Source organism: Burkholderia sp. MSMB1078WGS (assembly GCF_001528895.1).
Classification (GTDB): domain Bacteria; phylum Pseudomonadota; class Gammaproteobacteria; order Burkholderiales; family Burkholderiaceae; genus Burkholderia.
Map to the genome: position 1 here is coordinate 115344 of NZ_LPDI01000009.1, position 86153 is coordinate 201496.

At 66.5% G+C, this 86153-nt stretch carries 73 protein-coding genes and 3 pseudogenes (1 of these 76 only partly in view); 51 read left to right on the top strand and 25 right to left on the bottom strand.

The features are described 5' to 3' along the window. From WT24_RS02580 to WT24_RS35570, 3 genes are all read right to left on the bottom strand, one after another. Window positions 1-580: the 5' portion of a filamentous hemagglutinin N-terminal domain-containing protein gene (locus WT24_RS02580; protein WP_060031008.1), read on the bottom strand. 2423 nt of this gene lie to the left of the window's left edge; only the first 580 of its 3003 coding nucleotides appear in the window; the start codon lies at window positions 578-580; the stop codon falls past the left edge of the window. 160 nt (window positions 581-740) lie between these two features. After that, window positions 741-1976, bottom strand: a complete 1236-nt coding sequence (locus WT24_RS02585) for a ShlB/FhaC/HecB family hemolysin secretion/activation protein (protein ID WP_306453329.1) — start codon at window positions 1974-1976, stop codon at window positions 741-743. 30 nt (window positions 1977-2006) lie between these two features. Continuing rightward, window positions 2007-2309 carry a POTRA domain-containing protein gene (locus WT24_RS35570; protein WP_306453330.1) on the bottom strand — a complete coding sequence of 101 codons (303 nt, stop codon included), beginning with the start codon at window positions 2307-2309 and terminating at the stop codon, window positions 2007-2009. A 549-nt stretch (window positions 2310-2858) separates the two neighbouring features. Between WT24_RS35570 and fdhA the strand changes: the two genes are divergently transcribed. After that, complete coding sequence (gene fdhA, locus WT24_RS02590; RefSeq protein ID WP_059502288.1) at window positions 2859-4055, top strand: formaldehyde dehydrogenase, glutathione-independent; 1197 nt, start codon at window positions 2859-2861, stop codon at window positions 4053-4055. Window positions 4056-4359: 304 nt separating this feature from the next. Here fdhA and WT24_RS02595 read toward each other — a convergent pair whose 3' ends face one another. After that, window positions 4360-5133, bottom strand: a complete 774-nt coding sequence (locus tag WT24_RS02595) for a hypothetical protein (RefSeq protein ID WP_060031012.1) — start codon at window positions 5131-5133, stop codon at window positions 4360-4362. A 222-nt stretch (window positions 5134-5355) separates the two neighbouring features. On the opposite strand from WT24_RS02595, the pseudogene WT24_RS32010 reads away from it, so the two are divergent. After that, a pseudogene (locus WT24_RS32010) lies at window positions 5356-5661 on the top strand (zinc ribbon domain-containing protein); the annotation flags it as partial. Between the two features lie 155 nt (window positions 5662-5816). Here the strand turns inward: WT24_RS32010 and WT24_RS02600 are convergent. Continuing rightward, window positions 5817-7238 carry a PLP-dependent aminotransferase family protein gene (locus tag WT24_RS02600; protein WP_060031015.1) on the bottom strand — a complete coding sequence of 474 codons (1422 nt, stop codon included), beginning with the start codon at window positions 7236-7238 and terminating at the stop codon, window positions 5817-5819. A 267-nt stretch (window positions 7239-7505) separates the two neighbouring features. Here WT24_RS02600 and WT24_RS02605 point away from each other — a divergent pair, with 267 nt between their 5' ends. Further along, window positions 7506-8918 carry a discoidin domain-containing protein gene (locus WT24_RS02605; RefSeq protein WP_060031018.1) on the top strand — a complete coding sequence of 471 codons (1413 nt, stop codon included), beginning with the start codon at window positions 7506-7508 and terminating at the stop codon, window positions 8916-8918. A 64-nt stretch (window positions 8919-8982) separates the two neighbouring features. Here the strand turns inward: WT24_RS02605 and WT24_RS02610 are convergent, their stop codons facing one another. Continuing rightward, on the bottom strand, window positions 8983-10098 hold the full coding sequence (locus WT24_RS02610; RefSeq protein WP_080747627.1) for a GlxA family transcriptional regulator: 1116 nt from the start codon (window positions 10096-10098) through the stop codon (window positions 8983-8985). A gap of 356 nt (window positions 10099-10454) precedes the next feature. Between WT24_RS02610 and WT24_RS02615 the strand changes: the two genes are divergently transcribed. The 11 genes from WT24_RS02615 to WT24_RS02665 all read left to right on the top strand — a co-directional run bounded on the left by WT24_RS02615 (window position 10455) and on the right by WT24_RS02665 (window position 24729). Continuing rightward, complete coding sequence (locus WT24_RS02615; RefSeq protein WP_059502295.1) at window positions 10455-11729, top strand: serine hydroxymethyltransferase; 1275 nt, start codon at window positions 10455-10457, stop codon at window positions 11727-11729. A 38-nt stretch (window positions 11730-11767) separates the two neighbouring features. Continuing rightward, on the top strand, window positions 11768-12739 hold the full coding sequence (locus tag WT24_RS02620) for a dipeptidase (RefSeq protein ID WP_060031022.1): 972 nt from the start codon (window positions 11768-11770) through the stop codon (window positions 12737-12739). A 137-nt stretch (window positions 12740-12876) separates the two neighbouring features. Continuing rightward, window positions 12877-13410: a DUF5943 domain-containing protein gene (locus tag WT24_RS02625; protein ID WP_060031025.1), complete on the top strand. Its 534-nt coding sequence runs from the start codon at window positions 12877-12879 to the stop codon at window positions 13408-13410. Window positions 13411-13478: 68 nt separating this feature from the next. Further along, window positions 13479-15542 (top strand): NADH:flavin oxidoreductase, encoded by a 2064-nt coding sequence (locus tag WT24_RS02630; protein ID WP_006488987.1) that lies wholly within the window; start codon window positions 13479-13481, stop codon window positions 15540-15542. Between the two features lie 3 nt (window positions 15543-15545). Beyond that, entirely contained in the window at window positions 15546-17471 is a 1926-nt protein-coding gene (locus WT24_RS02635; protein ID WP_060031028.1) for a (Fe-S)-binding protein, read from the top strand. A gap of 4 nt (window positions 17472-17475) precedes the next feature. After that, window positions 17476-18645: an electron transfer flavoprotein subunit alpha/FixB family protein gene (locus WT24_RS02640; protein WP_060031031.1), complete on the top strand. Its 1170-nt coding sequence runs from the start codon at window positions 17476-17478 to the stop codon at window positions 18643-18645. Then, window positions 18642-19427, top strand: coding sequence for a drug:proton antiporter (locus tag WT24_RS02645; RefSeq protein ID WP_060031034.1), 786 nt, complete (start codon window positions 18642-18644; stop codon window positions 19425-19427). The genes WT24_RS02640 and WT24_RS02645 overlap by 4 nt, the downstream gene beginning before the upstream one ends. A gap of 53 nt (window positions 19428-19480) precedes the next feature. Further along, the gene (locus WT24_RS02650; protein WP_059502304.1) at window positions 19481-20722 is read left to right on the top strand and encodes an SRPBCC family protein; all 1242 of its coding nucleotides are present in this window, start codon (window positions 19481-19483) and stop codon (window positions 20720-20722) included. A 26-nt stretch (window positions 20723-20748) separates the two neighbouring features. Continuing rightward, complete coding sequence (locus WT24_RS02655) at window positions 20749-21897, top strand: hybrid-cluster NAD(P)-dependent oxidoreductase (RefSeq protein ID WP_059502306.1); 1149 nt, start codon at window positions 20749-20751, stop codon at window positions 21895-21897. A 134-nt stretch (window positions 21898-22031) separates the two neighbouring features. Continuing rightward, window positions 22032-22895, top strand: coding sequence for a glycine betaine ABC transporter substrate-binding protein (locus tag WT24_RS02660; RefSeq protein ID WP_059502308.1), 864 nt, complete (start codon window positions 22032-22034; stop codon window positions 22893-22895). 178 nt (window positions 22896-23073) lie between these two features. Beyond that, window positions 23074-24729 carry an APC family permease gene (locus WT24_RS02665; RefSeq protein WP_059502310.1) on the top strand — a complete coding sequence of 552 codons (1656 nt, stop codon included), beginning with the start codon at window positions 23074-23076 and terminating at the stop codon, window positions 24727-24729. A 160-nt stretch (window positions 24730-24889) separates the two neighbouring features. Here the strand turns inward: WT24_RS02665 and purU are convergent, their stop codons facing one another. Together purU and WT24_RS02675 are read right to left on the bottom strand one after the other, a co-directional pair. Then, a complete protein-coding gene (purU, locus tag WT24_RS02670) occupies window positions 24890-25774 on the bottom strand; it encodes a formyltetrahydrofolate deformylase (protein WP_060031037.1) in 885 nt (294 codons plus the stop codon). 181 nt (window positions 25775-25955) lie between these two features. After that, window positions 25956-26861: a LysR family transcriptional regulator gene (locus WT24_RS02675; RefSeq protein WP_059790838.1), complete on the bottom strand. Its 906-nt coding sequence runs from the start codon at window positions 26859-26861 to the stop codon at window positions 25956-25958. Between the two features lie 240 nt (window positions 26862-27101). Between WT24_RS02675 and betC the strand changes: the two genes are divergently transcribed. From betC to WT24_RS02695, 4 genes are all read left to right on the top strand, one after another. Continuing rightward, complete coding sequence (betC, locus tag WT24_RS02680) at window positions 27102-28637, top strand: choline-sulfatase (protein ID WP_059790837.1); 1536 nt, start codon at window positions 27102-27104, stop codon at window positions 28635-28637. Window positions 28638-28682: 45 nt separating this feature from the next. Continuing rightward, on the top strand, window positions 28683-29657 hold the full coding sequence (gene choX, locus WT24_RS02685) for a choline ABC transporter substrate-binding protein (protein ID WP_060031039.1): 975 nt from the start codon (window positions 28683-28685) through the stop codon (window positions 29655-29657). Window positions 29658-29916: 259 nt separating this feature from the next. Further along, window positions 29917-31056, top strand: a complete 1140-nt coding sequence (locus tag WT24_RS02690) for a porin (protein ID WP_060031044.1) — start codon at window positions 29917-29919, stop codon at window positions 31054-31056. 237 nt (window positions 31057-31293) lie between these two features. Further along, the gene (locus WT24_RS02695) at window positions 31294-32544 is read left to right on the top strand and encodes an MFS transporter (RefSeq protein ID WP_060031127.1); all 1251 of its coding nucleotides are present in this window, start codon (window positions 31294-31296) and stop codon (window positions 32542-32544) included. A 13-nt stretch (window positions 32545-32557) separates the two neighbouring features. Here the strand turns inward: WT24_RS02695 and WT24_RS02700 are convergent, their stop codons facing one another. The 5 genes from WT24_RS02700 to WT24_RS02720 all read right to left on the bottom strand — a co-directional run bounded on the left by WT24_RS02700 (window position 32558) and on the right by WT24_RS02720 (window position 38612). After that, the gene (locus WT24_RS02700) at window positions 32558-32920 is read right to left on the bottom strand and encodes a YbjQ family protein (protein WP_059502322.1); all 363 of its coding nucleotides are present in this window, start codon (window positions 32918-32920) and stop codon (window positions 32558-32560) included. 131 nt (window positions 32921-33051) lie between these two features. Then, a complete protein-coding gene (locus WT24_RS02705; protein ID WP_060031047.1) occupies window positions 33052-34305 on the bottom strand; it encodes a M20/M25/M40 family metallo-hydrolase in 1254 nt (417 codons plus the stop codon). An 80-nt stretch (window positions 34306-34385) separates the two neighbouring features. Next, a complete protein-coding gene (locus WT24_RS02710; protein WP_060031050.1) occupies window positions 34386-36098 on the bottom strand; it encodes a M36 family metallopeptidase in 1713 nt (570 codons plus the stop codon). Window positions 36099-36577: 479 nt separating this feature from the next. Next, window positions 36578-37522: a GlxA family transcriptional regulator gene (locus WT24_RS02715; protein WP_060031053.1), complete on the bottom strand. Its 945-nt coding sequence runs from the start codon at window positions 37520-37522 to the stop codon at window positions 36578-36580. Window positions 37523-37649: 127 nt separating this feature from the next. Continuing rightward, entirely contained in the window at window positions 37650-38612 is a 963-nt protein-coding gene (locus WT24_RS02720) for a helix-turn-helix domain-containing protein (protein WP_060031056.1), read from the bottom strand. A 240-nt stretch (window positions 38613-38852) separates the two neighbouring features. Here WT24_RS02720 and WT24_RS02725 point away from each other — a divergent pair, with 240 nt between their 5' ends. Genes WT24_RS02725 through WT24_RS02755 form a run of 7 tightly spaced genes read left to right on the top strand, consistent with a single transcriptional unit; the run spans window position 38853 to window position 44328 of the window. Next, window positions 38853-40010, top strand: a complete 1158-nt coding sequence (locus WT24_RS02725) for an amine dehydrogenase large subunit (protein WP_060031059.1) — start codon at window positions 38853-38855, stop codon at window positions 40008-40010. Between the two features lie 7 nt (window positions 40011-40017). Then, complete coding sequence (locus WT24_RS02730; RefSeq protein ID WP_059790828.1) at window positions 40018-40572, top strand: MauE/DoxX family redox-associated membrane protein; 555 nt, start codon at window positions 40018-40020, stop codon at window positions 40570-40572. Further along, a complete protein-coding gene (mauD, locus tag WT24_RS02735) occupies window positions 40569-41204 on the top strand; it encodes a methylamine dehydrogenase accessory protein MauD (protein ID WP_059502335.1) in 636 nt (211 codons plus the stop codon). The genes WT24_RS02730 and mauD overlap by 4 nt, the downstream gene beginning before the upstream one ends. A 39-nt stretch (window positions 41205-41243) precedes the next feature. Then, window positions 41244-41789 carry a methylamine dehydrogenase light chain gene (locus tag WT24_RS02740; protein WP_059502337.1) on the top strand — a complete coding sequence of 182 codons (546 nt, stop codon included), beginning with the start codon at window positions 41244-41246 and terminating at the stop codon, window positions 41787-41789. Continuing rightward, complete coding sequence (locus tag WT24_RS02745) at window positions 41786-42286, top strand: cytochrome c (RefSeq protein ID WP_059790826.1); 501 nt, start codon at window positions 41786-41788, stop codon at window positions 42284-42286. Before WT24_RS02740 ends, WT24_RS02745 begins: the two co-directional genes overlap by 4 nt. Next, entirely contained in the window at window positions 42283-42789 is a 507-nt protein-coding gene (locus WT24_RS02750) for a cytochrome c (RefSeq protein WP_060031062.1), read from the top strand. The genes WT24_RS02745 and WT24_RS02750 overlap by 4 nt, the downstream gene beginning before the upstream one ends. Before the next feature lie 33 nt (window positions 42790-42822). Next, window positions 42823-44328 (top strand): aldehyde dehydrogenase family protein, encoded by a 1506-nt coding sequence (locus WT24_RS02755; protein WP_060031065.1) that lies wholly within the window; start codon window positions 42823-42825, stop codon window positions 44326-44328. Between the two features lie 54 nt (window positions 44329-44382). On the opposite strand, the gene WT24_RS02760 is transcribed toward WT24_RS02755, so the two are convergent. Next, the gene (locus WT24_RS02760; protein ID WP_059502346.1) at window positions 44383-44826 is read right to left on the bottom strand and encodes a DMT family transporter; all 444 of its coding nucleotides are present in this window, start codon (window positions 44824-44826) and stop codon (window positions 44383-44385) included. Between the two features lie 121 nt (window positions 44827-44947). Between WT24_RS02760 and WT24_RS02765 the strand changes: the two genes are divergently transcribed. Beyond that, on the top strand, window positions 44948-45829 hold the full coding sequence (locus WT24_RS02765; RefSeq protein WP_060031069.1) for a LysR substrate-binding domain-containing protein: 882 nt from the start codon (window positions 44948-44950) through the stop codon (window positions 45827-45829). A 56-nt stretch (window positions 45830-45885) separates the two neighbouring features. Here the strand turns inward: WT24_RS02765 and WT24_RS34110 are convergent, their stop codons facing one another. Continuing rightward, window positions 45886-46368, bottom strand: coding sequence for a hypothetical protein (locus WT24_RS34110; protein WP_156440336.1), 483 nt, complete (start codon window positions 46366-46368; stop codon window positions 45886-45888). Between the two features lie 140 nt (window positions 46369-46508). On the opposite strand from WT24_RS34110, the gene WT24_RS02770 reads away from it, so the two are divergent. From WT24_RS02770 to WT24_RS02795, 6 genes are all read left to right on the top strand, one after another. Beyond that, window positions 46509-47462 carry a choline ABC transporter substrate-binding protein gene (locus tag WT24_RS02770; RefSeq protein ID WP_006498766.1) on the top strand — a complete coding sequence of 318 codons (954 nt, stop codon included), beginning with the start codon at window positions 46509-46511 and terminating at the stop codon, window positions 47460-47462. A 61-nt stretch (window positions 47463-47523) separates the two neighbouring features. Then, complete coding sequence (locus tag WT24_RS02775; protein ID WP_034204290.1) at window positions 47524-48453, top strand: 3-keto-5-aminohexanoate cleavage protein; 930 nt, start codon at window positions 47524-47526, stop codon at window positions 48451-48453. 86 nt (window positions 48454-48539) lie between these two features. After that, on the top strand, window positions 48540-49505 hold the full coding sequence (locus tag WT24_RS02780; RefSeq protein WP_060031073.1) for an L-carnitine dehydrogenase: 966 nt from the start codon (window positions 48540-48542) through the stop codon (window positions 49503-49505). A 10-nt stretch (window positions 49506-49515) separates the two neighbouring features. Next, complete coding sequence (locus tag WT24_RS02785; RefSeq protein ID WP_060031075.1) at window positions 49516-50004, top strand: thioesterase family protein; 489 nt, start codon at window positions 49516-49518, stop codon at window positions 50002-50004. A gap of 49 nt (window positions 50005-50053) precedes the next feature. Further along, a complete protein-coding gene (locus WT24_RS02790; protein ID WP_060031078.1) occupies window positions 50054-51010 on the top strand; it encodes an alpha/beta hydrolase in 957 nt (318 codons plus the stop codon). A 23-nt stretch (window positions 51011-51033) separates the two neighbouring features. Beyond that, entirely contained in the window at window positions 51034-52233 is a 1200-nt protein-coding gene (locus tag WT24_RS02795; protein WP_060031080.1) for a TauD/TfdA family dioxygenase, read from the top strand. A gap of 193 nt (window positions 52234-52426) precedes the next feature. On the opposite strand, the gene WT24_RS02800 is transcribed toward WT24_RS02795, so the two are convergent. The 3 genes from WT24_RS02800 to WT24_RS02810 all read right to left on the bottom strand — a co-directional run bounded on the left by WT24_RS02800 (window position 52427) and on the right by WT24_RS02810 (window position 54381). Next, window positions 52427-52723: a DUF4148 domain-containing protein gene (locus WT24_RS02800; RefSeq protein WP_034204295.1), complete on the bottom strand. Its 297-nt coding sequence runs from the start codon at window positions 52721-52723 to the stop codon at window positions 52427-52429. A gap of 214 nt (window positions 52724-52937) precedes the next feature. Continuing rightward, window positions 52938-53924, bottom strand: a complete 987-nt coding sequence (locus WT24_RS02805; protein ID WP_060031131.1) for an oxidoreductase — start codon at window positions 53922-53924, stop codon at window positions 52938-52940. A gap of 166 nt (window positions 53925-54090) precedes the next feature. Continuing rightward, complete coding sequence (locus tag WT24_RS02810; RefSeq protein ID WP_006484717.1) at window positions 54091-54381, bottom strand: DUF3331 domain-containing protein; 291 nt, start codon at window positions 54379-54381, stop codon at window positions 54091-54093. Window positions 54382-55042: 661 nt separating this feature from the next. On the opposite strand from WT24_RS02810, the gene WT24_RS02815 reads away from it, so the two are divergent. The 10 genes from WT24_RS02815 to WT24_RS02860 all read left to right on the top strand — a co-directional run bounded on the left by WT24_RS02815 (window position 55043) and on the right by WT24_RS02860 (window position 65645). Next, entirely contained in the window at window positions 55043-55807 is a 765-nt protein-coding gene (locus WT24_RS02815; RefSeq protein ID WP_060031134.1) for an SDR family oxidoreductase, read from the top strand. An 84-nt stretch (window positions 55808-55891) separates the two neighbouring features. Beyond that, on the top strand, window positions 55892-56734 hold the full coding sequence (locus WT24_RS02820) for an ureidoglycolate lyase (protein ID WP_059502362.1): 843 nt from the start codon (window positions 55892-55894) through the stop codon (window positions 56732-56734). A gap of 23 nt (window positions 56735-56757) precedes the next feature. Beyond that, complete coding sequence (locus WT24_RS02825; RefSeq protein WP_059502364.1) at window positions 56758-58035, top strand: L-fuconate dehydratase; 1278 nt, start codon at window positions 56758-56760, stop codon at window positions 58033-58035. 70 nt (window positions 58036-58105) lie between these two features. Beyond that, window positions 58106-58882: an SDR family oxidoreductase gene (locus WT24_RS02830; RefSeq protein WP_059502366.1), complete on the top strand. Its 777-nt coding sequence runs from the start codon at window positions 58106-58108 to the stop codon at window positions 58880-58882. Between the two features lie 12 nt (window positions 58883-58894). Beyond that, window positions 58895-60433 (top strand): sugar ABC transporter ATP-binding protein, encoded by a 1539-nt coding sequence (locus WT24_RS02835; RefSeq protein ID WP_060031083.1) that lies wholly within the window; start codon window positions 58895-58897, stop codon window positions 60431-60433. Between the two features lie 37 nt (window positions 60434-60470). After that, window positions 60471-61508 carry an ABC transporter permease gene (locus WT24_RS02840; RefSeq protein WP_059790804.1) on the top strand — a complete coding sequence of 346 codons (1038 nt, stop codon included), beginning with the start codon at window positions 60471-60473 and terminating at the stop codon, window positions 61506-61508. 72 nt (window positions 61509-61580) lie between these two features. Beyond that, window positions 61581-62522, top strand: coding sequence for an ABC transporter substrate-binding protein (locus WT24_RS02845; protein ID WP_059502372.1), 942 nt, complete (start codon window positions 61581-61583; stop codon window positions 62520-62522). Between the two features lie 63 nt (window positions 62523-62585). After that, a complete protein-coding gene (locus tag WT24_RS02850; RefSeq protein WP_060031137.1) occupies window positions 62586-63476 on the top strand; it encodes an amidohydrolase in 891 nt (296 codons plus the stop codon). 67 nt (window positions 63477-63543) lie between these two features. Continuing rightward, window positions 63544-64317, top strand: coding sequence for a FadR/GntR family transcriptional regulator (locus WT24_RS02855; protein WP_060031086.1), 774 nt, complete (start codon window positions 63544-63546; stop codon window positions 64315-64317). A gap of 182 nt (window positions 64318-64499) precedes the next feature. Next, window positions 64500-65645, top strand: a complete 1146-nt coding sequence (locus tag WT24_RS02860) for an alpha-hydroxy acid oxidase (protein ID WP_059502375.1) — start codon at window positions 64500-64502, stop codon at window positions 65643-65645. Window positions 65646-65692: 47 nt separating this feature from the next. Here WT24_RS02860 and WT24_RS02865 read toward each other — a convergent pair whose 3' ends face one another. From WT24_RS02865 to WT24_RS02885, 5 genes and pseudogenes are all read right to left on the bottom strand, one after another. Next, window positions 65693-66934 carry an FAD-binding oxidoreductase gene (locus tag WT24_RS02865; protein ID WP_060031089.1) on the bottom strand — a complete coding sequence of 414 codons (1242 nt, stop codon included), beginning with the start codon at window positions 66932-66934 and terminating at the stop codon, window positions 65693-65695. Window positions 66935-67052: 118 nt separating this feature from the next. Continuing rightward, window positions 67053-68393 carry an amidase family protein gene (locus tag WT24_RS02870; RefSeq protein WP_060031140.1) on the bottom strand — a complete coding sequence of 447 codons (1341 nt, stop codon included), beginning with the start codon at window positions 68391-68393 and terminating at the stop codon, window positions 67053-67055. Window positions 68394-68407: 14 nt separating this feature from the next. After that, on the bottom strand, window positions 68408-69748 hold the full coding sequence (locus WT24_RS02875; RefSeq protein ID WP_082742069.1) for an MFS transporter: 1341 nt from the start codon (window positions 69746-69748) through the stop codon (window positions 68408-68410). A gap of 72 nt (window positions 69749-69820) precedes the next feature. Further along, window positions 69821-71256, bottom strand: a pseudogene (locus WT24_RS02880) (amidohydrolase family protein). Between the two features lie 169 nt (window positions 71257-71425). Beyond that, window positions 71426-72313 (bottom strand): LysR family transcriptional regulator, encoded by an 888-nt coding sequence (locus WT24_RS02885; RefSeq protein WP_060031092.1) that lies wholly within the window; start codon window positions 72311-72313, stop codon window positions 71426-71428. Between the two features lie 625 nt (window positions 72314-72938). Here WT24_RS02885 and WT24_RS02890 point away from each other — a divergent pair. From WT24_RS02890 to WT24_RS02920, 9 genes and pseudogenes are all read left to right on the top strand, one after another. Then, complete coding sequence (locus WT24_RS02890; protein ID WP_060031095.1) at window positions 72939-73646, top strand: YfiR family protein; 708 nt, start codon at window positions 72939-72941, stop codon at window positions 73644-73646. Further along, complete coding sequence (locus WT24_RS02895) at window positions 73643-74911, top strand: diguanylate cyclase domain-containing protein (RefSeq protein ID WP_059502386.1); 1269 nt, start codon at window positions 73643-73645, stop codon at window positions 74909-74911. Before WT24_RS02890 ends, WT24_RS02895 begins: the two co-directional genes overlap by 4 nt. A gap of 86 nt (window positions 74912-74997) precedes the next feature. Next, window positions 74998-75507 (top strand): OmpA family protein, encoded by a 510-nt coding sequence (locus WT24_RS02900; protein ID WP_059502388.1) that lies wholly within the window; start codon window positions 74998-75000, stop codon window positions 75505-75507. A gap of 359 nt (window positions 75508-75866) precedes the next feature. Beyond that, window positions 75867-77987, top strand: coding sequence for a type VI secretion system Vgr family protein (locus tag WT24_RS02905; RefSeq protein ID WP_060031099.1), 2121 nt, complete (start codon window positions 75867-75869; stop codon window positions 77985-77987). Between the two features lie 21 nt (window positions 77988-78008). Further along, complete coding sequence (locus tag WT24_RS02910; protein ID WP_006484761.1) at window positions 78009-78431, top strand: DcrB-related protein; 423 nt, start codon at window positions 78009-78011, stop codon at window positions 78429-78431. A 7-nt stretch (window positions 78432-78438) separates the two neighbouring features. After that, window positions 78439-83064: a DUF6531 domain-containing protein gene (locus WT24_RS02915; RefSeq protein WP_257127411.1), complete on the top strand. Its 4626-nt coding sequence runs from the start codon at window positions 78439-78441 to the stop codon at window positions 83062-83064. Between the two features lie 5 nt (window positions 83065-83069). Continuing rightward, window positions 83070-83510 carry a hypothetical protein gene (locus WT24_RS32020; protein ID WP_257127412.1) on the top strand — a complete coding sequence of 147 codons (441 nt, stop codon included), beginning with the start codon at window positions 83070-83072 and terminating at the stop codon, window positions 83508-83510. A 506-nt stretch (window positions 83511-84016) separates the two neighbouring features. Continuing rightward, window positions 84017-84226 carry a hypothetical protein gene (locus WT24_RS34115; RefSeq protein WP_156440532.1) on the top strand — a complete coding sequence of 70 codons (210 nt, stop codon included), beginning with the start codon at window positions 84017-84019 and terminating at the stop codon, window positions 84224-84226. A gap of 54 nt (window positions 84227-84280) precedes the next feature. Next, window positions 84281-84643 (top strand): annotated as a pseudogene (locus WT24_RS02920) (RHS repeat-associated core domain-containing protein); the annotation flags it as partial. A 125-nt stretch (window positions 84644-84768) separates the two neighbouring features. Here WT24_RS02920 and WT24_RS32025 read toward each other — a convergent pair. Continuing rightward, window positions 84769-85419 (bottom strand): hypothetical protein, encoded by a 651-nt coding sequence (locus WT24_RS32025; RefSeq protein ID WP_082742071.1) that lies wholly within the window; start codon window positions 85417-85419, stop codon window positions 84769-84771. Between the two features lie 179 nt (window positions 85420-85598). Continuing rightward, on the bottom strand, window positions 85599-86153 hold a 555-nt coding region (locus WT24_RS02925), incomplete at its 5' end, for an IS256 family transposase (protein WP_156441729.1).

Consider the following 86153-nt stretch of genomic DNA (forward strand, 5'->3'; position numbering starts at 1 on the left):
CGCTGCCGCCGTCGGCCGCGGTGATGTTGCCGGCGTTGGCGACGGTCGCGGCGGACGAGCCGGCGAAGCGATAGTTGCCGGCGAGGAAGTCGGCGTCGGACAGGTTCTGCGTGGACGCGACGAGGCTGCCGACGTTGACCTGCGAGCCGGCGCCGAACATCACGCCGTTCGGGTTGACGAGGAACACCTTGCCGTTGGCGTCGATGCGGCCGTCGATCTGGCTGCCGCGCGAGCCGATCACGCGGTTCAGCGCGATGGACGAACTGCCGGGCTGGTGGAACGACACGCGTTCGCCGCCGGCGACGCCGAAGTCCTGCCAGTTGGTGATGAGCTTGTCGGAATGCTGATTGATGGACATCGTCTTGCCGTCGGCGGACGTGGCGATGTCGGCGTGGCCGGCGACGACGGCCTGACCGGTGGGCAATGCGTGTGCGGGCAGCGCGGCGAGGCCGAGCAGCGACACGGCGCCGGCCGCGACGAGCGTGCTGTCGCCGGCTTTACCGCGTCGGCGCGCGGTTTCCCCGACCGCGTTCCAGCACGCCTGAGCGTGATTCCACACCAATGCATAGGTCTTGTTCATTGTTATCCTCGATAACGGAGTTGTTGGAGTCGATCAGTGAAACGAACTGACCGGTTGCGAAGCGGATCGATCTTCCGCTTCATGCGGCGGACGGTCATGCTGCCCGCCGCCGGGTTGCCGGCCCGCGGCGCCGCCGGGCCGGCGATCGGCGCCGGGCGACTCAGAAATACTGGGTCGCCTGAAGCCAGACACTTGGCGAGCGCGTGCTCGCGGCCGCGTCGTCGGACCTGCCGAACGGTCGCGACCACGCGACGTTGACCTGCCGGCTCGCGCCGTACCAGCCGACGCCGAGCCCTGCCGACGACAGCTGCAGCGTGTTGCGCTCCCGGTTCCACGGCTGCTTGTTGACCTGTACGCGCCCGGTATCGACGAAGGTGCTGACCTGCCAGCCGGGCGCGGCGAGATAGCGCAGTTCCGCGCTCGCCTGCCAGCCCTGATCGCCGCTGCCCGCGCCGAGCGCGTACCCGCGTACCCCATACGGGCCGCCGAGGCTGAATTTTTCCGTCGAGTCGAGATTGCGCGATGTGAGTTGTGCGCTGAGCTGCACGTAGAGCTGCAAGCGCGCAGTGATGGCTTGAAGCCGTACCGCACTGACGTTCAGCTTCGCGAACCGGCCGTGCGTTTTCGCGAACCGATTCGATCCGAGCGGATCGTTGCCGCTCATCCGGCCGATGCCGAGCGTCACGGATGCGCTGCTGCGTCCGCCGCCGAACCAGTCGTCCTGATTGCTGCCGGTGATGCTGAAAGAACCGATCTGGATGCGCTTCGCGCCATGCACGTCGAATGCGTTGTAGTCGTCGTGCAACTGCTTGTTTTCAAACAGGAACTGCGCGCTGACGTTCGCGCGGCGGCTGCGCAGCAGCGGTTGCGTGACGAACGCGCTTTGCACCGATGCACGGCCGTGATAGTCGAGATCGTCGAAGCTGCCGCCGACCCGGTATCGCATGTCGGAGTGCGCGACGCCGAGCCGCGTCGACGCCGGGCCGACAGGCAACTGGTATGCCACGCGGTAATAGCGCTGGCGCGCGTCGCTGACCAGCCCGCGCAGCGTGAACTGATCGCCGATACGCAGCGGCGCGTTGACGTCGACGCTGCCGGTGGCGCGATAACGGCCGGTGAGCGTGTCGCCATAGTTGTCGAGATCGACGGAGCCGGACGCGAGCGGGCCGGGTTCGACGTCGACGGAGAGATCGGTGGTGCCGGTTTCGGCACCGGGGCGCAGCGTGCCTTTCGCGGCGACGCCTGGCAGATCGTCGAGGAGCAGCAGGCTGCGCTCGAGCGCGTCGCCTTGCACGGCGTCGCCGGGCCGGAGGCCGGCGAGCGGCCGGCGCAGGACGCCGTCCAGCACGCGCGAGCGGTTGTTCAGTTCGACGGTGCCGTAACGGCCTTCGCTCACGTCGATCCGCACGGTGCCGCCGTCGATGTCCTACTGCGGCAGGTAGGCGCGCGCGAGCACGTAGCCGTGTTCGCGGTAATACGCGGAGATCCGGTCGGCGGCTTGCCGGAGTTCGTCGAAGCTCAGTTCGCGGCCGACGAGATCCGCGAGAAGCGGTTGCAGCCGGTCGGCGCCGAACGCACGATTGCCGCCGATCGCGAATGCCTGCACCCGTACGCGCGGCCCGGCGTCGTCGCCGGGCGGCGGCGGCTTCGTGTCGGGCGGCGGCGGGATGGCGAGATCGGGCGGCGAGTCGGCGGGAAGGGCAGGGCGTGTGGCCTCGATGTCACGCATCGATTGCCCGGCGCTGGGCGGCAGCGCGTGCGCAATGCCCGGCATCGACAGCACGGCGCCGATGCACCAGACTGGGAGCCCCGCCCATTGAGCCGGGCAACCGGTGCGGGCGGCGCGATGCCGTGGACGAGACGTGCCGTGTAACGGGAGCGGCCGGCCCGAGATCGCCGATGCGGCAGCGGTATCGGAATCGGCGTGGTGTGAGTTGCTGTGGATGGGACGAATTTTCACCCTCGACGGATTGGCGCGCCGATAGCGCGTTGAGCGTCGGGGATACTACGGAGCGTGGCCGCGTTTTGATATTGGATGAGTACTAGGCCAACTGTGTTATCGATTTGTCTTGTCAGATTTTGTCGAAAACGGGGCGCGCCGGGCCGGATCTGTGTGCAGGCGTATCCCGGGGCGCCGATGTCGGCTCGGATCAAACGCATGTCGCGTTTGAGACATCGGCCCCCCTGCCTCCCGGACTACTCTCGAACAGCACGTTGCGCGTGCGCCGCAAGGGCCGGCGCGCCGCGACGCCATCCAACGAGACATGGAGACAATAGGATGAGCAGCAATCGAGGTGTCGTCTATCTTGGGCCGGGCCAGGTCGAAGTCCAGAAAATCGATTATCCGAAGATGGTCGACCCCAGCGGCCGCGCGATCGGCCACGGCGTGATCCTGAAAGTGGTCAGCACGAACATCTGCGGCTCCGACCAGCACATGGTGCGCGGCCGTACGACCGCGCCGGTCGGCCTCGTGCTCGGTCACGAGATCACCGGCGAAGTGATCGAAGTGGGCCCGGACGTCGAGACGCTGAAGATCGGCGATCTCGTGTCGGTGCCGTTCAACGTCGCATGCGGCCGCTGCGCGATGTGCAAGGACACGCATACGGGCGTATGCCTGAACGTGAACCCGTCGCGGGCCGGCGGCGCGTACGGCTACGTCGACATGGGCGGCTGGATCGGCGGCCAAGCCGAATACGTGCTCGTGCCGTATGCCGATTTCAACCTGCTGAAATTCCCGGATCGCGATCAGGCGATGGCGAAGATCCGCGATCTGACCTGCCTGTCCGACATTCTGCCGACCGGTTATCACGGCGCGGTGAGCGCGGGCGTGAAGCCCGGTTCGACGGTCTACATCGCGGGCGCGGGCCCGGTCGGGATGGCGGCGGCCGCGTCGGCGCGCCTGCTCGGCGCGGCCGTGACGATCGTCGGCGACATGAACGCGGAGCGCCTCGCGCACGCACGGGCGATGGGCTTCGAGACGGTCGACCTGTCGAAGGACGCGTCGCTCGGCGAGCAGATCGAACAGATCCTCGGCGTGCCGGAGATCGACTGCGCGGTCGATTGCGTCGGCTTTGAGGCGCACGGCCACGGCTCGTCGGGCCATTCGGAGGAAGCGCCCGCGACGGTGCTGAACTCGCTGATGGAAATCACGCGCCCGGCCGGCGCGATCGGCATCCCGGGCCTGTACGTGACGGACGATCCGGGCGCGAAGGACAAGGCCGCACAGCACGGCAGCCTGAGCATCCGCTTCGGCCTCGGCTGGGCGAAATCGCATTCGTTCTTCACGGGCCAGACGCCGGTGCTGAAGTACAACCGCAACCTGATGCAGGCGATCCTGTTCGACCGGCTGCCGATCGCGAAGATCGTCAACGTCGAAGTGATTTCGCTCGACCAGGCGCCGGAAGGCTACAAGAAGTTCGACGGCGGCGCGCCGCGCAAATTCGTCATCGACCCGCACGGGTTACTGGCGGCGTGATGCGCTAGCGTTCGACACGCGCGACACGAAGCGGGCGGTGCCGGAAACGGGCCGCCCGTTTTCGTTGCGGGAGCGAAGGCGGGGGAGGCAATGCGGCGAGCGGACGCGCCCCAGATGGCGGCCAGGGTCACGAGCTGCAGTGCATTCATCGACGGACTCCGGTGGACCGAGCGGCCGGCGTGCGATATGCGCCGGCGCGGGCGAATGCCCCATTGAACGTCATGCGTCCGTCGCGACACAAACGAGGTTTTGTGACGGGCGGTTTAGAAAGTTGAATCGACGGGCGCGCGAGCCTGGAGCGCGCTCAGTGGCCGCGATAGAGCTTCGCGATTTCGGCGTTGCTGGCCGCGGCGCGGCGGGTCCGCCCGGTGTGCAGGCTGACGCGGCGGATCGCGTGCGTGCGATGGGCGACGTCGCGGCCGCCTTTCCAGTCGGCCACGCGGACTGCGCCGGTGCGCATGCGGTCGGGTGCGCGCAACGACGGCGCGGCTTGCGCAACCGCCATCCTGCGCGCGGGTTTGCTGGCGAGCGGGGCGGCCGGTTGCGGATTGGCCTGTGGCGGATCGACTGCCACCCGTGTTTCATCGGTCGAATGAAACGGGTAGACGGGTGCCGGCACGACCGGTATCAATGGCTCGTTCGACGCTTGAAGTACGGCTTCGGTCGCGACGGCGGCCGGCGCGGCGGATCCGCGACAAGCGGGATCGGCCTTGCAGGTCTGGTCGACCGTCACGTAGCCGCCGACCAGCAGCACGAGCGTGAGAATGCTCAGGATCGGCGCGCTCGATGCGCGCGGCCGCTGGGAAGCCGCGTTGCGCAGCGCGCGGGCGACGCGCGACGACCATGTATGGAACGACCGCGGCGCATGCGCGGCACGCGCGTCGGCCGGCGTGCGGCGAATCGGTTCGAACGGCCAGTTCCACTGACCGCAAACGGGGCAATGCTCGAGCGCGCGGAACGCCACGAAACCGCATTCGCGGCAGCGGCAGCACGTCGCGTGCCGCGATTCGGCGCGCGCGTTCAGCACGGCACGCCAGGCATCGCGCGCACGGACGCTTCGGTTGGGCAGGACACGCATGTCAGCGACCGACGGACGCTATCGTCGGGCTACACATAGGCGGTCGTTCGCATGCGATGTTCATCATTTGCTCCGAGAGACCCCGCCATTGATGGCGGGAAGGAAAGGCGTGCGGTTGACAGGCAGGTTCTTCCACTGGTTAGGATCATCTGCATGATTCTTGTCTACCGCTACCGGGTGAAGTCGCTCAACGGACTGCTCAACAAGCAGAGCCGTGCGGTGAACAGAACCAGGATGGCGAAGAGCGTCTACGACGCGTCCTGGTCGTCGTTCCGAAACAAGCTCCGCTACAAAGCGATCGCGCACGGAGCCATGTTCGAGAAAGTCGACGAAAGCGGTTCTACCCAGTCCTGTTCGGCGTGCGGGTCGAAAGACAGCACGGCGCGGCCGAAAGGTATCGCGGGACTGAGAATAAGAGAGTGGACCTGCAGTGACTGTGGTGTCGAGCATGATCGAGATACCAACGCTGCGCTGAACATTCTCCGATGCGGACGTGCATCGCCAGGTGTGGGAATCCTCTCCTTTTAGGGAGAGGAGGACGTCAAGTGATTCTCCATAACATCGGACGCGTGGAACCCTTTCGTTCGCGGCTGCCTGCCGCTTCATTTTTGGTCGTTCGCGCGTGAAACGCAAGGCGCATGTCGCGCGTCGCGTGGCGCACGTTTCGTGCCGCCCGTCTCATGCTAGCTGCCGTGCCGCTGCCGGGACGCGAGCGTGCCCAGTGTCTCCAGCGCACGCTCGACGGCCGGTGTCCACGGACGCCCGTAGTTGAGCCGCAGATAGCGGCGGAAGCCGCCGGTGGCGGAAAAGATCGGCCCGGGCGCGATGCTGACGCCGTTTTCCATCGCATCGCCGAACAGGTGCATCGCGTCCATGTGCGGCGGCAGTTCGATCCACAGAAAATACCCGCCGCGCGGTGCGAACACTTCGGTGTCGGCCGGAAAATACGCGCGCACGGCCGAGAGCATCTGCGCCTGGTGCGCGGCGAGATTGCGTCGCAGCTTGCGCAGGAAACGGTCGTATGCGCCGTCGCGCAGGTAGCTCGAAATCGCCATCTGCGCCGGTACGTCGGCGGCCGGCGCGCTCGCGCTCTTGGCCTGGCGGATCTGCCGCACGAAGCGGCCGGCCGCGACCCAGCCGATCCGGAATCCCGGCGCGAGACATTTCGAGAACGACCCGCAATGCAGGACGAGCCCGCTGTCGTCATACAGTTTCGCGGGCCGCGTGGGGGCCGTGCCGAACTGCAGTTCGCCATACACGTCGTCCTCGATCAGCGGCACGCCGCGCGACGCGAGCAGGTCGATCAGCGCGCGCTTGCGCTCGTCGGTCAGCGTCGCGCCGGTCGGGTTGTGGAATGACGTCATGAACCAGCACGCGCGCACCGGATGCGTGTCGAGCGCCTCGGCGAGCGCGTCGAGGTCGAGGCCGGTGCGCGGGTCGACCGGAATCTCGACGGCCTTCAGGTGCAGGCACTGGACGGCTTGCAGCACCGCGTGGAAGGCCGGCCGTTCGATCGCGACGATGTCGCCCGGGCGCGTCAGCGCCTGCAGGCTGAGCGTCAGCGCTTCGGTCGCCCCCGTCGTGATGACGATTTCCTCCAGCGGCAACGACCCGCCCGCGCTCAGATAGCGCAACGCGATCTGGCGGCGCAACGCTTCGTTACCGGGCGGCAGGCCCGCGAGCAGTTTCGTGCGGTCCATGTTGCGGGCGGCCGACGCCACGTAACGCCACAGGCTGCTCATCGGGAACAGCGAATAGCTTGCGAACGCCGAGCCGAGCGGCACGATGTCGTCGCACTTGAGCGAGTCGAGCAGGCGGAACAGCGCATCGTCGTCGCCGGTTTGCGCGGCGCCCGGCTTGCGCGGCGGATCGCGGCCGAATCGCACGTGCTTGTCCGCGGCATTCGCAACGAAATAACCGGAGCGCGCCCGCGCGACGATCAGACCCTCGCTTTCGAGCGCGTAATACGCACGAAACACGGTGGACGGGCTGACGCGATACGCGCGGCATGCCGCGCGCACGGTGGGAATGCGCGCGCCGGGCGCCAGGTCGCCGCGCCGGATCGCGTCGGCAATCGTCTGCGCCAGCACCGCATAACGCTTCATGCGTGTCCTCCCGGCGTTGGACCCAGATGACAAAGAGTAGTACGGCAGCCGTCACGTGCAAGCGCGCCCTAAATCGCTGATCCGTATGTTTTAAGCGCGCTCTGATCCTTTTCTTTCGTCTGACCAGAAGGCACACTGCCGCAAGTTTTGTTCCCGATGTCCGACCGATACGGAATTCACGCTGCCCGACGGCGGATCCGTGACGCCCGCGCGTGCCGCGCGGGTCCTCGTCAGCGGCGTCCTTACCCTTACCCGGAAGCATCCAGCGTGAAATTGAAGACCCTCGTCACGGGCCTCGTGGCCGGCATCGCCCTCAATCTGGTCAGCGGCGTGGCCGCCGCAGCCTGCGTCAACAACCCCGCCGCCCAGCCGAACGCGACGTTTCCCGCCGCGCTGACCGGCAAGCTCGTCTATCACAGCTACGTCAAGTACGGCGACGGCACGAGCCAGCTGTTCCTGTACGATTTTTCGGCCCATACGCTGACGCAACTCAGCAAGAGCGCGTGGGGCATCACCGATCCGATGAACGGCGTGTTCAGCCCCGACGGCAAATGGCTCGCGTTCATGGGCATCCGCAACGGCGCATGGAACGTGTTCATGCTGCAGCTCGGCGCCGGCACGCCGCCCGTCAACATGACGAACAGCACGGGCGCCACCCGTAACGAAGACCCGAAGTTCAGCGCGGACGGCAAGACGCTCGTGTTCAAGCAGAACGGCGACGTCAAGCAGGCGACGCTGTCGTACACGAGCGCGGGCCCGGTATTCACGTCGGTCGTGAGCCTGACGAATGCGCCGGCAGGCGCCGAATACTCGATGCCGTTCCTCGCGCCGGACGCGAGCGCCGTGTATTACGCGACGGGCACCGGCTCGAACATGGGGCTGATGAAGCGCACGATCGCGACCGGGGCGACCGCCGTGTTCGATCGTCCGGCCGGGTTGCAGACGTACTACCCGATCGTGCGTGCGGACGGCATGGTGTACTACGCCCGCTGGAAGGACAGCGGCGGAGCCGACCAGATCTATGCGAAGACGGCCGACCCGGCGTCGACGCCGAGTGCGCTGGCGCTCAACGACTGCATGAGCAACAACTCGGACCCGGCGCCTGTCAGTGGTACGAATTACCTGTTTTTCTCGTCGACGACGGCGGGCGGCTATCAGCTCTACGTCGGCGACGTGACGACCGGCCAGCGCTGGAGCCTGTCGCAGTTCGGCGTGAATGCGGACACGACGAAGGCCAAGCTCGGGGCGAACTACTACGGCGGCCCGTCCGCCAAGCAGTTGACGCTGCTGTCGCAAGGGCGTCCGGCCGCCGCATCGGCGAGCTACAATGCGTCGCTGACGGCCGACAAGGCGTTCGACGGCAACACGACGAGCACGCGCTGGGATTCGCCGGAGGGGACGGGCGTCGATCCGCAATGGCTCTCCGTCGATCTCGGTGCGACGAAAACGATCAGCAGCATCGACCTGTACTGGGATGCGGGCGCGCTCGTCTACCAGATCCAGACGTCGAACGACAACGCGATCTGGACGACGATCTATTCGACGAACAACGGCGTGTCGTACGGGCACGTGACGTTGCCGAACCTGAACGGGCAGGGGCGTTACGTGCGGATGCTCGGCACGAAGCGGGCGACGCAGTGGGGGTACTCGCTCGATGAAATGCAGGTGTGGGGATCGTAAGCGCAAACGCAAACGGAAAAGCGGCCTTCGAGGCCGCTTTTTTTTGCTTCAGATAGTCCGCGCTTCACGCATGCAGCAGATGCGTCGGAAACGCTGGCCCGGCCGCCGCCGCGCCCTGCGCGAGCGGCGCAACCTGTTTGCGGCGCTCGCGGGTCGGCGCGACGCCGAACGCGTCGCGATAGCTCTTGCTGAAGTGGCATGCCGACTGGAAGCCGCACGCCATCGTGATGTGCATGATCGACATGTCGGTCTGCAGCAGCAGCTCGCGCGCACGGCGCAGCCGCAGCGTCAGGTAGTAGTGCGTCGGCGTCATCCCGAGATGCTCGCGGAACAGGCGCTGCAACTGCCGTTGCGACATGTTCGCGAGCCGCGCGAGTTCCTCGCGCGACAGCGGCTCCTCGATGTTGTTCTCCATTAGCGAGATCACTTCGAACAGCGACTTGTTCGCCGAGCCGAGGCGTGCGACGAGCGGCATGCGCTGCTGCGCGCTCGTGTCGCGCACGTGTTCGACGATGAACTGCTCGGCGATCTGCGTGACGCGCGCGGTGCCGACGCGCGCGGCGATCAGGTTCAGCATCATGTCGAGCGGTGCGACGCCGCCCGTGCACGTGATGCGATCGCGGTCGATCACGAACAGTTCCTTCAGGAAGCGCGTGTCCGGAAACTCTTCCTTCAGCGCCGACATGTTCTCCCAGTGGATCGCGCACGCATAGCCCGCGAGCAGCCCCGACTTCGCGAGTGCATAGGTGCCCGTGCACAGGCTGCCGAGCGGCAGCCCCGAGCGCGCGAAGCGGCGCAGCGTCGACAGATGGGCAGGCGTGGTCGCGCGCTGCACGTCGACGCCGCCGCACACGAACACGATGTCGGGCTGCCCCACGCATTCGGCCGGCCCCGTGTCGACCGTGAGGCCGTTGCTCGCCGTGACCGGGCCGCCGTCCGGACTGATCACCGACCAGCGGTAGAGCGGCTGGCCGCTCAGATAGTTCGCCATCCGAAGCACCTCGATCGCATTGGTGAACGCGATCATCGTGAAGTTCGGTAAAGGCATGAACGCGAAGTGGGACAGCGACGCTGTGCGGTCGGGCGACATGGGGAGCGTTCCTTGAATCTCTAATAGCTTTTGGCCCGGGGCACGGATCGGGCTGCGATATTGTGTGAGCGAGTGCAACAAGCGTGCCATACGGCTAAACCCTAGCTCCATACGTTGTCTGGGCATCGGGCGGTTGCTGCGCTGCACCGTATCCGGGAGACGCCGCACTCGAACGTGCGGCAAACGCACTGCCGGTGTGCGTGTCCATAGGTGAACCGCCCACACCGTTTTCGGGCGGTCGACCCGAAAAGCACGACCGGTCACTTGTATAAAACGGACGCGCATGGCGGAAAAGGCAAAGAACGCGTCTAAATTCATCAATCCGCCGAAAATCCGAACGACAAGAATAGAGCCGTCGGCAGCCTTGCACTGGACGCGCGGGAATCCCAGGCACGGCGGCCCTTGAGCTTCGGTTGCAGCCCTTTATTCTTCGTCACGGACGCACTATGTCGAATACCCAGCCTTTCTTCTCGCAGCCCCTTGCCGAGCGCGACGCGCCGGTGCGCAGCGCCATCCTGAAGGAACTTGAGCGTCAGCAGTCGCAGGTCGAGCTGATCGCGTCGGAAAACATCGTGTCGCGCGCCGTGCTCGAGGCGCAGGGCTCGGTATTGACCAACAAGTATGCGGAAGGCTATCCCGGCAAGCGCTACTACGGCGGCTGCGAATTCGCCGATGAAGTCGAGGCGCTCGCGATCGACCGCGTGAAGCAGATCTTCAACGCCGGCTATGCGAACGTGCAGCCGCACTCGGGCGCGCAGGCGAACGGTTCGGTGATGCTCGCGCTGGCCAAGCCGGGCGACACCGTGCTCGGCATGTCGCTCGACGCGGGCGGCCATCTGACGCACGGCGCAAAGCCGGCGCTGTCGGGCAAGTGGTTCAACGCCGTCCAGTACGGCGTGAATCGCGACACGCTGCGCATCGATTACGACCAGGTCGAGGCGCTCGCCCACGAGCACAAGCCGAGCCTCATCATCGCCGGCTTCTCGGCGTACCCACGCGCGCTCGACTTCGCGCGCTTTCGCGCGATTGCCGACAGCGTCGGCGCGAAGCTGATGGTCGACATGGCGCACATCGCGGGCGTGATCGCCGCCGGCCGCCACGCGAACCCGGTCGAGCACGCGCACGTCGTCACGTCGACCACGCACAAGACGCTGCGCGGCCCGCGCGGCGGCTTCGTGCTGACCAACGACGAGGAGATCGCGAAGAAGATCAACTCGGCCGTGTTCCCCGGCCTGCAGGGCGGCCCGCTGATGCACGTGATCGCCGGCAAGGCGGTAGCGTTCGGCGAAGTGCTGCATGCGGACTTCAAGACCTACATCGACAACGTGCTCGCGAACGCACAGGCGCTCGGCGAAGTGCTGAAGGCCGGCGGCGTCGATCTCGTCACGGGCGGCACCGACAATCACCTGCTGCTGGTCGACCTGCGCCCGAAGGGCCTGAAGGGCGCGCCGGTCGAGCAGGCGCTGGAACGCGCGGGCATCACCTGCAACAAGAACGGCATCCCGTTCGACACCGAGAAGCCGACCGTCACGTCGGGCATCCGTCTCGGCACGCCGGCGGGCACGACGCGCGGCTTCGGCGTCGCCGAGTTCCGCGAGATCGGCCGCCTGATCCTCGAAGTGTTCGACGCGCTGCGCGCGAATCCGGAAGGCGATCCGGCGACCGAACAGCGCGTGCGCCGCGAGATTTTCGCGCTCTGCGAGCGCTTCCCGATCTACTGATCGACCCCACCAGAACAGTCACACGAGCGAGAGCAGATATGAGCACGCTGCATCAGGACAGCATCATCATCGACGGACTGAACATCTCGAAGTTCGAGAAGCCGGTGTTCGAGGACATGCGAAAGGGCGGCATCACGGCCGCGAACTGCACGGTGTCGGTGTGGGAGAACTTCGCCAAGACCGTCGACAACATCGGCGTGATGAAGAAGAAGATCCGCGACAACGGCGAGCTGCTGACGCTCGTGCGCACGACGGACGACATCTTCCGCGCGAAGAAGGAAGGCAAGACCGGGATCATCCTCGGCTTCCAGAACGCGCATGCGTTCGAGGACAACCTCGGCTACATCGAGGCGTTCGCCGACATGGGCGTGCGCGTCGTGCAGCTTTGCTACAACACGCAGAACCTGGTCGGCACCGGCTGCTACGAGCGCGACGGCGGGCTGTCGGACTTCGGCCGCGAAGTGATCACCGAGATGAACCGCGTCGGCATCATGGTCGACCTGTCGCATGTGGGCGGCAACACGTCGTCGGAAGCGATCGCATTCTCGAAGAAGCCGGTGTGCTACTCGCACTGCCTGCCGTCGGGCCTGAAGGAGCATCCGCGCAACAAGAGCGACGCGCAGCTGAAGGAGATCGCCGATGCGGGCGGCTTCGTCGGCGTGACGATGTTCGCGCCGTTCCTGAAGCGCGGGATCGAAGCGAACATCGACGACTACATCGAGGCGATCGACTACGTCGTGAACCTGATCGGCGAGGATGCGGTGGGCATCGGCACGGACTTCACGCAGGACTATGCGAAGGAGTTCTTCGACATGCTCACGCACGACAAGGGCCGCTATCGCCAGCTGACGAACTTTGGCAAGGTGATCAACCCGGAAGGTATCCGCACGATCGGCGAATTCCCGAACCTGACCGCCGCGATGGAGCGTCACGGCTGGAAGGAATCGCGGATCGGCAAGATCATGGGCGAGAACTGGGTGCGCGTGTTCAAGGACGTGTGGGGCGCGTAAGCGCCACGTTCGCCGAACCGCCCCCGCGTTTCAACATAAAAAAATCGGGACGTGCCCGCGCTTGCCGCGCGGGCACGCGGACGATGTCGCGCCTGCGCACTGAGCCGCGCGGCCAATTTCCTCACGGAGTCACCACGATGCAACCGCAACTGCCGATCAACGTCGATCCCGATACCGGCGTCTGGACCACCGACGCGCTGCCGATGCTGTACGTGCCGCGCCACTTCTTCACGAACAACCACGTCGCCGTCGAGGAAGCGCTCGGCGTCGAAGCGTATGCCGAGATCCTCTACAAGGCCGGCTACAAGTCCGCGTACCACTGGTGCGACAAGGAAGCGAAGCAGCACGGCCTGACCGGCATGGCCGTGTTCGAGCACTACCTGAAGCGCCTGTCGCAACGCGGCTGGGGCCTGTTCTCAATCATCGAGGCCGATCCGGCCGCCGCCCGCGCGAAGATCGAACTTCGCCACTCGTCGTTCGTGCTCCAGCAGCCGGGCAAGGAAGGAAAGCTCTGCTACATGTTCGCGGGCTGGTTCGCGGGCGCGATGGACTGGGTCAACGACACGACGCCGGAAGGCAAGAACGCGCCGCGCGCGCAATCGAAGGAAGTGCAGTGTGCGGCCGAGCATCACGACCACTGCGTCTTCGAAGTGTCGCCGATCGCGCACTGATGCATTGATGCACTGAAACATATAAACACCCGCAACACGAGACATTCGAACGCCAGAGGTCGCCTGCGATGCGTTATCCCCACCTGTTCAAACCCATGCAGCTGAACCAGCTGACGCTGCGCAACCGGATCGTCAGCACCGCGCACGCGGAGGTGTATGCCGAGCCGGGCGGCCTGCCGGGCGACCGCTATATCCGCTACTACGAAGAAAAGGCGAAGGGTGGCGTCGGCCTGGCCATCTGCGGCGGCTCGAGCCCGGTCTCGATCGACAGTCCGCAAGGCTGGTGGAAATCGGTGAACCTGTCGACCGACAAGATCATCGATCCGCTCACGCGCCTGGCCGACACGATGCACAAGCACGGCGCGAAGATCATGATCCAGGCGACGCACATGGGCCGCCGCTCGTCGTTCCACGGCGAGCACTGGCCGCACCTGATGTCGCCGTCGGGCGTGCGCGAGCCCGTGCACCGCGGCAACGCGAAGATCATCGAGATCGAGGAAATCCGCCGCATCATCGGCGATTTCGCGGCGGCCGCGAAGCGCGTGAAGGCGGCCGGCATGGACGGCATCGAAATCTCCGCCGCGCACCAGCACCTGATCGACCAGTTCTGGAGCAAGCGTTCGAACCATCGCACCGACGAATGGGGCGGCAGCCTCGAAAACCGCCTGCGCTTCGGCATCGAAGTGCTGACGGCCGTGCGCGAGGCGGTCGGCAAGGACTTCTGCGTCGGCCTGCGCATGTGCGGCGACGAATTCCACGAGGACGGCCTCGATCACGAGGCGCTGAAGGAAATCGCGCAGGCGATGTCGGAGACGGGCCTGATCGACTACCTGAGCGTGGTCGGATCGGGCGGCGACACGCACAACACGATCGCGAACTGCATGCCGCCGATGGCGTTGCCGCCGGAGCCGTTCGTGCATCTCGCGGCCGGCATCAAGTCGGTCGTGAAGATTCCGGTGATGCACGCGCAGAGCATCCGCGATGCGGGCCAGGCCGAGCGCCTGCTCGCGAACGGCATGATCGACCTGGTCGGCATGACGCGCGCGCAGATCGCCGATCCGCACATGGTGATCAAGATCCGCGACGGCCGCGAGGACGAAATCAAGCAGTGCGTCGGCGCGAACTACTGTATCGACCGCCAGTACAACGGCCTCGACGTGCTGTGCATCCAGAACGCGGCGACGTCGCGCGAAGCGACGATGCCGCACATCATCGAGAAGTCGCGCGGCCCGAAGCGCAAGGTCGTGGTGGTCGGCGCCGGCCCCGCGGGGCTCGAGGCTGCTCGCGTCGCGAAGCTGCGCGGCCACGACGTCGTGTTGTTCGAGAAGAACGCGGAAGTGGGCGGCCAGGTGATGATCGCCGCGAAGGCGCCGCAGCGCGAGCAGATGTCGGGGATCATCCGCTGGTTCGACATGGAAACGAAGCGTCTGGGCGTCGACCGGCGTCTCGGCGTGGCCGCCGACGAGAAGATGATTATGGCCGAGAAGCCGGACATCGTCGTGCTCGCGACGGGCGGCTCGAGCTTCACGTGGCAGGTGCCGGCGTGGGGCGTGGCCGAAGGCCTCGCCGTCAGCTCGTGGGACATCCTGACCGGCAAGGTCGAGCCGAAGCAGAACGTGCTGCTGTTCGACGGCGTGAGCACGCATGCGGGTGCGGGCGTGGCCGACTTCATGGCGAGCCGCGGCTCGAAGGTCGAGGTCGTCACGCCGGACGTGAAGGTGGCCGACGACTGCGGCGGCACGACGTTCCCGATCTTCTATCGCCGGCTGTACGCATTCGGCGTGATCCCGACGCCGAATACGATGCTCGATCGCGTCTATGAAGAGAACGGCAAGATGATCGCCGTGCTGCGCAACGAATACACGGAAGAGCTGGAAGAGCGCGCGGTCGATCAGGTGGTGATCGAAAACGGTTCGTCGCCGAACGACGAACTGTACTGGAAGCTCAAGCCGGAATCGGTGAACCGCGGCCAGATCGATCCGCACACGCTGTTCGCGGCCGAGCCGCAGCCGTGCCTGTCGGAAGAACTCGGCAACGGCCGTTTCCTGCTGTTCCGTGTCGGCGACTGCATTTCGATGCACAACGTCCACGGGGCCATCTACGACTCGCTGCGTCTCGTGAAGGATTTCTAAAAGATGAACCCGTCCTTCCTCATTACCGCCCTGTTGTGGCTGTCGGTGGCGGGGCTCGCGTTCGCGGTCGCGAAGCGCTCGTCTTACTGGCGTCTGGGCCGCGCCACGGCGCCGGGCTCGTTCGGCGTCGCGAACCTGTTCGCGATTCCGAAGCGTTATTTCGTCGACCTGCACCACGTGGTCGCCCGCGATCCGTACATCGCGAAGACCCACGTCGCGACCGCCGGCGGCGCGATCGGCGCGCTCGCGCTGGTGTTCGTCAACTACGGCCTTGCGATCTACTCGCCGTGGCTCGACAAGCTGATCTTCCTCGCGGCGCTCGCGATGCTGGTCGGCGCGGTGTTCGTGTGGCGTCGACGCGCGGCGAAGGACGTGCCGGCGCGCCTGTCGCGCGGCCCGTGGAATACGCTGCCCTGGCTGCTCGGTTCGTTCGCGCTCGGGCTCGTGCTGTTCATGCTGGTGCCGACCGGTGCGATGTCGGGGGCGTTCGCGGTGCTCTGCGCGCTGCTGATCGGCATCGGCGCGTTCACGATGACGATCGGCGCCGCGAAGGGCGGCCCGATGAAGCATGCGATCGCCGGCCTGCTGCACCTCGCGTTCCACCCGCGCCAGGAGCGTTTCGCCGCGACGCGCGAATCGTTCACCGGCAACGGCACGGCCACGCCGCCGACCGCGCTGAAGCTGCCGGACATCGAGCATCAGGAGTACGGCGTCGCGAAGCCGGTCGAGTTCCGCTGGAACCAGTTGCTGAGCTTCGACGCCTGCGTGCAGTGCGGCAAATGCGAAGCCGCGTGCCCCGCGTTCGCGTCGGGCCAGCCGCTGAATCCGAAGAAGCTGATCCAGGATCTCGTGGTCGGGATGGCCGGCGGCACCGATGCGGCGTACGCGGGCAGCCCGTCGCCGGGCATCCCGGTCGGCCAGCATCGCGGCGAGCCGAACGGCCCGATCGTGTCGGGCCTGATCGAGGAGCAGACGCTGTGGTCGTGCACGACCTGCCGCGCTTGCGTGCAGGAGTGCCCGATGCTGATCGAGCACGTCGACGCGATCGTCGACATGCGCCGCAACCGCACGCTCGTGCACGGCACGGTACCGGGCAAGGGCCAGGAAGTGCTCGCGAACCTGCGCGAGACGGGCACGATGGGCGGCTACGACACGGCCGCACGTTACGACTGGTCGGTGGACCTGAGCGCACCCGTCGCGCAACCCGGCAAGCCGGTCGACGTGCTGTTCGTCGCGGGCGAAGGCGCGTTCGACATGCGCTATCAGCGTACGCTGCGTGCGTTCGTGAAGGTGCTGAACAAGGCGGGCGTCGACTACGCCGTGCTCGGCCCGGCCGAGACCGACACGGGCGACGTCGCCCGCCGGCTCGGCGACGAAGCGACGTTCCAGCAGATGGCAAAGCGCCTGATCGGCACGCTCGGCACGCTGTCGTACAAGCAGATCGTGACGGCCGACCCGCACGTGATGCACAGCCTGCGCAACGAATACCGTGCGCTCGGGCTGCGCGTGACGGTCAAGCATCACACCACCTATCTGGCCGAACTGGCCGACAGCGGCAAGATCGCGCCGAAGGCCGTCGAGGCGCTGCAGGAGAAACGCACGACCTATCACGATCCGTGCTACCTCGGCCGCTACAACGGCGAGACGGAAGCGCCGCGCAAGCTGCTGACGACGATCGGCATCCAGGTCGTCGAGATGGAGCGCAACGGCATGCGCGGCCGCTGCTGCGGCGGTGGCGGCGGTGCGCCGCTGACTGACATCCCGGGCAAGCAGCGCATCCCGGACATCCGCATCGCCGACGCGCGTACGATCGGCGCGGACGTGGTCGCGGTTGCGTGCCCGAACTGCACGGCCATGCTCGAAGGCGTCGTGGGCCGGCGCCCCGACGTGCTCGACGTCGCCGAACTCGTCGCCGCCTCGCTGGAGTGAATCGATGAATACGATCAAACGAATCGATCCGCGCCGGCCGTTCGTCATCACGGCCGCCGGCCTGAAGCGCATCACGCTTGGCGAGGAAGGCAGCGCCGATGCGAACGCCGCGCAGTGGTCCGCGCACGGTCATGGCGCCGCGGCCGCGAAGCCGCGCCGCGCGCTGCAGGATCCGAAGCGCGTGATGCTGGTGGTCGCGCATAGCGAACGCGGCGCGCTCGACGATCATTCGCGGCAGGCGATCGCCGCCGCGGCCGTGCTCGCCGATGCGCAAACCGAAGTCGCGCTGCTCGCGTTCGGCGAACTGAAGGACGACGTGGCCGAACTCGGCGTCGACAAGCTGCTCGAGCTGGCCGGCTTCGAACGCCGTGCGTTCGATCCCGAAAGCGAATTGCAAGCATTGCAGGCCTGCGTGGCCGCGCTCGCGCCGAAACACGTGTTCGTGCCCGACAACGCGACGGGCGACGGCGATCTCGGCCGGCGTTACGTGGCGGCCGCCGGCGCGAGCGTCGCGACTCACGTCGTCGAAATCGACGCGAAGCATGTCGGCGCGTATGCCCAGGCGGGACGTGCGTTCGCCACCCGTGCGCTGCCCGACGTGATCCTGCTCGCGCAGAACGCGGTTGAAGCGAAGCTGCCGTTCGTCGGCGCAGGCGAACGCGTCGCCGCCGATTTCATCAACCCGGCACGCGACGCCGCGCAGCCGTACCGCGATCTCGGTCTCGACGAAATCGACGCGGCGCAGGTCGCGCTCGAGGAAGCCGATTTCATCGTGTCGGCCGGCAACGGCGTGTCCGACATCGGTGCGTTCGAGCGGCTGGCCGGCGTGTTCGGCGCGGCGATCGGCGCGAGTCGCGTCGCGGTCGACAACGGCCACTTCACGCGCGACAAGCAGGTCGGCGCGACCGGCAAGACGGTCGAGGCGAGCGTGTACATCGCATTCGGCATCTCCGGCGCGGTGCAGCACCTGCAGGGGATCAAGGACTGCCGCCACGTGATCGCGGTGAACCTCGACGGCAGCGCGCCGATCGCGAAGCGCGCGAACCTGACGGTGGTCGGCGACGCGCAGGCGACGATCGCCGCGCTGATCGAGCAGGTCCAGGCCGCGCGGGCCGCGCGCGGCGAATCGCCGGCCGCGGTCGGCACCCGTGAACCGGAAGGAGTCGCCGCATGAACGCCCCTCGCCCCTTGCAACGCATCGCGGTGCTCGTGTCCGTCGGCCGGCATCCGGTCAGCGGCGTCGCGCGCTACAGCCGCAACGATGCGGCCGCGCTCGAAACCGGCCGCCAGCTCGCGGACAAGCATCGCGCGACGCTCGACGTGATCCATGCAGGCGACCCCGCGAATGCGGCGCTTGCCGACTATCTGGCGCTCGGCGCGCGGGAGGTCGAAGTGCTGGCCTGCCGCGACGGCGACGACGCCGTGCACGCACTCGCCGCGCGTCTCGACGGCTACGACCTCGTGCTGACCGGCACGCGCGCCGAGGGCGCGTACGACACCGGGATGCTGCCGTACCGCGTCGCCGCGGCGCTCGGCTATCCGCTCGTCGGCTCGGCCGTCGACGTGACGGTCGAAGGCGGCCGCGCGGCGGTCCGGCAATTTTTGCCGAAAGGGCTGCGGCGGCGTGTCGACGTGGCGCTGCCGGCCGTCGTCGCCGTGCATCCGCTCGCCGGTGTCGAGCCGCGCTATGCGTATGCGCGGCTGCGCGCCGGCGCGATCCGGCCGGCGCTTGCGGAGCCCGGTGCGGACGCCGACGCGGCCGCGTGGACGGTCGGCCCGGTCGAGCGTAAACCCGTAAAGCTGGTTGCCGCCGAGAAGCGCTCCGGGCATGCCCGGATGCTGTCCGCGACGACGACCGAAAGCCGCGGCGGCAACGTCGTAAATGAAGGGAGTTCGGTCGAAAAAGCACAAGTGATCCTCGCGTATTTGCGCGAGCATCAGCTCATCGACTACTGATTTTGATGCCTGTCGGCAAGACACCCAGGGATGCAAGGAATCCGGAGCAAACGATGAAAGTATCGGCAGACATTCGTGCATTGATCGAGCGGCGCAAGGAAGGGCACAGCCTCGACGCACCGTTCTACACGAGCGAGGACATCTTCGCGCTCGACATGGAGGCGATTTTCCGCCAGCACTGGATCCAGGTGGCGATCGAACCGGACATTCCCGAGCCGGGCGACTACGTGACCGTGCAGTTGGGCAGCGATTCGATCCTGATCGTGCGCGACGACGACATGGCGATCCGCGCGTTCCACAACGTGTGCCGTCACCGCGGCGCGCGCCTGTGCAACGAAGACAAGGGCTCGGTCGGCAACATCGTGTGCCCGTACCACAGCTGGACCTACAACCTGACGGGCCAGTTGATGTTCGCCGAGCACATGGGCGAGAAGTTCGACCGTTGCAAGCACAGCCTGAAGTCGGTGCACGTCGAGAACCTCGCGGGCCTGATCTTCATCTGCCTCGCCGACGAGCCGCCGGCCGATTTCGCGCAGATGCGGGCCGAGATGGAGCCGTACCTGCTGCCGCACGACCTGCCGAACACGAAGATCGCCGCGCAGATCGACATCATCGAGGAAGGCAACTGGAAGCTCACGATGGAGAACAACCGCGAGTGCTATCACTGCGTCGCGAACCATCCGGAGCTGACAATCTCGCTGTACGAATACGGCTTCGGCTACCAGCGTTCCGACGCGAATGCCGAAGGCATGGACGCATTCGCCGAAACCTGCGTGCGCCGCGGCAAGGAATGGGCCGAGATGGGCCTGCCGTCCGCAGAAATCGAAAAGCTGCTCGACGTGACGGGTTTCCGCACGCAGCGCCTGCCGCTGGATCGCGACGGCGAATCGCAGACGCTCGACGCGAAGGTCGCATCGAAGAAGCTGCTCGGCGGCTTCGACAGGGCCGATCTCGGCGGGCTGTCGTTCTGGACGCAGCCGAACTCGTGGCACCACTTCATGAGCGATCACATCGTGACGTTCTCGGTGATTCCGCTGTCGGCCGGCAAGACGCTGGTGCGCACGAAGTGGCTCGTGCACAAGGACGCGAAGGAAGGCATCGACTACGACGTGAAGAACCTCACGGCCGTGTGGAACGCGACCAACGACCAGGATCGCGCGCTTGTCGAATTCTCGCAGCGCGGCGCGAACAGCAGCGCGTACGAGCCGGGCCCGTATTCGCCGTACACGGAAGGTCTCGTCGAAAAATTCTCGGCCTGGTACATCGGCCGGCTCGCCGAAAAAACCGGCGAATAGTACCCAGCGTATAAGCGGAGCAAGACATGATGCGAGATGCGGCCAATTTCGAGCCGGCGGATAGCCGGGTGACGCACCCGGCCTTCTGGAACGCGCTGCCCGAGCGCTGGACGAGCGACGTCGAGGAAACGCTGGTGTGCTGCCACGTGCGGCAGGAAACCCACGACGTGAAGAGCTTCTTCTTCCGTTCCCCGCAAGGCCGCACGTTCTCGTTCGAGCCCGGGCAATTCATCACGCTCGAGCTCGACATCGACGGCGAGACGATCAACCGGTGCTACACGATTTCGTCGTCGCCGGCGCGGCCGCACACGATCTCGATCACGGTGAAGCGCGTGCCGGGCGGCAAGGTGTCGAACTGGCTGCACGACAACCTGCAGCCGGGCGCGCCCGTGCGCGTGCTCGGCCCGGCCGGGGAATTCACGTGCGCACGGCATCCGGCGCGCAAGTACCTGTTCCTGTCGGCCGGCTCGGGCGTCACGCCGCTGATGTCGATGAGCCGTGCGCATCATGATCTCGCCGAGGATCGCGACATCCTGTTCGTGCACAGCGCACGCACGCCGGACGACATCATCTTCGCGCGCGAGCTCGACCTGATCGCGTCGAACCACACGAATTTCCGCACGTCGTTCGTCGTCGAGCGCGTCGGCACGCGCACCAACTGGCCGGGCGTCACGGGCTTCCTGACGCTGCCGCTGCTGAAGCTGATCGCGCCGGATTTCATGGAACGCGAAATCTTTACGTGCGGTCCCGCGCCGTACATGAAGGCCGTGCGCGACCTGCTCGACGAAGCCGGCTTCGATCGCAAGCAGTATCACGAGGAAAGCTTCTCGTTCGAGACGCTCGCGCAGACCGCGAGCGACGAGCTGCTCGCCGATCTCGCGCCGCCTGCCGAAGGCGGCGACGCCGGCACGAAGCAGTACACGGTCAGCTTCGCGAAGAGCAACCGCGAGATATCGTGCGGATCGGAGCAGCACGTGCTCGACGCGGCGCGCCAGTCGGGCGTGCGGTTGCCGGCATCGTGCACGCAGGGCATGTGCGGCACCTGCAAGGTGAAGCTCGTGTCGGGGCAGGTCGACATGAAACACAACGGCGGCATCCGCCAGCGCGAGATCGATCAGGGGATGGTGCTGCTGTGCTGCAGCAAGCCGCTGTCGGATCTCGTGATCGACAAGTAGTCGAAACTCGCCATCGGCTGTCCGGGTGCGTCGCATCCGGACAAGCATCCGTCGGAAAACAACGATACCGCGGATTTGTGGTTGAAGAACCTAGAGAGACAACGCGCACGGTGCGCAGACCAAGGAGATCGACCATGAAGCTGTTCGGAAAACTGTTGTGGGCCGGCACCCTGTCGGCGATGGCGGCATTGAGCGCATCGGCGCTCGCCGATACGAAGCCGACGCTGAAAATCGGCTACGTCGAAGGCTGGGACGACAGCGTCGCGACGTCGAACGTCGCGGCCCGCGTCATCGAGAAGAAGCTCGGCTACGAGGTGAAGCTCGTGCCGGTGGCGGCCGGGATCATGTGGCAAGGCGTCGCGCGCGGCGATCTCGATGCGACGCTGTCCGCGTGGCTGCCGGTCACGCACGGCTCGTACTGGGACGAGTACAAGGCCAAGGTCGTCGACCTCGGCGCGAATTTTCCCGATGCGAAGATCGGCCTGATCGTGCCCGCGTACGTGAAGGCGAAGAGCATCGACGACCTCAATGCGGAGAAGGGCAGCTTCGGCGGCCGGATCGTCGGCATCGATGCGGGCGCCGGCGTGATGCGCAAGACCGACGACGCGATCAAGAGCTACGGGCTGAACTACACGCTGATGCCGAGCTCGGGCAGCGCGATGACGGCCGAGTTGTCGCGTTCGGTCAATGCGAACAAGCCGGTCATCGTGACGGGCTGGGCGCCGCACTGGATGTTCGCGAAGTGGAAGCTGCGCTTCCTCGAGGATCCGAAGAAGGTGTTCGGCGGCGCCGAGCACGTCGACAGCGTCGTGAATCCGGGGCTCGAAACCAAGGCGAAGCCGGTCGTCGCGTTCCTGAAGAAATTCCAGTGGAAGCCGGGTGAAATCGACAGCGTGATGCTCGCGATCCAGAACGGCTCGAAACCGGAAGCGGCAGCGGATGCGTGGATTGCGGCGCATGCCGACCGCGTGAATTCTTGGACGGAAGGCGCGCAGTAAGCATTCCGATATATATCCAAGAATCGTCATAAAAAACACGCCGGGAATGGCATGCAGGAATCCGAAATAATAAGGATGTAATGCGGCCATATCCCGGAATTCTTTTGCGGATTCTGCAAAAAAGCGCGTAAGTTGTTACACTAGCGCTCTTATGCGGAGTCATCTCAGGAGGAATTGGATGAGTCAAGCAGGACTGCGTGCGAATCGCACCAGTGATGTCGAGGCAACCATCTCACATGATTCGACGGGCCACACGCTGCATCGTGGCCTGACCTGGAAAGACGCTTTTTGGGTGACGAGCGGCGTGCCGGCAGGCGTGCTGTTCACGATCGGCGGCGTATGTGCGACGATCGGCCAGCCCGCGTGGGCGATCTGGATCGCCGCGATCACGATGGGGCTGATTCAAAGCGCGACTTATGCGGAAATATCGGGGCTATTTCCTCATAAATCGGGCGGCGCGTCCGTGTATGGCGCGATCGGTTGGGTTCGTTACAGCAAACTGATTGCCCCGGTTTCCGTGTGGTGCAACTGGCTCGCGTGGTCGCCGATGCTCGCGCTCGGCTGCGGCCTCGCGGCGAGCTATGCGCTCACGAGTCTCTTTCCCGCCGATGCGGCGGTGCTGCACTGGCAGCTCAAGGTTGCGGATCTCGGTTTCATCAAGCCCGGTCTGTCATTGCGGATCAACGCGACGTTCATCATCGCGACGATCCTGCTTCTGATCACGTTCAAGCTTCAGCACAGCGGCGCGTCGAAGGCGGCGCGCACGCAGCGCATTCTCGGCATTGCATCGCTCACACCGCTCTTGATCGTCGGCATCGTGCCGTTCGTCACCGGCGACGTGCCGATGTCGAACCTGCTGCCGCTGTTGCCGCTCGGCCACGACGCGCACGGCAACCTCACGGCCGCGACCTTCGGTTCGTGGAACGGGCAGGGCGTGACGATGGCGCTCGGTGCGATGTTCATGGCCGGCTGGGCGTCGTACGGCTTCGAGACGGCCGTCTGCTATACGCGCGAATTCCGCGATCCGCGGCGCGATACCGCCAAGGCGATCTTCTGGTCGGGTGCGCTGTGTCTGGTCGTGATGACGCTCGTGCCGATGGCGTTCCAGGGCGCGCTCGGCACGCAGGCGATGCTCGATCCGTCGATCGGCGACGGCACCGGCGTCGCGGCGGCGATGGCGAAGATCGTCGGCGGCGGCGCATGGGTCGCGAATGCGGTCGTCGTGATGTTGATGCTGTCGATCCTGCTGATCGTGATGACGTCGATGATGGGCTCGTCGCGCACGCTGTACCAGGCGTCGGTCGACGGCTGGCTGCCGAAGTATCTGTCGCACGTGAACGAGCACGGCTCGCCCACCCGCGCGATGTGGACCGACCTCGGCTTCAACCTCGTGTTGCTCATGATGTCGGACTACATGACGGTGCTGTCGATCTCGAACGTCTGCTACATGCTGTTCGTATTCCTGAATCTTCAGTCGGGCTGGATCCACCGGATGGATCGCGGCAACTGGGATCGGCCGTTCCGCTGCCCGACGTGGCTGCTCGTCGGCGGCGCGATCTGCGGCTATGCGAACCTCGTCTACGTCGGCGCGGGCGCGAACCTGCAGGGCGAAGGCACGCTGCGCAACGGGCTGATCGCCATGCTGCTGATCGTGCCGGTGTTCCTGTATCGCCACTACTGGCAGGATCGCGGCCGCTTTCCCGCGCAGATGCAGCGCGACATGGAACTCGAAGTGCCGAAGCGCGCGATGTGGCTGAACCTGATGCCGTATGCGGCGTTGATCGGGGCGGGGCTGACGATCTGGTCGTCGTATTACTTCGCGTGGGTGAAGTGACGCGGTAATGCGTGCGTGTCGCGGCACGCGATGGCTTCGTAGAGCATGCGCGGGGCCGTCGCGCGAAGCGCCGGCACAACACGACGACAAAAGAGGCCCGACCGGTTTTCCGGTCGGGCCTCGTTCGTTTCCGCCGCGTTCCGGCGCGGCTCCGATCGGCCTACGGGAACACCACCGTCCGATCGCCGTTCAAAAACACCCGCCGCTCGATGAACGCCTTCACCGCACGCGCGAGCGTGAGGCTTTCGACGTCACGTCCCACCGCGAGCAATTGCTCGGGCCGCAGCGCGTGATCGACACGCTCCACGACCTGCTCGATGATCGGGCCTTCGTCGAGATCGTCGGTCACGAAGTGCGCGGTCGCGCCGATCAGCTTCACGCCGCGCGCATGTGCCTGGTGATACGGCTTCGCGCCCTTGAAGCCGGGCAGGAACGAGTGATGGATGTTGATCGCGCGGTTCGCGAGCTTCGCGCTCGTCTCCTGCGACAGCACCTGCATGTAGCGCGCGAGGATCACGAGCTCGGCGCCGCTCGATTCGAAGAAGTCGAGCCATTGCGCTTCCTGCTGCGCCTTGGTATCGGCCGTGATCGGGAAGTGCCGGAACGGCAGCCCGTGCTGCGCGGCGAGCGACTCGAAGTCGGGGTGGTTCGACACGATGCCCACGATGTCCATCTTCAGCTCTCCCATCCGCCAGCGGAACAGCAGATCCGCGAGGCAGTGCTCGAGCTTCGACACCATGATCAGCACCTTCGGCCGCGCGTCGACGTCATGGATCGCCCATTGGATGTCGCCATCGTGGCCGCCGAGTCCGGCCGCGATCGGCGCGAATTCCTGACGCAGCGCGTCGATCTGCAGCGTCTCATCCGTCGGATGAAAGACGCAGCGTACGAAGAAGCGGTTGCTGAGATCGTCGTCGAACACGTTCAGCGCATCGACGTAGCAGCGATGGCGGTCGAGAAAGCCGACGACGGCGGCGACCTGGCCTGCCGCGCTCGGGCACGACAGTGTCAGGACGAATTGATCGGGGCGGTGCTCGGCGGTCATGAGACTCCTCGGATGGCAGGGGCGCACGGCCGCGCGGCGGCGCACGAAGGCGCCGCGCCGCGCGGGTAGCGGGAGGCTCAAGTAAATCAGGACGATATCGGCGCGGATAGAACCAACGCGCCGTGTGGCTGGTATCGGTGCGCCAGCGGGCCGGGGGCGGGGCCGCGGCGGGCGCGCTGCCTCAGGCCGCCGCGCACGCGTCGAGCAGCCAGCGCCGGAACACGTGGGTCGCATCCGGCTCCGGCCGCTGCGGCGGGCGCACCAGGAAGTAGCCGCGCGGCGTGACGACGGGCGCGTCGACCAGCTTCACGAGCTGGCCGGTCCCGACGAGTTCGTCGACGAGCGGCGACCAGCCGAGCGCGACGCCTTCACCGAGCAGCGCCGCATGGATCACGAGCGCATAGCTGTTGAAGGTCACGCCGCGGGCGGCGGGCGGCGGCTCGAGCCCGTGCGCGTCGAACCAGCCCGACCACGACAGCCAGCGCTCGGGGCGCGTCGGCTGCACGTGCAGCAGCGGCAGCGCGAGCAGGTGCTCGGGCCGTGCGACGTCCGGGTGCGCGTCGCGGAACGCGGGCGAGCAGACGGGCGTGACGGATTCCGGAAACAGCCGCGCGGCCGTACATGACGGCCAGTGGCCGTCGCCGAACAGGATCGCGATGTCGCCGTGGTCGCGCTGCGCGTCGTAGTCCTGTGACGTGACGACGCGTACGTCGACGTCCGGCATCACGCGCTTGAGCCCGGCCAGGCGCGGCATCAGCCAGTAGGTCGCGAAACCGAAATCGGTGACGATCGTGAGCGCGCCGTGCTCGCGGCGCGCGCGCAGCGTCGCGGTCGCGCCGCGCAGCGTGTCGAGGCTGAGCCGCACGGCCTCGTACAGGCACTGGCCGTCGGTCGTCAGCGTGACGCCGCGCGGGCTGCGTTCGAACAGCGGTACGCCGAGTTCGGCTTCGAGCTGATACACCTGCTGGCTCACGGCCGGCTGCGTCGAGCCGAGCTCGCGCGCGGCGGCCGTGAAGCTCGCGAGCCGGGCGGCCGATTCGAACGCGCGCAGCGCCTGCATCGACGGTAACGGTTCGGATTTCGACATAAGTCCCTCTAATGGCCCCATAAGGGCCGGACGCCTACCCGCGCGAATTCGGGCGGGCGATAGTGCAGCGGACGGTACGGCACATGCACTTCGCGCACAGCCGCGCAACGCACTCCCCGATTCTAGCCAGCACGGCCGCCGTGCGCGGCAGTTTCTGCGGACCGCCTCCGTCATGCCGGACGTCTCGCTGCCCGGGCGACGAGCCGTTCCATTCGAACACCGCTTTCCCCACGACCGCCGATGACGAACCCGACACCCAACATCCTGATCCTGATGGCCGACCAGCTCACGCCGTTCGCGCTGCCGGCGTACGGCAACCGCGTGGCCCGCACGCCGACGCTCGACCGGCTCGCCGCCGAAGGCGTGGTGTTCGACGCCGCGTACTGCGCGAGCCCGCTGTGCGCGCCGTCGCGCTTCTCGCTGCTGACCGGCAAGCTGCCGTCGGGAATCGGCGCCTACGATAACGCCGCCGAATTGCCCGCGCAAACGCTGACGTTCGCGCACTACCTGCGCGCGGGCGGCTATCGGACGATGCTGTCCGGCAAGATGCATTTCTGCGGCCCCGACCAGTTGCACGGCTTCGAGGAACGCCTCACGACCGACATCTATCCGGCCGATTTCGGCTGGGTGCCGGACTGGGACCAACCGGCCGAGCGGCCGAGCTGGTATCACAACATGAGCTCGGTGCTCGACGCCGGCCCGTGCGTGCGTACGAATCAACTCGACTTCGACGACGAAGTGACGTTCGCGGCGAAGCAGAAGCTGTACGACGTCGCGCGCGAGCGCGCGGCCGGCCGCGATGCGCGGCCGTTCTGCATGGTCGTGTCGCTGACCCATCCGCACGATCCGTATGCGATCACGCGCGAATACTGGGATCGCTACGACGACGACGAGATCGACATGCCGGCCGTGCGGCTCGATGCGGCCGAAAGCGATCCGCATTCGCAGCGGCTGCGTTTCGTCTGCGAGAACGATCGCACACCACCGACCGACGCGCAGATCCGCGCCGCACGCCGCGCGTATTATGGCGCGACGTCCTACGTGGACACGCAGTTCGGCAGCGTGCTGGCCGCGCTCGAGCAATGCGGGTTCGCCGACGACACGATCGTGATCGTCACGTCCGACCACGGCGACATGCTCGGCGAGCGCGGGCTCTGGTACAAGATGACGTTCTTCGAAGGCGGCTGCCGCGTGCCGCTGATCGTCCACGCGCCGGGCCGCTTCGACGCCGCGCGCGTGCGCGGGCCCGTGTCGCACGTCGACCTGCTGCCGACGCTCGTCGAGCTGGCCGGCGCCGCGCCCGCCAGCGGCTGGCCGGACCCGGTCGACGGCGCGAGCCTCGTGGCGCACCTGAACGGCACGCCCGCGCACGATGTCGCGCTCGGCGAATACCTCGCGGAAGGCGCGCTCGCACCGATCGTGATGATCCGCCGCGGCGACTGGAAATACGTGCATTGCCCGGCCGACCCCGATCAGCTTTACAACCTGTCGGACGACCCGCACGAACTGACGAACCTCGCCGGGCGGCCGGAAGCCGCCGACGTGCTCGCCGCGTTCCGCGCGGAGGCCGCGCAGCGCTGGAACCTGCCCGAACTGGACCGGCAGGTGCGCGCGAGCCAGCGGCGCCGGCGCTTCCATTACGCGGCGACGACGCAGGGCCGCATTCAGGCGTGGGACTGGCAGCCGTTCACCGACGCGAGCCAGCGCTACATGCGCAATCACATCGAACTCGACACGCTCGAGGCGATGGCGCGTTTTCCGCGCGTCGGGCGCTGAACGCACCGCATCGCGATCACTGAAGAACGACGGAGGAAGCGAACCATGAAACGGCAATGCAATGCAGCAATCCGAAGAATCGGCGCGGCGCTCGCTGCCGCCGCCGCCGCGTGCGGGGTGGCGACGCAGCCTGCGTATGCCGCCGATCCGCAGACGTGCAGCGAAGTCAAGATGGCGGCGCCCGGCTGGACCGACATCGACGCGACGAATGCGATGGCGGGGGTCGTGCTGAAGGCGCTCGGCTACCGGCAGGACGTGGCGAACCTGTCGGTGCCGATCACGTACCAGGGGTTGAAGAAAGGGCAGGTCGACGTGTTCCTCGGCAACTGGATGCCCGCGCAGGCGCCGCTCGTGAAGCCGTTCGTCGACGAGAAATCGATCGACGTGCTGCACGCGAACCTGAGCGGCGCGAAATTCACGCTCGCGGTGCCCGACTACGTGGCCGCCGCCGGCGTGCATACGTTCGCCGATCTCGCGCGCTACGCGGACCGCTTCGGCGGCAAGATCTACGGGATCGAGCCCGGCGCGCCCGCGAATCAGAACATCAAGCGGATGCTGTCCGACCACGCGCTCGGGTCCGCGAACTGGTCGCTCGTCGAATCGAGCGAGACGGGCATGCTCACACAGGTCGAGCGGGCGGTGCGCGACAAGCGCTGGATCGTGTTTCTCGCGTGGGAGCCGCATCTGATGAACACGAAGTTTCATCTGACGTATCTGTCGGGCGGCGATGCGTATTTCGGCCCGAACTACGGCGGCGCGACGGTCAACACGGTCACGCGTGCCGGGTTCGCCGGCCAGTGCACGAACCTCGCGCGGCTGTTCCGGCAGATGACGTTCTCGGTCGACGTCGAGAACCGGATGATCGCCGACATGCTCGACCGCAAGACGTCGCCCGCGCTCGCGGCGCAGCATGCGCTGAAGGCCGAGCCCGCGCTGGTCGCCGCGTGGCTCGACGGCGTGACGACGGCGGCAGGCGCGCCGGGCCTGCCGGCCGTGCGCGCGGCCCTCGACGGTCATTGATTTTCCCTCTCCGGGCGGCCGGTTTTTCCCGTGCCGCTCGTCTACGTGTTTTCCCGACCCGTCGCATCGTGACCATTTAGTGTCGCCTACAGACGGGTGACGCGAAATATGGGTTTGTATTTTTCGCCAATGGCTGCGTTATTGCGGAAAACGAAATACCGGAGCCAGCAGACGTACCGAATTCGAATCAGCCGGCGTATCGCGGCACGCGCCAGGCCACGGTTCTTTCCATCGAACGGTTCAGGGAGGGTGGTCGACAATGAAGCAAAAGAAAGTCGCCGTAGCCGCCGCGCTCGCATGCGCGGCCTGTATTCCCGCCATCGGACACGCGCAGAGCAGCGTGACGCTGTACGGGATTCTCGACGCCGGCATCACGTACGTGAACAACACGGGCGGTTCGCACGTGGTCAAGTTCGACGACGGCGTCGCCTACGGAAACCGCTTCGGCCTCAAGGGCACCGAAGACCTGGGCGGCGGCCTGAAGGCCGTGTTCGCGCTCGAGAGCGGCTTCCACCTCGGCAACGGGCAACTCGGCTTCGGCGGCGCCGAATTCGGCCGGCAGGCGTATGTGGGCCTGCAGAACGACTGGGGCACGCTGTCGTTCGGCAATCAGCTCGACATCACGAACGAACTCGTGTCGATCTACAACATTTCGGCGTGGGGCAGCGGCTATGCGATCCACCAGGGCGACTTCGACCGCTTCAACGGCGACCGCCTGCCGAATTCGGTGAAGTTTCTGTCGAGCGACATGAGCGGCTTCAAGTTCGGCGCGATGTATTCGTTCGGCAACGTCGCGGGCAACTTCCATCACAACAGCGCATGGAGCGCGGGCGCGAGCTTCACGAAGGGCGACTTCTCGATCGGCGCCGCGTACACGCGCCTGAACAATCCGAACGGCATCTATGCGTTCGACCCGTACGCGATGATCGGCACGCATACGTTCCTCGGCCAGCAGACCGTCACGGTCGATCCGGCGACCGGCGCGCGCACCGACCTGTTCGCGAACACGCCGATGAACGTCGACAGCCAGGGCACGTTCGGCATCGGCACGAGCTACACGATCGGCAAGCTGACGCTCGACGCCAACTACTCGTACACGACGATCAAGGGCTTCGGCCAGTCGTCGCACATGCAGGTGTACGAAGGCGGCGGCCTGTACCAGTTCACGCCGGCGCTGAGCTTCATCGCGGGCTACCAGCACACGCGCTTCGAGGGCCATCACTGGAACCAGTGCACGGCGGGCCTGCATTACCTGTTGTCGAAGCGCACGGACGTGTACATCTCCGGCGACTACCTGCGCGCGTCGCAGGGCGTCGATGCGGTGATCGGCTACAGCTTCACGCCGTCGACGACGCAGACGCAGGCCGACGTGCGGATCGGGATGCGGCATTCGTTCTGAGCGGAGTGGCGGGTTGGTGTGACGTCTTCAGCGAGGTCTCTCTTTGGCGCGAACCGCGGTTCGCGCTTTTTTTTGTGCGATGCGCCGGCTCGACGGCTCGTGGCCGGCGTCGGGCCGGTTTTCGACGATTGGCATATCATCGCGGTTTGGCCGCGTCCGCACCGTTGCCGCGCGCACCCGCGTGCGTCGTCGTTTCCCGAATGGTTGCGGTGCGCACCGCCAGCCGCCGAGACCCCGATGACCACCTCCGTGCCCGATTCCAGTCCGTTATCCCCGTTACCCGTCAACCTGTTCCGCCACGCGCCGTTCCGGCGTTTCTGGGGCACGCGCGTGATGTCGTCGCTGGCCTTCCAGATCCTGTCGGTCGCGATCGGCTGGTATGTGTATGCGCTCACGCACAGCGCGTTCGCGCTCGGCCTGGTCGGCCTCGCGCAGTTCGTGCCGATGTTCGCGCTGACGCTGGTCGTCGGGCAGGTGGCCGACCGCTACGACCGCCGGCGCATCGCGACGATCTGTCAGAGCGTCGAGGCACTGGCCGCCGGCGTGTTCCTGCTCGGCGCGGCGCAAGGGTGGCTGGCCGCGCCGGCCGTGTATGCGCTCGCGGCGATCGTCGGCACGGCCCGCGCGTTCGAGTCGCCGTCGGTGTCGTCGCTGTTGCCGGCCGTCGTGCCGCGCACCGATTTGCCGCGGGCGACCGCGCTGTCGACGTCCGCCAACCAGGCCGCGCAGATTTTCGGTCCCGCGTTCGGCGGATTGCTCTATGGTGTGGGTGCGCCCGTCGCGTTCGGCACGAGCGTGGCGGCCTTCGCGATCGCGGCGATGCTGAGCGGCACGATTCCACTGCGCAGCGCGCCACCCGCCCGCGAGCCGGTCACGCTGCGCTCGGTGTTTTCGGGCATCGCGTTCATCCGGCGCGAGCCGGCGATCCTCGGTGCGCTGTCGCTGGATCTGTTCGCCGTGCTGTTCGGCGGCGCGACCGCACTGCTGCCAATCTACGCGCGCGACATCCTGCAGGTCGGCCCGTGGGGGCTCGGTGCATTGCGCGCGGCGCCGGCCGTCGGCGCGCTCGCGGGCACGCTGTGGCTCACGCGTTTCCCGTTGAAGGGCCGGCCGGGCCGCGCGATGTTCGGCGGCGTGATCGCGTTCGGCATCGCGACGATCGTGTTCGGGTTGTCGCGGCACTTCGCGTTGTCGCTCGTGGCGCTGGCCGCGCTCGGCGCGTCGGACGTGATCAGCGTCGTCGTGCGCCTGTCGCTCGTGCAACTGCGCACGCCCGACGACATGCTCGGCCGTGTGAGCGCGGTCAACGCGTTGTTCATCGGCACGTCGAACCAGCTCGGCGAATTCGAATCCGGCGTGACGGCCGCGTGGTGGGGCGCGCCGGCCGCGATCGTCGTCGGCGGCGCGGCGACGATCGCCGTCGCGCTCGCGTGGATGCGGCTGTTTCCGCAGCTCACGAACATGAAGTCGCTCGAACGCGACGCGTGACGCGCATCACACGTCAAGCATCCTGCGTGACGCGCACGGCCGTACCGTAGCAGATGACTTCGGTTACACCCGACCCGATCTCGGTCGAGTCGTAGCGCATTGCGACGACCGCGTTCGCGCCGAGCTTGCGCGCATCGTCGAGCATCTTGTCGAACGCGTGCTGGCGTGCTTTTTCGCACAGCGACGTGTAGAGCGTGATGTTGCCGCCGAAGATCGTCTGCAGCGACGCGCCGAACGAGCCGACGATCGAGCGCGAGCGCACGACGATGCCCTGTGCGACGCCGAGCGAGCGAACGGTCGTATGGCCGGGGAGGTCGAAGGCGGTCGTGACGCGGGCAGGCGACAGGTCGTCGATGGAGCGGGTGGGTTCGGTCATGGTATGAAAGCGCGTAGCGAATGGTCGAACGACGATTCTAGCCGGACGGAGAAAAGGTATTCGAACGGGTGTACCCATGCAGGTGAACGCCCGTTTCGCCGCGAACGTGCGAGCCGCTCGACACGGAACGTTCAGCGCTTGACCGTCGCGCCGGCAATGCCGCCGAGGTCGACCGCATAGGCCAGCGCGAGCTTGCCGAACTTCAGCGCATGGTTCGCTTGTCGATCCGAGTTTTCCAGCGTGTCGTTCGCCGTGTGGATGTACGGGCTGTCGTTCTGGTCGGCCTCGAACGGGAACGATGCCGGATACCCCTGCGCATTCCACGACGCGTGATCCGAGCATGCGTACCCGCACTGCGATGTGCCGATCGCAAGCTCGGGCAGGTAGGTCTTAGCCAGGTTCGTCAAGTAGGTGTTCTGCGCCGCGTTCGTGTAGTCGGTGATCAGGTAGATGTCCTTCGGATCGCCCTTGTAGTTCGTCATGTCGAGCTGCAGCACGCCGACCACGTTCGCATTCTGCGTGCGGAACTGCTTCGCGATCGCCTTCGAGCCGAGCAACCCGGCTTCCTCGGCCGCATATCCGACGAACTTGATCGTCCGTTTCGGCCGGTAGCCGTTCGCGAGCAGCACGCGTAGCGCCTCGGTCAGGCTGGCGATGCCCGACGCATCGTCGTCGGCGCCGGGCGAGCGCGTGTTTTCCGTCGTGCGGCCCGCGGTCGAATCGAGGTGGCCGCCGAGCACGACGGTGCCTGCGGCCGGATCGCTGCCGCGGATCGTCAGGATCACGGATTTCTGCGGAAAGCCCGTGTGCGCGAATTGTTCGACGGCGATGTCGGCGCGCGACGCCGCCAGCTGCTTCCACTGCAACGCGAGCCAGTCGGATGCGGCGACGCCGTGCGACGTCGTGTAGTAGCGGTTCGTGAAACCCGACAGCGACGTGATCGTGCCGACGATGTTGCTGGCCTGCAGTTGCTGGACCCATGTGCCGATCTGCGGCACGTTCGACACCGTGTACGCGGGGGCAGCGGCCTGTTTCGCGAGCGTCGCAGGCAACGGCTGGAGCGCCTGCCGTGCGTCGTCGAACGAGTCGTGCACGACGTAGCCGGGCCCGTGGCCGCGCGTGCGGTGAACTGCGTGGGCCAGCTCGCCGAGACGGGAATCGTCGATCTCGACGACGTGAACGGTTTCGCGACGCGCGGCGCCGTCGGCCGCCTTGCCGGCTTCGACGGTCGTGCTGTATTGCGCGGTTGCGGTCGCGTCGATACGTTGAAGCTGGCGGAACGCGGTGTCGCCGAGCGTGATCCAGACGGGCGCCGCATGCGCGGCGGCGGTCAACAGCATGCCGCCCAGCGCGGCACTCAGGCGGGTCGATTTCAGAGTAGGCATGTTCGATCTCGTGAGGATGGCGATGTCGATGAAGGGAGCGCGCCGCAGATCGTGCGATGCGCTCCCGCCTGCTGCGGGCGTTACGACTTCTGCGGGACGGTCACGCCGTACGTGCAGCTCTTGTTGTACGCGTTGCCGATCGCGGCGAGCTGCGCGCTGCTGTAGCCGAGCGCGGATGCGGCCGTCAGCACGGCTTGCGCGGCGGCCTTCTGGTTGGTCGAGCTGTTGGTCATCGACAGCCCCTTCAGGAACGCCTTGTCCATCGCCTGCGCGCCGATCGCATCGCGTGCCACGAGGTTGCACGATGCCCAGTACTGGCCGGCCGTGTGGATCTCCGCGCCGCGCGCCTGCGCATAGGTGCGCCCGACGTTCCAGTTGGTCACGCGGCCGCCCCAGAACTCGTTGTGGCCGTCCCAGTTGTAGACCCAGTGATACTGCGCATCCGACGGGCTCCATTGGTTGAAGTCGCGGCTGTACGCGGCGGCGAGATAGTCGCCGGTGCCTTCCGACAAGCCTTCCTGTTGCGACAGGCCGCCGTTGGTGACCCAGTCGTGGATGCCGTGGCCGAGCTCGTGGATCACGACGTCCGCGTCTTCCGCGTCGTCGACGCCGCCTTGCCCGAAGGTCAGCCGGCCGCTGCTCGACGAGTACGACGAGTTGTCGTCGCCCGATTCGCCGTGCGGGTCGTACTGCACGCCGCCCGTGTACTGGTACGGCAGCGCCTTGATGCCGAGCGTCTGGTTCACGTAACGCAGGAACGTGTCGATGTGGTAGTACGCGTTCACGGCCTCGAAATACAGGTTGCCGCGCGTGAATTCGAACGCGGGCGTGGATTGCGACGGGCAGGCCTTGTCGAGCGGCGCATCGAAATCGACGCACGCCGCGTACGGGCCCGTCAGCGTGTAGCGCGTGCCCGACTGCGCGAGATCCTTCAGCGTCACGCGTACGCGCGCGGCCGTGAGCTGCGTCGAATCCGCGTCGTTGCCGTCCTTGTAGCCCGTGCTGCCGTAGCTGCTCTTCGTCGGCGACAGCGGATCGGGGCGGAACACGAAGCCGGTGCCGTCGGTCGCGTAGAACGCCTTGTCCTCGGCGCGTAGCACTTCGCCGCTGCCCGAATCGATCAGCAGTTCCCAGTCGCCTTTCGGGCCATCCTGCGGGCGGCCGCGCACCTTCCACGCGGTGTGCGTGCCGGCCTTGTCGACGAACGCGACGAGTTGCGCATCGAGATGCGTGAAGCCGCTCGCGCCGAGATACGCGCGGGCGCGGTCGAATGCCTGCTGCTGGTCGACGGCCTGCGACTTGCGCGTCGTCGCGACCACGCCGTTGATCGTGTTGCTCGCGACGTACAGGATGCGGCCGTCCTTCGCGACGGTCACCGCGATGTCGCTGCCGTACACGGGCAAGCCGGCCGCCTGCTGCTGCAGGCGCACGACGGTGAAGTCGGCGTCGTCGCGTTCCGATGTGACGACGAGGCTCGCGAGCGCGGCGGCGTCGAGCCCGAGCTGCGCCGCTTGCGACGCGACGAAGTCGCGCGCGGTGGCGGCGGGTGTCGCGGCGGCTTTCTTGACGCGATAGGCCGGGTTGTACAGCGTGACGGCGACGCCGTCCGCGCGGAATTGCCCGGCAGCCGTGTCGGCCTTCGCGGCCGGCGGCGCGACGCCGCGCGTCAGGCTTTCGCGCAGGCTCGCGGCCTGCGGATTCGGCGCTTTCGTATCGGCCAGGGTGCCGCCGACGATGCCGAAACCGAGCGCGAGACTCAGGGCGAGCGGCAATGCTTTGCGTGATGTCTGCATACGTGATCCTCATCTCAACGGTTGGACACGCCCGCGCGCTCGTGGCGAGCAGGCACGACACGGCCCGCGCGCCTGTTCGATGGAACCGGTGCGGCAAAGCGGTGTTGGGGGTATCGACTGACTAAGGATCCCTAACTGTCAGGTCGAAAAGAAGCGGGCAGGAGAGGCGGACGAGAAGCGAACGGCAGGCAGGTGCGGCGACGGCGAATCGAGCATCGTCATGTCATACCCCTCGGATCGATATTGGATATCGGTTGGCAGCCTGCGTGACCCGACGTCCGTCGAGATCGACGATCGGGTCGTTAGGCTATCTATCTAACTTTGTTTGGTATGTTACAGAATATTTTCAACGACATTCCAGATTATTTTCGACGACCGCTTCGGTTCGTCGACCAGTCGCCGGCATTGTTCAACGAACGGCGGGAAACGCTGCCGGAACGCGTAATACCGCGCCGGATTGTGATCAAAAGCCGAGGCGATCAGCGCGTCGGCCGCCGGTCGCTGCGCGGGCTCATCCCGAATCGCGCGCGATAGGTGCGCGAAAAATGCGACGGCGATTCGAAGCCGCACGCGACGCACACCGACGTGATGCTCATGTCGGTCTGTTGCAGCAGTTCGCGTGCGCGATCGAGGCGCAGGTTCAGGTAGAAGCGCGTCGGCGTGTCGTTCAGCATCGCGCTGAACAGCCGTTCGAGCTGGCGCCGCGTGATCGACACTTCCTGCGCGAGCGCGTCGGAGCCGAGCGGGTTGTCCATGTGCCGCTGCATCGTGCCGATCACCTGGATCAGCTTGCGGTTGTGCACGCCGTAGCGCGCGGCGATCTCGAGCCGCTGGCTGTCCGAGCGCTGCCGGATGCGGCTGACGACGAACTGCTCGGAGATCGCGGCCGCGAGGTCGGCGCCGTGCCGGCGGCCGATCAGGTCGAGCATCATGTCGATCGACGCGGTGCCGCCCGCGCACGTGATGCGCCGCTCGTCGATCTCGAACAGCTCCTGCGTCGCGTTCAGGCCGGGATAGCGCTCGCGGAACGCCGCCAGCGCTTCCCAATGCAGCGTGAGCGGCTGCGACGCGTAGAACAGCCCGGCTTCCGCGAGCACGAAGCTGCCCGTATCGATGCCGCCGAGCGTGGCGCCATGCCGGTGCTGGCGGCGCAGCCAGTCGCCGAGCGTGCGCGTGTAGCACACGAGCGGATCGAAGCCCGCGACGACGAACACCGTATCGACCTGCGGGACGTCCGCGCACGCGGCTTCGGCGGCGACCGGAATGCCGTTGCTCGCGGCCACGGGTGCGCCGTCCGTGCTGATCACGTGCCAGCGATACAGCTCGGTGCGAAAGCGGTTCGCGACGCGCAGCGGCTCGACCGCGGACATGAAGCCGAGCGCGGAGAAGCCGGGTAGCAACAGGAAGTGGAAATCCTCGGGCATCGGGGTGTGGGGTGCAAGCAGGTAGTCGGTACGAGCCGTGCGTCGCGACGAGCGGGCCGGCGCGGGCCGCGCCCGATTCGCGGGCGCCGAACGTTCAAGCCGGGATTATCGCGGGTTTTGCCGGCGCTCAGCGCGTTTTTGCACGATGCACCGTCCGGCGCGCCGTCGTCGACGGCAATTCGCCGAACTGGGCCTTGTACGCGTTCGCGAAATGCCCGAGATGAATGAAGCCCCAGCGTGCAGCCGCTTCGCTGATCGGCAGGTCGGCGTGCCGCGTGTCGAGCAGCAGGCGTCGCACCTGCGCGAGGCGCAGCGAGCGCGTGTAGTTGAGCGGCGTCGTCTGTACGACCGACTGAAAGCTGTTCTGCATCGTGCGCCGGCTGACGCGCAGTTGCGTGCACAGGCTCAGGATGTCGACGGGTGCTTCCGGGTGCTCGATCACGTAGTCGTGCACGCGGCGCACGATGTCGGCGTGGCACGCGTGCGTGAGCCGGTGCTGCAGCTCGGGTATCCGGTAGGTCATGAGATCGACCAGCACGTTGCCGACGTCGGCGCGCATCGCGCGCTGCACGCGTGCAGCGTCGAACGTATCGGGCGCCGCCAGCACGCGTTCGAGCAGCGTGGCGAGGTGCACGCTCGCGCGCTCGCGCGCGGCGACCGGCACCTCGACCACGCCGCGTCGCAGCGCGCGTGCGTCCAGCCGGACGCCGGCGGCATCTTCGATCTGCTGCATCAACTCGGGTTCGACGACCACGCCGATCAGCGACATGTCGTCGGGCGAATGGAGTTCGAACGGTACGCCGCCGCGCGCCACCACGATCGTACCGGGCTCGACGCGCGCATTGCCGAAGGCGAAGGCGCCCGAGCCGGCGAGCGGCATCCCGAATACCGTATGGCCGGGCGGCAAGCATCCGCGCTGGATGATGCGCACGTTCGCCGTTTCCTGGAACAGTTGCACGCCGTCGAGCACCGCGTGTTTGACCACGCTGCGATACGAGCCGGCCCCGATCTGGTCGTAACGCTGATCCCAGCCGCGCAGCGCCTCGGCATGCCGGTCTGCGTCGTCGAACCTCTGATGTAACACACGCATGGCGCCTCCGGCGATCGTTCGGACCGCGCAAGACTAAACCGACCGGGCGGTCGGCGCAATACGGGGGAGCGCTATTCCGCGCGCGTGCTTCCGAGGGGCGGAAGGCGCACTGCCGCGCGGCTTTCACGCGCATTTCCGATATCCCGAATCGGCACGCACGCGTTGCCGGTCCGGGTGCTGGGCGGGTTTATTGTCGAACTACAGTCGCTCCACATCACGTGAACCCCCACTGGAGGCGGCATGAGGACAAGGCGACGAACCGCGGCGCTCGCGGCGACGCTGGCGTTGGCGGCGGCATGGGCCGGCGGCGCGAACGCGGCGGAAAAACCCGAAGAACTGGTCGTGCAGAAGATGCCGCCGTGGCATCCGCACGCGCTTTACATCGTCGACATCTCGATGCCGTCGATGACCGACGGGCGCATCTATGTATACGACGCCGATGCGAAGAAGCTGCTCGGCCAGATCGACGGCGGTTTCGCTCCCGGCTTCGCGATCTCGCCCGACCGCAAGACCAGCTTCGTCGCGACGACCTACTTCTCGCGCGGCTCGCACGGCGCGCGCACCGACGTCGTCGAGATGATCGACAACGCGACGCTCGATCACGCGGGCGAAATCGTGATCCCGGCGAAGCACGCGCAGCACGTGCCGTCACCGTACAACACAGCGTTCAGCGCCGACGGCAAGCGGCTGTACGTCGCGAACATCACGCCGGCCGCATCGGTGACGGTGATCGACGCCGTCTCGAAGCGGGTGCTGTCGGAGATCGACATGGCCGCGTGCGTGCTCGCGTATCCGTCGGGCAACGACCGTTTCACCGCGCTGTGCGAAAGCGGCAAGGCGCTGACCGTCACGCTCGATGCGAACGGCAAGGAAACGAAGCGCACGATGTCGGACGCGTTCATCGACGTCGACAAGGATCCGGCGTTCGTGAACGCGTCGCGGTACGGGGGCGACTATCTGTTCACCACCTACGGCGGATACGTGCGCAGCGCCGATTTCAGCGGCGACAAGCCGGCATTCGGCAAACCGTGGCCGCTGCTGACGGACGCCGAGCGCGCGGAAGGCTGGCGCCCGGGCGGCATGCAGCAGACGGCCGTGCACGCGAAGCAGAACCGGTACTACGTGCTGATGCACAAGGGCACCGACGGCTCGCACAAGGATCCCGGCACGCAGGTGTGGGTGTACGACCTGAAGTCGAAGCAGCGCGTCGCGCGCTGGGATCTCGCGCAGCAGAAGGTCGATCCGCTCGTGTCGATCCAGGTCAGCGAGGACGACAAGCCGCTGTTCTACGGGCTGACGGCAACCTCCGACCTCGTCGTGATGGATGCGCGCACCGGCGCGCTGCGGCACGTCGAGAAGCAGATCGGCAATACGTCGTCGCTGCTCGTCAACCCGTGAGGCCGCGATGACCCTCGATCCCGTACTCGCCACCAGCGCGCAGGCCGGCGCGGCCGCCGTCGTGCTGCTCGGCGCCTTCGCGAAGATGCGCCGGCCCGCCGCGTTCCGCCAGGCGCTCGCCGGCTACCGGCTACTGCCCGATGCGCTGAGCGCGCCCGTCGCGTTCGCGATTCCGTTGGCCGAAGCGATCGGCGCCGCGGCGCTGCTGTTTCCCGATACGCGCACGGCCGGCGCGATCGCGCTGATCGCGCTCTTCCTGGCGTTCGCGGCCGGCCTCGCGATCAACCTGCTGCGCGGCCATACCGACATCGATTGCGGCTGTTCCGGCTTCACCGCCGCCCGTGCGGACGCACCGCGCGGCATCGGCTGGCTGCATGTCGGCCGCGTGCTGCTGCTCGTCGCGCTGGCCGCGACCGCGTTCGTCGAGCCGGGCACGCGCGCCGTGGTGTGGCTCGACTACCTGACGCTGTTCTTTTCCGTGCTGCTGATCGTCTGCGCGCTGCTCACCGTCGACGTGCTGCTCGCCAACGTCCCGCGCCTTGCCCACCTGAGGAATTCATGATGCAAACCGCTCTCACCGTTTCCACCGCCCTGTTGTGGGTGGCCGTCCTCGCGCTCGGCGCGATCTGCCTCGCACTGGTGCGCCAGATCGGCATCCTGTACGAACGCATCATGCCGGCCGGCGCGCTGATGATCGACAAGGGGCCGGCGGTCGGCGCGATCGCGCCGACGTTCGAACTGACCGACATTCGCGGCTCGCACGTGAAGGTCGGCGGCATCGACGCATCGGGCAAGGCGACGCTGCTGTTCTTCCTGTCGCCGACGTGCCCGGTCTGCAAGAAGCTGTTGCCGCTGCTCCCGTCGCTGCAGGCCAGCGAGGCGACGCCGGTGAACATCGTGCTCGCGAGCGACGGCGATGCCGACGAACACGCGCGCTTCGCGCGAAAGCACGACCTCGGGCGCTTCCCGTACGTGCTGTCGCAGGAGCTCGGCCTCGCGTATCAGATCGGCAAGCTGCCGTATGCGGTGCTGCTCGACGAAACGGGCACGGTGCGCGCGAAGGGGCTCGTCAACACGCGCGAGCATCTCGAGAGCCTGTTCGAGGCGAAGGAGCGCGGCGTCGCGTCGCTGCAGCAGTACGTGCACGGCGACCCCGGCCGCGATGCCCACGACGGGCACGCGCAGCACGCATGACCGGCCGAACCTTTTTCAACGTCATTGGAGAACGACGACATGGGCGTGTTTGATTCATGGTTCGAGCGGTCGGCGCGCGGCGTCGCGCAGCACAGTTCGCGGCGCAGCGCGATGGCGAAACTCGGCAAGGTGCTGGTGGGGTCGGCGCTGCTGCCGCTGCTGCCTGTGGACCGCACCGCGTATGCGGCCGACGCGGCATCCGGCGCGTCGGGCGCATCCGGTGCTGCGGCATCGGGGGCAAGCGACGACCCGACGAGCTGCGACTACTGGAAATACTGCGCGATCGACGGCTGGCTTTGCAGTTGCTGCGGCGGCACGTCGAGCAGTTGCCCGCCGGGTACGACGCCTTCGCCGATCACGTGGATCGGCACCTGCCGCAATCCGCACGACGGTTCGGACTACATCGTTTCGTACAACGATTGCTGCGGAAAAACGTCGTGCGGCAAGTGCTTCTGCAATCGCAACGAGCGCGAGAAGCCGCTGTACAAGCTGTCGCTGAACAACGACATCAACTGGTGCATGGCGAACGGTAATTCGAATTACCACTGTTCGGTTTCGGTTCTGCTGGGAGCGGCAAAACAATGAGCGTGAAGCAGGCGGGAAAAATCGTCGTTGCGTGCATGACGGCCATGGCGGCCATCGCGTTGCCCGGCGCGGCCGGTGCACAGGACACCGTGCGTTACCCGGCCGGGAAAGGCTTGTTCGACACGCAGTGCGCGGTGTGTCACCAGGCGGGCGGGAAAGGGCAGGACGGCCTTGCGCCGCCGCTGACCGAGTATCCGGGCAAGTACGCGGCGGCGGAAGCCGGGCGTGCGCAGTTGATCGCGACGCTGCTGCACGGGATGTTCGGCGAGATCGAAGTGCACGACAAGCGCTACAACTTCAAGATGCCGTCGTTCGCGAGCGCGAGCGACGACGACATCGCGCACGTGCTCAACTACGTCGTGTTCGACCTCAACGCGCAGCATGGCGACGCGAAGCCGTTCACGGCGGCCGATATCCGTGCGGCGCGCGCGAAGCCGATGGACGGCGCGGCCGTGCATGCGCAGCGTGCGGCGGTGATCAAGGGGCTCGGCCTGTGAACGGCGCTTGCGCGCCGTCGTCGCGGTTCGGCGGCCTGTCGCATCGCCTGTCGTCCCGGTTGCTCCTGGCGGGTGCCGCGGCTTGCGCGTTTGCCGGGCCCGCGCATGCGGACGGCACAGCCGATGCGGCGCTGGCACGACAGCATTGGATGCTCAACTGCATGGGCTGCCACACGGCGACGGGCGGCGGCATTCCCGGCAAGGTGCCGCCGCTCGCGAACTCGCTCGGCTATTTCACGCATCTGCCGGCCGGGCGCGAGTACGTGATGCGCGTGCCCGGCGCGTCGAACTCGGCGCTGTCGGATCGGGAGCTGGCCGACGTGCTGAACTGGCTGCTCACGACGACGAACCGCGATGCGCTGCCACGCGACTTCAAACCGTATACGGCCGCCGAAGTTGCCGCGCACCGCCGTCCCGCGCTGTCGGACGTCGCGACCGTGCGCGCCGGCCTCGTCCGCGCGTTGCAGGCGCGCGGGATCGACGGCGTTGCGGATCGCTACTGACCGACTGACTCAACGAATCAGGAAAACGTGAACATGGAGACGAACCAAACCTTTCCGCTGCTCGACGCAACCCGCGCGTTTCTCGCGAAGCCGAAGAAGATGCTGATCGGCGCCGAGTGGAGCGACGCCGCGTCGGGCCGCCGGATCGAGGTCGTGAACCCGGCCGACGGCACCGTGCTCGCTCGCGTGCCCGAAGCGGACGAACGCGACGTGCAGCAGGCCGTCGCCGCCGCGCGCCATGCATTCGATGCGGGCCCGTGGCGCAGCGCGAAGACCACCGATCGCGAGCGCCTGATGCTGGTGCTCGCCGAGCTGATCGAAGCCAACGCGCGCGAGCTCGCCGAAATCGAATCGCTCGACAACGGCAAGCCGGTGACGGTCGCGCAAGGGCTCGACGTCGCGATGGCCGCGCAGTGCTTTCGCTACATGGCCGGCTGGGCGACGAAGATCGAAGGCAGCGTGATCGACGCCGGCGTGCCGTACCTGCCGGACAGCGAGATCTTCGCCTATACGCGCAAGGAACCCGTCGGCGTGGTCGGCGCGATCATTCCGTGGAATTTCCCGCTGCTGATGGCCGCATGGAAAATCGCACCGGCGCTCGCGACCGGCTGCACCGTCGTGCTGAAGCCTGCCGAAGACACGCCGCTGAGCGCGTTGCGGCTCGGCGAGCTGATCCAGGCGGCCGGGTTTCCGGACGGCGTCGTCAATATCGTCACCGGCTACGGTCATACGGCCGGCGCGGCGTTGTCGCGCGATCCGCGCATCGACAAGATCGCATTTACCGGGTCGACGCTAACGGGCAAGACGATCGGCCACGCGGCGCTCGACAACATGACGCGGATGTCGCTGGAACTCGGCGGCAAGTCGCCGGTGATCGTGCTGCCCGACGTCGATCTCGACAAGGCCGCGCTGGGCGTCGCGAACGCGATCTTCTTCAACCAGGGGCAGGTGTGCACGGCCGGTTCGCGCGCGTACATCCATTCGAAAGTGTTCGACGGCGTGATCGAGCGCGTCGCGAAGATCGCGGCGAGCCTGAAGATCGGCCCGGGGATGGATCCGTCGACGCAGATCGGGCCGCTCGTGTCGGCGAAGCAGCGCGAGCGCGTGTGCGGGTACATCGACTCGGGGTTCGGCGAGGGCGCGCGCGCCGCCGCCGGCGGCCGCGCGATCGACGGCCCCGGCTTCTTCGTCGAACCGACGGTGCTGGTCGATACGACGCAGGCGATGCGCGTGGTGCGCGAGGAGATCTTCGGGCCGGTGCTCGTCGCGATGCCGTTCGACGATCTCGATACGGCCGTGCGGCTCGCGAACGATACGCCGTATGGCCTCGGCGCGAGCATCTGGTCGAACGATCTTGCGGCGATTCACAAGCTGGTGCCGCGGATTGCGGCGGGCACCGTGTGGGTCAACTGCCACTCGCTGCTCGACAACGCATTGCCGTTCGGCGGAATGAAGCAGTCGGGCTTCGGCCGCGAACTCGGCCGCGCGGTGATCGACCAGTACATGGAGAGCAAGTCGGTGATGATGAACTACGCGTGAGCGTCGCGGCGAGTGCGTGCGTTGCCGGCGTACCGGGAACGCACGCGCTTGCCGTCACGCGCGGATCAGCACCACCCCGACGATGAGGCACGCCGCGCCGGCAATGCGGATCGCGCTCGCCGAATGCTGCTGGATGCCGAGCACGCCGAAGTGGTCGAATACGAGCGCGCCGGTCATCTGCCCGACGACGATCAGCGCGAGCGTCGTCGCCGCGCCCAAGCGCGGCACCATCAGGATCGCGATGCCGACGAATACCGCGCCGAAGAATCCGCCCGTCCAGCTGAACCACGACCCCGCGCCGGAGAACGTGCCGCTCACGCGCGGGTGAGGCGACAAGAGCGCGACCGCCAGCATCGCGGCCAGGCCGACGACGTAGCTGACCGACCCGGCCCACCACGGCGAACCGAGCTGCGCGCGCAGGTTCGCGTTGAGCACCTGCTGCAATGCAACGCTGATGCCGGCCGCCACGACCAGCAGATACGACAGGAAGGTAGCCACGAGGACGAACGCTCCGAAAGGATGGCCGCGCCGGCGATGCCGGCACGGAAGGCTTTCATTCTGCGGAGCGCGCCGGTATAACGCAAATATCGAATCCGGCGCTCATCCATCTCGTTTCGGCATGCCATCACTCCGGCAAATCCAGTACTTCCTGACCGTGGCGGACCTCGGCGGCTTCACGCCGGCCGCGGGTGCGCTCCATGTCGCGCAGTCGGCGCTCAGCCGGCAGATCGGTCAGCTCGAGGACGAACTCGGGTTCCCGCTGTTCGACCGCGAGCCGAGGGGCGTGCGGCTCACGCCGGCCGGCGCGATCTACCGCGAACGCGTGGCGTCGGTCCCGGCCGCGCTGACGGCGGCTGCCGACGAAGGTGCACGGTTGTCGCGCGGGGAAGCCGGCGTGCTGCGGCTTCTGCATTCCAGTACCGTTCCCGTCGGCAGCCTGATGCCGGATCTGGACCGCTTCATGCGCGATTGTCCGGGCGCGCGGGTCGATCTCGACCGCGCGTCGTCCGAGGATCAGGTGACCGAAATTGCGAACGGCCATGCCGATATCGGGATCGTTCGGCTGCCGGTGCTGCGGCGCGATGCACGCGTGCGTTTCGTTGAACTGGCCGCCGAGCGCTTGTGCGCGGCGGTGCCGGCCGATCATCCGCTCGCGGGCCGCAAACGCATCGCGATAGCGCGGCTGCGGCATGAGCCGTTCGTATCGGCCGTGTCTCGGGAGCGGGGCGGCCTCGCGCGCGTCGTGATCGATCTGTGCCTGAAGCGAGGCTTCGTGCCGGCGGCCGCGCGGATCGTGTCGCCGAAGACGTCGATGCTGAATCTCGTCGCGGCCGGGTGGGGGGTGGCGATCGTGCCGGCGCGGATGGCGAGCGTCGGGATCGACGGCGTCGCGTTCGTGCCGATTTCCGACGAGGACGCGCGATCGGTGTGCGCGCTGGTGCTGCCGGTGGAGCCGACGGTGCTGGCGCAGGCGTTCGTGCGGGCGGTGACGGCGGGCTGAACGCGCCGCGTCGCCACCCTGACGGCCAGCGTGTTCGGCCGGACCGACGTCGAGACTCAGACGCCGTATCCCGCGTCGCGCATCAACCGGCGCGCCGCGTCGCCGCGCGGGCCTTCCGCATCGAATCGCGCGCGAAGGTTCGCGTCTGCGTCGCGCGTCACGGCGCGGTGCATGGCCGCGATGACGGCGAAAAGGACGACGAAAAGGGCGACGACGAAGCAAGCGACGAGCATCGTATGGCTCCTGGCTGAATAGATCGGAGGCAGACACCGCGACGGCCGGCCGCGTCCGTCGGCATCCGTTCCAATGACGCGCAACATCCAGGCCCGGAGCGGCACGGTATCCGGCGGCGGCGCGCGATCGCCCGGCGATTCCCAGCATAGGGCCGCCCCGCGGTATTCGGCGACGTGTCGGAAATCCGTCAGCAAGGCCGTGGCGGAATCGAAAGGCGCGCGCCGCATCCGGGCAATCCCGTCGCGCGCCAGAAAAACCCCAAACCCCCATCCGGCAAGCCTCTCGCCGAACCTAGTGGTTTCCACTCATAGTCGCAAACAGTCAAGAACAGGTCGCCGCCGGTCTTCTCGGTGCGAATATGGCTCGTTACTTTTACTCCCACGATGCAGGCCGGCGCACACTCCGCGCACCGGCTGCCGCGAGATCAACCGGGAGGAATCGAACCATGAAGTCGACGAAGATCGCCGCGCTAGCCGCGGCCGTGCTGGCGACCGGCGCGTTCACGCACGCGGCGCTTGCCGAGACGGAGGCCGCGACCTGCCGCACCGTGCGTTTCGCGGATATCGGCTGGACCGACATCACGTCGACCACGGCGCTCGCGTCGACCGTGTTCGAGGCGCTCGGCTACAAGCCGACCACGACGATCGCGTCGGTGCCGATCTCGTTCGCCGGTCTCAAGAGCAAGCAGCTCGACGTGTCGCTCGGCTACTGGTGGCCCGTGCAGCAGAAGCAGTTGCAGCCGTTCCTCGACAGCAAGTCGATCAACGTCGTCGAGCCGCCGAACCTGTCCGGCGCGAAGGCGACGCTCGCGGTGCCGAGCTACGAATACCAGGCCGGCCTGAAGACCTTCGACGACATCGCGAAACACCGCGCGGAACTCGACGGCAAGATCTACGGGATCGAGCCGGGCAGCAGCGCGAACGCGACGATCCAGAAGATGATCGACACGAACCAGTACGGGCTCGGTGGCTTCAAGCTCGTCGAATCGAGTGAGGCCGGGATGCTGGTGACGGTCGAGCGCGCGATCCGCGAGAAGAAGTGGGTCGTGTTCCTCGGCTGGGAGCCGCATCCGATGAACATCCAGCTCAGCATGAACTACCTGTCCGGCGGCGACGCGGCGTTCGGGCCGAACTACGGCGAAGCGCGCGTGTACACGCTGACCGCGCCCGACTTCATCGCGCGCTGCCCGAACGCGGGCAAGCTCGTGACGAACCTGCGCTTCTCGACCCAGCTCGAGAACCAGCTGATGCAGTCGGTAATGAACAAGACCAAGCCGGCCGAGGCCGCGAAGGCGTACCTGAAGAAGAACCCGCAGGTGCTCGATCCCTGGCTCGCAGGCGTCAAGACGTTCGACGGCAAGGACGGCCTGCCTGCCGTGAAGGCGTATCTCGGCCTGTAACGGCCTGCGCCCACGCGCTCCCCGCAATGCGACACAACCCGAATCAAGCGAGGCATCCAGCATGAACCACGAAGTCATCATCACCTGCGCCGTCACGGGCGCGGGCGATACGGTCGGCAAGCATCCGGCGATTCCGGTCACGCCGAAGGAGATCGCGGCCGCCGCGATCGAAGCCGCGAAGGCCGGCGCGACGGTCGCCCACTGCCACGTGCGCGATCCGCAGACGGGGCGCGGCAGCCGCGACCCGAACCTGTATCGCGAAGTGGTCGACCGCATCCGCTCGGCCGACGTCGACGTGATCATCAACCTGACGGCCGGCATGGGCGGCGATCTCGAGATCGGCCCCGGCGAGGACCCGATGCGCTTCGGCAAGGGGACCGACCTGGTCGGCGGTCTCACGCGCCTCGTACACGTCGAGGAACTGCTGCCGGAAATCTGCACGCTCGACTGCGGCACGCTGAATTTCGGCGACGGCGATTACATCTACGTGTCGACACCCGCGCAGTTGCGCGCCGGCGCGAAGCGCATCCAGGAACTCGGCGTGAAGCCGGAGCTGGAGATCTTCGATACGGGCCATCTGTGGTTCGCGAAGCAGCTGCTGAAGGAAGGGCTGCTCGACGATCCGCCGCTGTTCCAGCTGTGCCTGGGCATTCCGTGGGGCGCACCGGCCGATACGGGCACGATGAAGGCAATGGTCGACAACCTGCCGCCGGGCGCGCACTGGGCCGGCTTCGGGATCGGCCGCATGCAGATGCCGATGGTCGCGCAGGCGATGCTGCTCGGCGGTCACGTACGCGTGGGCCTCGAAGACAACATCTGGCTCGATCGCGGTGTGCATGCGACCAACGGCACGCTCGTCGAGCGCGCTCGCGAGATCGTCGAGCGCCTCGGCGGCCGCGTGCTGACGCCGGCCGAAGGCCGCCGCAAGCTCGGCCTGCCGGCGCGCGGCGAACGTGCGCTGGAGCGTCGCGCGATCGCCGAATTCGCGTGAGCTTTTTCACTGACTGACATTGCATGGCGGTATGCGTCGACGCGCGGCCGCCCACCGATTTCCCCTGAATTGAAGGATGTATCGACATGGCAGTGAAGACCGACATCAAGACGTTTGCCGCCATCGGCACCGGCGTGATCGGCAGCGGATGGATTTCCCGCGCGCTCGCGCACGGTCTCGACGTGGTCGTGTGGGACCCGGCGCCGGGCGCCGAAGCGCGGCTGCGCGCGAACGTCGCGAATGCGTGGCCCGCGCTCGAACGCGTCGGCCTCGCACCGGGCGCCGATCCCGCGCGGTTGCGGTTCGTGTCGACGATCGAGGAATGCGTCGCCGATGCCGATTTCATCCAGGAAAGCGCGCCCGAGCGCGAGGCGCTGAAGCTCGAGCTGCACGAACAGATCAGCCGTGCGGCGAAGGCCGATGCGATCATCGCGTCGTCGACGTCGGGGCTGCTGCCGACCGATTTCTACGCGCGGGCGACGCATCCGGAGCGCTGCGTGGTCGGCCATCCGTTCAACCCCGTCTACCTGCTGCCGCTCGTCGAGGTGCTCGGCGGTGCGCGCACGTCGCCGGAAGCGGTCGAAGGCGCGATGGAGGTCTATCGCAAGCTCGGCATGCGGCCGCTGCACGTGCGCAAGGAAGTGCCGGGCTTCATCGCGGATCGTCTGCTGGAAGCGTTGTGGCGGGAGGCGCTGCATCTCGTCAACGAAGGCGTCGCGACGACCGGCGAGATCGACGACGCGATCCGCTTCGGCGCGGGTATCCGCTGGTCGTTCATGGGCACGTTCCTGACCTACACGTTGGCCGGCGGCGATGCGGGCATGCGACACTTCATGCAGCAATTCGGCCCCGCGCTCGAACTGCCGTGGACGAAACTGGTCGCGCCGACGTTGACCGATGCGCTGATCGACAACGTCGTCGAAGGCACGGCCGAACAGCAAGGCACGCGCAGCATCAAGGAACTCGAGCGCTATCGCGACGAGTGCATCACCGAGGTGCTGAAATCGATCGCCGCGGTGAAGGCGCGGCACGGGATGCGATTCGAGGAATAAAGGACAGGCGATGACGGGCGATACTCCGCTGACGATTCACCGCGACGTGGTGCGGCCCGAATGGGTCGACTACAACGGCCACCTGCGCGATGCGTTCTACCTGCTGATCTTCAGCTTCGCGACCGATGCGTTGCTGGATCGCATCGGCCTCGACGACGCCGCGCGTCGCGAGCGGGGGCGCTCGGTCTACACGCTCGAAGCGCACGTGAACTACCTGCACGAGATCAAGGAAGGCACGGCCGTGCGCGTCGATGCGCGCGTGCTCGCGCACGACGCGAAGCGGCTGCACCTGTATCTCGAACTGTTCGCCGACGGGCATGACGACGCGGTATCGGCGAGCGAGCAGATGCTGCTGCACGTCGATACGCGCGACGGCGCGAAATCGGCGCCGTTCGACGACGACGTGGCCGCGCGCGTGGCCGAACTGCACGCATTGCAGCGCGATTGCGCGGCGCCTGCGTATGCGGGCCGCGTGATCGGGCTGCCGCCGCGCCGCTAGCGGCGCGCTTCGCCTTCCGATCTTCACTCTCGACCGCGGAGCGCACACGATGCTCGAACCGGAAATCGCGGCGTTCGTCGCGGCCGTCGACGCGTGGTATCCGGCCGATGCGGCGGCGCGCCCGCCCGACGAACAGCGCCGCCTCTACGACCGCTTCGCGGCCGAATGGACGCCGGCCGCGCTGCCGGCCGGCATCGTGCAGCACGACGCCGCGTGGCGTGCGCCGGACGGCCGCACGATCGCGCTGCGGCGCTATACGTCGGCGCACGGCGCGCCGCGCGGCACGGTGCTGTTTTTTCACGGCGGCGGTTTCGTCGTCGGCTCGCTCGACAGTCATGCGCTGATCACTGCGCAACTGGCCGCCGATACGGGCCTCGACGTGATCGCCGTCGACTACCGGCTGGCGCCCGAACACCGCGCGCCGGCCGCACTCGAAGATTGCGTGGCGGTGACGCGCGCCGCGCGCGATGCACGCTGGCCGTTCGGGCCGTGCGCGCACCCGTTGACCCTCGCGGGCGACAGCGCGGGCGGGATGCTCGCGGCGGCGGTGGCGACCGCGCTGCGCGATGCGGGCGAACGTAACGTGGACGGCATCGCGCTCGTTTATCCGATGCTCGGTTTCGAGCCGCAATCGCCCGCGCGCGAAACGGAAGCGCACGCGCCGATGCTGACGCTCGACGACGTGCATCGTTATCGCGCGCTGTACTGGGGCAGTGACTTGTCCGGCGCGCTGCGGAGCGGCAACCCGCTGCTGCGCGCGTCGGTGCCGCTCGAGGCAGCGCGTTTCGACGGCCTGCCGCCGGTGCTCGCGATCGGCGCGGAGCACGATCCGCTACGCGACGATGCGCGCGTGTACGTCGAACGGATTCGTGCGGCCGGCGGGGTGGCGCGCCACTGGATGGGAGAGGGGCTGGTGCACGGCTGCTGGCGCGCGCTCGGGACGAGCCCGCAGGCCGCATGGATGCACCGGATGGTCGGCGGGTTCTTGCTCGCACCACACGCGTAGCGGGCGTTTTCCGGGAGGCAACGATGCAGGCAGCGGCGCAACACCGTATCGAGGACTGGCGGACGTTTTCGGCCGACGCGGCCATCGCGGCGGCGACGATCGGCGATGACGCGGTGGATATCGAGTGGAGCGACGCACGACGATCGCCGTTCCATTTCGACTGGCTGCGCGACAACTGCGCGTGTGCCGCGTGCGTGCATGCGATCACGCGCGAACAGGTGTTCGAGATCGCCGATGCGAGCGAGGATTTGTCTGCGCTCACCGTGCATGTCGAAACCGACGGTGCGCTGCATGTGGAATGGAACGACGGGCATCGCAGTGCGTGGTCGCCCGGCTGGTTGCGTGCGCATGCATACGACGATGCGTCGCGCGCGGAGCGCCTGGCCGCGCACGGGCGCCACGTATGGACCGGCGACGATGCGACGGCGATCGGCGTGTTCGCGTGGCGCGACGTGATGGAGGACGACCGCGCACTGCTGGCATGGCTCGGCGCTTTGCAGCGCACGGGGCTGACGCTCGTCGAGGGCGTGCCGGCCGAGCGCGGCCGCGTCGACGGGATCGCGCGCCGCATCGGCCTGATCCGCGAAAGCAATTTCGGTGTGCTGTTCGACGTCGAATCGAAGCCGCGCCCGGACAGCAATGCGTATACGTCGCTGAATCTTCCGCCGCACACCGACCTGCCGACACGCGAATTGCAGCCCGGCGTGCAGTTCCTGCACTGCCTCGCGAACGACGCGACGGGCGGCGACAGCATCTTCCTCGACGGCTTCGCGCTAGCGGACGCACTGCGGCGCGAACATCCGGACGATTTCGAACGACTCGCGTCGACGCCGTTCGAGTTCTGGAACAAGAGCGCGAATAGCGACTACCGCTGTTCGGCGCCGGTGATCGGGCTCGATGCGCGCGGCAACGTCACGGAAGTGCGCGTCGCGAACTTCCTGCGCGGGCCGCTCGATGCGCCGGCCGGCTCGGTTGCAGCGGTCTATCGCGCGTACCGGCGATTCCTCGCGCTTGCGCGCGAGCCGCGTTTTCGCGTGCAGCGCCGGCTGCGGGCGGGCGACATGTGGGCGTTCGACAACCGGCGCGTGCTGCATGCGCGCACCGAGTTCGACCCGTCGACGGGCCGCCGGCACTTGCAGGGCTGCTACGTCGATCGCGACGAACTGCTGTCGCGGTGGCGCGTGCTGTCGCGGTCGGCGCCGGCAGGGGCCGTGGCGCGCTGACCGGCGCACACGACGCATTCACGCACACCTCGCCGGGAAAAAGCACCCGGACGCCACGCGTCCGGGCAAAGCCACCCGCTGCCGGGCGGCGGAGGTATGCGTTTCACAAAAAAGACGAGCCCCGCGAAGGGGGCTCGTCCGGACTGCGTCACTTCATCGCGCGATGCGCGGCGCCCGCCGAGGGCGCGTCGGCTTACTGGCCGAAGAAGATCGAATCGCGTGCGTTCGACGATGCGGCCGGCGCGCCCGAGTGGACGAGCGGAGCCGGTTGCGCGCCGTAGCCGCTGGTGTCGGCACCATGAACACGCGCTTCGGCGCTCTGGATGTCGTTCGGGTAGTACGGGCTCGACACGCCCGGCTTGTAGCCGGCTTGTTCGAGCTGGACCAGTTCGTTGCGCACTTGAGCGCGCGTCACGGTGCTTTGCGCGAATGCGCCGAACGAAGCGGACAGGGCGGCAGCGGCAACGACTGCGGAAACGAGCGATTTCATGGTGACCTCCGGTGTTTTATTGAGTTCGCTCTCGACACCATGTCTTGAGCGATTGATCAAATCTTAGTCACCGGCGTGTTCAGGGTAAACGCTGATTTTGACGATAAATTGTTTCCTGACTGGTAACAGTGCGGCGCCGTTTCAGTCTTTCAACGGGCTTTCTTTTCGGTTGACGTAATAAGTATGAAGAATATCGCGCACGCCGGCACGCGGTTCAGCGCGCTTCGGCTGTCGTGTCGAACGGCCGGCCCGGCGCGCGTCCGACGGGCGCGCCGGAGCTGAGGAAGCGCACGCCCGTGGCGGCTTCCGATGCTTCCCACAGCAATGCCGCCGACGCCACGCTGCGCGCCGCGCGCGGCACGCTTGCCGGTGCCGGCAGCCCGCGCGATTCGAACCAGCCGGACGGACCGATGTACGCGCCGCCGGCCAGATCGGGCGACGTCGCCGCATGAATCGCAGGCAGTGCGCCCTGGTCGGCTGGCTGCGCGAGATAACGGTTCGCGGCACGCATCAGCGCGGCGCGGGCCGGCGAGCGGTCCATTGCGGGGCCGGCGAACTGCAGGTTGGTCGCCGCGTAGCCGGGGTGCGCGGCGACGCTGATGCCGGCGAACGCCGCGCGCTCGAAGCGGCGCTGCAACTCGAGTGCGAACACGAGGTTCGCGAGCTTGCTCTCGCAATAGGCGAGATAACGGTTGTAGCGATGCGCGGCGCGCAGGTCGTCGACACGAATCCGGCCGCCGCGGTTGAAGCCGCTCGACATCGTGACGACGCGCGCCCGGCGTGCGGCGCGCAGCGCCGGCAGCAGATGGCCCGTCAGCGCGAAATGGCCGAGATGGTTGGTGCCGAACTGCATCTCGAAGCCGTCGCGCGTGTGTCGCAGCGGCAGGAACATCACGCCGGCGTTGTTGCAGAGGATGTCGACGCGGCCGTGGTGTTCGCCGACGTCGGCCGCGAAGCGCGCGATCGACGCGAGATCGGCGAGGTCGAGCGGATCGACTTCGACGCGTGCATGAGGATGAAGCCGGCGGATCGCGTCGGCGGCCTGCGCGCCGCGGGCGGCGTCGCGGCAGCCCATCACGACCGTCGCGCCTTTCGCGGCCAGCGTTTCCGCGAACTGCCAGCCGAGACCGCTGTTGGCGCCGGTCACGACCGCAACCTTCCCGCCTTGCGCCGGGACGTGGCGCGCACTCCATGCATGCATGTCTGCCTCCATCGGCGCGGCCGATCGGCCGCGGCGCGTAATCGTTACATTGAGTGGTGTAACGATAGTGCGGGCGGACGTAGCAGACAAGCGGAGGAATTAGACCGGCGCTTCTAGGGCTGGCGTACGGCGTGGCGCCGCCGGCCCGGCGCACGGCCGGCGGGTTTTACCTGCTGCCGGCCAGCGCGAGCACTTCGGCGGCGGAGATCATGGCGGCGGCGTTCGCGGGGGCGGGGCGTTCGGCCGGGCGGAATACTTCGTCGCCGCGGTGGATGACCTGGCGCGACAGCGCGCAGGTACCGGTGCGCTGCGCGAAGCGGCGTCGCCAGCGCTGTTCACCGTAGTGGCAGCGGCCGGGTTCGACCCAGCGGACGACGAGCAGCGTATCGGAACGTTCGAGGATTTCGACGTGGACGTCGGCGGGATCGAGCGCAGGCAGGGATTTGGAGGCCTTCATTTTGCCGTTTCCTAAAGCTCGTGCGGGTTCGGCCGTGGCAGTGGATGTCACTACCCGATGGCGATCCGTAGCGGTTTCCATGAGTGGTGCGCTAAATGTAAGCGTCTGTGACCGGAAAAAACATCCTGTCTGGCTCAAATTACCTTTTGCCGATTTAGAAACAATCCACGCTTATTTTCTTGAAAAACTGACGACAAAAGGCCCCGGACGGGAAGTCCGGGGCGAAAATCGGCCCGCGCGCCGTGTCTGCTCGCCCAGTCACGGGGTACATCGCCGGGGACGGAGGTGCCCGCAGAGATCCGGCGCGGGCGGGGAGGCGATGTACCGGAAGCGCGGTCCGGCAACGCCATGATGGCGCGCACAACCCGTTGACACCCTGACGCGAACATGACTTTTTTGTCAGTTTGCCTGTCCGCCGTGCCGAACGTTGCGGAAGAAGTGGCTGGAACCCCCGTCGGTATTGGGTGCGAGCGGATCGCCGGGCGACGCCTCGACGCTACTTTCGCGCTGAATTTCGTGCGCCGGACGGATTCTTCGGCCCCGGGTAAATACTGAATCCCAATTTCGTGACAAACGCGCGATCCGTTCCTATGATTGGTTGGACCTTTAGTCCTTTGTGCCAATCGGCCGATGGGCGGCCGGCTTTTTCGGAGAGATGCTCATGAGATTGCAGGGCAAACGCGCGCTGGTGACGGCGGCCGGGCAGGGCATCGGCCGCGCGACCGCGCTGCGCTTCGCGAGCGAGGGCGCCGACGTGCTGGCGACCGACATCAACGAAGCCGCGCTGGTGCGGCTCGAAGCCGACGCCGAGCGCGCGGGCGGCCGGGTGGCCACGCGGCGGCTCGACGTCACCGACGCGAACGACATCGCCGCGCTCGCCGCGGGCGAGCGCGCGTTCGACGTGCTGTTCAACTGCGCGGGCTACGTGCACCACGGCTCGATCCTCGAGTGCGACGAAGACGCGTGGGCGTTTTCGCTGAACCTGAACGTCACGTCGATGTACCGGCTGATCCGCGCGCTGTTGCCCGCGATGCTCGAAGCGGGCGGCGCGTCGATCGTCAACATGGCGTCGGCGGCGTCGAGCGTGAAGGGCGTGCCGAACCGCTTCGTGTACGGCACCACCAAGGCGGCCGTGATCGGGCTGACCAAGGCGGTGGCGGCCGATTTCGTCGAGCGGGGCATCCGCTGCAACGCGATCTGCCCGGGCACGATCGAATCGCCGTCGCTGGCGCAGCGGATCGAGGACCAGGCGCGCACGCGCCACGTGTCCGCCGACGAGGTGCGCCAGGCGTTCGTCGCGCGCCAGCCGATCGGCCGCATCGGCACCGCGGACGAGGTCGCCGCGCTCGCGCTGTACTTGGCGTCCGACGAAGCGTCGTTCACCACCGGCACGATTCACCTGATCGACGGCGGCTGGTCGAACTGACCGTGTCGAACTGACCGTGTCTGACCGACCGTATCGAACCGGCCGCACCTTCCATTCACTTTCCGTTTCTGTTCATACGACGCTATGAAACTGCTGAGATTTGGCGACAAACACCATGAAAAGCCGGGCCTGCTGGATGCGCAGGGCCACATTCGCGACCTGTCCGGCGTGATCGACGACATCGCCGGCGACGTGCTGACCCCTGCGTCGCTCGCACGGCTGCGCGACATCCCGCCGTCGTCGCTGCCGCTCGTCGAGGGCACGCCGCGGCTCGGCGCGTGCGTCGGCCGCGTCGGCAAGTTCATCTGCATCGGGCTCAACTACTCGGATCACGCGGCCGAATCGGGGATGGAGGTACCGAAGGAGCCCGTCGTGTTCGGCAAGTGGACGAGCGCGATCTCGGGCCCGAACGACGACGTCGAGATCCCGCGCGGCTCGGAGAAGACCGACTGGGAAGTCGAGCTCGGCGTGGTGATCGGCCAGGGCGGCCGCTATATCGACGAAGCCGATGCGCTGTCGCACGTCGCGGGTTATTGCGTCGTGAACGACGTGTCGGAGCGCGAATACCAGCTCGAGCGCGGTGGCACGTGGGACAAGGGCAAGGGCAACGACACGTTCGGCCCGCTGGGCCCGTGGCTCGTGACGGCCGACGAAGTGCCCGATCCGCACGCGCTGCGGCTGTGGCTGGAGGTGGACGGCCACCGCTACCAGAACGGCACGACCGCGACGATGGTGTTCCGCGTGCCGCACCTGATCAGCTACCTGAGCCGCTTCATGAGCCTGCAGCCGGGCGACGTGATCTCGACCGGCACGCCGCCGGGCGTCGGCCTCGGGCAGAAGCCGCCCGTCTATCTGCGCGCCGGACAGGTGATCACGCTCGGCATCGACGGCCTCGGCGAGCAACGCCAGCGCACCGTGCAGGCCTGATTTCCTTCAACGGACGGTTCGTCATGCCTATCATTCGATCGATGCGCGTCCTCGACGTGCGCTTTCCGACCTCGCGCCAGCTCGACGGCTCCGACGCGATGAATCCGGACCCCGATTATTCGGCGGCCTACGTCGTGCTCGAAACCGACCGCGACGGCCTCGAAGGTCACGGGCTCACGTTCACCATCGGGCGCGGCAACGAAATCTGCTGCGCGGCGATCGATGCGATGCGCCACCTCGTCGTCGGCCTCGACCTCGACTGGATCCGCGAGGACATGGGCCGGTTCTGGCGGCACGTCACGTCGGACAGCCAGTTGCGCTGGATCGGCCCCGACAAGGGGGCGATCCACCTAGCGACGGGCGCCGTCGTCAATGCGGTGTGGGATTTGTGGGCGAAGGCCGTCGGCAAGCCGCTATGGCGGCTTGTCGCCGACATGAGCCCGGAGGAACTGGTGCGGGCGATCGACTTCCGCTACCTGACCGACTGCCTGAGCCCGGACGAAGCGCTCGACCTGCTGCGCCGGCAGGCGCCCGGCAAGCCCGCGCGGATCGCCGCGCTGGAGCGCGACGGCTACCCGTGCTACACGACGTCGGCGGGCTGGCTCGGCTACAGCGACGACAAGCTGCGCCGGCTGTGCCGCGAGGCGGTGGAAGAAGGGTTCGAGTACGTGAAACTGAAAGTCGGCGCGAACCTCGAGGACGACATCCGCCGCGTGACGATCGCGCGCGAGGTGATCGGCCCCGACCGCAAGCTGATGATCGACGCGAACCAGGTGTGGGAAGTCGACGAGGCGATCGACTGGGTGCGCGAGCTCGCATTCGCGCGGCCGTGGTTCATCGAGGAGCCGACGAGCCCCGACGACGTCGAAGGGCATCGCAAGATCCGCAAGGCGATTGCGCCGGTGCAGGTCGCGACCGGCGAGATGTGCCAGAACCGCGTGCTGTTCAAGCAGTTCATCGCGCGCGGCGCGATCGACGTCGTGCAGATCGACGCGTGCCGGCTCGGCGGCGTGAACGAGATTCTCGCGGTGATGCTGATGGCCGCGAAGTACGGGCTGCCGGTGTGCCCGCACGCGGGCGGCGTCGGGCTGTGCGAATACGTGCAGCACCTGTCGATGATCGACTATGTGTGTATTTCCGGTACGAAGGAAGGGCGCGTGACCGAGTACGTCGATCACCTGCACGAGCATTTCGTCGAACCGTGCGTGGTGCGCGGCGCGGCGTACATGCCGCCGACGGCGCCCGGCTTCTCGATCGAGATGAAGCCCGAATCGCTGGAGCAGTACCGGTTCCGCGGCTGACGCATGGCAACGCACGACGGCGCACCGCGCGCGTCGTGCGCGGCGACAACATGAACGACGGAGACGCGAAGTGGATTTGAATCTGCAAGACAAGGTCGTGATCGTGACCGGCGGCGCGTCGGGCATCGGCGCCGCGATCTCGATGCGGCTGGCCGACGAAGGTGCGATCCCGGTGGTATTCGCGCGGCACGCGCCCGACGATGCGTTCTGGCGCGCACTCGAGCAGAAACAGCCGCGCGCCGCGTGCGTGAGCGTCGAGCTGCAGGACGACGCGCAGTGCCGCGACGCCGTTGCGCAGACCATCGCGCGTTTCGGCCGCATCGACGGCCTCGTCAACAACGCGGGCATCAACGACAGCATCGGGCTCGACGCCGGGCGCGATGCGTTCGTCGCGTCGCTCGAGCGCAACCTGATCCACTACTACGTGATGGCGCACTACTGCGTGCCGCACCTGAGGGCGGCGCGCGGCGCGATCGTCAACATCTCGTCGAAGACGGCCGTGACCGGGCAGGGCAACACGAGCGGCTATTGCGCGTCGAAAGGTGGGCAGCTCGCGCTGACGCGCGAATGGGCCGTCGCGTTGCGCGACGACGGCGTGCGCGTGAACGCGGTGATCCCCGCCGAAGTGATGACGCCGCTGTACCGGAACTGGTTGGCAGGCTTCGACGATCCGGACGCGAAGCTCGCCGGCATCGCGGGCAAGGTGCCGCTCGGCCGGCGCTTCACGACGGCCGACGAGATCGCCGACACGGTCGTGTTCCTGCTGTCGGATCGCGCGTCGCACACGACGGGCCAGTGGCTGTTCGTCGACGGCGGCTATACGCATCTCGATCGCGCGATCAGCTGAGGGCCGCGATTCATGCAACCCGACCCGAACCCGAACGCCGCGCCGCCGCTGATCGCGCTGACCGGCATCGGCAAGCGCTTTCCGGGCGTGCAGGCGCTCGACGATTGCCGTTTCGACCTGCGCGCGGGCGAAGTGCATGCGCTGATGGGCGAGAACGGCGCCGGCAAGTCGACGCTGATGAAGATTCTCGCGGGCGTCTATCAGCGCGATGCCGGCGAAATCCGAATGGACGGCCGCCCGGTGGAGATCGCCGATCCGCGTGCCGCGCAGGCGCTCGGCATCGGCATCATCCATCAGGAACTGAACCTGATGAACCACCTGAGCGTCGCGCAGAACATCTTCATCGGCCGCGAGCCGCGCGGGCGCTTCGGCGTGTTCGTCGACGAAGACCGGCTGAACCGCGACGCGGCCGCGATTTTCCAGCGGATGCGGCTCGATCTCGATCCACGCACGCCTGTGGGCAGGCTGACGGTCGCGAAGCAGCAGATGGTCGAGATCGCGAAGGCGCTGTCGTTCGACTCGCGCGCGCTGATCATGGACGAGCCGACCGCCGCGCTGAACAACGCGGAGATCGCCGAACTGTTCCGCATCATTCGCGACCTGCGCGCGAACGGGGTTGGCATCGTCTACATCTCGCACAAGATGGACGAGCTGCGCCAGATCGCCGATCGCGTGACCGTGATGCGCGACGGCAAGTACGTCGCGACCGTGCCGATGGCGCAGACGTCGATGGAGTCGATCATTTCGATGATGGTCGGCCGCCAGCTCGATACGGACACCCGCACGCCGCCCGATACGTCCGCGAACGATATCGCGCTCGAAGTGCGCGGGCTGTCGCGCGGCCGCGCGATCCGCGACGTCGGCTTCACGCTGCGGCGCGGCGAGATCCTCGGCTTCGCCGGGCTGATGGGCGCGGGCCGCACCGAGGTCGCGCGCGCGGTGTTCGGCGCGGACCCGGTCGATGCCGGCGAGATCCGCGTGCAGGGCAGGACCGTGACGATCCGCACGCCCGCCGACGCGGTGAAGGCCGGCATCGGCTATCTGTCCGAGGATCGCAAGCACTTCGGGCTCGCGGTCGGGATGGACGTGCAGAACAACATCGCGCTGTCGAGCATGCGCCGCTTCGTGCGCCGCGGCATGTTCCTCGATGCGCGCGGGATGCGCGAGGCCGCGCAGTCTTACGTGCGGCAGCTCGCGATCCGCACGCCGTCGGTCGCGCAGCCCGCGCGGCTGCTGTCGGGCGGCAACCAGCAGAAGATCGTGATCGCGAAGTGGCTGCTGCGCGACTGCGACATCCTGTTCTTCGACGAGCCGACGCGCGGCATCGACGTCGGCGCGAAAAGCGAGATCTACAAGCTGCTCGATGCGCTCGCCGCCGACGGCAAGGCGATCGTGATGATCTCGTCGGAGCTGCCCGAGGTGCTGCGCATGAGCCACCGGATTCTCGTGATGTGCGAAGGCCGCGTGACCGGCGAATTGCGCGCGGCCGACGCCACGCAGGAAAGGATCATGCAGCTCGCGACGCAGCGCGAGTCGACCGTGTTGCCCTGATTGCCTCGATTGTCCCGATTCAGACGCCTACCCGATCATGTCCAACGATACGCACCCCGTTCCGCCCCTTGCCACCGGCGACACGCCGGCCGCCGCATCGCGCCTGAAATCGCGCTTCTTCAATCCGGCCGCGCGGCAGAAGCTGCTCGCGTTCGCGAGCCTCGTGCTGCTGATCGTGTTCTTCAGCTTCGCGTCGTCGAACTTCCTCGAAGTCGACAATCTCGTGTCGATCCTGCAGGCGACCGCCGTAAACGGCGTGCTGGCCGTCGCCTGTACGTACGTGATCATCACGTCCGGCATCGACCTGTCGGTCGGCACGCTGATGACGTTCTGCGCGGTGATGGCCGGCGTCGTGCTGACGAAATGGGGGATGCCGCTGCCGCTCGGGATCCTGGCCGCATTGTGCTTCGGCGCGCTGTCGGGCTGCGTATCGGGCTTCGTGATCGCGAAGATGAAGGTGCCGCCGTTCATCGCGACGCTCGGCATGATGATGCTGCTCAAGGGGCTGTCGCTCGTGATCTCGGGCACGCGGCCGATCTACTTCAACGACACGCCGGGCTTCACGTCGATCGCGCAGGATTCGCTGATCGGCAACCTGATCCCCGCGCTGCCGATCCCGAACGCGGTGCTGATCCTGTTCCTCGTCGCGATCGGCGCGTCGATCGTGCTGAACCGCACCATCTTCGGCCGCTACACGTTCGCGCTCGGCAGCAACGAGGAGGCGCTGCGGCTATCCGGCGTGAACGTCGACGCATGGAAGATCGCCGTCTACACGTTCAGCGGCGCGGTGTGCGGGATCGCCGGCCTGCTGATCGCGTCGCGGCTGAACTCCGCGCAGCCGGCGCTCGGGCAGGGCTACGAGCTCGATGCGATCGCGGCCGTCGTGATCGGCGGCACGTCGCTGTCCGGCGGCGCGGGCAGCATCGTCGGCACCATCATCGGCGCGTTCATCATGAGCGTGCTGACCAACGGCCTGCGCATCATGTCGGTCGCGCAGGAATGGCAGACGGTCGTGACGGGCGTGATCATCATCCTCGCCGTCTATGTGGACATCCTGCGCCGGCGCCGCCGCTGACGCGCCGACACGCATGGGCTTCACCGCCGGCCGGGCCGGCATTTCAGTCGATACCAACCAAGGAGACGCGAAGTGATCAGGAGCAAGGTGTTGAACGCGATCGTCGGGCTGACGTTCGCCGTCGGCGTCACGGCCGGCGCGCAGGCGCAGGAAACCTATATCCCGCTGATCTCGAAGGGCTTCCAGCATCAGTTCTGGCAGGCCGTGAAATCGGGCGCGACGCAGGCCGCGAAGGACTACAAGGTGAAGGTGACGTTCGAAGGGCCCGAAACCGAGGCGATGGTCGACAAGCAGATCGACATGCTGTCCGCCGCGATCGCGAAGAAGCCGGCCGCGCTCGGCTTCGCGGCGCTCGACAGCAAGGCCGCGCTGCCGCTGCTGAAGAAGGCGCAGGCCGAGAAGATTCCGGTGATCGCGTTCGACTCGGGGGTGGACAGCGACATTCCGGTGACGACGGCCGCGACCAACAACAAGGCGGCCGCTGCGCTCGCCGCCGACAAGCTTGCCGCGCTGATCGGCGACGAAGGGCAGGTGGCCGTGGTCGCGCACGACCAGACGAGCCGCACCGGCATCGACCGCCGCGACGGCTTCCTCGAACGAATGAAGTCGGCGCACCCGAAGGTGCAGGTCGTGACCGTGCAGTACGGCGAAGGCGATCAACTGAAATCGACCGAAGTGACGAAGTCGATCCTGCAGGCGTATCCCAAGCTCAAGGGGCTGTTCGGCACCAACGAAGGCTCGGCGATCGGCGTGGTCAACGGCGTGCGTGAGATGAAGCGCAAGGTCGTGATCGTCGGCTACGATTCCGGCAAGCAGCAGAAGGACGCGATCCGCAGCGGGCTGATGGCCGGCGCGATCACGCAGAACCCGATCGGGATCGGCTACAAGACGGTCGAGGCGGCCGTGAAGGCGATCAAGGGCGAGAAGCTGCCGAAGGTCATCGATACCGGCTTCTACTGGTACGACAAGACCAATATCGACGATCCGAAGATCGCGGCGGTGTTGTACGACTGAACGTGGCGGAATGGCGGGGCGGCGATGCGGGCCGCCGCCGCGACGATCGAACACGAGGGCATCATGGGCGCAGTGCGCATCGATTCGCATCAGCACTTCTGGCGTTATCGCGCGGCCGACTATCCATGGATCGGACCGGACATGGGCGTGCTCGCACGCGACTACCTGCCCGACGCGCTGTGGCCGCAGATGCATGCGCAGGCGCTCGGCGCATCGATCGCGGTGCAGGCGCGCGCCGGCCGCGACGAGACGGCGTTCCTGCTCGATCTGGCGCGCGACGATGCGCGCATCGCGGCGGTGGTCGGCTGGGAGGATCTCGGTGCGCCGGCGCTGGCCGACCGTGTCGCCGAGTGGCGCAGCCCGAAGCTGCGCGGTTTTCGTCATCAGGTGCAGGACGAAGCCGACGTCGGCGCGTTCGTCGCCGATCCCGGCTTCAATCGCGGCGTCGCGTGGCTGCAGGCGAACGGCTACGTGTACGACGTGCTCGTATTCGAGCGCCAGTTGCCTGACGTGCGTGTGTTTTGCGCGCGGCACGACGCGCACTGGCTCGTGCTCGACCACGTCGGCAAGCCGGCGCTTGCCGAGTTCGAACGCGACGACACGGCGCTCGCACGCTGGCGCGCGTCGCTGCGCGAACTCGGCGCGCTGCCGCACGTCGCGTGCAAGCTGTCGGGGCTCGTGACCGAAGCCGACTGGCGGTGCGGCCTGCGCGCGCAGGACATCCGGCACATCGAGCAGTGCCTCGACGCGGCGCTCGACGCGTTCGGCCCGCAGCGGCTGATGTTCGGATCGGACTGGCCCGTGTGCCTGCTCGCGGCGTCGTACGACGAAGTGGCGTCGTTGGTCGAGCGCTGGGCCGAATCGCGGCTGTCGGCGGCCGAACGCGGCGCGCTGTGGGGCGGCACGGCCGCGCGTTGCTACGCGGTGCCGGGCGACGTGAAGCGCGGCATATAAAATAGGCGCGAACGGTCTGCCGATTCGTCGGGCCGTCCGGAACGAAACCGATTACCAGCGTCAACGTATGTCCATCCAGCCGATTCAGAACCGCCGCCTCTACCAGCAGATCGCCGACAAGCTCAGTGCGATGATCGAGTCCGGCGATTTCCCGCCGGGCAGCTATCTGCCGCCCGAGCGCGAACTCGCCGAACGGTTCGGCGTGTCGCGCACGTCGGTGCGCGAGGCGCTGATCGCGCTCGAAGTGAACGGGCTCGTCAGCGTGCGCGTCGGCGACGGCGTGAAGGTGCGCCATCCCGAAACGGCCGCCGCGCCCGAACCCGCGCCGGCGCCCGATGCGACGGTAACGGTTGCGCCGTTCTCGATCGTCGAGATCGATCCGGAGCTCGGCATCGCGCTCGATCTCGACACGGAAATCCCGCCGTTCGCGCTGCTGCAGGCACGCCGGCTGATCGAGCCGGAAGCCGCGTCGCTGGCCGCGCAGCACGGCTCGGACGCGCAGATCGAAGGCATTCACGAAGCGTTCCTGCGCAATCAGGACGACAACCGCAGCGGCTCGCTCACGCACCCGGGCGACCGGCTGTTCCATATCCGCATCGCGGAAGCGAGCGACAATCCGGCATATGCGCTGATGATCAAGCAGTTGCTCGCGCACAAGTACGACCCGATGTTCCAGCGGCTGCAGTCGCTGTACATGCCGAACGACATGTCGCACCGGTCGGAGCGCGAGCATCGCGCGATCCTCGACGCGATCCGCGCGCGCGACCCCGACGCCGCGCGCCGCGCGATGGCCGAGCATCTCGACGAAGTGATCCGCATCTTCGGCCGCGCGCTCGACTGAGCGCGCGCGTCGATTCCCTGCAGATTCGGAAGCGGCGGGCGCGATGCGCCCCCTTCCGGCTGGCGACGCGGCCTCCGTCCCGCACGAGGACGCCGGCCGCCGGGACCGAACGAACGCTGCGATGCGAGCGCCGCGCGCCGGCCCACCGGCACGCCGCTCGCGCGCCGAATGGAGTGTGACGAATGCGCGTGAACGATTGCCACAATTTCCACGACTTCCGTGAGCTGGCCAGACGGCGGTTGCCGGGACCGATCTTCAATTACATCGACGGCGCGGCCGACGATGAAGCCACGTATCGACGCAACACGAGCGCGTTCGAGCACTGCGATCTGGTGCCGAACGTATTGCGCGGCGTGCGCGATGTCGACCTGTCGGTGACGGTCATGGGGCAGAAGCTCGGCATGCCGGTTTATTGTTCGCCGACGGCGCTGCAACGCCTGTTTCATCATGACGGCGAGCGCGCGGTCGCCGCCGCGGCCGCGAAGTTCGACACGATGTTCGGAGTGTCGTCGCTCGGCACCGTGAGCCTGGAGGAAGCCCGTGCGATCAGCCAGGGCCCGCAGGTGTACCAGTTCTACTTTCACAAGGATCGCGGCCTCAACCGCGAGATGATGAACCGCTCGAGGCAGGCCGGCGTGAACGTGATGATGCTGACGGTGGACAGCATCACCGGCGGCAATCGCGAGCGCGACAAGCGCACCGGCTTCTCGATTCCGTTCCGGCTGACGCTCGCGGGGCTGACCGAGTTCGCGTTGAAGCCGGCCTGGGCGTTCAACTATCTGACCCACGAGCGGTTCCGTTTGCCGCAACTCGACCGGCACGTCGATATGGGCGGCGGCGCGATGTCGATCAGCCGCTACTTCACGGACATGCTCGATCCGTCGATGTCATGGGACGACGTCGCCGCGATGGTGCGGGAGTGGAACGGGCAGTTTTGCCTGAAAGGCGTGATGTCGGTCGACGACGCCCGCAGGGCGGTGGACATCGGCTGCACCGGCATCGTGTTGTCGAACCACGGCGGCCGGCAACTGGACGGTTCGCGCGCCGCGTTCGATCAGCTTGCCGAGATCGTCGACGCGGTGGGCGACCGGATCGACGTGATGATGGACGGCGGCGTGCAGCGGGGTTCGCACGTACTGAAAGCGCTGGCGCTGGGTGCGAAGGCGGTCGGCCTGGGGCGTTACTACCTGTTCCCGCTCGCCGCCGCAGGGCAGCCCGGCGTCGAGCGCGCGTTGCAGCTGATGCGGGCGGAGATCGAACGGGATATGCGGCTGATGGGCTGCGCCGCCGTTTCGCAGCTCGGGCGGGATCAGCTTCGCTTTCGCTGACGGCGGGTGCGACGCCGTTCGGGCGCGCGCGCCGGCCGGTATCGCGCTCAGAAGCGATCCGCGCGATACGGCGCCGGATCGGTGAACGGCGCCTCGCCGGTCATCATCTCGGCCAGCAGCCGGCCGGTGACGGGGCCGAGCGTCAACCCGTGATGGTTGTGCCCGAACGCGAACCACAGCCCGCGATGCGCGGGCGCGGGGCCGATCACCGGGCGCATGTCTGGCGTGCACGGCCGGAAGCCGAGCCACGGCTGCGGGTCGAGCCGCTCGCCGAACCCGAACACCGGCCGCGCGACGCGTTCCGCGCGCTCGAGCTGCACGCCCGTCGGCGGAAGCCCGCGCCGCGCGATCTCGACGCCCGTCGTCAGCCGCAGCCCGCGCCGCATCGGCGCGATCACGTAACCGTATTCGCGATCGACGATCGGCGCCGACGGCACGCCGCGCGCGGACGGCGCGTAGTGCATGTGGTAGCCGCGCTTCTCGCGCAGCGGGATCTTGTAGCCGAACTTGCCGAACACGGTATCGGACCACGGGCCGAGCGCGACGACGACGGCCGGCGCGGCCGCCGGGCCGTCGTCGGTCCGGACCTGCCAGCCGGGCGACAACGCGTCGAGGCTCGCGGCGTCGCCCGTCAGCAGCGTGCCGCCGCCTTGCACGAACAGTTGCGCATACGCTTTGACGAGCGCGGCCGGATCGATGACGCTTTTCGGATCGAGCCAGTGCAGCGCGCCGCAAAAGCCCGGTGCGAGGCTCGGTTCGTGCGCGAGCAGCGCGGCCGCGTCGAGCGGCGTGATGCCGAGCCCGTGGCGGCGCGCGGTGAGGCCGGCCTCGGCCACGCCGCGTTCGAACGCAGCCGGCGTGCGGAACGCCTCCAGCCAGCCGCTCGCGCGGATCAGTTCGCCGGCGCCGGCCCGCGCGATCAGTGCGTCGTGTTCGACGATGCAGCGTTCGATCAGCGGCAGCATGTCGCGCGAAGCCGCCGCGTGGCGCAGCGGCGCCGATTCCCACCAGAACCGTGCGAGCCACGGCGCGAACGCGGGCAGCGACGCGCTGTGCCAGTAGAGATCGGTCGAGCGGTTCAGCGCATAGCGCATCAGCGTGAACGGGCTGCGCGGGAACGGATACGGTTCGACCGACGAGCGCTCGATCAGCCCCGCATTGCCGAAGCTCGTGCCTTCGCCGGGCGCGCCGCGATCGACGAGGGCAACCTTGCGGCCGCGATCCTGCAGGTGCAGCGCGGCGGAGACGCCGACGATGCCGGCGCCGAGAACGATGACGTCGAAATCCATCGATGGTGAATGACGGTTGGCGGGGCGCCTGCCCGCGGTACGGTGCGCGCGCCCGGGTTGGACAGTGTTCGAGCTGCAAGCATACTCGCGGCGGCGCGCGGCACCAAGGGGCGCGTCGCTAACGGAGCAGGTCGCGCCACGCGGCAGAAAGCTGACGCGCGGCATCAAAGCACACCGCGTCGCCGCCGGGCGCACCGATCAACTGCACGCCGACCGGCAGTTCGCCCGATGCGAAGCACGGCGCGCTGACGACCGGCAGCCCCGCGAATGAGATCGGCTGGGTCAGCAGGCCGAGCATCTTCGCGGGTTCGAGCGCGACGCCGTTGACGTCGACGGTCGCGTCGGTGAAGCGCGGTGCCGCACAGGGCGTCGCGGCCGCGAGCAGCACGTCGTAGTGCGCGAACAGTGCTTCGATGCGCGCGCGCCAGGCGGCACGGCGGGCGAGCGCGTGACGATACGTGGCGTCGGACGTCGCGAGGCCGGCCGCGAGGCGCGCGCGCAGGCGTTCGGAGACGAGCGCCGTCGAGGCGTCGAGCAACCCGCGATGGGCGCGCGCGAGCTCCACGTTCGAGATCACGAGCGCCGCTTCGCGCACGAGCGCGACCTCGTCGCTGGCGACGGGCACGGCATCGCTCGCCCGCAGGCACGCCGCTGCGCGCCGGACCGCGCGGCGCGCATTCGCATCGGCATGCATTTCGAAATCGCCGGTCAGCACGGCGACGCGAAGCGCGGCGGCCGGATCGCGAGCCGGTTGTGCGCACGGTACATGTGCTTCGCACAGCGTGTCATACGGCACCGCAAGATCGTCGATGTCGTTCGCGAACCAGCCGACGGTATCGAGCGAGTCGGCATACGGCAGGCAGCCGGCCCGCGACAGCCGTCCGTCGCCGGGGCGAAACCCCCACACGCCGCACAGCGCCGCCGGCGCGCGGATCGAGCCGTTGGTGTCGCTGCCGAGCGCAAGCGGCACGTATCCGGCGGCGACCGAGGCGGCCGAGCCGCTCGACGAGCCGCCCGTCATGCGCGTCGGGTCGGCCGGCAGATGCACCGCGCCATAGTGCGGATTCACGCCGGTGGCGCCGCACGCGAGTTCGTCCATCTGCGTCGCGCCGATGGGAACCGCGCCGGCCGCGCACAGTCGCGCAACGATCGGCGCATCGGCGACGGCGGCCGGCAACGCGGCGCGCGCCGGCGATCCGGCAACCGTCGTATGACCCGCCACGTCGATATTCCATTTCACGAGGAACGGCACGCCTGCCAGCGGGCCCGGGTCGCGCCCGTCCCGCACGAGGCGGTCGATGCGCCGCGCATCGCGCCGTGCCCGCGCGTCGAAGGTGAGTGCGCACGCGTTGATCGCGCTGTCACTCGCGGCGATGTCGGCGAGCACGCGCTGTACGAGCGACTCCGCACTCACCCGCCCGGTGCGCACCCCGGCCGCCAACGCCAGCGCGCTGCGCATCGACGGCGCCGCGCTCACGTGCGCACCATGAGCCGGCGCGGAATCGACAGGATCAGCGCGGCCGCGGCGAACAGCGTGAAGGCGAGCAGCGCGACGCCTGGCTCGGTGCTGCCCGTCAATCCGGTGGCATAGCCCATCAGCGTCGGGCCGACGAACCCGGCGACGGCCGCGCCGATGTTGACGAGCCCGGCGCCGCCCGCAGCCGCTTCTCCCGCGAGAATTCGCGACGGCAGGCTCCAGAACATCGCGAGCGTGCTCATGATGCCGGCCACGCCGACGGTCAGGCACGCGACCGCGAGCACGGGATGCGCGCGCATGCCGAGGCTCGCGAGCAGCGCGACGCCGCCGATCGCGACCGGCAGCGCCGTATGCCAGCGTCGCTCGCCGGTCCGCACCGAATGCTGCGCGTTCGCGACCATCGCGACCGACGCGACCAGGTAGGGGATGGCGCCGATCAAGCCGGTTTCGAGGTTGCTCGACGACCCGAGCGCCTTGATCATCGTCGGCATCCAGAACACGAGCCCATAGTTGCCGACGTTGTAGAGGAACGACGTCGCGAACAGCAGCCACAGGGTCGGCTCGCGCAGCGCGGCGCGGAGGTGGGTGCGCTTGCCGGCTGCTTCCCGCGCCATCTCCGCGTGAATCATCCGCTTTTCCGTATCGGTCAGCCAGGTTGCATCGTCGATCCGGTCCGTCACACGCACGAGCAGGTACAGGCCGAGCACGATGGCCGGCAGGCCTTCGATCACGAACATCCACTGCCAGCCGCGCAGCCCGAAGCCGCCGTGCGTGGCGTCCATGATCCAGCCCGACAGCGGCCCGCCGACGATCACGCCGAGCGGCATCGCGAGAAACAGGAAGGCCATGACCTTCGCGAGCCGGTGCGACGGAAACCACACGCTGAAGTATGCGATCACGGCCGGAAAGAAGCTCGCTTCGGTCACGCCGAGCAGGAAGCGCAGCGCGTAGAAGCTCACGGTGTCGCGGGTCGCGAGCGTGGCGACCGACACGGCGCCCCACGTCAGCATCGAGCCGGCGAGACAGCGCTTCACGCCGATCCGCCGCACGAGCCAGCCGGCCGGCACCTGCAGCAGCAGGTAGCCGACGAAGAACAGGCCCGCGCCGACGCCGTAGGCCGCGTCCGTGAGATGCAGGTCCGTCACCATCTGCAGCTTCGCGAAGCCGACGTTGACGCGGTCGAGATAGCCGAAGAAATAGCAGACCAGGATCAGCGGAATGATGCGTCGGCTCAAGCGCGCATACAGCGCGTCGAGGCTGGGAGCGGCGGCTTCCGCGAGCGCGGGCGGGCCGGCTTGCATGCCGCGCGGCGTGGCGGCACCGTTGGGATTCGTCATGGTGACTCCGTGCAGTTGAACTCCGCGGCGGCTGCCGCGACACCGCGACCGCGCGCCGTCGATCGGCCGGTTCTAGATGCCGCGGCGCAGCGCCCGGCCGGGACGCGTGCCGGTGTGCCGGCCATGTTCGAGCACGGGCCGCCCGTTGACGAACACGTGCTCGATGCCTTCGGGGCGTAGTTTCGGCTCGCGAACGTCGCGCGATCGATCACGCGGGCGGGGTCGAACACGACGAGATCGGCGTAATGGCCGACCGCGAGCCGTCCGCGCCCCGCGATGCCGAACTGCTCGGCGGTGAGGCCCGTCATCTTGCGCACGGCGGTTTCGAGCGGGAACAGGCCGCGCTCGCGGGAGAATTCGCCGAGCACGCGCGGGAACGTGCCCCACAAGCGCGGGTGCGGGCGCATGTCGTTGGGCAGGCCATCGGAGCCGACCATCGTCAGTTCGTGACGGATGATGCGCTCGACATCCGCCTCGTCCATCACGAAGTAGATCGCGCCGGCGGGGCGCAGCGCGTCGATCGCGGCGTCGACGGAATCGCCGAACAGCGGCAGCAGTTCATGGAAGTCGCGGCCCGCGAGTTCGGGATGCGGCTTCGACCACGCGAGGATCACGCGCGACGACTGGCGAATGCGATCCGCGCGCAGCATCGTCGACGTGGCCGGATACGGATGGCAGTCCAGACACAGCGGTTGTCGCGTGCGCTGCGCGTCGACATGCGCGAGCGTTTCGACCGAGCGGCCATGATTGGCCTTGCCGGCCACCTTGTGATGCGAGAGCACGACGCGCACGTCGAGCGCGCGCCCGATCGAGAACGCTTCGTCGAGCGACGCGATGATCGCGTCGGTTTCGTCGCGCAGGTGCGTCGCGAACACGCCGCCCGTCTCGCGCAGCGGCGCGCACACGTCGATCAGTTCGTCCGTCGTCGCGGCGGCGGCGGGTGGGTAGAAGGTGCCCGACGAGACGCCGAACGCACCGGCCGCCATCGCTTCGCGCACGTCGGCCGCCATCGCCGCGATTTCGGCCGCATGGGCGGCGCGGTCGAGATCGGCCACGTGCCGCACGCGCAGCGTCGAGTGGCCGATCAGCGCCGCGGTATTGACGGCGGCGGGCGTTGCGTCGAGCGCGTCGAGATACGCGCGAAAGGACGGGAAGCGGAACGACTGCCAGGCGCCCAGCAGGTCGAGCGGTTGCGGCACGTCGCGTTCGGCGAGCAACGGCGCGAGACTGATGCCGCAATTGCCGGCGATCACCGTCGTGACGCCCTGGGCGACCTTCGGCTCGACGTCGGGATCGGTCAGCACGAATGCGTCGTCGTGCGTGTGGCTGTCGATGAAGCCCGGCGCGACGACGAGGCCGCTCGCATCGAGCGTGTGCGTGGCCGTCGCCTCGCCCAGATCGCCGATGGCGGCGATGCGCTCGCCGGTCACGCCGAGATCGGCCTCGAAGCGTGCGGCTCCGGTGCCGTCGATCAATTCGCCGCGACGCAGGATCACGTCGAAATGCATGGTGGCTCCTCCAGAAGTCGTCCGGAGCCGGCGCGCTAGCCGTTTCCGTCGTTCATGTTCGCCGCCATCGTCCCCAGCCATTTTTCGGGTGTCCAATGCCGATCGGCTCGCGATTCATGCGAAACCGGCATCAATGCGCGTTGCTGTGCCGCTGCGCCGCCGCGCAGCGTTACGCGAACGACGCCTTTACCAGCGCATGGAGGTCGCTCGCGAAGCTGGACATCGAGATGGCGCGGTGCCGCACGATGCCGACCGTGCGCTCGATGGTCGGGCTCGCGATCGGTACCGCGCGCACCGCTGGCGAGCCGTACGCCTGCAGCGCGCTCTCGGGCAGGATCGCGCAACCGACCCCGGCCGCTACCAATGCGGCAACGCACGAGATGTGCTCGACCTCGTAGAACCAGCGTGTTCGTACCGCTTCCTGACCCATCAGCATTTCGAGCAGCAGGCGATTACCGCTGTCCCGACCGCCGATGATCAGCTTCGCATGGCGCAACTCCCCGAGCGTGACGGCGTCCGCACGCGCCAGCGGATCGTCGTCGTGGGCTGCGAGCACGTAACGGTCGGTGAAGAGCGGTTCGAACAGGAGATCGGCGTCGTCGCCGGGATGCAGGCTCACGCCGAATTCGGCGATGCCCGCGCGCACCTGCGACAGCACGAAGTCATGATTGCCGTCGAGAATCTGCACGGCGACGTGCGGATACTTCGCGGCGTAGCGACGCAGCACGTCGGGCAGCGCCTGCGCGACGACGGTCGGGATCGACGCAAGCCGCACCTTGCCGTAACGCTTTTGCGCAATGTCCTGGATCGACGACAGCATCATCCCGAGCTGCGCGATCTGCTCGCGCGCCATCGGCAGGAACTGGCGGCCGACGCCCGTCAACGTCACGCTGCGCGTGGTGCGCTGAAACAACTCGACGCCGAGCGTTTGTTCGAGCTTCTGGATGCGGCGCGACAGCCCGGGCTGGGTCAGGTTCAGCTTTTCCGCCGCGCGATGGAACGTGCCGAGCTTTGCGACGGCGACGAATGCTTCGAGTTCCGAGTTTTCGACTTTCATGACGCTGGGCGCTCCGTGTCCGATCCAGCGGCACGGAACGACGCGCCGCGATCAAGCGGCCATTGTCGTCGAAATCGGAGAGCGAGCCCGGTCGTGACGCCGACGATCGCGCATGAGGTGTTCAGGTAGACGGGAAAGCGGTTGAGGAACGCCGTTTGATTTGTCGGCGGTGGGGTGGGTGATATCGCGTTCGCCCGTCCGACAGGGCATGGGCAAGCATTCGCGTCCGGTGCATACGCTGGTCCTGTGACGACGGTTATCGGCAGTCGAGCGGACGACGAGCAAGATCAATCGAGGTAGTCGATAGCCCACACCGAGCCGAGGATCGTTGTGGTTGATATCCCCACGTAAGACCATATGAAGTTTGAGACAGCCGCGCATCCAATCCGGCGATCAATTCGCAGGCGTTGGCACTGAACCAACGATGGATGCCACACTCGCCCAAATCATCGAAACAGCCCCAATTCCCCATACTTCCCACGATTTCTCCCGGGTGTATCCCACTGGTTGTCCACGCGACTTTCTACCTAAGATGAAGGAATCATGCGCGTTAATTCGGTACCTGCACGCGCATGGAGGGAGGCAGTAGGCAGCGTCGGGACCGACGCCAGCGGATGTTCCCGTCATGGATGCGAAAGTGAGCGCGTCCGCTGCCAGTTTTGCGACTGCAGCGGCGCCAACGGGCGCGGCGGCAATGGCCGCGCGGACGGCGTCCGGCCGCCTTGGCCGAACCGCTTCGCTGCGCCACGCGTTTCTCGCAATCGTTTGCGTTTTGAGTGCGGCACCCGCCGTGCTCGCCGGGGTTCCCGCCGATGCCGACGATACGCCCGACACCGTACGCATCGCCGCCGCCACGAGCCCCGCCGATTCCCGCGATCTCGCCATTTCTTCACACGACACGGCCGTGCGTCAGGTCGTGCTCGGCATCATCAGCTTCACGCGCTGGCCGACGACGCCGGTTCGCCTGCATCTGTGCGTGACGGGCCGGCCCGACTATGCACGCGGCCTGACCGACACGCTGCAGGCAGGCTCGACGCTGCTCGACGTGCAGCGCGTGCGCTTCGACGATCCCGCGCTCGGCATGGTCTGCGACGTCGTCTATCTCGGCACCCTGAGCGAAGGCGAGAGAACGCGGGTGAGGTCGGCAGTGGCGGGCCATCCGGTCCTGACGATCTCGGAGCACGATCCGTCCTGCACCGCAGGCGGCATGTTCTGTCTCAACGTCGACGGCGAACGCGTGTCGTTCGACATCAATCTCGACGCCGTGGCGCGCAGCGGCGTGCGCGTGCACCCGAACGTGCTCAATCTCGCACGACGGCCGGTGATGCCATGACACGGTCCGCGCCCCCCGTTTCCGCTTCGCGCCTGCCGCGCCCGACGCTGCAAAGCGTGTTGCGTCGTGCGCACCTGCGCCTCGCGTTCGTCGCCGTCGCGATGGCCGCGGTGTCGTTGATCGTCGTCGCCGTGATCGCGTTGCGAGCGTATGCCGGCAACAACCTGAACCTGCTGGCGCGCTCGCTCGGTTATACCGTCGAGGCGGCGCTCGTGTTCGGCGATCGCATCGCGGCGAACGAGGCGATCGGGATGATCGCCGGCGACGAGGACGTCACGCAGGTAGTCGTCACCGACAGCAAGGGACAACTCTTCGCGACGTGGCAGTTGCCGGCCGGAAACGGGATCGCGCGGCTCGAGCGCGCCGTCGCCGCCGTGGCGCTACCCGGGCCGGTTACCGCCCCGGTGATGCATGACGGCATCATCGTCGGCCACGTCGTCGTACGCGGCCGAGGACATCAGTTCTTCGGCTTCCTGCTCGGGGGCGTCGGCGGCATTCTCGGCTGTCTCGCCTTCAGCGTGTTCGGTGCGTATGTCAGCTCCAAGCGTCTGCTGCACGACATCGTTTCGCCGCTGCGCGCGCTGGCGGGCGTCGCGCACGCGGTGCGGCGCGAGCGTGCGTTCGGGCGCCGCGTCGAGCCCGCGGCGATCGACGAACTGAACCAGCTCGGCGACGACTTCAACGCGCTGCTCGACGAATTCGAAGACTGGCAGAACACGCTGCGCGACGAGAACGCGTCGCTCGAACACAAGGCGACGCACGATGCGCTCACCGGGTTGCCCAACCGCGTGCAGTTCGAGTCGCGCCTCGCGCTTGCGCTTTGCGATGCGACGTTGACGGGGCAGCGCGTCGCCGTTCTTTATCTCGACTGCGACCGCTTCAAGGAGATCAACGATTGTCTCGGCCACGACGCCGGGGACGCGGTGCTGATCGGCATCGCGTCGCGGCTGCGCACGCGGGTGCGCGAGGCCGATCTCGTCGCGCGCCTGGGCGGCGACGAGTTTGCGGTGATGCTGGCGACGGTGCCCGAAGCGGGCAGCGTGTGCCGGATCGCCGACGAGATTTTGTCCGGCATGGCGCTGTCGATCGAGCTGTCCGACGGCCGCGTGGTGGCCACCATGATGAGTGCCGGCATTGCGCTGTATCCCGATCACGCGTCGGACGCGAGCGGCTTGCTGCGCGCGGCGGATATCGCGATGTACCGCGCCAAGCGCGCGCGGCCGGGATCGTGGAGGTTGGCGGAGAGCGTTGCAGGGCCGGTGTGACGTTGATCGACTCGCGCTGCGGGCGAGGCCGCAGCGGCGGTTAAAAGAAGCGCTTGCAGAGCGGGCGCGATAGAAGGGGATGCGAAATGAACCACTCGTTTCCTGTGAGCATGGGGCGGATGTGCGTCGGGAGTGCGCTGCTGCTGGGCATGCTGCTGGGGGGCTGCAAGACGCCGCCGCTTCATCGCGGGCTGACGCAGACGCAGGTCACGGCGCTGAAGTCGGCCGGGTTCCAGGAGACCGGGCAGGGATTCGAGTTCGGTTCGACCGGGCCGATTCTGTTCGATTTCGATCGGTACAACCTCAAGCCGGATGTCAGGCGGATCGTCGAGCGGATCGGGCGGACGTTGCAGTCGGCGGGAATCAACGGGGTGCGGGTTTATGGGTACTCGGACGACGAGGGGGAGGCTGCTTACGATTTGGAGTTGTCGAGACGGCGGGCCGAGGTCGTTGCTGTCGAACTGGTCGACGTCGGACTCGATGCGAAGCGGATCGCGATCGTCGGGAAAGGGAAGCGCGATCCGGTAGGAGACAACAAGACGCCGGCAGGGCGGGCGCAGAATCGGCGGGCGGCGATTGTGGTTTCGCCGCGGTGAGGGAGGTGCGCCGCGATATCGATTGCACGCCTGCCGACCAGTAGGCTGTCTAGTATGGTTGCTCAAACACTGCGCCCGGAATGCCTTGGTGCGGTCAGTTCGTTTTAACTGTTTCCTGCCATTGTCACGCAGACGCCTGAGGATGCAGTGTCACGGTTTTCATTGCAGGCCGTCGCGGTGCTTCGGCGCGGCGTGCCGCCTCCGGGCACCCGGCCGGTGGTCTCTTTTTCGGATTTTCAGGGCCCGAACGAAAACGTTTGCGGGGCATCTTTCAAGCGGTCGGGTTTTACCCTACATTATCGGGGCTGCGGGCCGGCGAGCCGGCTCATGGAACCTGAGATCACACGCAAGGAACAAGAATGAGTTTCGCTCCGAACGGGGGTATTCCCAGTGGATTGGGCGGTAGTGCGCTCGGCTCGTTGAGCGCGCTCGGGGGCCTCGCCGGCCCGGTGGCGTCGAGTGTGGCCGGCAGCCTGGGGCCGCTCGCCGGCCTGGCCGGGCACGTCGACACCGTCCAGCGCGCGATGCAGCTCGCGCAGACCGGCTTCTCGCTGATGGACAAGACGCCCGGCGCGATTGCAGAGGCGATCAACGGCGCAGCCAACCCGGCACGCCTGACCCAGCTCAACCGCTATGTGACGCTCGACACGCCGCTCGGCCCGGATGTGCTGCTGGTCAGCGCGGCCGTCGTCGACGAGCACGTGAACCGCTTGCCGGAAATCCACCTCGACCTGCTGTCGCATCGCCACGACCTGCGGCCCGAGGACCTGATCGGCCAGCAGGTCAAGATCCGCTTCGACCAGCAGGCGCGCCTGTCGACGCTCGAACGCGTCGTGGCGTCGGGCACCGGCGACAACGACCGCTATTTCGACGGCTACGTCGCGTCGTTCGACCGCGCCGGCAACCCCGGGAACGTCACGCAATACCACCTGACGGCCGTGCCATGGTTCTGGTTCCTGACACGCTCGACCGACTGCCGGATCTTCCAGAACAAGACCGCGCAGGACATCCTCACCGAGATCTTCCAGGAACACGGTTTTTCCGATTTCACGTTCGACATCCGGACGAGTCAGAAGCCGCTCGAGTACGTCGTGATGTACCAGGAGAGCTACTACAACTTCTGCGCGCGGCTGATGGAGCAGGAGGGGCTCGTGTGGACGCACCGCTACGAGAAGGATAAGCACTTTCTCGTGATCGGCGACACGAACCTGCTGTTCCGCCCGATCGAAGGGCTCGCCACCGTGCCGTTCGCCGCGACCGAGGCCAGCGAGGGCGGCGGCATCGACCAGTTGCACGAAGGCCGGCGCTTCGGCGTCGGCAAGGTCACGTTCCGCGACTTCAATCACCAGAATCCGTCATCGCCGCTGATGCTGGTGGAGGCCGGGCCGCAAAACCTCAAGCATGCGCGGCTCGATGCGACCGAGCGGTTCGAGCACCAGTCGCTGTACGACCACGGCGACGACGGCAACCGCTACGCGCGTTACGCGATGGAGGCCGAGGAGGCGCAAGCCCATCGTTATACCGGCGCCGGCTATGCGTGGCGCATGACGACGGCGGGCGCCGTGACCGTCGCGAACCACCCCGTCCTCGAAAACAACCAGGAGTACGTGATCCTGCACGTGCGTCACGAGGCCGTGAACGACTATACGCAGCACAGTGCGAAGCTGCCGTACCGCAACAGCTTCTCGCTGCTGCCGAAGAAGATCCCGTACCGCGCGCCGCGCGCGACGCCGAAGCCGGTGATTCACGGCACGCAGTCGGCGATCGTCGTCGGGCCGAAGGGCGAGGAAATCTATACGAACGGCAGCGCGGTGAAGGTGCATTTCCCGTGGGACCGGCGCGGCAAGAAGGACGGCTCCGATTCGATGTGGGTGCGCGTGTCGCAACCGTGGGCGGGCGACGGCTGGGGCGCGGCCGCGATTCCGCGGATCAAGCAGGAAGTGCTGGTGGCGTTCAATCAGGGCGATCCGGATAACCCGGTGATCGTCGGCCGCGTGTTCAACGGCGAGCAGGGCAACCCGTATCATGGCGCGGCCGGCCAGACGATGGGGATCAAGAGCCAGACGCACAAGGGGCAGGGGTCGAACGAGTTGCTGATGAGCGACGTCAATGGCGCACAGATGTTCTACATGCATGCGCAGAAAGACATGCATACCGTTGTCGAGGACGCGCAATGGACTCAAGTTCTCAAAGGCGACCGGACCGTCGAGGTCGGCAAGGGCAACCATACGACGGCTGTCACGGTTGGCAACCTGTCGGACGTTGTCATGCAGGGCAATACGCTGCATCAGACTCCGCAGGGTGTGCACACACTGGAAGCCAAGGAGCTCTGGATCAAGATCGGCGGCGACGGCGGCACGCGTATCCACATGACTGCTGACTCGATCGACATCTATAAGGGCGAGTCGGTGATCCACCTGGATGACAGCAACATCAATATCCAGGCTGCTAGAACCGACATCAATCCGAAGAACGGCTAATACCAATAAGGATAACAAAGCATGTACCAGATGCAGGAAGGCACATTGGCGCTGCCCGTGGAGTGGCAGGACAAAACGATGAACGTATTTGTGTCGGCAGCGACTGGCACGGAGGGCGTGAGTTTCGTGATCACGCGCGAGCGACTGCCGTGGGGCATGAAGTTCGCCGAATATGTGTCAAGCGAAATCCGGAAGGTGGCGAAGCAGGTTCCAGATTATGCCGAGGTGGCAAATGAAGACGCCACCGTATCCGGGCGCGCCGCGCATGTGCACGAGTTTACTTGGACGAACAACCAGGCGCCCATTCACCAGCGGCTGACGATGGTGGAATACGGGCAGGTTGTCCTGATGCTCACCTTTACTGCGCCCGGCACGCTGAGTGACACCCAGCGTGAACAAATCCGGGCGGTGATTCAGAGCCTTCAGTTGCGCGATCCGATCTGAGGCTGCAATGTCGGACACGCCGAATTACGACGAGCCGAGCGGCAGCGCACAGGAACGTCTCGATCAGATCGCCAGGCTGGAGGACGGTGAAGCCGCGAAAGCGGCCGAGCAGCCGTTTTACGAGCACCTCAACTACGGGATGCTTGGCGCCGATGCGGGCCTGACCGCCGTTGAGGGGACGGCCGCCGGGCTGAGTGCGGCCGGTACAGCGCTGGCTGGTGGCGCGACCGGCGGGGCGGCACTGGGTGCGGGCGCGGTCGCGGCGGGCACGGTCATGCTTCCGCTCGCGATTGCAGTCGGTGGCGCCTGGGCACTCGACAAGGTTGGTTTCACTGGATGGCTCTCCGGGCAATTCACGCGGGTCGGCGATGCACTGGGCCTGACGATCGGCCACGGCGATCCGCATCCCGCCTGCGTAGGCGATCGCATCGCGCATTCGTCGGGGTTTATGGGGATCCTCACCGGCATTGCCGTCGGGGTGGCGATCGGTGTCGCGGTGGCGGCTACTGTGGCGACTGGCGGGCTCGTCGGCGGGTTGATCGTCGGGGCGTGCCTGGCGGGCGGCCTGACGCTCGGCGGTGCGCTTGCGTCGGCCAGTCAGAGCATGGGCAGCAACTGTGGGGAGATCAAGACTGGATCGGACAATGTGTACTTCGAGGGCAAAAAGGTCGCGCGTGTCACGGATCTGGTGAAGTGTGATCACCATTCGAGCGCACCGCAGGCGCTCGTCGACGGCAGCAAAACCGTGTTCGTCAACGGGCTGCCGCTGGTGCGGATCGGCCACGAGACCCACTGCAGCGGCAAAGTCAATTCGGGGCGCAACAGTATCTGGATCGACAAGACGACTGGAAATTATGGCCCGAAGAACCCGGAGCTGTCCGCGACGCAGGAATTCCTGGCGGGTTTGATCGGCGGGATTGTAGGCGGCGGAGTTGGAAAAGTTGGCGGCAAGGGGCTGCGGGCGGTGCGCGAAAAATTCCGGCCCGAGCCCACCCGATCGGCAGAGCAGAGGGGTACCAAGGACGAGAATCGACCGAAGTGCAAGGACCCGGTTGATCCGGTATCCGGAGAAATGCTGGAGATCCGCACGGATCTGGCCATTCCTGGAATCCTGCCTCTTGAGTTCAAACGACGCTATCGGACTCGATCGGACGATCATGGATTGCTCGGTCACCGCTGGTCGGACAACTGGTCGCAGCGATTGGCGTTCGATGGTGGCCGCTTCGTGCGATTCCACGATGGCGCAGGTCTGGTGATCGGCTTTGACGCGCCGGATATGGCGCTCAACGGCATTAACCTGCGTGAGCCGCGTTATCGGCTGGTTGGAAGTCGCCTTGAGCCGCGCATCTTCGATCGTGACACTCGGCAACTGCGTATTTTCGCGCCGCTCGTCGACGGGCGCTCGTCTCGCCTCGAACGGATCGAGGACCTCGACGGCAATACGGTTGCCTTCTCCTACGATTCCACGGGTCGCTTGAGCAACCTGGCCCATAGCGATGGCTATCGAGTGGAAGTGGCCTATCACGGACGTGAACGTGAACCCGAGCGGATCGTTTTGCACGATGCCGAAGGGTATGTGCGAACGCTTGTCGACTATGGCTTCCAGGGCGGCATGCTCAGCCGCGTGGCGAGCCTCCAGTTCGGGGAGTTTCACTATGCCTACGACGAACACGGCTGGATGACCCAATGGCGGGACACAGATCAGACCGATGTTCGATATCGGTACGACACCGCTGGTCGAGTGATCGAGACGGGCACTCGTCAGGGCTATCACACCGGGCGGTTTGTCTACGACGCTGGCCGCACGCGCGTTTTCGACGCCGACGGTGAACGAATTTTCGACTATAACGACGAGGGTTTCGTCACCGCCGAAACCGATCCGCTAGGCCATAGCATCCGCTCGGAATGGGAATTCGGCCGCATGATGGCCCGGATCGATCAGCTTGGGCGACGGACGGACTATCGATACGATGAGCAAGGTCAACTGATTTCCGTTACGGACAGCTCGGGGCGCACGCTTGGCTTCGAATACGATGACGCGCAGCTGCTCACTGGAGCGAGTTTGCCGAACGGCGGCCGGATCAAGCTCGAGTACGATCATCTGCGCCGATTGATTGCACGCACCGAGCCGGATGGCACCAAGACGACCTATCGCTACGGCCCGAACGGCGAACTGCTGCGCATCGTCGCTGGCGATCGCGAAACTCGCCTCGACTACGACGACCGGTTTCGACTGACCGACATCGTATTGCCGACGGGCGCTCGTTTTCGGCGCAAGGTCGACTTGTTGGGTCGGATACTGGAGGAAACGTCGCCCGATGGGCATGTGACTCGCTTCGACTACACCGACGGCCCGGACAATCCTCGTGGCCATCTGAGAGCGATTACGCGCCCCGATGGTACGGTTTCGAAAGCGCAATACAACAGCGAGGGCTTGCCGGTTGAGTGGATCGATCCGCTCGGTCGCACGACTCAGCGAACCTATGGTCCGTTCGATCTGCTCACGGCATCGATTGATGCTGCCGGCCATGCCACGCGTTTCGAGTACGACCACGCGACGCGATTGACCAAGGTCGTCAACGCACTGGGTGAAGCCTACACCTACCGCTACGATGCAGCTGGGCGGCTCGCAACGGAAATCGACTGGGGCGGCCGCACGACCCAATACGAGCGGGACGCTGCCGGGCGCCTCCTCACGAAAACACTGCCTGATGGTGGACAGTGGCGTTACACGTACGATGGTTTCGACCGTCTCGTCGAGGTCGATGCTGGGGATGTGAAGCTTGCGTATCGCTATGACTTGAGTGGACGATTGGCGTCAGCCGAAGTGCAAGGCGAGCACGCTCATGTGACGCGCTTTGCTTACGACAGGAACGGACGACTGATCGGCGAGGATCAGCACGGCGAACTGCTGCGGCACGTCTACGACGCTGAGGGGCAGCGGCGTCTGCGGATGACGCCGCGGCGGGAGACGGCCTATGCATACGATGCACTGGGTGCGCTGACGCAGGTCGGAGGGCTCACGATCCATCGCGACGGCCTGGGGCGTGAAATCGGTCGGCAAGCGGGGACGTTCGTTACTCAGCATCAATACGACGCGCTCGGCCGCCTCCGCCGACAGATCGCGGGCCCTGCCGTAGCATTCGAGGCCTTGCAAGCCGACCCGGCCCATGCGCTCGAGCAATTGACACGACAGGTCTATCATTACGACGCCGCTGGACAACTAGAGCGCGTCGACAGCGACGCCGACACGCTTACGTACCGGCGTGACGCGCGCGGCCAGATCGTTTCTGCAGAAAGTTTGCTGCAGCCGGCGGAGCACTTTCGTTACGACGCGGCAATGAACATTGCCGCGCACGGGCGCCAGGCTCCCGTGGATACTCACCATTACCACCGAGGCGGCCTGCCGGAACGGATCGGCCATGCGCGCTATCGGTACGACTCACGTGGCCGCACGATCGAGAAGACCGTCGAACAGCCCGGGTTCCGGCCAAAGACGTGGCAATACACGTGGGATGGGCTCAATCGGCTAGTGAAGGTTGCGACGCCCGAACGCGGGGTGTGGCTGTACCGCTACGATGCTTTCAACCGCCGAGTCGAGAAGCAGCGACTCGGCAGCCGCGAAACCGTGAAGTTCCTATGGGACGGTCCGACGCTGGCCGAGCGCTGGATCGAGCAGCGAGACGGTACGACTGGTCAGGTCGTGACCTGGCATATCGAGCCGGGCAGTTTCTCCCCGCTCGCGCAGGAGACCGAGGATGGTCTATATCCGATCCTGACCGACCAGATCGGCCTGCCGAGAGCCGTGTTCGACGAACAAGGCCAGCCGGTGTGGAGGGCCGCGTATTCGTTGTGGGGAAAACTGCTGCCGGTTAGGCGAGCAGCTAACGACATACACAACACGCCGATCGACACGACGCTACGCTTCCCTGGTCAATGGGCAGACGATGAGACCGGGCTCAGCTACAACCTGAATCGCTACTACGATCCCGATTCCGGGCAGTATCTCAGCTCCGATCCGATCGGACTGGAGGGCGGGCTGCGGACGCAAGGTTACGTCGCCGATCCTTTCGTCGAGTTCGATCCCCTCGGCCTCGCTACGTGCGAGACTAGCGACTCTCAAATTGATAAGGGTTTGAGCGGCCGGGGGGTTCGCCCGGGGCCAGGTGAGCGTTCGCTGACGCGGGAGCAATATCGCGAATTGATGCGTAATCGAAATCAGGGCGATGCACTACAGGCCGCTTTGGATCAGAAGATTGCGTCTCAGGACTACGTCTATCGCGCAACTACGTGGAAAGCTATTGAAAATTACCGCAAGCAAGGCAGCATCAGTGGCTATAAGGGTGCAGGAACGTACATGTCGACAGACTACGTCGGGACAAATCAAGGCGTGCTGATGGATCGCGGTCAGGTTTTCCAACACTGGGGGCCGCCCGACGTATTGTTGAAAATCCCGACATCGGAGCTCTCTTCGGCAACCGTACCAAGACCGCTCGGAGGAAAACTTTCGGTTGGATGGGAGCCAGAAACGTCGTTCTATCCGGCAGCAGGATCTGGTGGACAGAATCAGTTCATGGGAACAACGAAATCGTGGTCTGACGACTGGATTATTCCAGTCGACAAATCAATGTGAACGTCATGGATCAAGATATTCAAGATATGTTTCGGCGCTACCGCGATCGAGGTGTTGATTTGCAACAGCTACGCGCATGGTTAGATAACCAAGGAGCACGCGTCGAAGCACAAATTCCACGAGGTCAGTTGCTGAAGCTTCGGCGGGGAAGCGAAGCCCAGAGCAACGGAGCGATCGCTCAGTTGCTGCCCGCGTGCACGCACTGCCGTGGTATCGGGTTGCCCAAGCAGTTCGTGTCGCGCATGGAGTATCAGCAATATTCACAACGCCGTGATGCTGCTGTTGCAAGCGGAATTCTTACGGAAATCGTTCCGCCGCTTTTTGATTCCGAGGGCCCAGGCTCGGCAGGTTCTGCAATGTACTATCGTTGCTCTCAGTGTCATTCGATTTGGGTATTCGTGGAACCTGAGAGGGCGGAAAATGGATCATGGAATAGAGTTATTTAAATTAAATTCCATATGACCCGTCGGAAAAAAGGCGTGGTGACCAAGGGCAGTCATGTGCCTGTGGTGCTGGATATGCAAGACAGTAATTGGGCGTCGTTGCCGCTACGACTGCTTGCTGCAACGAATTGCTATTGCATTGTTTGGCGTGAAGTGCGTGGTTGTCCAATCGAGAGGGTATGAGTACTGGAATTGCAATTTACGGGATGGATCCGACTCAGGCCGTCTCCACTCTAGAGGCGGCTGAAGATCTATTTCGTCAATTGGGCTCGGAGGCAACCAGGGCGATATTTTTTTAAATTCGTCGTTCGAGGTGGGGAGAGAACTGTTGACGATCAAGAAACATCTCTCCCTGATCTGAGGTCAACAATATCGAATGGGGAAGTTTCCGCATTTCAGGTATTTAATGAAGTTGGCGTTCCGGCTATTTCGTTTGGTTGCAATGTCCCGGAATTTTTTGAGAAAAACTCAGGATGATTTATCCTTTGAACGTACTCAACGAGAATCACTTGGAGATTCGCATCGATGATATTTCATTGAGGGAATGGATTATGTCTGATTCGTCTCGAGGTTCCTTGAGAAGTATTCCAGACAATATGTGGCTCTGGGCCGTCGAGGAGGCAGATTTGACCGCAGTAAACAACGCTTGTGGAGAAGCAGGGATATTGCTCGCTTGGCAAAAAGCACCTGCGAATAAACCGGCGCGGAAATTGCCCTGAGGTCATTTTCAGAACGGTGCGAATCGTAACCAACTTACGGCGGTTGCGGATCTGGAGACCGAGGATGGTCTATATTCGATCCTGACCGACCAGACCGGCCTGCCGAGAGCCGTGTTCGACGAACAAGGCCAGCCGGTGTGGAGGGCCGCGTATTCATTGTGGGGAAAATTGCTGCCGGTTAGGCGAGCAGCTAATGACATACAGAACACGCCGATCGATACGACGCTACGCTTCCCTGGTCAATGGGCAGACGATGAGACCGGGCTCAGCTACAACCTGAATCGCTACTACGATCCCGATTCCGGGCAGTATCTCAGCTCCGATCCGATCGGACTGGAGGGCGGGCTGCGGACGCAAGGTTACGTCGCCGATCCTTTCGTCGAGTTCGATCCCCTCGGCCTCGCTACGTGCGAGACTAGCGACTCTCAAATTGATAAGGGTTTGAGCGGCCGGGGGGCGCCCGGGGCGGCCGCGCTGCGCGACGTCGGCAGCGCGCCGGACAGGGTAGGGCAGCCGTAACTCCAGCCACCCAAAACCCCGCATCACCAAACAATATCGCAAGACGACCGCGACGTCCCCGCACCGCCGGTAGCCGTGCATTTCGTCCCCGATCCGTTGTCGTAGAACGTCCGCGTCTCCGGTTGCCGCACCGACGGATCGAACGGATTCGGCGCGCCGTGCGGACCGCGAGGTGCATCGTACGGCCGCTGGGGCGCATACACCCCCCCACTTCCAACTGACCGAGAGCCGGTCGCGCGCAGGTATTCGTTCCAGTGCTGCTCGCGCTGCTCATACCCGGGCACTGCGCGACCCAAACTGTCGCTCCCGCCCGCGCCAAGCGCGACGCGGTTCGGAGCCGAGAGAAAATCGGGTTCGTGTTTAAAAGAAGGCGGCGATGCCACGAGCGCATCTCTTGTCACCTGCAACGGCCGCGTATCCGGCGTATCGAACGGGCTACGTTCGGTGGGGGCGGCGAACTGCACGCTTCGACGGCTCATCCGCGCAGCATGCCCGTCATCCCGAGCAACCGCACGCCGCTCCGAGCGGAACACATTGGCACCGGCCGATCGATCGGTCAGCGTATCGCGTTCCGAAGCATGGGAAGTCGAAACAGAGAGCGCGCACGCGATCGCGGCGGCGGAACACAGGCGGAAAGGGCAATTCATGGGCGATCCGAAGCAGGTGATGTGCATTGGACAAAACGGCAGATCACTGGCTGGCGGCGGGGCGACGAGCGGGTGTCGACGCGGCCCTGAGGCGATTGCGAGGTGCGGCGGGCGCGACTTGCACGAAGGCTGGCTGGATTGCGGAAGCGAGTTCGCATTATTTCACGGGGGTGTCAGGATTTCCGTGTTCAAGGCAGGTTGAGTAATTACACGGAAGGCCGAACGAATCGATCTGCGTAAAGGATAGCGAACTGGTTCATGGCCGTCTTCCAGTCATGCGCGGCACTTCCCCAATTCGCGGTGATGTTGCGCAAGGCCAGCCAGATGAGTTTGGTCGCGGCCTCGTCGCTCGGGAAGTGGCCACGGGTCTTGATGATCTTGCGCAGCTGCGAGTTGATATTTTCAATCGCGTTCGTCGTGTAGATGATCTTGCGCACACCCGGAGGGAACGCAAAGAACGGGATCACGCGATCCCAGGCGTTGCGCCACGCGCTACTGACAGTCGGGAATTTCTGGCCCCACGGCCCATCCGCAAACGCATCGAGTTCGGCCTGAGCGGCTTCCGCGCTGGGCGCGGCGTAGATCGGTTTGATCGCCGCGGCCAGTCCCCGGCGGTCTTTCCAACTGGCGTAATCGAGGCTGTTGCGGATGAGGTGGACGATGCAGGTCTGCAGCGTGGTGGCGGGGAATACGGCGGCCAGCGCTTCGGGCATGCCCTTGAGCCCGTCAGTGACGGCAATCAGGATGTCGTGAACGCCGCG

Excerpts from the sequence above, each read along its gene's own strand:
- WT24_RS35570 (WP_306453330.1), bottom strand. The coding sequence starts at position 2,309 with ATGCGTGACATCGAGGCCACACGCCCTGCCCTTCCCGCCGACTCGCCG.
- fdhA (WP_059502288.1), top strand. The coding sequence starts at position 2,859 with ATGAGCAGCAATCGAGGTGTCGTCTATCTTGGGCCGGGCCAGGTCGAA.
- WT24_RS02595 (WP_060031012.1), bottom strand. The coding sequence starts at position 5,133 with ATGCGTGTCCTGCCCAACCGAAGCGTCCGTGCGCGCGATGCCTGGCGT.
- WT24_RS02600 (WP_060031015.1), bottom strand. The coding sequence starts at position 7,238 with ATGAAGCGTTATGCGGTGCTGGCGCAGACGATTGCCGACGCGATCCGG.
- WT24_RS02610 (WP_080747627.1), bottom strand. The coding sequence starts at position 10,098 with ATGGCACGCTTGTTGCACTCGCTCACACAATATCGCAGCCCGATCCGT.
- WT24_RS02615 (WP_059502295.1), top strand. The coding sequence starts at position 10,455 with ATGTCGAATACCCAGCCTTTCTTCTCGCAGCCCCTTGCCGAGCGCGAC.
- WT24_RS02620 (WP_060031022.1), top strand. The coding sequence starts at position 11,768 with ATGAGCACGCTGCATCAGGACAGCATCATCATCGACGGACTGAACATC.
- WT24_RS02625 (WP_060031025.1), top strand. The coding sequence starts at position 12,877 with ATGCAACCGCAACTGCCGATCAACGTCGATCCCGATACCGGCGTCTGG.
- WT24_RS02630 (WP_006488987.1), top strand. The coding sequence starts at position 13,479 with ATGCGTTATCCCCACCTGTTCAAACCCATGCAGCTGAACCAGCTGACG.
- WT24_RS02635 (WP_060031028.1), top strand. The coding sequence starts at position 15,546 with ATGAACCCGTCCTTCCTCATTACCGCCCTGTTGTGGCTGTCGGTGGCG.
- WT24_RS02640 (WP_060031031.1), top strand. The coding sequence starts at position 17,476 with ATGAATACGATCAAACGAATCGATCCGCGCCGGCCGTTCGTCATCACG.
- WT24_RS02645 (WP_060031034.1), top strand. The coding sequence starts at position 18,642 with ATGAACGCCCCTCGCCCCTTGCAACGCATCGCGGTGCTCGTGTCCGTC.
- WT24_RS02650 (WP_059502304.1), top strand. The coding sequence starts at position 19,481 with ATGAAAGTATCGGCAGACATTCGTGCATTGATCGAGCGGCGCAAGGAA.
- WT24_RS02655 (WP_059502306.1), top strand. The coding sequence starts at position 20,749 with ATGATGCGAGATGCGGCCAATTTCGAGCCGGCGGATAGCCGGGTGACG.
- WT24_RS02660 (WP_059502308.1), top strand. The coding sequence starts at position 22,032 with ATGAAGCTGTTCGGAAAACTGTTGTGGGCCGGCACCCTGTCGGCGATG.
- WT24_RS02665 (WP_059502310.1), top strand. The coding sequence starts at position 23,074 with ATGAGTCAAGCAGGACTGCGTGCGAATCGCACCAGTGATGTCGAGGCA.
- purU (WP_060031037.1), bottom strand. The coding sequence starts at position 25,774 with ATGACCGCCGAGCACCGCCCCGATCAATTCGTCCTGACACTGTCGTGC.
- WT24_RS02675 (WP_059790838.1), bottom strand. The coding sequence starts at position 26,861 with ATGTCGAAATCCGAACCGTTACCGTCGATGCAGGCGCTGCGCGCGTTC.
- betC (WP_059790837.1), top strand. The coding sequence starts at position 27,102 with ATGACGAACCCGACACCCAACATCCTGATCCTGATGGCCGACCAGCTC.
- choX (WP_060031039.1), top strand. The coding sequence starts at position 28,683 with ATGAAACGGCAATGCAATGCAGCAATCCGAAGAATCGGCGCGGCGCTC.
- WT24_RS02690 (WP_060031044.1), top strand. The coding sequence starts at position 29,917 with ATGAAGCAAAAGAAAGTCGCCGTAGCCGCCGCGCTCGCATGCGCGGCC.
- WT24_RS02695 (WP_060031127.1), top strand. The coding sequence starts at position 31,294 with ATGACCACCTCCGTGCCCGATTCCAGTCCGTTATCCCCGTTACCCGTC.
- WT24_RS02700 (WP_059502322.1), bottom strand. The coding sequence starts at position 32,920 with ATGACCGAACCCACCCGCTCCATCGACGACCTGTCGCCTGCCCGCGTC.
- WT24_RS02705 (WP_060031047.1), bottom strand. The coding sequence starts at position 34,305 with ATGCCTACTCTGAAATCGACCCGCCTGAGTGCCGCGCTGGGCGGCATG.
- WT24_RS02710 (WP_060031050.1), bottom strand. The coding sequence starts at position 36,098 with ATGCAGACATCACGCAAAGCATTGCCGCTCGCCCTGAGTCTCGCGCTC.
- WT24_RS02715 (WP_060031053.1), bottom strand. The coding sequence starts at position 37,522 with ATGCCCGAGGATTTCCACTTCCTGTTGCTACCCGGCTTCTCCGCGCTC.
- WT24_RS02720 (WP_060031056.1), bottom strand. The coding sequence starts at position 38,612 with ATGCGTGTGTTACATCAGAGGTTCGACGACGCAGACCGGCATGCCGAG.
- WT24_RS02725 (WP_060031059.1), top strand. The coding sequence starts at position 38,853 with ATGAGGACAAGGCGACGAACCGCGGCGCTCGCGGCGACGCTGGCGTTG.
- WT24_RS02730 (WP_059790828.1), top strand. The coding sequence starts at position 40,018 with ATGACCCTCGATCCCGTACTCGCCACCAGCGCGCAGGCCGGCGCGGCC.
- mauD (WP_059502335.1), top strand. The coding sequence starts at position 40,569 with ATGATGCAAACCGCTCTCACCGTTTCCACCGCCCTGTTGTGGGTGGCC.
- WT24_RS02740 (WP_059502337.1), top strand. The coding sequence starts at position 41,244 with ATGGGCGTGTTTGATTCATGGTTCGAGCGGTCGGCGCGCGGCGTCGCG.
- WT24_RS02745 (WP_059790826.1), top strand. The coding sequence starts at position 41,786 with ATGAGCGTGAAGCAGGCGGGAAAAATCGTCGTTGCGTGCATGACGGCC.
- WT24_RS02755 (WP_060031065.1), top strand. The coding sequence starts at position 42,823 with ATGGAGACGAACCAAACCTTTCCGCTGCTCGACGCAACCCGCGCGTTT.
- WT24_RS02765 (WP_060031069.1), top strand. The coding sequence starts at position 44,948 with ATGCCATCACTCCGGCAAATCCAGTACTTCCTGACCGTGGCGGACCTC.
- WT24_RS02770 (WP_006498766.1), top strand. The coding sequence starts at position 46,509 with ATGAAGTCGACGAAGATCGCCGCGCTAGCCGCGGCCGTGCTGGCGACC.
- WT24_RS02775 (WP_034204290.1), top strand. The coding sequence starts at position 47,524 with ATGAACCACGAAGTCATCATCACCTGCGCCGTCACGGGCGCGGGCGAT.
- WT24_RS02780 (WP_060031073.1), top strand. The coding sequence starts at position 48,540 with ATGGCAGTGAAGACCGACATCAAGACGTTTGCCGCCATCGGCACCGGC.
- WT24_RS02785 (WP_060031075.1), top strand. The coding sequence starts at position 49,516 with ATGACGGGCGATACTCCGCTGACGATTCACCGCGACGTGGTGCGGCCC.
- WT24_RS02790 (WP_060031078.1), top strand. The coding sequence starts at position 50,054 with ATGCTCGAACCGGAAATCGCGGCGTTCGTCGCGGCCGTCGACGCGTGG.
- WT24_RS02795 (WP_060031080.1), top strand. The coding sequence starts at position 51,034 with ATGCAGGCAGCGGCGCAACACCGTATCGAGGACTGGCGGACGTTTTCG.
- WT24_RS02800 (WP_034204295.1), bottom strand. The coding sequence starts at position 52,723 with ATGAAATCGCTCGTTTCCGCAGTCGTTGCCGCTGCCGCCCTGTCCGCT.
- WT24_RS02805 (WP_060031131.1), bottom strand. The coding sequence starts at position 53,924 with ATGCATGCATGGAGTGCGCGCCACGTCCCGGCGCAAGGCGGGAAGGTT.
- WT24_RS02810 (WP_006484717.1), bottom strand. The coding sequence starts at position 54,381 with ATGAAGGCCTCCAAATCCCTGCCTGCGCTCGATCCCGCCGACGTCCAC.
- WT24_RS02815 (WP_060031134.1), top strand. The coding sequence starts at position 55,043 with ATGAGATTGCAGGGCAAACGCGCGCTGGTGACGGCGGCCGGGCAGGGC.
- WT24_RS02820 (WP_059502362.1), top strand. The coding sequence starts at position 55,892 with ATGAAACTGCTGAGATTTGGCGACAAACACCATGAAAAGCCGGGCCTG.
- WT24_RS02825 (WP_059502364.1), top strand. The coding sequence starts at position 56,758 with ATGCCTATCATTCGATCGATGCGCGTCCTCGACGTGCGCTTTCCGACC.
- WT24_RS02835 (WP_060031083.1), top strand. The coding sequence starts at position 58,895 with ATGCAACCCGACCCGAACCCGAACGCCGCGCCGCCGCTGATCGCGCTG.
- WT24_RS02840 (WP_059790804.1), top strand. The coding sequence starts at position 60,471 with ATGTCCAACGATACGCACCCCGTTCCGCCCCTTGCCACCGGCGACACG.
- WT24_RS02850 (WP_060031137.1), top strand. The coding sequence starts at position 62,586 with ATGGGCGCAGTGCGCATCGATTCGCATCAGCACTTCTGGCGTTATCGC.
- WT24_RS02855 (WP_060031086.1), top strand. The coding sequence starts at position 63,544 with ATGTCCATCCAGCCGATTCAGAACCGCCGCCTCTACCAGCAGATCGCC.
- WT24_RS02860 (WP_059502375.1), top strand. The coding sequence starts at position 64,500 with ATGCGCGTGAACGATTGCCACAATTTCCACGACTTCCGTGAGCTGGCC.
- WT24_RS02865 (WP_060031089.1), bottom strand. The coding sequence starts at position 66,934 with ATGGATTTCGACGTCATCGTTCTCGGCGCCGGCATCGTCGGCGTCTCC.
- WT24_RS02870 (WP_060031140.1), bottom strand. The coding sequence starts at position 68,393 with ATGCGCAGCGCGCTGGCGTTGGCGGCCGGGGTGCGCACCGGGCGGGTG.
- WT24_RS02875 (WP_082742069.1), bottom strand. The coding sequence starts at position 69,748 with ATGACGAATCCCAACGGTGCCGCCACGCCGCGCGGCATGCAAGCCGGC.
- WT24_RS02885 (WP_060031092.1), bottom strand. The coding sequence starts at position 72,313 with ATGAAAGTCGAAAACTCGGAACTCGAAGCATTCGTCGCCGTCGCAAAG.
- WT24_RS02890 (WP_060031095.1), top strand. The coding sequence starts at position 72,939 with ATGGATGCGAAAGTGAGCGCGTCCGCTGCCAGTTTTGCGACTGCAGCG.
- WT24_RS02895 (WP_059502386.1), top strand. The coding sequence starts at position 73,643 with ATGACACGGTCCGCGCCCCCCGTTTCCGCTTCGCGCCTGCCGCGCCCG.
- WT24_RS02900 (WP_059502388.1), top strand. The coding sequence starts at position 74,998 with ATGAACCACTCGTTTCCTGTGAGCATGGGGCGGATGTGCGTCGGGAGT.
- WT24_RS02905 (WP_060031099.1), top strand. The coding sequence starts at position 75,867 with ATGAGTTTCGCTCCGAACGGGGGTATTCCCAGTGGATTGGGCGGTAGT.
- WT24_RS02910 (WP_006484761.1), top strand. The coding sequence starts at position 78,009 with ATGTACCAGATGCAGGAAGGCACATTGGCGCTGCCCGTGGAGTGGCAG.
- WT24_RS02915 (WP_257127411.1), top strand. The coding sequence starts at position 78,439 with ATGTCGGACACGCCGAATTACGACGAGCCGAGCGGCAGCGCACAGGAA.
- WT24_RS32020 (WP_257127412.1), top strand. The coding sequence starts at position 83,070 with ATGGATCAAGATATTCAAGATATGTTTCGGCGCTACCGCGATCGAGGT.
- WT24_RS32025 (WP_082742071.1), bottom strand. The coding sequence starts at position 85,419 with ATGCACATCACCTGCTTCGGATCGCCCATGAATTGCCCTTTCCGCCTG.